The 115,343-nt window shown below is 64.8% G+C and carries 86 protein-coding genes (1 of these 86 running past the window's edge); 56 read left to right on the top strand and 30 right to left on the bottom strand.

The annotated features are described in order from the left end of the window. The 4 genes in view from BX591_RS10910 to BX591_RS10895 are tightly spaced (at most 10 nt apart) and all read right to left on the bottom strand, a layout consistent with a single transcriptional unit that may run on beyond the window. Positions 1-1,128, bottom strand: partial view of a glycosyltransferase family 2 protein gene (locus BX591_RS10910; protein WP_111931096.1) — the 5' end (the start) only. Its footprint begins 1,524 nt before the window's first position; 1,128 of the gene's 2,652 nt are visible here — the first part of the coding sequence; it begins with the start codon at positions 1,126-1,128; its stop codon lies beyond the left edge, outside the window. Beyond that, positions 1,125-2,639 (bottom strand): UDP-glucose dehydrogenase family protein, encoded by a 1,515-nt coding sequence (locus tag BX591_RS10905; protein ID WP_111931094.1) that lies wholly within the window; start codon positions 2,637-2,639, stop codon positions 1,125-1,127. The genes BX591_RS10910 and BX591_RS10905 overlap by 4 nt, the downstream gene beginning before the upstream one ends. A 10-nt stretch (positions 2,640-2,649) precedes the next feature. Next, positions 2,650-3,732: a UDP-glucose 4-epimerase GalE gene (gene galE, locus BX591_RS10900; protein WP_111931092.1), complete on the bottom strand. Its 1,083-nt coding sequence runs from the start codon at positions 3,730-3,732 to the stop codon at positions 2,650-2,652. Beyond that, positions 3,729-4,730: a UDP-glucuronic acid decarboxylase family protein gene (locus BX591_RS10895; protein WP_111931090.1), complete on the bottom strand. Its 1,002-nt coding sequence runs from the start codon at positions 4,728-4,730 to the stop codon at positions 3,729-3,731. Before BX591_RS10895 ends, galE begins: the two co-directional genes overlap by 4 nt. A 1,240-nt stretch (positions 4,731-5,970) precedes the next feature. Here BX591_RS10895 and BX591_RS10890 point away from each other — a divergent pair. The 6 genes from BX591_RS10890 (at position 5,971) to BX591_RS10865 (ending at position 32,847) form a co-directional block, all read left to right on the top strand. Then, complete coding sequence (locus tag BX591_RS10890; protein WP_111931517.1) at positions 5,971-6,201, top strand: MbtH family protein; 231 nt, start codon at positions 5,971-5,973, stop codon at positions 6,199-6,201. Between the two features lie 6 nt (positions 6,202-6,207). Further along, positions 6,208-6,948: a thioesterase II family protein gene (locus BX591_RS10885; RefSeq protein WP_111931088.1), complete on the top strand. Its 741-nt coding sequence runs from the start codon at positions 6,208-6,210 to the stop codon at positions 6,946-6,948. Positions 6,949-6,951: 3 nt separating this feature from the next. Then, complete coding sequence (locus tag BX591_RS10880) at positions 6,952-7,914, top strand: TauD/TfdA family dioxygenase (protein WP_111931086.1); 963 nt, start codon at positions 6,952-6,954, stop codon at positions 7,912-7,914. A 112-nt stretch (positions 7,915-8,026) separates the two neighbouring features. Beyond that, positions 8,027-9,457, top strand: a complete 1,431-nt coding sequence (locus BX591_RS10875; RefSeq protein ID WP_111931084.1) for a cupin domain-containing protein — start codon at positions 8,027-8,029, stop codon at positions 9,455-9,457. Positions 9,458-9,637: 180 nt separating this feature from the next. Beyond that, on the top strand, positions 9,638-19,309 hold the full coding sequence (locus BX591_RS10870; RefSeq protein WP_111931082.1) for a non-ribosomal peptide synthetase: 9,672 nt from the start codon (positions 9,638-9,640) through the stop codon (positions 19,307-19,309). A gap of 17 nt (positions 19,310-19,326) precedes the next feature. Then, complete coding sequence (locus tag BX591_RS10865; protein WP_167444525.1) at positions 19,327-32,847, top strand: non-ribosomal peptide synthetase; 13,521 nt, start codon at positions 19,327-19,329, stop codon at positions 32,845-32,847. A 56-nt stretch (positions 32,848-32,903) separates the two neighbouring features. Here the strand turns inward: BX591_RS10865 and BX591_RS10860 are convergent, their stop codons facing one another. Then, positions 32,904-33,629 (bottom strand): AraC family transcriptional regulator, encoded by a 726-nt coding sequence (locus tag BX591_RS10860; protein ID WP_244146943.1) that lies wholly within the window; start codon positions 33,627-33,629, stop codon positions 32,904-32,906. 274 nt (positions 33,630-33,903) lie between these two features. On the opposite strand from BX591_RS10860, the gene BX591_RS10855 reads away from it, so the two are divergent. The 6 genes from BX591_RS10855 (at position 33,904) to fhuB (ending at position 44,292) form a co-directional block, all read left to right on the top strand. Further along, entirely contained in the window at positions 33,904-36,057 is a 2,154-nt protein-coding gene (locus BX591_RS10855; RefSeq protein WP_244146942.1) for a TonB-dependent siderophore receptor, read from the top strand. Positions 36,058-36,170: 113 nt separating this feature from the next. Beyond that, positions 36,171-38,660 (top strand): penicillin acylase family protein, encoded by a 2,490-nt coding sequence (locus tag BX591_RS10850; RefSeq protein ID WP_167444524.1) that lies wholly within the window; start codon positions 36,171-36,173, stop codon positions 38,658-38,660. Positions 38,661-38,699: 39 nt separating this feature from the next. Beyond that, positions 38,700-40,418 carry a cyclic peptide export ABC transporter gene (locus BX591_RS10845; RefSeq protein WP_111931074.1) on the top strand — a complete coding sequence of 573 codons (1,719 nt, stop codon included), beginning with the start codon at positions 38,700-38,702 and terminating at the stop codon, positions 40,416-40,418. A gap of 10 nt (positions 40,419-40,428) precedes the next feature. Beyond that, complete coding sequence (locus BX591_RS10840) at positions 40,429-41,238, top strand: ABC transporter ATP-binding protein (RefSeq protein ID WP_111931072.1); 810 nt, start codon at positions 40,429-40,431, stop codon at positions 41,236-41,238. Continuing rightward, positions 41,235-42,200, top strand: coding sequence for an ABC transporter substrate-binding protein (locus BX591_RS10835; protein WP_111931070.1), 966 nt, complete (start codon positions 41,235-41,237; stop codon positions 42,198-42,200). The genes BX591_RS10840 and BX591_RS10835 overlap by 4 nt, the downstream gene beginning before the upstream one ends. A 43-nt stretch (positions 42,201-42,243) precedes the next feature. Further along, on the top strand, positions 42,244-44,292 hold the full coding sequence (gene fhuB, locus BX591_RS10830; RefSeq protein ID WP_111931068.1) for a Fe(3+)-hydroxamate ABC transporter permease FhuB: 2,049 nt from the start codon (positions 42,244-42,246) through the stop codon (positions 44,290-44,292). A 188-nt stretch (positions 44,293-44,480) separates the two neighbouring features. Here fhuB and BX591_RS10825 read toward each other — a convergent pair whose 3' ends face one another. From BX591_RS10825 to BX591_RS10815, 3 genes are all read right to left on the bottom strand, one after another. Next, entirely contained in the window at positions 44,481-45,833 is a 1,353-nt protein-coding gene (locus tag BX591_RS10825; protein WP_111931066.1) for an SUMF1/EgtB/PvdO family nonheme iron enzyme, read from the bottom strand. A gap of 154 nt (positions 45,834-45,987) precedes the next feature. Continuing rightward, on the bottom strand, positions 45,988-46,782 hold the full coding sequence (locus BX591_RS10820) for a helix-turn-helix domain-containing protein (RefSeq protein WP_420849362.1): 795 nt from the start codon (positions 46,780-46,782) through the stop codon (positions 45,988-45,990). Between the two features lie 165 nt (positions 46,783-46,947). Beyond that, complete coding sequence (locus BX591_RS10815) at positions 46,948-47,415, bottom strand: universal stress protein (RefSeq protein WP_111931062.1); 468 nt, start codon at positions 47,413-47,415, stop codon at positions 46,948-46,950. Positions 47,416-47,686: 271 nt separating this feature from the next. Between BX591_RS10815 and BX591_RS10810 the strand changes: the two genes are divergently transcribed. Continuing rightward, on the top strand, positions 47,687-48,376 hold the full coding sequence (locus tag BX591_RS10810) for a FadR/GntR family transcriptional regulator (RefSeq protein WP_111931060.1): 690 nt from the start codon (positions 47,687-47,689) through the stop codon (positions 48,374-48,376). Positions 48,377-48,475: 99 nt separating this feature from the next. Here BX591_RS10810 and BX591_RS10805 read toward each other — a convergent pair whose 3' ends face one another. Beyond that, complete coding sequence (locus BX591_RS10805) at positions 48,476-49,069, bottom strand: acyl-homoserine-lactone synthase (protein ID WP_111931058.1); 594 nt, start codon at positions 49,067-49,069, stop codon at positions 48,476-48,478. Between the two features lie 155 nt (positions 49,070-49,224). Between BX591_RS10805 and BX591_RS10800 the strand changes: the two genes are divergently transcribed. After that, positions 49,225-49,542, top strand: coding sequence for a helix-turn-helix domain-containing protein (locus tag BX591_RS10800; protein ID WP_035559541.1), 318 nt, complete (start codon positions 49,225-49,227; stop codon positions 49,540-49,542). Here the strand turns inward: BX591_RS10800 and BX591_RS10795 are convergent. Then, on the bottom strand, positions 49,526-50,230 hold the full coding sequence (locus BX591_RS10795) for a helix-turn-helix transcriptional regulator (RefSeq protein ID WP_111931056.1): 705 nt from the start codon (positions 50,228-50,230) through the stop codon (positions 49,526-49,528). The genes BX591_RS10800 and BX591_RS10795 overlap by 17 nt on opposite strands. A 698-nt stretch (positions 50,231-50,928) precedes the next feature. Here BX591_RS10795 and BX591_RS10790 point away from each other — a divergent pair. Then, on the top strand, positions 50,929-51,867 hold the full coding sequence (locus BX591_RS10790; RefSeq protein WP_111931054.1) for an SMP-30/gluconolactonase/LRE family protein: 939 nt from the start codon (positions 50,929-50,931) through the stop codon (positions 51,865-51,867). 107 nt (positions 51,868-51,974) lie between these two features. On the opposite strand, the gene BX591_RS10785 is transcribed toward BX591_RS10790, so the two are convergent. Next, complete coding sequence (locus BX591_RS10785; RefSeq protein ID WP_111931052.1) at positions 51,975-52,580, bottom strand: short chain dehydrogenase; 606 nt, start codon at positions 52,578-52,580, stop codon at positions 51,975-51,977. A 263-nt stretch (positions 52,581-52,843) separates the two neighbouring features. Then, complete coding sequence (locus tag BX591_RS10780) at positions 52,844-53,296, bottom strand: DUF3005 domain-containing protein (protein WP_111931513.1); 453 nt, start codon at positions 53,294-53,296, stop codon at positions 52,844-52,846. A 321-nt stretch (positions 53,297-53,617) separates the two neighbouring features. On the opposite strand from BX591_RS10780, the gene BX591_RS10775 reads away from it, so the two are divergent. The 3 genes from BX591_RS10775 to BX591_RS10765 all read left to right on the top strand — a co-directional run bounded on the left by BX591_RS10775 (position 53,618) and on the right by BX591_RS10765 (position 55,851). Further along, positions 53,618-53,851: a hypothetical protein gene (locus BX591_RS10775; protein ID WP_111931050.1), complete on the top strand. Its 234-nt coding sequence runs from the start codon at positions 53,618-53,620 to the stop codon at positions 53,849-53,851. Positions 53,852-53,981: 130 nt separating this feature from the next. Next, on the top strand, positions 53,982-54,908 hold the full coding sequence (gene epsC / locus BX591_RS10770) for a serine O-acetyltransferase EpsC (RefSeq protein ID WP_111931048.1): 927 nt from the start codon (positions 53,982-53,984) through the stop codon (positions 54,906-54,908). A 121-nt stretch (positions 54,909-55,029) separates the two neighbouring features. Beyond that, positions 55,030-55,851 (top strand): AraC family transcriptional regulator, encoded by an 822-nt coding sequence (locus tag BX591_RS10765; RefSeq protein ID WP_176343057.1) that lies wholly within the window; start codon positions 55,030-55,032, stop codon positions 55,849-55,851. 28 nt (positions 55,852-55,879) lie between these two features. Here the strand turns inward: BX591_RS10765 and BX591_RS10760 are convergent, their stop codons facing one another. The 3 genes from BX591_RS10760 to BX591_RS10750 form a co-directional block, all read right to left on the bottom strand. Next, entirely contained in the window at positions 55,880-56,395 is a 516-nt protein-coding gene (locus BX591_RS10760; protein WP_111931044.1) for a metal-dependent hydrolase, read from the bottom strand. Between the two features lie 134 nt (positions 56,396-56,529). Continuing rightward, positions 56,530-56,901, bottom strand: a complete 372-nt coding sequence (locus BX591_RS10755; protein ID WP_111931042.1) for a sugar ABC transporter ATPase — start codon at positions 56,899-56,901, stop codon at positions 56,530-56,532. 293 nt (positions 56,902-57,194) lie between these two features. After that, on the bottom strand, positions 57,195-58,346 hold the full coding sequence (locus tag BX591_RS10750) for a porin (RefSeq protein WP_111931040.1): 1,152 nt from the start codon (positions 58,344-58,346) through the stop codon (positions 57,195-57,197). A gap of 626 nt (positions 58,347-58,972) precedes the next feature. Between BX591_RS10750 and BX591_RS10745 the strand changes: the two genes are divergently transcribed. Further along, positions 58,973-59,509, top strand: coding sequence for a hypothetical protein (locus BX591_RS10745; RefSeq protein ID WP_111931038.1), 537 nt, complete (start codon positions 58,973-58,975; stop codon positions 59,507-59,509). 210 nt (positions 59,510-59,719) lie between these two features. Beyond that, positions 59,720-61,696, top strand: a complete 1,977-nt coding sequence (locus tag BX591_RS10740) for a PhoX family protein (protein WP_111931036.1) — start codon at positions 59,720-59,722, stop codon at positions 61,694-61,696. Between the two features lie 139 nt (positions 61,697-61,835). Here BX591_RS10740 and BX591_RS10735 read toward each other — a convergent pair whose 3' ends face one another. Then, a complete protein-coding gene (locus BX591_RS10735) occupies positions 61,836-62,267 on the bottom strand; it encodes a hypothetical protein (RefSeq protein WP_111931511.1) in 432 nt (143 codons plus the stop codon). Positions 62,268-62,507: 240 nt separating this feature from the next. On the opposite strand from BX591_RS10735, the gene BX591_RS10730 reads away from it, so the two are divergent. The 6 genes from BX591_RS10730 (at position 62,508) to ggt (ending at position 69,274) form a co-directional block, all read left to right on the top strand. After that, positions 62,508-63,215 (top strand): CDP-alcohol phosphatidyltransferase family protein, encoded by a 708-nt coding sequence (locus BX591_RS10730; RefSeq protein ID WP_111931034.1) that lies wholly within the window; start codon positions 62,508-62,510, stop codon positions 63,213-63,215. Then, positions 63,212-64,036 (top strand): HalD/BesD family halogenase, encoded by an 825-nt coding sequence (locus tag BX591_RS10725; RefSeq protein WP_111931026.1) that lies wholly within the window; start codon positions 63,212-63,214, stop codon positions 64,034-64,036. The genes BX591_RS10730 and BX591_RS10725 overlap by 4 nt, the downstream gene beginning before the upstream one ends. Beyond that, entirely contained in the window at positions 64,033-65,052 is a 1,020-nt protein-coding gene (locus BX591_RS10720) for a flippase-like domain-containing protein (RefSeq protein ID WP_111931024.1), read from the top strand. The genes BX591_RS10725 and BX591_RS10720 overlap by 4 nt, the downstream gene beginning before the upstream one ends. Positions 65,053-65,079: 27 nt before the next feature. Then, positions 65,080-65,844, top strand: a complete 765-nt coding sequence (locus BX591_RS10715) for a phosphocholine cytidylyltransferase family protein (protein WP_111931022.1) — start codon at positions 65,080-65,082, stop codon at positions 65,842-65,844. 159 nt (positions 65,845-66,003) lie between these two features. Beyond that, a complete protein-coding gene (locus BX591_RS10710) occupies positions 66,004-67,407 on the top strand; it encodes an MFS transporter (RefSeq protein ID WP_111931020.1) in 1,404 nt (467 codons plus the stop codon). Positions 67,408-67,540: 133 nt separating this feature from the next. Next, on the top strand, positions 67,541-69,274 hold the full coding sequence (ggt, locus tag BX591_RS10705) for a gamma-glutamyltransferase (protein WP_111931018.1): 1,734 nt from the start codon (positions 67,541-67,543) through the stop codon (positions 69,272-69,274). A gap of 141 nt (positions 69,275-69,415) precedes the next feature. Here the strand turns inward: ggt and BX591_RS10700 are convergent, their stop codons facing one another. Further along, entirely contained in the window at positions 69,416-70,474 is a 1,059-nt protein-coding gene (locus BX591_RS10700) for a S1C family serine protease (RefSeq protein WP_111931016.1), read from the bottom strand. 316 nt (positions 70,475-70,790) lie between these two features. Between BX591_RS10700 and ppk2 the strand changes: the two genes are divergently transcribed. Further along, positions 70,791-71,717, top strand: coding sequence for a polyphosphate kinase 2 (gene ppk2 / locus BX591_RS10695; protein WP_111931014.1), 927 nt, complete (start codon positions 70,791-70,793; stop codon positions 71,715-71,717). 141 nt (positions 71,718-71,858) lie between these two features. On the opposite strand, the gene BX591_RS10690 is transcribed toward ppk2, so the two are convergent. After that, positions 71,859-73,442 carry an inorganic phosphate transporter gene (locus tag BX591_RS10690; protein WP_111931012.1) on the bottom strand — a complete coding sequence of 528 codons (1,584 nt, stop codon included), beginning with the start codon at positions 73,440-73,442 and terminating at the stop codon, positions 71,859-71,861. Positions 73,443-73,884: 442 nt separating this feature from the next. Between BX591_RS10690 and BX591_RS10685 the strand changes: the two genes are divergently transcribed. Next, a complete protein-coding gene (locus BX591_RS10685) occupies positions 73,885-74,754 on the top strand; it encodes a CHAD domain-containing protein (protein ID WP_111931010.1) in 870 nt (289 codons plus the stop codon). 16 nt (positions 74,755-74,770) lie between these two features. On the opposite strand, the gene BX591_RS10680 is transcribed toward BX591_RS10685, so the two are convergent. After that, positions 74,771-75,850: a VTT domain-containing protein gene (locus BX591_RS10680; protein ID WP_111931008.1), complete on the bottom strand. Its 1,080-nt coding sequence runs from the start codon at positions 75,848-75,850 to the stop codon at positions 74,771-74,773. Between the two features lie 294 nt (positions 75,851-76,144). On the opposite strand from BX591_RS10680, the gene BX591_RS10675 reads away from it, so the two are divergent. After that, entirely contained in the window at positions 76,145-77,050 is a 906-nt protein-coding gene (locus BX591_RS10675) for a DMT family transporter (RefSeq protein WP_111931006.1), read from the top strand. An 87-nt stretch (positions 77,051-77,137) separates the two neighbouring features. Here BX591_RS10675 and folE read toward each other — a convergent pair whose 3' ends face one another. Further along, positions 77,138-77,776 carry a GTP cyclohydrolase I FolE gene (gene folE / locus BX591_RS10670; protein ID WP_111931004.1) on the bottom strand — a complete coding sequence of 213 codons (639 nt, stop codon included), beginning with the start codon at positions 77,774-77,776 and terminating at the stop codon, positions 77,138-77,140. A 126-nt stretch (positions 77,777-77,902) separates the two neighbouring features. After that, on the bottom strand, positions 77,903-78,832 hold the full coding sequence (locus tag BX591_RS10665; protein WP_111931002.1) for a LysR family transcriptional regulator: 930 nt from the start codon (positions 78,830-78,832) through the stop codon (positions 77,903-77,905). 279 nt (positions 78,833-79,111) lie between these two features. Between BX591_RS10665 and BX591_RS10660 the strand changes: the two genes are divergently transcribed. Genes BX591_RS10660 through pcaC form a run of 5 tightly spaced genes read left to right on the top strand, consistent with a single transcriptional unit; the run spans position 79,112 to position 83,089 of the window. Further along, complete coding sequence (locus BX591_RS10660) at positions 79,112-79,810, top strand: 3-oxoacid CoA-transferase subunit A (RefSeq protein ID WP_111931000.1); 699 nt, start codon at positions 79,112-79,114, stop codon at positions 79,808-79,810. Between the two features lie 13 nt (positions 79,811-79,823). Beyond that, on the top strand, positions 79,824-80,483 hold the full coding sequence (locus BX591_RS10655) for a 3-oxoacid CoA-transferase subunit B (RefSeq protein ID WP_111930998.1): 660 nt from the start codon (positions 79,824-79,826) through the stop codon (positions 80,481-80,483). A gap of 37 nt (positions 80,484-80,520) precedes the next feature. Further along, positions 80,521-81,900, top strand: coding sequence for a 3-carboxy-cis,cis-muconate cycloisomerase (locus BX591_RS10650; RefSeq protein WP_111930996.1), 1,380 nt, complete (start codon positions 80,521-80,523; stop codon positions 81,898-81,900). A gap of 5 nt (positions 81,901-81,905) precedes the next feature. Beyond that, on the top strand, positions 81,906-82,697 hold the full coding sequence (pcaD, locus tag BX591_RS10645) for a 3-oxoadipate enol-lactonase (protein WP_111930994.1): 792 nt from the start codon (positions 81,906-81,908) through the stop codon (positions 82,695-82,697). Further along, on the top strand, positions 82,694-83,089 hold the full coding sequence (gene pcaC, locus BX591_RS10640; protein ID WP_111930992.1) for a 4-carboxymuconolactone decarboxylase: 396 nt from the start codon (positions 82,694-82,696) through the stop codon (positions 83,087-83,089). The genes pcaD and pcaC overlap by 4 nt, the downstream gene beginning before the upstream one ends. A gap of 70 nt (positions 83,090-83,159) precedes the next feature. On the opposite strand, the gene BX591_RS10635 is transcribed toward pcaC, so the two are convergent. After that, positions 83,160-83,876 (bottom strand): TetR/AcrR family transcriptional regulator, encoded by a 717-nt coding sequence (locus tag BX591_RS10635; protein ID WP_111930990.1) that lies wholly within the window; start codon positions 83,874-83,876, stop codon positions 83,160-83,162. A 269-nt stretch (positions 83,877-84,145) separates the two neighbouring features. Here BX591_RS10635 and BX591_RS10630 point away from each other — a divergent pair, with 269 nt between their 5' ends. From BX591_RS10630 to BX591_RS10580, 11 genes are all read left to right on the top strand, one after another. Continuing rightward, positions 84,146-85,762, top strand: a complete 1,617-nt coding sequence (locus BX591_RS10630) for a 6-hydroxynicotinate reductase (RefSeq protein ID WP_111930988.1) — start codon at positions 84,146-84,148, stop codon at positions 85,760-85,762. A gap of 52 nt (positions 85,763-85,814) precedes the next feature. After that, positions 85,815-86,780, top strand: coding sequence for a UPF0280 family protein (locus BX591_RS10625; protein ID WP_111930986.1), 966 nt, complete (start codon positions 85,815-85,817; stop codon positions 86,778-86,780). Next, positions 86,756-87,346 (top strand): amino acid synthesis family protein, encoded by a 591-nt coding sequence (locus BX591_RS10620; RefSeq protein WP_111930984.1) that lies wholly within the window; start codon positions 86,756-86,758, stop codon positions 87,344-87,346. Before BX591_RS10625 ends, BX591_RS10620 begins: the two co-directional genes overlap by 25 nt. 67 nt (positions 87,347-87,413) lie before the next feature. Then, the gene (locus BX591_RS10615) at positions 87,414-87,998 is read left to right on the top strand and encodes an amino acid synthesis family protein (RefSeq protein ID WP_111930982.1); all 585 of its coding nucleotides are present in this window, start codon (positions 87,414-87,416) and stop codon (positions 87,996-87,998) included. Between the two features lie 31 nt (positions 87,999-88,029). Beyond that, positions 88,030-89,973 carry an ABC transporter permease gene (locus BX591_RS10610; protein WP_111930980.1) on the top strand — a complete coding sequence of 648 codons (1,944 nt, stop codon included), beginning with the start codon at positions 88,030-88,032 and terminating at the stop codon, positions 89,971-89,973. Next, entirely contained in the window at positions 89,970-90,779 is an 810-nt protein-coding gene (locus tag BX591_RS10605; protein WP_111930978.1) for an ABC transporter ATP-binding protein, read from the top strand. The genes BX591_RS10610 and BX591_RS10605 overlap by 4 nt, the downstream gene beginning before the upstream one ends. After that, on the top strand, positions 90,776-91,489 hold the full coding sequence (locus BX591_RS10600) for an ABC transporter ATP-binding protein (RefSeq protein ID WP_111930976.1): 714 nt from the start codon (positions 90,776-90,778) through the stop codon (positions 91,487-91,489). Before BX591_RS10605 ends, BX591_RS10600 begins: the two co-directional genes overlap by 4 nt. Positions 91,490-91,537: 48 nt before the next feature. Next, on the top strand, positions 91,538-92,737 hold the full coding sequence (locus BX591_RS10595) for an amidohydrolase family protein (RefSeq protein WP_111930974.1): 1,200 nt from the start codon (positions 91,538-91,540) through the stop codon (positions 92,735-92,737). A gap of 31 nt (positions 92,738-92,768) precedes the next feature. Continuing rightward, positions 92,769-93,311 (top strand): (2Fe-2S)-binding protein, encoded by a 543-nt coding sequence (locus BX591_RS10590; RefSeq protein WP_111930972.1) that lies wholly within the window; start codon positions 92,769-92,771, stop codon positions 93,309-93,311. Further along, on the top strand, positions 93,308-96,940 hold the full coding sequence (locus BX591_RS10585; RefSeq protein WP_111930970.1) for a molybdopterin cofactor-binding domain-containing protein: 3,633 nt from the start codon (positions 93,308-93,310) through the stop codon (positions 96,938-96,940). The genes BX591_RS10590 and BX591_RS10585 overlap by 4 nt, the downstream gene beginning before the upstream one ends. A gap of 78 nt (positions 96,941-97,018) precedes the next feature. Then, positions 97,019-98,227, top strand: coding sequence for an ABC transporter substrate-binding protein (locus BX591_RS10580; RefSeq protein WP_105505798.1), 1,209 nt, complete (start codon positions 97,019-97,021; stop codon positions 98,225-98,227). 28 nt (positions 98,228-98,255) lie between these two features. On the opposite strand, the gene BX591_RS10575 is transcribed toward BX591_RS10580, so the two are convergent. After that, entirely contained in the window at positions 98,256-98,507 is a 252-nt protein-coding gene (locus BX591_RS10575) for a hypothetical protein (RefSeq protein ID WP_007178046.1), read from the bottom strand. A 179-nt stretch (positions 98,508-98,686) separates the two neighbouring features. On the opposite strand from BX591_RS10575, the gene BX591_RS10570 reads away from it, so the two are divergent. Next, positions 98,687-99,217, top strand: coding sequence for a DUF6496 domain-containing protein (locus BX591_RS10570; RefSeq protein WP_111930968.1), 531 nt, complete (start codon positions 98,687-98,689; stop codon positions 99,215-99,217). Positions 99,218-99,312: 95 nt separating this feature from the next. Here the strand turns inward: BX591_RS10570 and aptA are convergent, their stop codons facing one another. Further along, complete coding sequence (aptA, locus tag BX591_RS10565; RefSeq protein WP_111930966.1) at positions 99,313-100,641, bottom strand: omega-aminotransferase AptA; 1,329 nt, start codon at positions 100,639-100,641, stop codon at positions 99,313-99,315. Positions 100,642-100,865: 224 nt separating this feature from the next. Here aptA and BX591_RS10560 point away from each other — a divergent pair, with 224 nt between their 5' ends. Further along, the gene (locus BX591_RS10560) at positions 100,866-102,281 is read left to right on the top strand and encodes an aminotransferase-like domain-containing protein (RefSeq protein ID WP_111930964.1); all 1,416 of its coding nucleotides are present in this window, start codon (positions 100,866-100,868) and stop codon (positions 102,279-102,281) included. 17 nt (positions 102,282-102,298) lie between these two features. Here BX591_RS10560 and BX591_RS10555 read toward each other — a convergent pair whose 3' ends face one another. Beyond that, positions 102,299-102,922 (bottom strand): LysE family translocator, encoded by a 624-nt coding sequence (locus BX591_RS10555; protein WP_111930962.1) that lies wholly within the window; start codon positions 102,920-102,922, stop codon positions 102,299-102,301. A gap of 354 nt (positions 102,923-103,276) precedes the next feature. Between BX591_RS10555 and BX591_RS10550 the strand changes: the two genes are divergently transcribed. The 5 genes from BX591_RS10550 to BX591_RS10530 all read left to right on the top strand — a co-directional run bounded on the left by BX591_RS10550 (position 103,277) and on the right by BX591_RS10530 (position 106,410). Next, the gene (locus BX591_RS10550) at positions 103,277-103,474 is read left to right on the top strand and encodes a hypothetical protein (RefSeq protein ID WP_111930960.1); all 198 of its coding nucleotides are present in this window, start codon (positions 103,277-103,279) and stop codon (positions 103,472-103,474) included. A 13-nt stretch (positions 103,475-103,487) separates the two neighbouring features. Further along, positions 103,488-103,808: a hypothetical protein gene (locus BX591_RS10545; RefSeq protein WP_111930958.1), complete on the top strand. Its 321-nt coding sequence runs from the start codon at positions 103,488-103,490 to the stop codon at positions 103,806-103,808. 202 nt (positions 103,809-104,010) lie between these two features. Next, entirely contained in the window at positions 104,011-104,601 is a 591-nt protein-coding gene (locus tag BX591_RS10540) for a TetR/AcrR family transcriptional regulator (RefSeq protein ID WP_111930956.1), read from the top strand. Positions 104,602-104,708: 107 nt separating this feature from the next. Further along, positions 104,709-105,689 carry a zinc-binding dehydrogenase gene (locus BX591_RS10535; RefSeq protein ID WP_111930954.1) on the top strand — a complete coding sequence of 327 codons (981 nt, stop codon included), beginning with the start codon at positions 104,709-104,711 and terminating at the stop codon, positions 105,687-105,689. A gap of 64 nt (positions 105,690-105,753) precedes the next feature. Beyond that, the gene (locus tag BX591_RS10530) at positions 105,754-106,410 is read left to right on the top strand and encodes a glutathione S-transferase family protein (protein WP_338068890.1); all 657 of its coding nucleotides are present in this window, start codon (positions 105,754-105,756) and stop codon (positions 106,408-106,410) included. Between the two features lie 329 nt (positions 106,411-106,739). Here the strand turns inward: BX591_RS10530 and BX591_RS10520 are convergent, their stop codons facing one another. The 3 genes from BX591_RS10520 to BX591_RS10510 form a co-directional block, all read right to left on the bottom strand. Then, positions 106,740-107,459, bottom strand: coding sequence for an aldolase (locus BX591_RS10520; RefSeq protein WP_111930950.1), 720 nt, complete (start codon positions 107,457-107,459; stop codon positions 106,740-106,742). A gap of 4 nt (positions 107,460-107,463) precedes the next feature. Beyond that, positions 107,464-108,834 (bottom strand): MFS transporter, encoded by a 1,371-nt coding sequence (locus tag BX591_RS10515; protein WP_244146941.1) that lies wholly within the window; start codon positions 108,832-108,834, stop codon positions 107,464-107,466. 115 nt (positions 108,835-108,949) lie between these two features. After that, entirely contained in the window at positions 108,950-109,849 is a 900-nt protein-coding gene (locus BX591_RS10510) for a LysR family transcriptional regulator (protein WP_111930946.1), read from the bottom strand. A gap of 110 nt (positions 109,850-109,959) precedes the next feature. Here BX591_RS10510 and BX591_RS10505 point away from each other — a divergent pair, with 110 nt between their 5' ends. Next, complete coding sequence (locus tag BX591_RS10505; RefSeq protein WP_176343056.1) at positions 109,960-110,391, top strand: response regulator; 432 nt, start codon at positions 109,960-109,962, stop codon at positions 110,389-110,391. A gap of 48 nt (positions 110,392-110,439) precedes the next feature. On the opposite strand, the gene BX591_RS10500 is transcribed toward BX591_RS10505, so the two are convergent. Beyond that, positions 110,440-110,787, bottom strand: a complete 348-nt coding sequence (locus BX591_RS10500; RefSeq protein ID WP_111930944.1) for an ArsR/SmtB family transcription factor — start codon at positions 110,785-110,787, stop codon at positions 110,440-110,442. 89 nt (positions 110,788-110,876) lie between these two features. Between BX591_RS10500 and BX591_RS10495 the strand changes: the two genes are divergently transcribed. Further along, entirely contained in the window at positions 110,877-111,974 is a 1,098-nt protein-coding gene (locus BX591_RS10495; RefSeq protein ID WP_111930942.1) for an NADH:flavin oxidoreductase/NADH oxidase, read from the top strand. 123 nt (positions 111,975-112,097) lie between these two features. On the opposite strand, the gene BX591_RS10490 is transcribed toward BX591_RS10495, so the two are convergent. Further along, on the bottom strand, positions 112,098-113,105 hold the full coding sequence (locus BX591_RS10490; protein WP_176343055.1) for an NAD(P)/FAD-dependent oxidoreductase: 1,008 nt from the start codon (positions 113,103-113,105) through the stop codon (positions 112,098-112,100). Between the two features lie 245 nt (positions 113,106-113,350). Between BX591_RS10490 and BX591_RS10485 the strand changes: the two genes are divergently transcribed. Further along, positions 113,351-114,403 carry a MerR family transcriptional regulator gene (locus BX591_RS10485; protein ID WP_111930940.1) on the top strand — a complete coding sequence of 351 codons (1,053 nt, stop codon included), beginning with the start codon at positions 113,351-113,353 and terminating at the stop codon, positions 114,401-114,403. A 29-nt stretch (positions 114,404-114,432) separates the two neighbouring features. Further along, entirely contained in the window at positions 114,433-115,050 is a 618-nt protein-coding gene (locus tag BX591_RS10480) for an RNA polymerase sigma factor (protein WP_111930939.1), read from the top strand. The last annotated feature ends 293 nt before the right edge of the window (positions 115,051-115,343 follow it).

The following is a 115,343-nucleotide window of genomic DNA, read 5'->3' as shown; positions in this document are numbered from 1 at the left end:
CAGGAACTGCGCCTTCAATCGCAGCGGCAGCCCCTTGAAATAGCGGCGCGTATAGCGCAGCAGAATCACCGCCAGACTCTTCGACCACTGGTATTCCTGAGTGGCCATGTCGGCGAACGTGCGCGGACCCTCGCCGTGCGCGATTGCGCCCAATGCATGCACGCCGCGCCAGCCATGCGCGTTCATCATCAGCGTGGTGGAGTGATCTTCGGCGAGTTCGGGCCCGAGACCGCCGATCGACCGCAACGCGACGGTGCGCACCGCGTAGTGCGAGCCGATGCACAAGGGCGCGAGGCCGCCGTTGTGCCCGGCTTGTAGCGAGCCGTGCAGCGCCCCTTCGGCATGCAGCCGGCCGCGCGCCGACCAGCTGCCGGCGGCGTTGCTGTCGCAGATGCTCGGCGCGGAGACGTAGCCCACGCGCGGATCGGCGAAGGGCCGCAGAATCGCTTCGAGGTAGCCCGGTTCGGGCACGTGATCGGCGTCGAGCTGCGCGACCAGGTCGTAGCGTTCGTAGCCGTAGTGATCGTAGAAGTAAGCGAGGTTGCCTTCCTTGCAGCGCGTGCGCCTGGGCCATGACGCGTTGTGATAACCGTCGACGCCCTTACGTGTCGACAGCAGCACGCCGTGGCGCATGCACCAGTCGATGGTTGCTACATCAGGGTCTTCGTCGGCGAGCCACGTGTCGTGCGGATAGGGCTGGCCGAGCATCGCGAGCAGCGTGGTCTCGACCACCGCGAACGGCTCGGATGGCGCCTTGGTGACGACCATCGCCACGCGCAAACCGTCCGGCACCGGCCACGCCGGATTCGACACGCGCGCCCGCGCGAAGATCAGCATGAAGTAGCCGGGAATCACCGTGGTCCAGAACAGCACCGCGCAATTGATCGCGTAGCGAGTCCGGTCGATGTCGTGTTCCGGCTGCAACCACCAGGCCCAGAACGCGATCAGCGCGACGGCCCAGCAGACGCACAGCGCCGCGAACTGGACGCGCTGCCGGCGCGTCAGCAGCGGCACCAGAAACGGTTCGCCCGCGTGAAGCCGGGCCGCCGGCCCGGCTTCACGGTGCGCTTCGGCGCCACGCCAGCCTAACTGCGCCGGCGACTCCGGCGCGAAGGGTGAGTCGCTCATGTCGCCTCGCCGGCCATCGTCGACACGGCGGCGGCGCTCGCGATAGCGACGCTCGCCTCGTTCTCGTCCGGCACACCGGCGTTCATCGCCATGGCGGGCGTGGTGGCCAGCATCAGCAGATCGCTTTGCGACGGCGTCCAGCCGATCTGCCGATGCACCGTTTGCACCGACAGTTGACGCTGCGCGACGCTGGCCGTTTTGCGCCCGACCCGCACGTAATGCCGGAAGCCGTTGCGCCGTACCCAGGACTCTTCGTACAGATTGCGCAGGTCGATCATGACCGGGTCCGACATGTGCGCGGCCAGCTCGCCGAGATCGCATTCGACGAAGTGCCGCCAGTCGGTCAGGATCACCACGGCGTCGGCGCTGCGGATCGCCCCGACCGGCGTGCTGGCGATGCCGATCATCGGCAGCAGACGCGCGGCTTCCGCCGGTTGCGACGGGTCGTACGCACGGATTTTCGCGCCGCGTTCGGCCAGCGCGCGGATCACGTCGATGCTCGGGCTTTCGCGCACGTCGTCGGTTTCGCCTTTGAAGGTCAGGCCGAACACCGCCAACCGCTTGCCCGCCACCGAGCCGCCGCAGGCCAGTTCGATCTTGGCGACGACAGCGTCCTTGCGCTGGGTATTGGCTTCGATCGCCGCGTCGACGATACGCATCGGCACGACGTATTCCGACGCCGTGGCTTTCAGCGCGCGCGTGTCTTTCGGAAAACACGAACCGCCCCAGCCCGGCCCGGCTTTCAGGAACGCCGCGCCGATCCGCCGGTCGAGGCCGATGCCGGCCGCGACCCGCTCGACGTCCGCGCCGACCACCTCGCACAAGTCGGCGATCTCGTTGATGTAGCTGATCTTGATCGCGAGGAACGCGTTCGCGGCGTACTTGATGACCTCGGCGGTTTCGATTTCGGTGGCCAGCACCTCGTAGCCCAGTTGCGCGAGCGGCGCATAGATGCGGCGCATGACGGCGGCCGCGGCTTCGTTCTCGGTGCCGAACACGATACGGTCGGGATGCAGGAAGTCTTCTATGGCCGAGCCCTCGCGCAGGAACTCCGGATTCGATGCGACCGCAACCGTCTGGCCGAGCCGCAGATGACGTTCCGCGACCTGCCTGACTTGCCGGTTGGTGCCGACTGGCACGGTCGATTTGGTGACGATCACGGTAAACCGGTCGACGCTTGCCGCGATTTCCTGCGCGACGCCCATCACGAAGCGCAGATCGGCGCGGTCGGTGCCCGGATGCGACGGCGTGCCGACCGCGATAAACACCGCTTCGCGTTCGCTTACGCTGGCCGCCAGATCGAGACTGAAATGCAGACGGCCCTGTTCGACGTTGCGGCTCACCAGCGCGTCGAGACCGGGCTCGTAGATCGGTATCACGCCGTTGTTGAGGCCGTCGATCTTGCGCGCGTCGGTGTCGATGCAGACGACGTCGTGACCGAGCTCGGCCAGGCATGCGCCGCTTACGAGACCGACGTAACCGGTCCCCACAATGGCAATGCGTACGGTCATTTCACACCTCCTATCGTTGGTCCAACGATTGCGCGAGACGAACCGGCCCGGCGCCCGCCGGGTCGAGACTGTCGTGCAGGGTTTCCTGTGCGGGTCCGGTTTGCTCCGCCTGCTGCGTGTGCTCCGTGTGCGTCATGAACCACCGCGCGGCGGTCGCGACCATCGGCGCAATCTCGACGAAGCGCGGCCGCCAGCCCAGCACCTGTTCGGCCAGCGCGGCGTTCGCATACAACTCGGGCGGATCGCCGGCGCGGCGCGCCGCGTGAATCACCGGCACCGTGCAGCCGGTGATGGCGGCCACCGCGTCGATCAATTCGAGTACCGAGGTGCCGCGCCCGGTAGCGAGATTGAACGCGCCGCTCGGGCCGCCATGGCCGAGGTGATCGACGGCGCGCACATGCGCATCGGCGAGATCGGTGACGTGCACGTAGTCGCGCACGGCGGAACCGTCCGGTGTCGGATAGTCGGTACCCATCACGCGGAAGGGCGGCGCGCTGCCGAGCGCGGCGCCGATCGCGAGCGGAATCGCATGGGTTTCGGGCGCATGCCGCTCGCCCAGTTCGCCTTCCGGATCGGCGCCGGCCGCGTTGAAGTAGCGCAGCGCGATCCAGCGCATGCCGTACGCGCGCTCGTAGTCCGCGGCCAGCCGTTCCGTGGCGAGCTTCGTGAACCCATACGGATTGACCGGCTGTTGCGGACTCGCTTCGGAGATCGGCAGCGTGGCCGGAATGCCGTAGGTCGCGCAACTCGACGACAGCACGATGCGGCTCACGCCGTGACGCCGCATGGCATCGAGCAGCGACAACGTGCCGGCTACATTGACGCGGTAATAGCGCGCCGGATCGACGACCGATTCACCCACATACGCGAGCGCCGCGAAATGCAGCACGAGTTCCGGCCGATAGGTGATGAACGCGGCGTCGAGCGACACGGGGTCGAGAATGTCGCCGGTATGCAGCGGCCCCCAACGCACGGCGTCCGCGTGACCGGTGGACAGGTTGTCGAAGACGATCGGTGTGTGGCCGGCCTGCGCCAGCGCTTTGCAGGTATGGCTGCCGATAAAGCCGGCGCCGCCCGTGACGAGGACTCTCATGCGGCCTTCTCCTCGGCGAACGGCGCCAGCCAGAGTTCGTCGGTGAAGTACGCGATCGTGCAGGCAAGTCCTTCCTTCAACGGGATGGCCGGCTGCCAGTCATACAACGCGGCGGCCATGCCGATATCCGGGCGGCGTTGCTTCGGATCGTCGACCGGCAGCGGCCGCGCGACGATCGACGACGACGAGCCGGTCATCTCGATCACGCAGTCGGCCAACTCGCGCATGGTGAACTCGCCCGGATTGCCGAGGTTGACGGGGCCGCTCGCCGCTTGCGGTGCGCGCATCAGGCGGAAGAATCCTTCGATCAGATCGTCGACGTAGCAGAACGAACGGGTCTGGGTGCCGCCGCCATACAGTTCGAGCGGTGCGCCGTGCAGCGCCTGCACGATGAAGTTCGACACGACGCGGCCGTCGGACGGGTCCATGCGCGGGCCGTAGGTGTTGAAGATCCGCGCGACGCGCACGTCGACGCCGTGGCTGCGCTGGTAGTCGTAGCAGAGTGTTTCGGCGGCGCGCTTGCCTTCGTCGTAGCAGGCTCGTGGGCCGGTCGAATTCACCTGGCCGCGATAGCTCTCGACCTGTGGATGAACCTCCGGGTCGCCGTACACCTCGCTGGTCGATGCCTGGAACACGCTGGCCTCGGCGTTGAGCGCGAGGTCGAGACAGTTCTTCATGCCGAGTACGTTGGTCAGCAGCGTATGCACCGGATCGCGCTGATAGCAGGGCGGGGAGGCCGGGCAGGCGAGATTCCAGATTTCGTCGACATCGATTTGCGGCAGGGGCATCGACACGTCGGCCTCGATGAACGAGAACTGCGGCAGCGCGCGCAGATGCGCGATGTTCGCGCGCCGTCCGCTCATCAGGTTGTCCACGCAGACGACATGCGCTCCTTCTGCAATGAGGCGGTCGCACACGTGGCTGCCGAGAAAACCCGCGCCTCCCGTGACCATGGCAATGGGACGTTTCTTTGCAGCATCCAGCGATCTGACGTTCATGACAACTCCTCGGGTCGGTGAATACTCCGCCTGAATGATCGGAGTAGATGCGGGAATCAGGTCATAGCAACGGCGAGTAAGGCGTGGCGTGATGAATAGGGCGATTTTTAGATAAATATCGTGAAAATCTGAACCGGTTAATTATGGATTAATAAAAACTTTTGGCGCAGCCTTACCCGCCAACTGCCAAATAGAAGGCAATCGGATGAAGTGATCAAAAAAATCAGGCCAAAGGTCGGCGCGTTCTCATCGAGTCAATAAGTATTTTCCGTGACGGAATAATGTTGAAGAATTCATTGCCGGCCTGGTTTTCAGGCCGTGATGCGTTGCGTCAAACGTACCGGAAATAGTTGGAAAGAAAAATAACAAGTTGCGGGTGCAACAATATTTGAATCGTTATGTTTTCTTGTTTTTGGTGTGGTTTCAATGTCCCGTTGTATTATTAATATAGTTTAATCCGGACGGTGGTTTATACGATGCTTTCGGCATTGGGTTGCCGCCGATAACGCCGACCGGATAGAAAGGAGAGTCACGATGAGTCACCTTGACAGTGAGGAAAAATTCTCGTGTTTTAACCAAATAGTAATCAGACGCCCCGCTCCTGGGAGCGCACATCGTGTTTTGCGAAAGGCGGGAGCAGAGCGCGCGGAGTCGGCCTGTGTCGGAATCGGCAGGAAGCCGGTGCGTGTCGCGCGGCAAGGCGTACCCGTGAAAGTCCTGGTGCCTGCAAGGAGTCTGGGGACGAATGCGCAACGTTCGGGCAGTCGGGCTTAGCCGCCGGTCGCCAGTTGCCAGTCGCCGTCTGCCAACCGTTGTCGCTTCGCGAAAGCTGAGGGGGAATGCGGGGCACGCCATGCGCAATGAATTGCCTGGTCATGCTTGCTGAGTGCTTGCTAAGTGCGCGCGTGATCCTAATCGAATTTCGTGACGACCTCCAGCAAACCCATCTTGTCCGTAGTGCTACGGGTTTGCGTAGAAAAATAAATATTGCCGATGCGGTTTCATGGCAAGTCATTGATTGGTCGGCGGAAACGGCACGTTGGAAACATGCATCGCGCATTTCGTCGGATTTCATGGTTGACACCTCAGGTTTCGGCTTCTAACCTTCGAGTCCAAATAGGAATGATTGTCATTCTCGACTACGGGCATTCGCGTGTCGAAGCCCTTCATGTCGGTATCCCGGATGGACTTCACTCCTTTATTCGCATTGCAAATCAAATTTACGCAGCGGAGCACATTCATGAGTTGGGGCGACGAGAACACGAATTTCCACGTAGTGGTGAATCACGAAGAGCAGTACTCGATCTGGCCGGACTACCGGGAAGTGCCTGCGGGCTGGCGTCTGGCCGGTAAGCAAGGCAAGAAGGAAGAGTGCCTCGCGTGGATCGATCAGGTCTGGACCGACATGCGTCCGCTGAGCCTGCGCAAGGCCATGGACGCTGACACCGTCAACGGGGCCGCTCAGGCCTGACACGCGATGGACGCACCGATCACGTTGGTCTGCCTGCCTTATGCCGGCGGCAGTCGCGCGATGTATCGCGGCTGGTCGAAGCCGATGCCGTCATGGATCGACCTCTGCCCGCTCGATCCGCCAGGGCACGGCCAGCGTCGTGCGACGCCCGCGGCCCGTTCCTGGCCCGAGCTGGTCGACGCGCTTGTCGAGGCGTTGCCGCGGACGGCTGCGTCGGGAGACATCGCGATCTTCGGCCATAGCATGGGCGCGCTGGCCGGTTACGAACTCGCGCATGCGCTGCGCGATGCGACCGGACGCTCGCCCGTATGGCTCGGCGTGTCGGCGTGCACGGCGCCGTCGCAGCGCGAATTCAATACCCAGTGGCGCACCTGTTCCGACGAGACGATGATCGACGAGTTGCGCCGGCTCGGCGGCACGCCGGCCGAACTGCTCGACGATCGCGACTTCATCGAACTTGCGCTGCCCACGTTGCGCACGGACTTCGATCTGTGCGGCACCTACCGCGCCGATCCGCGCCGTGCGCCGCTCGATTGCCGCGTCAGCGCGTTCGGCGGCGTCGACGATGCGGTTTCGCAGGCGCCGCGCGCGCTCGACGCCTGGGGCGAAGTCACACGAGCGAAATTCGAACGCCGCCTGTTTCCGGGCGGTCACTTCTATATCGACGAGGTTGCCGGCTCCGTGATCGACGCCGTGGTGAGCGCGCTCTCGACGGCGCGTATGCGATCGTGCGCCATTCGAGGGTAGGCCATGGACGTCTTGATGAAGCATGAAATGCCGCCCGCGGGCGGCGAACTGATCGAGCAGAACGGCTCGCGTCTACGCGTGATCCACGCGCAGCCGGGTGGTTCGGTCGACGCGGCGATTGCGTCGCTGACGGGCGCGTTGCTGGAGACGGGCGGCGTGCTGCTGCGCGGCTTCGAAGCGCTCGGCGCGAGCGGTTTGAACCGCGTCGCGGCACTGCTCGGCGAGCCGCTGCAAGCCTACGAATTCGGCTCGTCGCCCCGCACGCAGGTGGACAAGAGCGTGTTTTCGTCGACCGAATATCCGGCCAGCCAGTGGATCGAGCAGCATAACGAACAGTCGTACACGACCAAATGGCCGTCGCGCATTCTGTTCTATTGCGAGACGCCGGCTACGCGCCAGGGCCAGACGCCGATCGCGGATAGCCGCGAGGTTTACCGCCGACTCGATCCGGCACTGCGCCGGCTGTTCGACGAGAAGCAGATCATGTACGTGCGCAACTACGGCAACGGTCTCGACGTCCCCTGGCAACAGGTCTTCGGTACCGACGAACACGCCGAAGTCGAACGTTTCTGCCGCGCCAACCGCATCGGTTTCGAATGGTTCGACGACGGCGAAGCGCTGCGCACGCGCCAGATTTGCCAGTCGCAATTGCGTCACCCCGTGACGGGCGAGACGGTCTGGTTCAACCAGGCGCATCTGTTTCACGTCACGAATCTGCCTGCGGACACGCGCGAGGCCTTGCTCGAACTGGTCGACGAAGCCGCGCTGCCGCGCAACACCTATTTCGGCGACGGCACGCCGATCGACCCGCAGATGCTCGACGAGATTCGCGGCGTTTATCGCGAGACGACCCTGGCATTCGACTGGCAGGCCGCCGACCTGCTGATCCTCGACAACCTGCTGATGTCGCACGGCCGCGCGCCGTTCGAAGGCAAGCGGCGTGTGCTGGTCGCGATGGCCGCCTGAGGTTCGGGCGCATGGGTTCATCCGCATTTCATCTGGCAAACGCCAACGCGTTGCACTTTGCCGTTGCCGTTCTTTCAAACCCGGTTCCCGCAACCGACAGGATTTTTCGATCATGACGCAAGCCTTGCCACCGCTATTCGACTTCACTCCTTTTGTCGGCCGCAGCGAGCACTACGTCTCGCTGATCAGGCAGTTCGCGCAAGCGCATGCGTTCCGCAGCGCGAGCGTCGACGAACTGGTGCTGGACAACGATTTCCATCGCCGCCCGCTGCGTCCCGAGGACTTCGAGTTCCTCAAGTTCATGAAGCCGGTGCGCGCGGATAACGTGAGCCGTCTGCCGTCGCTCGCGGCCAATCGCACGCTGCTGTCGATTTACGAGCTCGACGTGCTGCGCGCGCCGCACACGGCCGAGTCCGCCGACTGGCAGCGTTTCGCCGATTTCTATCGCGACGACGTACGGACCCTCGGCGCCGAAATCGCGCCGTTTCTCGAGAATTACGCCTTCTCGTACCTGAGCAGCGAGGCCGATCCGTCGCACGATCTGGCGGCGGCCGGCGCGCAACTGCGCGCGATCGTCGACGCCGAACTCGCGTTCTGGGACGCGACCTTCGCGCGGCTGATGCGCAACGACTACCTGGAAGAGGGGCTGCGCTTCATCATGGTCCAGCGCTGGGCGCTCGCGCCGAGCAAACGCCGCGCGCTCGCGCAGGCGCAGGCACGCGGCTTCCTCGACACGCTGCCGCACGACGCGCATCCGGTCCTGAGCGGCGGCTTCCCGGAAGAGGGCCTGCTCGAACGCGTGGCCGGCGCGTGCGGCGTGACGCGCCAGCAGCACGCTTACTGGCAGTTCTATCTGCCGACCAGCACCGCTAAATGCAACCTGCTGAGCGCGCTGGGCCGCCGTCCGGGCAGCGCCTTTGCGTTCGTCGGCGCGGCGTTCGCGGCGCAGGCGGAATGGCTCGCGTTCGGTCTCGCGCTCGAACGCGCGTGCGTGCATCTGCAGCCGGCCGGCAAACGTCCGGCCGATGCCGGCGCGCTGAAAGCGGAACTCGTGTCGCGTGCGGAACGCGCGTTCGCGCACCTCGCCGAGAAGCATGGCTCGCTGGCTTATGCACAGGCCCTGCAAGGTCTCGACGCCGGCGACAAACTCGCCGACCGCGGCCGCTGGGATCTCGGCGAACAACTGCGCTGGCTGTCGGCGATCGAACGTTATTGCGGTTTCGCGCGGCAAATCAGCACGCGCATCGACGCCGAATGCCCGGACATCGATCGCGAGACTTTTGTCGAACCGCATGAAATGTGCTCGACGACCCACGTGCATAACGACCACCGTCTCGTCACCATCGAAGAAGGCGAGATGCTGTTCTGGGGCAACGTCGGCATGCAACTGAAGATGAATCGCGGCGACATGGTGCTGATTCCCGACGGACGTCTGCACGGTTCGACCGTGGTCTCGGGCGAATGCACGTATCACCAGCCGATCATCCCCGACGACTGGGTCCAGGCACTGACTGCCGAACTCGATCCGGCACCCGCGCGCTGACGCACGGCCCGGCTCGACGCGTATCAATCACGCGCTCCGCAGAGAGCGCCGATTCTCCCCACTCGACACTCCCCGCCGTACGCATGCGCGACGGCATCGGCACGTTCTGACGCGATTGTCCTGCCCGGTCCTTCCGAGGCGGCGACTGCGCGTCGGCGCTATCGGAACAAGAGGAAGGAAATGCAAGCAGATAAATCAGTGGCAGGTGGGCAGGCCGGCAACGGCATCGAAACGGACTTCGTTGCCGGCGACTGGAAAAGCCGCGTGATCGAAGGCAGAAAAACCGGCGCAAGCGTGACGCTGCCGGCGTGGTTAGATGCTTCGTACGAGACGTTGCGCACGCACGTGATGGACCCGGCTTACCCCTGTTTCTTCGGCACGATCGCCGAGCGGCGCGGCGAGATGTTCTATTCGTTCGTCAACGGCAAGGACATTGCCGATCTGCCGGCCACCATGCAAACCTTCGCCGAGTTGGCCTCGCGTCCCGAGTACCGCAAGAACAATATCGCGGTGTTTTTCGAGCCCGATGCCGAACCGCTTTCGCACGACACCTATCACGAACTGTTCTGGAACGCGCTGCAGACGCTGCACAACGTCGACCCGGATCCGGAAGCCGACAACCAGCCGCCGCCGTCGCACGAAGACTGGGAGTTTTCGTTCGCCGGCGTGCAGATGTTCGTGGTCTGTGCGTGCCCGTCCTTCAATACGCGCCACAGCCGCAATCTCGGCCCCGGCATGGTGCTGCTGTTTCAGCCGCGCAGCGTGTTCGTCGATACGATCACCAATAAGGTGATTGGCCGCGAGGCACGCATTCAGGTGCGCAAGCGCCTCGAAACCTGGGACGACGTGACCGCGCATCCGGACCTCGGCTTTTATGGCGATCCGGGCAATCTCGAATGGAAGCAGTACTTTCTCACCGACGAAAACATTCCGGCCAGCGACCAGTGTCCGTTCCTCAAGCGCAACAAGCGCGAGATCGCCGCGGGCCTGCAGACGCTGAACGCAGCGCCGGTGGCCGTGTCGGCGCACGGTGAATTTAAAGCCGACGCCGACGCCGACGCCGACGCGCAAGACCTCATCGGCAGAATGCTCCATCACGTGGCGACGCAGCCGGACCGCATCGCCGTGCGGTTTCTCGCCGACGGCGAGCGCGACGAACAGGTGCTCACTTACGGCCAGTTGCATCGCCGTGCGCTGGCGTGTGCCGAGCATCTGTCGCGCACCGCGCAACGCGGCGAGCGCGCGATTCTGCTGTTGCCGAGCGGGCTCGACTACGTGGTGGGCTTCCTCGGCTGTCTGTATGCCGGCGTGATCGCGGTGCCGGCATATCCGCCGGAGTCGTCCAATCCGCAGCATTTGCAACGGGTCAAGGCGATGCTCGACGACTGCACGCCGCGCGTGATGCTCACCGACAGCGCGCACGCGGAACTGCTGGCGAACCTTGCCGCGAACGCAGAGGCACACGCACGCGCAGAAGCGGAACCGGCCGCCAAGCCCCGCACGACCCTCCTGCTCGACGCGCTGCCGCCAGCCGTGGCGAGCGCATTCGAGCTGCAACGCCCGGCCGCCGCCGACATCGCGTTCCTGCAGTACACCTCGGGTTCGACGGCCGCGCCGAAGGGCGTGATGGTGAGCCACGGCAACGTGCGCGCCAACGAGATCGCAATTCGCGACGCGATGGCGTTCAGCGCGGACGACGTCATGGTGAGCTGGTTGCCGCTCTATCACGACATGGGTCTGATTGGCGGATTGCTGGCGCCGCTGTTCGTCGGCTTCCCGGTGGTGCTGATGACGCCCGCCCATTTTCTCGAACGCCCGGCGCGCTGGCTGCAGGCCATCTCGAACTATCGCGCGACCGTGAGCGGCGGCCCGAACTTCGCGTTTCAACTGTGTGCCGAGCGGGTGCGCGCCGAGCAACTGACCGAGGTCGACCTGTCGACATGGCGCGTTGCGTTCTGCGGCGCGGAGCCGATTCGCGCCGCTGCGCTCGAAGGTTTCGCCCGCGTGTGCGCCGAGGCGAACTTCTCGCAGCGCGCGCTTTACCCGTGCTACGGCCTGGCGGAAGCGACGCTGCTGGTGAGCGGCGTCGACGCCGGCCAGGGTTACGCGCTGTTCGAAGCCGAACGCCATGCGCTCGCCGCCGGTCGTGCGCAGCGCGTCGCTGCCGCCGATAGCCTGGAGAAAGCGCAAGCCACGCGCCTCGTCGAAGGCGGACGCGTGCAGGCGCATCACACGGTGCGGATCGTCGACCCGCGCAGCGGCGCCGACGTCGCGAGCGGCGCGATCGGTGAAATCTGGTTCAGCGGGCCGAGCGTCGCGCAAGGCTACTGGAACAATCCGCAGGCGAGCGCCGAGACGTTCGTGAGCGACGACGCCGGGCGCTGGCTGCGTACCGGCGACCTCGGTTTCATGGCGGACGGACGTCTGTACGTGAACGGCCGCGTCAAGGACCTGATCATCGTGCGCGGCCAGAACTTCTATCCGCAAGATATCGAGGCGACGCTGAACGCACGCGTCGACGCACTGCGGCCTGGGCGCGTGGCGGCCTTTGCCGTGACGCAAGGCCGTGACGGCGAAGCCGGCGAGGGCATCGGCATCGCCGCGGAAATCTCGCGGGCCACCGCGCGCGATCTCGACGAAGCCGCGCTGTTCGCGCAGATCGAAGCCGCGATTCTCGACGCGCACCGCGAGCCGGTCGCCGCCATCGCGATCCTGAAGCCGGGCTCGCTGCCGCGCACGTCGAGCGGCAAGCTGCGCCGCGCCGACTGCGCACGCGGCTGGCGCGAACAGACGCTGGACGTTTTCACCCGCTATTCCCGCGACGAAACTGGCGTGTCGACGCGCAACGGCACACGCCGGGAGGCCGCCACGCCGACCGAAGCTGCGCTGCTGGCAATCTGGCAATCGGTATTCGAGTCCACCGGCCTGTCCTGCGACGCCGATTTCTTCGCGCTCGGCGGCCAGTCGATCACCGCGACCGCGCTGGTCGCGCGCATTCGCGCCGCGTTCGGCCGCGACGTGCCGCTCGAATTCGTGTTCGAGCATCGCTCGATTGCCGCGCAAGCGGCATGGCTCGATGCCGGGCAACCGGACGCGGGCCATGAAGAACGCGCGGTACCGTTCAACGGCGCGAACCTGCAGGCCGATGCGACGGCACTCTCGCCCGGTCAGCGCGCGCTGTGGTACCTATGGCGCGAGGCGCCGGAGAGTTCGGCCTACAACGTGTCCGGCGCGTTCCGTCTGGACGGCACGCTCGACGTCGCGAAACTGGCCGACGCTGTGCGGGCGCTCGTGCGACGTCACGCGCAACTGAACCTGCGCGTGCGCCAAGACGGCGTCAACCTGCAAGCGGCTTTCGACGCGGACGCGGCGCAGCTCGACGTGATCGACACGCGAACCTGCAATCAAGGCGCGGACGAACTGGTCGCGGCGCTGGTCGACGCGCCGTTCGATCTCGAACGCGGCCCGCTGTTCCGCGCGCATCTTGTACACGGAGAAGAGGGCTCGCCGACGCTGGTGTTGTCGCTGCATCACATTATCGCGGACGCGCAATCGTGCGCGGTGTTGCTGCGCGATCTCATGAGCCTGTATGCGTCAGCCGATTCGCTGGCCGTGTTGCCGGCCACCTACGCGGACTACAGCGCCGCGCAGAACGCTTTCACCGGTTCGGACGCGGAGCACGCGCAACTCGACTTCTGGCGTGCCACGGTTGGCGACGCGAGTCCGGTCGCGCGCCTGCCGGCCGACCGGCCGCAGCGCGCTCAAGCGCCGCGCGGCCACCAACGCGGCGGCCGTTTGCGCATCGACCTGCCTGCGCAACTGGGCGACGCGCTGCGCCACGTCGCGAACGACGAAAGCACGACGCTCTTCACGGTCTTGCTCAGCGCGTTCGCGGTCGCCCTCGAACGTCACGCTAACCAGTCCAGCATCAGGATCGGCGTGCCGGTCTCGAACCGCCGCGATCTCGCGCTGGAGAACGTGGTCGGCTACTTCGTCAACACGACGGTGGTGTGCGCGCAAGTCGAGCGCGGACAAACGTTCGGCGCGTTGGTCGACACGCTGCAACAGCGCCTGCTCGCCGCACGCCGTCACGCGGACGTGCCGTTCTCGCGCGTAAGCGACGCGTTGCGCCATCGCGGTCCGTTGTTCGAGGTCATGTTCAATCTCGAAGAAGCCGTGCTGCGCGCGACCGACGCACCTGCCGGCCTGAGCCTGAGCGATCTCGGCGTGCGTCCGCGCGACGTGCCGTTCGAATTGTCGCTCGACGTCACCGCGCGCCGCGACGGCGTGTCGCTGTCGTTCAGCTATCTCGCAAGCCGCTTCGACGCGGCCACGATCGACGCGTTCGCGCGCCGTTATGTCGGCCTGCTCGAACAGATCGCGACGAATCCGTCGATGAAAATCGGTCAATGGCAAGTGGACGAGGTGGCGGCGTTGGCCGCACCGGCCGCTGCCGTCGTGACTCACGCGAATGAAGGCGCGGACTTCGTGGCGCTGACCGCGCGTATCGAGCGTCACGTGCGGGAAACGCCGCACGCGATCGCGTTGCGCTGCGACGGCGAAGCGCTCAGCTATGTCGAGCTGTCGGCGCGCGCCGCGCAACTCGCGAACGCGCTGCATGCCGCCGGCGTGCAGGCCGACGAGTCGGTGGCGATCCTGCTCGGCCGCACGCCGACGCTGGTCGCGGCCATGCTCGGCACGCTGCGCAGTGGCGCCTGCTATGTGCCGCTCGACGCTGCCTATCCCCACGAACGGATCGCGCACATGCTCAAAGACGCGCGCGCCTGCGTCGTCATCACCGACGAAGCGCACGCCCGCGAGCACGCCGAAGCACTGGCCGGCCGCCGCCTGATCCTGACCGGCCAGGTCGCCGGCGCGGCGCCGCTCGCGTACGGCGAAGCGGCCGCCGAGTCGCGCACCGAATCGCACGCCAACTCGCACCTCGAAGCGCCGGCCCGCGTGCAGCCCGACCAGCTTGCCTACATCGTCTTCACCTCCGGATCGACCGGACGGCCGAAAGGCGTCGCGATCTCGCAGCGCGCGTTGACCGCGCACATCGACGATTTCATCGCGATGCACGAACTCGGCCGCGACGACGTGCTGCTGCAATTTTCGACCCTGAGTTTCGACGCGTCGATCGAACAACTGTGGCCGGCGCTCGCCGTCGGCGCGACGGTGACGATGCGCGGCGACACCTCGTGGGACCCCGACCGACTCGAAGCGCATCTGCGCGCCGAGCGCGTCACGCTGGCGGATCTGCCTACGTCTTACTGGCGCGAATGGGTCGGCACACTCGCCGGCCGCGAACGCACCGGCGCAGCGACCGCGCTGCGCACCATCACGATCGGTGGCGAAGCGGTGTCGGCGGATCTGCTCGGCCGCTGGCAGAACGGACCGTTCGGTCATGTGCGTTTCGTCAATACATATGGGCCGACCGAAACCACCGTCGTGGCGCTCGCGCATCGCACGCTGGCCGAGGACGCGGCGTGCGGCGTGGTGCCGATCGGCAAGCCGCTCGCGCGGCGCCGGGTCGTGCTGCTGGACCGTTACGGCGACGCGGTGCCGGTGGGTGGCGTCGGTGAGCTGTGCATCGGCGGCCCGACGCTGGCGCGCGGCTATATCGGCCAGCCCGGTATCAGCGCCGCCGCGTTCGTGCCGGATAGCTCGGGCGAACCGGGCGCGCGCCTCTATCGAACCGGCGATCTGTGCCGGCAGCGTGCCGATGGGAGCGTCGACTATCTCGGCCGACTCGATCAGCAACTGAAGATTCGCGGCGTGCGCGTCGAGCCGGGTGAAGTCGAGACCGCGCTGCGTCAGATCCCGGGCATCGGCGATGCGCTGGTCATGGCGCATCTCGGTGCGGCGCAAACGGAACCGCAACTCGTGGCGTACGTGGTCGCCAGCGGCGCGCAACCGCTCGACGCCGCCAGTCTGCGCCGCACACTGGCTGAGATGCTGCCGCCCGTGATGATCCCGACCGCCTTCGTGACCCTCGACGCGTTCCCGCTGACGGCGAACGGCAAGCTGGATCGCCGCGCGCTGCCGGCTCCGTCGCATGACACCTCCGGCGACACGTCGGCCAATGTCGATCTGAGCCCGCTCGAAGCGCAATTGCTTGCGCTCTATCGCGAGGTCCTGCAACAGCCGTCGTGCTCGGCCGACGACGATTTCTTCGCGCTCGGCGGCGACTCGATCCTGTCGCTGCAACTCGTGGCGCGCGCCAAACAGGCCGGCCTCACGCTGACATCGCGGCAGATTTTCGCGGCGCCGCACGTGCGGGGTCTCGCCCAATTGCTGGCGAGCGAACCCGCCGGCGCGAATGCCTCGGCCGCCCCCACGCAGACCGCGCGATGGGCGGCGAACCCGCTGCCGCGTCACGACGGCGAAGCGGCGGCCAACGGCGCCGCCGGTCTGGCGCAACGCAGCCCATCGGCGGGCCTGAGCGAAGCGCAGATCGCGGAACATTTCGTGCAGGCCGATGCAATCGAAAGCCTGCATCCGCTCTCGCCGATGCAGCGCGGCATGCTCTCGCACGCCCTGCATGCGCAGGCCGATCCGTATTATGTGCAGCACACCTTCACGCTCGACGGTATCCGCGATCCGCAACGCTTCGAGCAAGCGTGGCAAGCGGTGGTGGCGCGGCATCCGATTCTGCGCACCGACTTCCACTGGGACGGCTTGCCGGTGCCGGTCCAGGCTGTGCGCAAGCAGGGCGCGCTCGCGCTCGATCTGCGCGACTGGCGCGGCGTGGAAGCGCAAGCGCTGCGTGAGCGGCTGATTGCCGAATGGCGCGCCGCGCATGCGCAAGGTTTCGACTTTGCCAACGCTGCGGCGTTGAAGCTCGCGATGATCCGCGTGGACGCCGAGCGCTATGTGCTGGCGTGGTGTTTCCATCACATTCAACTGGACGGCTGGAGTCTCGCGGCACTGTTCAACGAAGTGGCGCTGACGTATTCGCAACTCGTGGCACCGGCCGCCGCTTCGGGTGGCGCCGTCGCCGACACGACGCCGGCGCCCGAGGCGCAAGCCGCCGCAGCGCCCGGCTTCGGCCATTACGCGGACTGGCTCGCGGCGCAGTCGTTCGAGGTGTCGGCGCAATGGTGGCGCGACGCGTTGGCCGGTTTCGACGAGCGCACGCCCGTGCCGTTTGCGAGCAGTGCGCGTTCGCGTGGCGAGGCGTCGAATGGCGCAAGCGCCGAAGCGAGGCGCTACGCCGAGCAGCATGTCGACCTCGAGGTCGGCTTGAGCGAGGCGCTGCGCAATTTCACGCGCACCCACGGCATCACGCTCAATACGCTGATGCAGGGCGCGTGGGCCTGGTTGCTGGCGCGTCACAGCGGCAAGCGCGACGTCGTGTTCGGCATGACGACCGCCGGCCGCAGCGCGCCGCTGGAAGGTATCGAACGTTCGGTCGGGTTGTTCATCAACACGGTGCCGCTGCGGGTGGCGGTGCCGGCGGAGCAGGGCGTCGCCGCATGGCTGCACGATTTGCAGCGTCATGGCGGCAGCGTGCGCGAGCACGAACTGATGCCGCTCGACGCGATTCAGGCCGGCAGCGAACTGGGCGCCGACCAGGCCTTGTTCGACACGATCGTGGTGTTCGACAACTTTCCGATCGATCCTCACATGACGCAATACCCGCACGGCATTCACACGGCGTCGCACGCCGAGTTGCCGCTCACGGACGACGTGCAGGGCGCCGATACGTTCGGCCGTAATCACTTCGCGTTGAGTCTGGTGGTTTCGCCCGCGCCGCAGCCGCGCGTGGTGCTCGCCTACGACCGTCTCGCGATCGGCGACGCCGAGGTGGCCGCGTTGCAGCGGCAATTGCTGGCGGCGCTCGCGCAACTGACGAGTTCGGCCGACGCGCCGCTCGGTGCGCTCGGCTGGCAGCAGACGCCCGACGCGCCGTTGCTGCCGACACCGCGTGCCGCCACGCAATCCGCCGACCCAACGAGCCTGTTGCAGATCGTTGCCGCACGCGCGGCGCACGAACGCACGGGCGCAGCCGATGCCCTGGTGTTCAACGGCGAACGCATGAGCTGGTCGGCGCTGTGGGCATGGTCGGGGCAGATCGCGCGCCGGCTTGCTGCCGCGCAGGATGCGCAAGGTGCGTCGGCGGGCCGGCCGCAGACGGAGCCGCATATCGCGCTTCTGTTGCCGCGCGGTCCCGCGCTGGTCGCCGGCATTCTCGCCGCCTGGCGCGTCGGCGCGGCCTACGTGCCGCTGGACCCCGGTCATCCGGCGCAACGGCTCGCGTGGCAGATCGAGGATTGCGGCGCCACGCTGTGTCTCTGCGAAGCGCGTCCGTCGTGGCTGCCCGAGGCGATTGCCGCGGTGCCGCCGGCCCGTCATTTCGCCGACGGCGCGGGCTTCGTCGACCGTGCCGTCGCGGCGCATGCGGTGCATCCCGCACAAACCGCGTACGTGATCTACACGTCGGGTTCGACCGGACAGCCGAAGGGCGTGGCGGTCAGCCACGGCGCGTTGCGCAATTACACGCGCTCGCTGGTGGCGCGTGTGCCGGCCGCGATCCGAAGCGCGGCCTACGTCTCCACACCGGCCGCCGATCTCGGCCACACGGTGCTGTTCGGCGCGCTGTGGGCAGGCTGGACGCTGCATCCGCTCGATGAAGACTGTGCGTTCGATCCGGACCGGTTCGCCGCTTATATCGGTCAGTACGAGATCGATCTGTTGAAGATCGTGCCGGGTCATCTCGCGTCGCTGCTGCAGGCGCGGCAGGCCGCGCGCGTGCTGCCGCGCCAATGTCTGATCGTGGGCGGCGAAGCGACGCCGGCCGCATTGGCGGCCCGCATCAGAGCGCTCGCGCCGCGCTGCCTGCTGCTGAACCACTACGGGCCGACCGAGACGACGGTCGGTGCACTGACCGGCGTCGCGCCGGACGATCTCGCGCAAGCGGCCTCGCTCACGCTCGACGAACCGATCGACGCGATGTGTGTCGCGATCGTCGATCAGAACGGGCACGCGGTGCCGCGTGGCGTGGCGGGCGAGTTGTGCATCGGCGGCGCGGGGCTGGCGCGTGGTTATCTGCATCAGCCGGGCCGGAGCGCCGAGCGCTTCGTGCCGGACCCGCACGGTGCGACTGGCGAACGCCTGTATCGGACCGGCGACCGCGCGCGCCGTCTCGCCTCGGGACGCATCGAATGGCTGGGCCGGATCGACGAACAGGTGAAGATTCGCGGCTTCCGCGTCGAACCGGATGAGATCGCGGCGGTGCTGCGCGGCTTGGCCGGCGTACGCGATGCCGCGGTGCTGGCGCGTCGTGTCGAAGGCGACGGCAACGACGGCCGCCTTCGTCTGACCGCCTACGTCTGCGGCGAAGCGCTCGACGACGCAGCGTTGCGGCAGAGCCTCGTCGCGTTGCTACCCGACGCGCTCGTGCCCGCGCAGATCATCGTGCTCGCGCAGTTACCGCTGACGAAGAACGGCAAGCTGGACCGCGCCGCGCTCGACGCGCTGACCGAACCTGCGCAGGCGCGGCGCAGCGTCGAGCCGCCGGCTAATCCGGTCGAAAGCCGCTTGCTGGCGATCTGGTGCGAGGTGCTGGGCCGTGCCGACATCGGCGTGCTCGACAACTTCTTCGAGGCGGGCGGCGATTCGATCCTCAGCCTGAAGTTGATCGCGAAAGCGCGCCGCGCGGGGCTGTCGTTGTCGCCGAAACTCGTGCTGGGCCGACCGACCGTGCGCGCGCTGGCGGCGCAAATCGCGGTGCAGACGGACTCATCGTCGGACGCATCGTCGAACCCGCAAACGACGGGCGGAACCTCGTCGCCGGGCGCTGCCGCAGTCGGCAATCAAACTTTGAAGTCGTGGCTGGAAGAACTCGAATGAATGCGTTGAACCAATCCTTGGCAGTAGATGAAAGCGTGTCGCCAGTCCCCGCACACGACGCCGACGAGCTTCTCGAGATCTCGCGCCGCTATGCGAGTCTGCCGCACGAGCGCCGTCGCACGTTTCGCGAAAAGCTGCGCTCGCACGGCTTCGACATCGGCCAGTTGCCGGTGGTGGCGCTACCCGCGGACGCCGCCGATACCGACGCAGCGGCGCTGGTGGCGCTATCGCCGCTATCGCCCGCGCAGGAACGCCTGTGGTTTCTGTGGCGTCTGAATCCGGCCGGCGTCGCGTACAACATGTCGGGCCTATTGCGACTGCGCGGGGCGGTTGACGAAGCGGCGTTGCACGCCACCTTCACCGCGCTGGTCACGCGTCATGCGTCGCTGCGCACGCGCTTCGCGGAGCACGATGGCGAGCCGCGTCAGCGGGTGGACGACGAACCGGCGTTCGGCTGGGCGTCTCACGTGCTCGCCGCCCCCGGCGAGGCGCAAGTGCAGGCCACGCTGGAGCGGCTCGCGTGGCAGCCGTTCGATCTCGAACAGGGGCCGCTGCTGAGGGTCGATCTGGTTCGCACCGCGGCCGACGATCTGCGCCTGCTGGTGTCGATGCATCACATCGTGTCCGACGGCTGGTCGATCGGCGTGCTGTTCGCCGAATTCCTGGCACTTTACGAAGCGGCGGCGACCTCCGCCGAGCGCGTGCCGCTCGCACTCGAAGCGCGCGCCGGGCTGGAGCCGCTGCGCATTCAATACGCGGACTACGCGCGCTGGCAGCGCGAATGGTTCGACGCCGAAGCGCTCGCGCCGCAACTCGACTATTGGCGTGCACAGCTCGCGCCGGCCGGGATCGATCCGCTGGCGTTGCCGTTCGACCGCAGCCGCAAGGGTGCCCGCGCCGGCACGGCCGGCACCGTGTCGGCCCGCGTGCCGGCTGCGACGGCGCAGGCGCTCAGACAGGTCGCGCAAGCGCGCGGCACGACACTGTTCGCCGCCTTGCTGGCCGCGTTCGATGTGCTGCTGTACCGCTATACCGGCGCGCACGACGTGCGTGTGGGCGTGCCCGTGGCCGGCCGCCACGGCGCTGACACGGCCGGGTTGATCGGCTTCTTCGTGAATATGATCGTGATGCGCGTGGCCGTGCGCGCGGGCGACGATTACGCCACGTTGCTCGACCAGGTGTCGGTACGTCTCGGTGAAGGGCAAGGCAATCAGGACCTGCCGTTCGCGCGGCTGGTCGAGGCCTTGCAGCCCACGCGCGAAACCGGCCGTACGCCGCTGTTCGACGTGGTGTTCAACATGCGCCAGCATCCGTCGCATCGCGCGTCGCTGCCGGGGCTGGAAGTGGAAAGCGCGGCGCTGAACGTCGATGCCGCGCAGTTCGATCTGAGCCTGAACGCGGCAGAGACGCCACAAGGGATCGAGCTGTCGTTCGATTTCGCGAGCGACGTGTTCGACACGGCGACGGTCGAGCGCTTGCTGGCGCATTACGTCTCGATTGTCGAGGAAGCGGCGCATGCGCCGCAGACCCGGATCGGTGCCTTTGGGCTGGCCGATAGCGCCGTGTCCTGTGCTACCGCTACCGCTACCGCTGCCGCGCATCCGGCGTTCGCGTTCGAACCGGTGAGTGTCTCGATCGAAACGCAGGCGCGTCTGCGTCCCGATTCAATCGCGGTGAGCTGCGACGGCGAAACGCTCACGTATGCACAACTCGATGCATGGTCGAACCGCATCGCGCATCGTCTGGTTGCGCTGGGCGTGAAACGCGACGAGCGGGTGGGCGTGAGCCTCGAACGTTCGTGCGCGCTGGTCGCTTCGCTGCTCGGCGTGCTGAAGGCGGGCGGCGCGTATGTGCCGCTCGATCCGTCGTATCCGGCCACGCGCCTGAGCGCGATGATCGCCGATGCGAACGTGACGCGGGTGGTGCTGGACGATGCCGGTGCGGTCTTCGAAGGCTGCGAGCCCGTTCAGGTTGCGGACGTCGGCACCGAGTCCAGCGAACCGTGCGGTGTTGTCATCGACCCGGAACAACTGGCCTATGTGATTTTCACGTCGGGCTCGACCGGACGTCCGAAGGGCGTGGGCATCACGCAGGCGAACGTAGCGCGTCTGCTGTCGGCGACCCGCGCGCCATTCGCATTCGACGAGCGTGACGTGTGGACGCTGTTCCATTCGTACGCGTTCGACTTCTCGGTGTGGGAGATCTTCGGCGCGCTGGTGCATGGCGCGCGGCTGGTGGTCGTGCCGTACTGGAGCGCGCGCGACACGCGAGCGTTTCACGCGCTGCTGCGCGAACAGCAGGTGACGGTGCTGAACCAGACGCCGTCTGCCTTCGTGCCGCTGATGCAGCACGATCTGGAATGCCGTCGTGCGGGGGCGGCGTCGCTCGACAGTCTGCGTGTCGTCGTGTTCGGTGGCGAGAAGCTGGAACCGTCGCTGCTCGGCGAGTGGATCGAGGCAGGCGGCGCGCAGGCGCCGGCGATGGTGAACATGTATGGCATTACCGAGACGACGGTCCACGTGACGTATCGGCGCCTCGCGCGCGACGAAATGGGGGCGGGCGCGCGCAGCGTGATCGGCGAGGCGCTCGCGGACCTGACGCTGCACGTGCTGGACGAAGACATGAATCCGGTGCCGCGTGGCGCGACGGGCGAGCTGTATGTGGGTGGTGCGGGACTCGCGCGCGGCTATCTGGGACGGCCCGGGCTGAGTGCGGAGCGTTTCGTGCCGGACCCGTGGTCGCCGAACAGTGCGCGTCTGTACCGCTCGGGCGATCTGGCGCGGCGTGAAGCGGATGGCGAGATCGTTTATATCGGCCGTAACGACGCCCAGGTGAAGATTCGCGGTTTCCGTATCGAACTGGGCGAGATCGATGCGGCGCTGGCCGCCTTGCCGTCGGTGCGGGAAGCGCGCGTGCTGGCGCACGAGGGGCGTACGCTGGTGGCCTACGTGGTGCCGCGTGCGAACCAGGCGTGCGATGTTGCGCAATTGGAGGCGTCGCTGGCGGGCGTGCTGCCGGCCCATATGGTGCCGGGCGCGTACGTCCTGCTCGACGCGTTGCCGCTCACGCACAACGGCAAGCTCGACCGCGCGGCGTTGCCCGCGCCGCAGGCGCCGGGGGCCGGCGAACCCGGCGAACACGTCGAACCCGTCACGCCTTCCGAGCTCGCGCTCGCGCAGATCTGGCGCGACGTGCTCGGCCTCGAACGCGTCGGCGCTCATGACGATTTCTTCCGTCTCGGTGGCGATTCGCTGCTGGCCGTGCGCGTTCTCGCGCGCATACGCGGTGCGGTCGGTCACGACGTGCCGTTGCAGGCGGTCTTCGATCATCCCGAACTGCAACGCTTCGCGCGTTACCTCGACGAACTGGCGCAAGCCACACCCACGTCGGCACGCGACGCGGTCATTCCGCGCCTCGTGCAACCCGGCGAAGCGGTGGCGCTTTCGCATGCGCAGGAGCGTATGTGGATGCTCTGGCGCCTCGAACCCGATAGCGCGGCGTACAACATTGCCGGCGCGCTGCAACTGAACGGCGACTTGTCGCTGCGGGCCTTGCGCAGCGCGATGCACGCGCTGGTTCGACGGCACGACGCCTTGCGTCTGCGCTTCACGGAAGCCGGCGGCGTCGCGCGTCAGCAGATTGTCGAGGCGGACGACGGCCATGCGCTGGATTGGCGCGAATACGATTTGCAAGGCCGTGTCGCTGAACTGGACGGCCAGCTTCGCGACTTCGCCCGGCAGCCGTTCGATCTGCTGGGTGGCCCGGCGTTGCGCGCCGCTCTGTTCACACTGGACGCGACGACGCACGTGCTGGCGTTGTCGATGCATCACATCATTGCCGACGGTTGGTCGATCAAGGTGCTGATCGACGACTTCAGCGCGCTCTATACGGCCGCGCTGGAAGCGCCGCAACAAGCCACGACGTTGCGTGAGTTGCCGATCCGCTACGCGGACTTTGCGCTGTGGCAGCGTACCCGGATCGACGAAGCCGTCCTCGATACGCAACTCGATTTCTGGCGCACGACACTCGGCGCGTCGCATCCGGCACTGGACTTGCCGGTGGATCGCGAGCGGCGCGAAGCGCGTTCGGGCGCGGGCGGCCGGGTGTCGCGCACGCTGCCGCGCGAACTTGGCGAGCGGCTGCGCGCAAGTCAGACCGGCGCGGGCGTGACGCTGTTCATGAGCCTGCTCGCGGCTTTCGACGTCTTGCTTTACCGCTACACCGGCTCGGCCGATATCCGCGTCGGCATTCCGGCGGCGGGGCGCGAGCGGATCGAGACCGAAGGCGTCGTAGGCTTCTTCGTCAATACGTTGGTGATCCGTAGCGAACTGCGCGCGCGGCAGAGTTTCGCGCAACTCGCGGCGCAAGTGCGCGACCGCGTGTTGGCCGCGCATGCCAATCAGGACGTGCCGTTCGGGCGGGTCGTCGACGCGTTGCAGCCGGAGCGCAATCTGCTGCAAACGCCGTTGTTCCAGGTGATGTTCGATCTGCGTGTCGACGACGGCATTCAGGCGTTGCAATTGCCGGGTTTGACGGCACAGCGTCGCGACATGGGCTCGGACAGCACGCAATTCGATCTGATGCTGCATGCCGATGAGCGCGACGGCGCGCTCGAGTTGTCGTTCAGTTTCGCGAGCGACGTGTTCGACACGGCGACGGTCGAGCGCTTGCTGACGCATTACGTCGCGATTGTCGAGGAAGCCGCGCGTGCGCCGCAGACCCGGATCGGTGCCTTTGTGCTGGCCGATAGCGCCTTGTCTTGGGGTACCGCGACCGCCGCTGCGCAGCCGGGCTTCGCGTTCGAGCCGGTGAGCGTGTCGATCGAAACGCAGGCGCGACTGCGTCCCGATGCGCTCGCGGTGAGCTGCGACGGCGAAACGCTCACGTATGCGCAACTCGACGCGTGGTCGAACCGCATCGCACATCGTCTGGTTTCGCTGGGCGTAAAGCGCGACGAGCGTGTCGGCGTGAGCCTCGACCGTTCGTGCGCGCTGGTCGCCTCGCTGCTCGGGGTGCTGAAGGCGGGCGGCGCGTATGTGCCGCTCGATCCGTCGTATCCGGCCGCGCGCCTGAGCGCGATGATCGCCGATGCGAACGTGACGCGGGTGGTGCTGGACGATGCCGGTGCGCTCTTCAAAGGCTGCGAGCCCGTTCAGGTCGCCGACGTCGGCAACGAGTCCAGCGAACCGTGCGGTGTCGCCATCGACCCGGAACAGCTGGCCTATGTGATTTTTACGTCGGGCTCGACGGGGCGTCCGAAGGGCGTGGGCATCACGCAGGCGAACGTAGCGCGTCTGCTGTCGGCGACCCGTGCGCAATTCGCATTCGACGAGCACGACGTGTGGACGCTGTTCCATTCGTACGCGTTCGACTTCTCCGTGTGGGAGATCTTCGGCGCGCTGGTGCAGGGTGCGCGGCTGGTGGTCGTGCCGTACTGGAGCGCGCGCGACACGCGAGCGTTTCACGCGCTGCTGCGCGACCAGCAGGTGACGGTGCTGAACCAGACGCCGTCGGCCTTCGTGCCGCTGATGCAGCACGATCTGGAATGCCGTCGTGCTGGGGCGGCGTCGCTCGACCGTCTGCGTGTCGTCGTGTTCGGTGGCGAGAAGCTGGAACCGTCGCTGCTCGGCGGGTGGATCGAGGCAGGCGGTGCCCATGCGCCGGCGATGGTGAACATGTACGGCATCACCGAGACGACGGTCCACGTGACGTATCGCCGCCTCGCGCGCGACGAAATGGGGGCGGGCGCGCGCAGCGTGATCGGCGAGGCGCTCGCGGACCTGACGCTGCACGTGCTGGACGAAGACATGAATCCGGTGCCGCGAGGCGCGACCGGCGAGCTGTATGTGGGTGGTGCGGGACTCGCGCGCGGCTATCTGGGACGGCCGGGGCTGAGCGCGGAGCGTTTCGTGCCGGACCCGTGGTCGCCGAACGGTGCGCGTCTGTACCGCTCGGGCGACCTGGCGCGGCGTGAAGCGGATGGCGAGATCGTTTATATCGGCCGTAACGACGCCCAGGTGAAGATTCGCGGTTTCCGTATCGAACTGGGCGAGATCGATGCGGCGCTGGCCGCCTTGCCGTCGGTGCGCGAAGCGCGCGTGCTGGCGCACGAGGGACGCACGCTGGTGGCCTACGTGGTGCCGCGTGCGAACCAGGGGTGCGATGTTGCGCAACTGGAGGCGTCGCTGGCGGGCGTGCTGCCGGCCCATATGGTGCCGGGTGCGTACGTCCTGCTCGACGCGTTGCCGCTCACGCACAACGGCAAGCTCGACCGCGCGGCGTTGCCCGCGCCGCAGTCGCCAGGGGCCGGCGAACCCGGCGAGCACATTGAACCGGTCACGCCTTCCGAACTTGCGCTCGCGCAGATCTGGCGCGACGTGCTCGGCCTCGAACGCGTCGGCGCTCATGACGATTTCTTCCGCGTCGGCGGCGATTCGATCCTCAGCTTGCAGGTCGTCGCGCGCGCCCAGGAAGTGGGTCTGGACATCACGCCGCGTCAGTTGTTCGAGCATCCGAACATTGCGGCGCTGGCGGCCGTTGCCGATACGCAGCGCGATCGGCCACGCGCGCGGGCCAGTGTCGAACGTCACGACACGATGCCGTTGACGCCGATCCAGTCGTGGTTCTTCGAGCTGCATCCGCGCGGCGAATCGCACTGGAATCAGGCGGTGCTGCTGCGCTCGGACGCCGTGCTCGACACGCGTGCGCTGCAAAGCGCATGGCAGCGTTTGCAGAAGCGACACGACGCGTTGCGTTTGCGTTTCGTGCGCGATGGAGCCACCGCTGCCGAAGCGGCGAATACGTTGGACACTTCGCCCAACGGAACCGGCGGCTGGCAACAACGCGTGCTGCCGTTCGACGGCGGCACGCAAATCGACAGCGTCGATCTGCGCACGCTGCCGGATGCCGCCGCGCGACTCGACGCACGCTGCGAGGAAGCACAACGCAGCCTCGATATTGAACGTGGGCCGCTGTGCCGTCTGCTGCACATCGCGATGGACGACGGCGAGCGCGTGCTGATCGTCGTACACCATCTTGCGGTCGATGGCGTGTCGTGGCGGATTCTGCTGCGCGAACTGGAGCGCGATTACAGCGCGGCGCTCGCTCACCCGCACGACACGAAAGACGAGACCGGCGCACCGACACCGTGGAGCGCCTGGGTCGCCGTGCAGCGCGCGCATGCCGCCTCGGCTGAAGTCGTGGCGGACGCGTCCGCCTGGCGTGCAGCGCTCGCCGCTGCCGACGCCTGGTTGCCGCTCTCCAAAGATGCCGGGTCCGCCGCGACGTTCGGCGCGAGCCGCACGCGCGAAGCGCGCTTCGATGCCGACCTGACGCGCAGATTGTCGAGCCACGCGACACGCGCCTATCGGCTGCGCGTCGACGAACTGCTGCTGACTGCCTTCGCGCAAACCTTGAGCGGCTGGCGCGAGCGGCCGGGCGCGCTGATCGACGTCGAAAGCCATGGACGCACGCATCCTGTCGGCGAGCTCGATCTAAGCGGCACGCTGGGCTGGTTCACGACGCGCTATCCGCTGTGGATCGACACGCCGGACGATGCCGCCGAGGCGCTGCTGCGCGTCAAGGATCAGGTGCGCGACGTGCGCTTCGACGGCATTCAATGGATGTGGCTCACGCATACCGACGCCGCGCGTCCGCTCGCCGATCTGCCGCGCGCCCAGGTGAGCTTCAACTATCTGGGGCGCTTCGACACCTCGCTCGAACAGAACGGCCAGTTCCGCTTTGCCGACGAAGCGGGCGGCACGCCGCTCGCCGCCGGTTCGCCGCTGCCGTATGCGATCGACGTCAACGGCCTGATCGCGAACGAAGGGTTGTCGCTGACCTGGCGCTACAGTCCCGCGACAATCGACGACGCGACCATCGCGCGTCTCGTCGACGATTTCGAAACGCGCGTGCGGCGCCTGGTCGACCATTGCGAAGCGGCGCAGGCCGTCCCGACGCGGCAGGATTTCGAACTGGCACGTCTTACGCGCGCGCAGTTCGATGAAGTCGCCGCGCAACTGCCGGGCGATGTCGCGGATCTGTACCCGGCCACGCCGCTGCAACAGGGCATTCTGTATCACAGCCTGATCGACGAATCGCAACAGAGCTACACGAACCAGTTGCATCTGACGCTGAACGGTCGGCTCGACGTTGCCGCGCTCGACAGCGCGTGGCAACGCGCGGTTGCGCGGCACGACATTCTGCGCACGCAGTTTTTCTGGCAGCACGACGGCGCGCCGCTGCAAGTGGTGAGGCGGGCGGTGAGCCTGCCGTTCGAACGGGTGTCCCTGAACGCGCAGGATAGCGACACGTACGCGCTGCGGCTCGCACAATGGCGTGACGCGGATCTGCGCAAGGGCTTTCGCTTCGACGCAGCACCGCTGATGCGCGTGGCCTTGTTCGAACGTCCGGATGGCGCGCACGATCTCGTCTGGACCCACCATCATCTGTTGATGGACGGGTGGAGCAGCGCGCAGTTGCTCTCGGAAGTGGCGCAGACCTACCGCGCGCTGACCGCCGGCGAAGCCGAAACGGCGACGGCGCCCGCGCCGCGTTTTCACGATTACATCCGCTGGCTGCAGGCGCAACCGGACGGTGAAAGCTGGTGGCGCGAACAGCTCGCGCGCCGCGATGAACCCGCGCAGTTGCAGGCCGGCGTGGGCCGGCCGGCCGTGCCGGGGACGGGTATCGCGCAGCGGCGCGTCGTGCTCGACGACGCGCTTTGCGCCGTGCTGTCGCAGGCTGGCCGCACGCTCGGCGTGACCTTGAACACGATCGTGCAGGGCGCATGGGCGTTGTTGCTGACGCGTTACGGCAATCGGCAGCAGGCCGCCTTCGGCGTAACGGTGTCGGGTCGTCCGGCCACACTGCGCGGTTCGCAGCAGATGCTCGGACTGTTCATTCACAGTTTGCCGCTCTACGTAGACGCGCGACCGGATGCGCGCGTAGCCGGCTGGCTGCGCGGCATCCAGGAGCAAAACGTCGCGCTGCGTCAGCACGAACACACGCCGCTCGCGCAAATTCAGCAATGGGCGGGGCAGGGCGGCGAGTCGCTGTTCGACTCGCTGCTGGTGTTCGAAAATTATCCGATCGATGAAGGCGCGCGCGATCAACGCGGCGCGTTGGAAATTGTCGCCAACGAATCGGTGGACCCGACGCATTACCCGCTCACGCTGTCGATTTTGCCGCGTGAGGGCGTCGAGATCGAGTGGTCGTGGAATGCGGCGTTGTTCGATGCGTCGACGATCGAGCGCCTGAGTAGCCACTACGTGTCGCTGCTGAGGCAGATCTGCGAGGCGGGTGAACGGCGCCTGTGCGAACTGTCGATGGACGAGGGCGCGGGGGCGTCGAGCGTGGCGCAACGGGTTGCTTATCCGTATGCGTCGACGGTGTCGCGCTTCGAGGCGCGGGCCCGCTCCTGCAGCGCGGAGCTTGCCCTGATCTGCGAGGACGAGCGCGTGAGCTACGCGCAACTGGATGGCTGGGCGGACCGGCTCGGTGTCTCGCTGATGCAGGCCGGGATAGCGCACGAGGATCGGGTGGGGGTGTGTCTGGAGCGCTCGGCGGGGCTCGCCGCGGCGCTGCTCGGGATCTGGAAGGCGGGCGCTGCGCAGGTGCCGCTGGATCCGGCCTATCCGGAAGGACGCCTGCGCGAGATGATCGAGGACGCGGGCGTGCGCTGCGTGATCGTCGACGCGGCGAGCGCGGCGCGGCTGGCGCCGGTGCTTGAAGGGTGCGCGCAGGTGCGGATCGTGGATGAAGGCGCCGGGCCTGGGGAAGGCGCTGAGCCTGATGACCGAGCCGGGCTGGAGGAAGGTGCGCTGAGCGCGTTGCGCGAGCGTACCGCATCGATCCATCCTGAGCAGCTCGCGTACGTGATCTACACGTCGGGCTCGACCGGGCGGCCCAAGGGCGTGGCCGTGAGCCAGCGTTCGCTGGCGCTGCACCTGGACGACTTCATCGGGACGTACGGGATCTCGGCGCAGGACACGCTGCTGCAGTCGTCGACGATCAACTTCGACGTGGCGCTGCACGAACTGCTCCCCGCCCTGCTGATGGGCGGGCGCGTCTGCATGCGCGGGGCGTCGGCGTGGGACCTGCAGGCGCTCAGCGGCGCCCTCGCGGCGCATCGGGTGACGTTCTCGCGGATTCCGACCGCGCTGTGGCAGCAGTGGCTGGGCGAGGCGCCTTCGCGTGAATCGCTGCCGGCGCTGCGGCAGATCACGGTGGGCGGCGAAGGGCTGCCGGGCGATGCGCTGGCGCGCTGGTTCCGGGGTGGTCTCGCATCGGTGCGGCTGGACAATCTGTACGGGCCGACCGAGACGAGCGTCGCAGCGCTGTATCGACGCACGCAGCCCGAAGATATCCACCATGTGAGCGCGCCGATCGGTGTCGCGTATCCGGGACGCAGTGTGTGCGTGCTGGACGCGGATGGCAACGAAGTGCCGGTGGGCGGGCTCGGTGAGTTGTGCATCGGCGGCGATTCGCTCGCGCGCGGCTATCTGGGCCGCGCCGGACTGACTGCGGAGCGCTTCGTGCCGTCGCCGTACGGCCACGGCGAGCGGCTGTATCGCAGCGGCGACCTGTGCCGTCTGCGGGCGGATGGCTGCATCGAGTATCTGGGCCGGCTGGACCAGCAGGTGAAGCTGCGCGGTTACCGGATCGAGCTGGGCGAGATCGAAGTGCAGCTGCGCGGCTGTGCCGGGGTGGATCAGGCGGTCGTGGCGCTGCGTGGGGAGGGCGAGCGTCGGCGGCTGGTGGCGTACTGGGTGGGCGAGGCGCAGGCGGGCGAGCTGCAGGCGGCGTTGCAGGCGCGTCTGCCGGGGTACATGGTGCCAGGCGGCTGGATGAAGCTCGCACAGCTGCCGGTGATGGCCAACGGCAAGCTGGACCGGGGCGCGTTGCCGGCGCCGCGCGAGGATCAGGAGGTGCAGAGCGTGGCCCCGCGTAGTGAGCGCGAGGCGCGGTTGCGCGACATCTGGGCGGCGGTGCTGGGGCGCGAAGCGCAGCAGCTTGGCGTGACGCAGAACTTCTTCGAGGCGGGGGGCGATTCGATCGTGAGCCTGCAGCTGATCGCGAAGGCGCGACAGATGGGGCTGAAGCTGACGCCCAAGCAGGTGTTCGATCATCCGACGATCGAGGCGCAGGCGCGCGTGGCGGTGGTGCTGGCGGAGTCGGGTGAGGGGGAAGGTGAAGGGTCGCGGGCGGGGCAGGCTGAAGTGCACGACGCGGTGCCGCTGACGCCGATCCAGCAGTGGTTCTTCGAACGGTTCGCGCAGGCGCCGTCGCACTGGAATCAGGCGGTGCTGCTGCGGGTGCGCGGGAGTCTGGATGAGGCGCTGCTGGAGCGTGCGTTGCAGGCGCTGGTGGCGCAGCACGATGCGCTGCGGTTGCGGTTTGTGCGCGACGCGGGGACGGGGGGCTGGACGCAGCGGGTGGTGCCGGTGGCGGTGGCATCGGATGCTGCGGATGCGATGCCTCCCACGGGTCTGGTCGAACGGATCAGCGTGGGCGACGCCGAGGGCTGGGAACAGGCGTTGTACGAGGCCTGCACGCAGGTGCAACGGCAACTGGATCTGGGCAACGGTCCGCTGCTGAAGGCGGCGTGTCTGGACGTGGGCCGTCATGGCCAGCGGGTGCTGCTGGCGATCCATCATCTGGCGGTCGACGGCGTGTCGTGGCGCATCCTGCTCGAGCAGTTGCAGCAGGCCTATGAGCAGGCGGAGCGCGGCGAGGCGATCGGGATGGGCGCACGCAGCACGCCGTTCAGCGTGTGGAGCGTGCGTCAGCAGGAGTACGGCATGCGTGCCGAGCGGCTGGCGGAACTGGGCTGGTGGCAGCAGCGGTTGACGGGGGTGATGCCGTGGCCGCCGTTGCGGACGGCGGCGCAGGACGCGGTGCAAAGCGGTGCTGAGCGAACCCACGCGACGCAAATGGGTGTGACGCAAACGGGTGAGACGCAAACCGGTGCGACGCAAACCGATACGACGCAAACCGATACGACGCAAAGCGGGGTGACGCAAACCCACGCGACCCAAACCCACACGCTGCGTCTTGACGCCCCCACCACCTCGGCGCTGCTCTACAACAGCGCCCGCAATACCGGCCTGACGCCAGAAGTGCTGCTGCTGGCCGCGCTCACGCAAACCCTGTCGCAACGCAGTGGCCAGTCGCGGGTGCTGATCGAACTCGAAGGCCACGGCCGTGAGGACGTGCTCGACGACATCGATCTGACGCGCACGGTTGGCTGGTTCACGACGCGCTATCCAGTGGTCTTCGAAGCCGCGACCGACACGACGCACACGCTGCACACGGTGCGCACGTCGCTCGCCGCCGTGCCGCAGCGCGGGCTGCACTGGGGGCTGCTGGAAGCGCGTGGCGCTATCGACCCGACGGTGCACGAAGCCCTCGCAGGCCTGCCGCGCGCGCGGGTCGGCTTCAACTATCTCGGCCAGTTCGACGCGAGCCTGCCCGATTCATCGCGCTTCGCGTTCGCCGACGAAGCGGGCGGCGAATCGGTGCAAGCGGACCTGCAGGACGCGCAGATCAAGGTGTTGCAACTCGACGCGCTGGTGGCCGGCGGCGAATTGCAGATCAGCTGGCGCTACCGCACGCCGCATCTCACGCAAGAGGAAATCGAAGCGTGTGCGGCTGGCTTCCGGCACAACCTGCACGCGATGATCGAGAGCCTAGGCGTTTCCGTGCAGCGTTCGACTCCAGCCGAGCCGCATCTTTTCTCGTCGCGCTACGCCGTCGACGACGATGACGAATCGGGTATCTGGGTTCAACGCTTCAATGCCGAGTCGGCGGTCAACGTCACGCGTTCGGTCCGCGCGGAAGGACAACTCCCGGCCGGCCTTCTCGCGTTGAATAGCCTGCGCGCGCCCGAGCGGCTTTTCTGTATCCATCCCGGATACGGATTGGTCGCCGAATACAGTTACCTCGCGGAAGCGCTCAACGGCGTAGCCACCGTCTACGCGATCCAGTCGCCGATGTTCTCCGACAGCGCATGGTCGGTGGAAAGCTTCGAGGCGCTCGCGCGCGATTACGTCGAACGAATCCGCACCGTGCAGCCGCAGGGCCCTTACCGGCTGCTCGGCTGGTCCTTCGGCGGACGGGTCGCCGTGGCGATGGCGGCCTGTCTGGAAGCGCAGGGCGAGACGGTCGACCTGGTCGGTCTTGGCGATACGGCCTCGCATTTCAGCTTGCCGCCTTCGGCCGAAAGGGACGCGGACCCTCGCGAAGTCGAAAGCGAATCCGCCGACCTGCCTGCGTTTTCGCGCGCGTTGCGGCTGGCCATGCGTGTCGACGCGTACCACGTGGAATTGCTCCGCGCCCACGCGTTGCCGCGCATCGTCGCACCCATCACGTTATGGCGGGCCGCGCAAAGCGAGGTGGGAGCCGAGCGTCGTCTCGACTGGGCTCATCACACCGCGGGCCAATACCGGGAGACGCTGGTGAGCGCGTCGCACTCGACCATCCTGAGGCAAGCATTGCTTCACGACGAGTTGCGTGCCTGGTTCACGGCGCGCCGCTGAGCGGCAACGGTTGAACGCCAGCCGCGCGTTCACCACCTACACGCCGCAACGCACGCTCAGTTTCGCCTGAGCAGCCGTTGCGGCGTCTCGCCGATCTCGCGGCGAAACATCGCAATGAAACTGCTACTGCTCTGATAGCCGAGTTCCTCGGCGACCTTCGACACCGGGCTGCCGACGGCCAGCCGCGACATCGCTTCGACGAGGCGCAACTGCTGGCGCCATTGTCCGAACGTCAAGCCCGTTTCCTGGCGGAACAGACGCGCGAGCGTGCGCGCGCTGGCGCCGACGTTCGCGCTCCATTCGTCGAGCGTGTCGTCGTTGGCGGGCGCGGCGAGCAACTGGCTGCAGATCGCCCGCAAGCGGCGATCGCTCGGTAGCGGCAAGCCGCCTTGCGTGGTCGCTTCCGCGTCGCGCAGCACCGTCAGCAACAGCGGCGCGATGTGCGCGCCGAGGCTATCCGTGCCGTATTCGGGCGGCTCTTGCGCCAGCGCCATGATCAACTCGTGCATCAGCGGCTTGACCCGCACCACGCGGCAGGCCGGCCATAGCCACGGCGCCGCGTCGGGCTCCAGATACACGCTGTAGGAATTGACCTCGCCGATCGCGTGGATTTCATGGTCGACGGCGGGCGGCAGCCAGATGGCGCGCATTGGCGGCAGCATCCAGCTTCCTTTCGGCGTGAGCACCCGCGCCGCGCCTTCCACCGCATAAAACAGCTGTGCCTGCTCGTGCGAGTGCCAGATTTCGCGGTGCCCGTTTGCGTACGCCGAACCGCGCGCCATGACCGGGCGCGGTTGCCGTCGATACTCAAAACCGAATTGTTCTCTCCAGATCGGATCCATATTTTCCCTGATAGCTGCCAGCCAAAACTTGTCCGTTTCGCGATGTTTGTTGGCAAGACAGCGTGTTCCAACCGAACTTATCATTCCATGTCCGTTTTCTTTCCGCAAGTAATTACGAACCGGAATAGGAACGATTATCATTATTATTTAAGTTGGACATCAGTAAATTACTCTTGGAAAGGGTTTGGAGATGCGCGATCGGGGAACGAATCGGATGACGCGGATGCAATGGGCGATGGCAACGGTGTGGCTAACAGCCGCCGCTGCCGCTCATGCGCAGGCCGCGCCGGAGACCACCGCACCAGCCGGCAATACGACCGGCAGCAACACGGGTAACAACACGCTGCCGGCCGTCGTCGTGACGGCGCCGGCCACGAGCGACACGGAAACGTTCGGCTACGTCGCCAGGCACAGCACCGCCGGTTCGAAGACGAACACGCCGCTGATCGAGACGCCGCAATCGGTATCCGTCGTCACGCGTCAGCAGATGGACGACCAGGCCGCGCAAACGGTGGATGCCGCGTTGCGCTACGTGCCCGGCGTCACCACTCAGGACAACGATCTTCGCTTCGACCAGATCACGGCGCGCGGTTTCGATCTCGGCAACGACACCTACCTCGACGGCATGCGTCTCATGCGCACGACGTGGTATGCGTCGCCGCGTATCGATCCGTACTTCCTCGATCGCATCGACGTGGTCCGCGGCCCGATTTCGGTGCTGTACGGGCAGGGTAGCCCGGGCGGCGCCGTGCTGATGTCGAGCAAGCTGCCGACCGAGTATCCGTTCCACGAAGTGCAGATGCAGATCGGCAACAACAACCGCTACCAGGGCATGTTCGACCTGAGCGGCCCGGTCGACAAGAACGGCACGATTCTGTACCGCGTGACGGGTCTGGTGCGCGACTCCGATACGCAAACCGATCATGTCAAGGAACAGCGGATCGCGATCGCGCCGTCGGTGACGTTCCGCCCGAACAAGGACACGACCTTCACGCTGCTCGGCAGCTATCAGGACGATCCGCAAGGCGGTCTGTTCAACCCGGTGCCGGCCTCCGGCACGGTGCTGCCGAATCCGAACGGCACGATTTCGTCGCACGACTACCTGGGCAATCCCGACACCGATCGCCTCAAGCGTCAGCAGTTCACGATCGGCTACCTGTTCGAGCATGCGTTCAACGACACCTTCACGGTTCGTCAGAACGTGCGCTATCTGCGTCAGGACATCAAGTACTACCAGAACTCGATCTTCGGCTCGCTGGCGCCCGACGGCAGCACGGCGGGGCTGTTCACCAACAACAACGACGAGCACCTGACCAACATCACGATCGACACGCAAGGCCAGGCCAAATTCGACACCGGCGTGGTCAACCACACCGTGCTGTTCGGCTTCGACGTGGAGCGCGTCATGGACAGCATCAGCCGCGGCTTCGGGCTCGGTACGATCGACATTTTCGCGCCGAACTACAGCAACGTGCCGTACGTGACCGACAGCACCAAGCAGAACATCGCGCAGACGCAGTTGGGTCTGTATGCGCAGGATCAGTTGCGCTACAAGCGCTGGACCCTGACGCTCGGCGTTCGCCAGGACTGGGTGCGTGGCACGAATACGCTCGACGGCGCCGGCACGAATAGCCAGCAGCACGCCTTCACGTATCGCGCGGGCCTGAACTACGAGTTCGAATCCGGTATCGCGCCGTACGTGAGCTTTGCGAAATCGTTCCAGCCGTATGCCGGCGCGAACTTCAACGGTTCGCCGTTCGAACCGACTCGCGGCAAGGAATACGAAGTGGGGGTGAAGTACCAGCCGAAGGGTTACAACGCGTTCTTCTCGGTGGCCGCATTCGATCTGCGCCAACAGAACGTCGAGACGGCGGACAATCTCCACCCGGGTTTCACGAATCAGACTGGCGAGATCCGTTCGCGCGGTTTCGAGGCGGAAGCCCGCGTTGCACTGAGCGACAACCTCAACGTGATCGCCTCGTATGCGTTCCTGAACCAGGTGGTCACGGCGGCCGGAACCGGCGACTCGTCGCTGCCGCTGGGCAGCCGGCCGCCGGGCGGCGATCCGACCAACATGGCGTCGCTCTGGCTGGACTACACGCTGCACGCGGGTAATCTGCGCGGTCTCGGCTTCGGCGGCGGGGCGCGCTATATCAGCTCGACGTACGGCGATCCGGGCAACACGTTCAAGGTGCCAAGCCATTTCCTCGTGGATGCGGCGGTCCACTACGACATCCGTAACTGGCGCTTCGCAGTCAACGCAAACAATCTGTTCAACCGTCAGTACATCGCGTATTGCAACAGCGGCATGCAGTGTTATTTCGGCTCGGACAGATCCGTGATAGGAACGGCCCGATATCAATGGTAAGTGTTAAACGGCAGGATGCCGGGGCGTCGAGCCCCGGCACGGTATTGTCTCGATCGACCCACCGACGGCAGACAGGTGCGGCTCATGCGTGGTTCCGGACAGCGGTCCGGCGCATGGCGTGCCTGCTCGCCGTGCCTGCCGTGCTCGCAGGTTGCGTCGCCCAGAAGCAGGTGTTCTCCCAGCAGGCGCAAGCCGGCGGCGAGGTCGTCATCCGCCGCACGGCGGACGGCGTGCCGCATATTCAGGCCCACACCTGGAACGGGCTGGGTTACGGTTATGGCTATGCGCAGGCGCAGGACAATCTCTGCACGCTCGCCGACGCGTTTGTCACTTACCGTGGCGAACGTTCCGCCGTTTTCGGCCCCGACGCAAAGCCGGTCGCACCCGGCACGCTCGGCGCGCCTCGCAATCTCGACTCCGATTTCTTTTTTCGTCTGCTCGATGGGCCGGAGCAGACCGACGCTTACCGCGCGCACCAGCCGGACAATTTGCGGCAACTCGTGACGGGTTTCGCGCAAGGCTACAACCGCTATGTCGCGACCTTGCGCGCGAACCCGGACACGCGCGCGCATGACGCGTGCCGTAACGCGCCGTGGCTACGCGACATTTCCGAGGCCGACATCTACCGGCGTCTCGTCGCGGCGAACTTCGTTGGCGGCTATACGGGCTTTCTCGACGCGCTCGCCGATTCTCATCCGCCGGCCGCAACTGCGATACCGGCCGGGCCACTCGGCCAGGCGGCGCCGACGCCACGTCTCGCCAGCCTCGGCAGCGAGCTCGATCACGTCTACCTGCAAGCGGGCGGCGTACCCGATGCAGGCAGCAATGCGATCGCCTTCGGCGGTCAGGTGACAGGCACCGGGCAGAGCGTGCTGTTCGGCAATCCGCACTGGTTCTGGCAAGGACCCGACCGCTTCTATCAGGCGCAACTGACGCTGCCGGGACAGCTCGACGTGAGCGGCGTGTCGTTTCTCGGCGTGCCGGTCGTGATGATCGGCTACAACCGCAACGTGGCGTGGACGCACACCGTGTCGAGCGCGCGCCGCTTCGGGCTATTCCAGTTGTCGCTGGTGCCGGACAAGCCGACCGTGTATCGGATCGACGGACGCGAAGAAGCCATGACGCAACAGCAGATCGCCGTCGACGTCCGTCAGCCCGACGGCACGCTGAAAGCCGTCACGCGCTCCTTTTACCGCTCGCGTTTCGGCCCCGTGGTGGATCTGCGCGCCATGTCGCCGGCGTTGGCATGGAACGGCCAGCAGGCATTCGCGGTGCGCGATTCGAACGCGGACAACTACGCGATCTTCGAGAATTTTCTCCGCTGGGGCCAGGCGTCCTCGCTCGACGATTTCATCGCGACGCAAAAGCGTTTTGCCGCCATGCCGTGGGTGAACACGATCGCGATCGGCCGCGACGATCCGCGCACGTGGTTCGCGGACATTGGCTCGATGCCGAACGTCGACGATGCGTTCGCCGCGACGTGCACCGCGCAGCCCCTCGGCGCCGCGGTCGCCGCCAAGCTGCCCGGCGTGCCGTTTCTCGACGGATCGCGCGCGGCGTGCCAATGGCCGACCAGTCAGGGCTCGGTGCATGCGGGCAAGCTGCCGGTGGCCGAGATGGCCTCGCTGCTGCGCACCGATTACGTGGCCAACATGAACAACAGCTACGGCCTCACCAATCCGCGCGAACCGCTCTCCGGCTATCCGCGCGTGACCGGCGACGCGCATGCGCCCTTGTCGTTGCGCGCGCAACTGGGCCACGAGATCGCCGCGTCGTGGATGGCGCTGCCGGCCAGGCGCCGCACGCTCGACGCCTTGGGCGCCAGCGTGCTCGACACGCACACGCTGACCACCCGACGGTTTCTGCCGCAGGTCCTGCAAAGCGTCTGTGCGGGCGCCGATCCGGTGACGCGCGTGGATCATGATCGATTCGATTCGCCCCCGCTGCCCGAGGCGCAACAAGTTCATCTCGGCGCCGCCTGCAAGGCGCTGCGCGACTGGCCGACGGACGCCGAAATCGGCGCACGCGGCGCGGTATTGTGGGAAGCCTTCTGGTCGCGTGTCGAAACGATTCCGCTCGCTGAGCGCTATGCGGTACCGTTCTCGCTGTCGGCGCCGCTGTCCACGCCGGCCGGTTTGCGTGTCGACGATCCGCGCGTCGCCCAGGCGCTCGGCGCGGCCGTGCTGGCGCTGCGGCGCGCGGGGCTCGCGGTCGACGCGCCTACCGACGCGTTCCTCTTCACGATGCGCAACGGCCAACGCGTCGGCCTGTATGGCGGATGCAGCGATATCGGCTACTTCGTCTCGACGTGCCCGATTCCGCGCGTCGGCGTACCGGCGGCCAAGGGCGTTCGTGCGTCGATGGACGGCAACTCGATCGGCAACAGCTATATGCAGATCGTCAGCTTCGGTCCGAACGCGCAGGTGATCGCGAAGACCTTGCTGGCGCCGTCCGAATCCGACGACCCCGCTTCGCCGTCGAGCGCCGAGGGCACGCTCGACTACGCGAACAAGGCATGGCGTACCATGCCGTTCGACGCAGCCGATATCGAGCGCGCAGAACAGCCATCGCAGCGCGTCACCTTGAGCGTGCCTGCGCGATAACAATGACAATCCTTTCCCGGAAAGCTTCACTCGACCACTATGCACACACTCTGGTTTCTGGTTAAAGGTTCGCGCCGGCGCTTGCTGTTAGCGATCGGTATGAGCCTCGTCAGCGGCTTCGGCAATGCCTCGATGGTGGCGCTCATCAACCAGGCCCTCGTGGCCTCGCGCGAGCGGCTGGTCGAACTCGGCTTGCGTTTCCTCGTGATCGGCGTCGTCGTGCTATTCACGCGGACCGCCTCGCAAACGCTCTTCATGAGTCTCGGCCAGAACGCCAAGGCGAGTCTGCGCATGAAGACCATCAACCGTATTTCGTCCGCGCCGTTCGCGCATGTCGAACGGCAAGGGTCGGCGCGCTCGCTCAGCGTGTTGACGCAGGACCTCGATTCGATCGTCATGCTGTTCGTCGGCTTGCCCGGCCTCGTGATGAACGGTGCGGTGATCGCGGGCTGTCTCGTCTACCTCGGCATACTGTCCTGGCAGGTGCTGGCGTTCGCCGCCGTGACGGTGCTGATCGGCTCGGCGGGATTTCATCTGGCCAATACGCGCGGCGTGTTCCATCTGCGTAAATCGCGGCAGCGCGAAGACACGCTGGTGCGGCAGTTTCGCGCGTTGTTCGACGGCGCCAAGGAATTGAAGCTGCATCGGGCGCGCACGCGCGAATTTATCGACGGCACGCTGGCGACCGAAGTCGAAGCGGTGCGCGTGCAGCGCACGCGCGGCTACGTGCTGTATGCGGCCGCGGCGAGTTGGGGCAGCTTCATTTTCTTCGCGTTTATCGGCTGCGTGCTATTCGTACTGACGCGCTACGTGCCGGTCGAGCCGCACGTCATGTCCGGCTACGCGATGATCTTCCTGTACATGATCATGCCGATCGAAGGCGTGCTCTCCGCGATTCCCAATCTCAGCACGGCCGCGGTCGCGCTCGAACGGGTCGAGCAACTGAATGCCGAACTGCCGGTCGAGCATACCGTCGCGGCGGCACAGGCGACTTCGTTCGAGAGCATCGTGCTGGAAGGCGTCACGCATCGCTATTTCCGCGAGAAAGAGAACGACGTGTTCACGCTGGGGCCGGTCGATCTGAGTTTCCGTCCCGGCGAACTCGTCTACCTGATCGGCGGCAACGGCAGCGGCAAGACCACACTCGCGAAGATGATCGTCGGCCTCTACACGCCGGAAAGCGGACGTATTCTGCTCAACGGCCAGGAAGTCGGCGAGGCGCAGCGCGACGCGTACCGGCAGCACTTTTCGGTGGTGTTCAGCGACTTCTTCCTGTTCGATACGCTGCTCGGCATCCGCCTCGACAACGTCGACGCCGCAGCGCACGCGCTGCTCGACGACCTGCAGCTCTCGCACAAAGTCAAGATCGAGAACGGCGCGTTCTCCACGCTCGAATTGTCGCAAGGCCAGCGCAAGCGTCTCGCGTTGCTGGTCTCGTATCTGGAAGACCGGCCGTTCTACCTGTTCGACGAATGGGCCGCCGATCAGGACCCGCTCTTCAAGGACGTGTTCTATCGGCGCCTGTTGCCCGAGCTGAAGGCGAAGGGCAAGACCGTGCTGGTCATCACGCACGACGACCGCTATTTCCACCTCGCGGACCGTTACATCAAGCTCGATTTCGGCCAGGTGGTCGAACAGGGCGAGGGCGCGCATCTGGCCGAACTCATGGCAGCTCCAGCCGTCCTGGCCGCTCATCCGTTCACCGCGCACGGCACGAACGCCACCTCTTTTCCCGCAGCGCACGGCGCGCAGATCTAGTCGGAATCTTATGGTCAATACGAGTGCATTAGCGGCTCAGTCCGCGTCGCCGCTGTTCGAACTGGACAAGGTTCGCTTCGATATCGGCGGCACGCGGCTGCTGGACGACATCGATCTGTCGATTTCACACGAACGCGTGACGGGTCTCATCGGTCACAACGGCTCAGGCAAGACCACGTTGATGCGCCTCCTTGCGCGGCATCATGCGCAAGGCGCCGGAGAAATCCGCTTCGACGGCAAACCGCTCGGCTCGTGGAAGCCGCGCGATTTCGCGCGCCGGGTTGCGCATCTGCCGCAATACACGCCGTCGACCGACGGCCTGCTGGTGCGCGAACTGGTCGCGCTCGGCCGCTACCCGTGGCATGGCAGCCTCGGCGTGTTCGGTAACGACGACCGCGAGCACGTGGCTGAAGCGATGCGGATGACCGACGTCACGCATTACGCCGACCGGCTGGTGGACAGCCTCTCGGGCGGCGAACGTCAGCGCGTGTGGCTCGCCATGCTGATCGCGCAGGACAGCCGCTGTTTGCTGCTCGACGAGCCCACTTCCGCGCTGGATATTGCGCATCAGGTCGAGGTGCTCGAGCTCGTGCGAACGCTTTGCAAACAACGCAGCATCGCCGCTGTAGTGGTATTGCACGACATCAATATGGCCGCGCGTTTCTGCGACCAGATCGTGGCGTTGCGTCACGGACGGATCCTGATGCAAGGCACCCCTGCCGACATCATGACCGGGCCGAATCTGGAAGCGATCTACGGCGTGCCCATGCATGTTTTGGAAGACCCGGTCAACGGCCGGCCGGTGGGGTTTCCGCAATGAGCGGCGGCGCTTCGCCCACCCGGGTCGCGCTGCCGCGCCGCGTTTGCCTCAAGGCGATCGCGGCGGCCGCGTTCGGCCTCGCGGCCGCCGCGCAGGGTGCCACGCCGACGGCCGCCATGAAGGCGCCGCGCCGCATCATCGTGCTGAACTGGGACCTGACGGAAATGCTGCTGTCGCTCGGCGTGTCCCCCGTCGGCGTGCCCGCGCCCGCGTGGTATGTGAGCAGCGTGGTGGTGCCGCCGCTACCGGCAGGCGTCGTCGACATCGGCTTACTGTTCCAGCCGAACTACGATCTGCTGTACGAACTGCGCCCCGACCTGATGGTGATCACGCCGGCGCATGCCAGCGTGCAGGCTTCGTTCGAACGGATCGCGCCGACTCTCACGCTCGGCGCCTACACGACCGCGCCGCAGCCGTATCGTGCAATGCGCGACGAAGCAATGACGCTGGCGCGCCGTCTCGGCGTGACAACCCGAGCCGAGGCCTTGCTGAACGAAACCGCCGACGTGCTGACGCAGTCGCGCGCCGCGCTCGACGCCGCTGCGCCCGCAGGCGGCTACCGGCCCGTCTACGTCGCGCAGATCGTCGACGACCGTCATCTGCGTGTGTTCGGCGCCGGCAGCATGTTCGACGAAATCCTCCGCACGCTCGGTTTGCGCAACGCGGCCACGGTTGCGTCCGAGCGCACGGGCAGCGGTTTCCTCGTGGGGCAGAACGCGCGTGCGATCGTCGAACTCGACCGGCTCGCGACGGTGCCCGACGCGTGCGTCCTCTGGGTCGGTTCAAGCGTGAACGACGATATGAGCACGCTCCAACTCAATCCCGTGTGGCGTCAGTTACCGTTCTCGCAGCCGGGAAGAACCGCCACTTTGCCGGTCATCTCCGCGACCGGCGCGCTGATTTCCGTTCAGCGTTTTGCTCGCGCTGTCGTCAGCGCCATGCCAGGTATCCATGTCATCTAAACACCTGCCGTCTTCACGCCGGAAATCCGCATCCGCCGACGCCATGCAAGCGACCTCCGGCGAGGCCGCCGCGCCGCGCAATGTGCTCGTGCCGGTCGCGTCGCTCGTCATACTCGCCGCCTTTGCGCTGACGCTCTGGGTGATGCGGGCGCAACTCGGCGGCGCCAGTCTCTGGACTGCGCTGAGCGCGCCACAGCCCGGCAATCTTCATCAGATGATCCTGCACGAGTCGGCTTTGCCGCGCCTCGCGATCACGTTGATCTGCGGTGCGGCGCTCGCACTGGCCGGCACGATTTCGCAGCAGGTGCTGCGCAATCCGCTGGCCGAACCCATGACGCTAGGCATTTTCCCCGGCGCCTATCTGGCGCTCGGGATCGCGGCAATCTGGGCGCCGGCATGGCTCGTCCACCAACGCGAACTGATTGCGCTGGTGGGCGGCGGCCTTGCGATGCTGCTGGTCTTTGCGCTGGCGTGGCGGCAGCGGCTCGCCTCGCTCTCGGTGATTCTCTCGGGCATGATCGTGAGTCTTTACTGCGGCTCGTTGAGCCTCGCGCTCGCGATCTCGCATTTTCAACTGCTGACCGGGCTGATGATCTGGGGCGGCGGCGCCCTGGATCAGCAGGGCTGGCATGCCAGCGTCGCACTGTTCGGGCGGCTCGTCGTGGCCTGCGGTGCGATCTACCTGATGCGTCGTCCGCTCGCGCTGTTCGAGGCCGGCGAAAGCACGGCGCAGGGCCTCGGCATCTCGTTGATGCGTACCCGCTTTGCCGCGCTGGGTCTCGCGGTGGCCTTGACGGCCTGCGTGGTCGCGGCGGTCGGCGTGATCGGCTTCATCGGTCTGGCCGCACCGACGCTGGCCAAACTTGCCGGTGCGCGGCGTTTCCAGCAACGCCTGATATGGGCGCCGCTGCTCGGTGCCGCGTTGCTCTGGCTCACCGATGAAATCGTGCAGGCAGTCGCCGTCAGCGGCGTGTTCGGCTCGCAGCTCATTCCGACCGGCACCGTGACCTCGCTGATCGGCGCGCCGATGCTGCTGTGGCTGCTGCGCCAACTCAAATCGCGCCCCGACCTCAGGGCCGACGCGCGCGACAACACGGCGTTTTTCCGACACCATCGGCCGGTGCGGCTGATCGTCGGACTGGTGGCGCTGACCGCGCTCGCGGTGGCGGGCTCGATGCTGGTACGGCGCGGCCTCGACGGTTGGGGGCTCGTCGGCGCGAGCCAGTTCACGGCGCTCGCGTTCTGGCATGTGCCGCACACTGCCGCCGCGGTTGCCGCGGGCGTTATGCTCGGCATCGCCGGCGCGCTCGTGCAGCGCATGACGGGCAATCCGATTGCGAGTCCCGACCTGATCGGTGTGAGCTCGGGAGGCGCGCTCGGGATCGTCGCGGTGGTGTTCCTGATGGACGCACCGGGGCCGGTCGGACTGTTCGTCTCCTGTCTCGCCGGTTCGATCGGCACGCTGCTGTTTCTGGTCTGGTTCGGACATCGCGGCCGATACGCGCCGGAACGTCTGTTGCTGATCGGCGTCGCGATCGGCGCGTTGTTTCAGGCGGTCAGCGGCACCGTGACCGCGAGCGGCGATCCACGCGCCGCGCTGTTGCTGAACTTCGTCGTCGGCTCGACTTATTACGTACAGCCACTCGTCGCCGCGATCGCGGTGGTGATTGCGCTGATCGGGTTGGCGGTGGCGCCGTTGCTGGCCAACTGGCTGGAACTGCTGTCGCTCGGCGAGGACACCAGCCGTTCGCTAGGCGTGCCTATCGGTGTGGCGCGGCTGGCGACGCTGCTGCTTGCAGCGTTATTGACGGCAACTTCGACGCTGCTGGTCGGGCCGCTGTCCTTCGTCGGTTTGATGGCGCCGCATATTGCGCGCTCGCTCGGCGTGTGCCGCGCGCGGCATCAACTGCTTGCGGCTGCGGCGATCGGCGCGCTGCTGATGGTGCTGGCGCAATGGTCCGGCAACCTGTTGTTGTTCCCTAACGAAATGCCGGCGGGGCTGATGGCCGCGTTGATCGGCGGACCTTATTTGTTGTGGTCGCTTTTGAAGACGGCGCCGCGCGCCGGCAACGGTCGACGGCAAGCTTCATGAGAGGCCGAGGCATTGGAGCGTCGATTCGATCTGCTTCGGTATGACCGACCTGCCGACCTGACAGCGCGAACGCCTTGCGCTAGTGCCGGCGATGCTCGAGGCTCGGCCGATCATCACGCTTGACGTGTCGAGCCTCGGATCGGGACCCGACGTTCCGGCGAGTGTTTCACCGGGAGTTTCTCCCGGCGTCACGCCTTGACGCACCGGAATCCGGCATAGACGTATTGATAATGCGGTTGAAACCAGTTGCGGAACGCCGGCCGCAACATGCATTGCGCGGTACGTGCCGATCCGCCTTTGATCACGTAGTGCTGGCCGTCGAAGAAATTGGCCGAGTAGCCGAGATAGAACGGAAACGCTTCGAATCCCGGCAACGCGTCGAACACGGTCGAGGTCCACTCCCAGCCGTTGCCGAACTGACCTTCCACGCCGAATGCGCTGACGTTGTCCGGATAGGCGTCGACGGGGCGCGGGTCCCAACCGCGGAAATCGAAATTGCCGGACGCAGCGTGCGGCGCGCCGTGCGCCGCGCGTTGCCACTGCGCTTCGGTGGGCAGCGCTTTGCCGGCCCAGCGCGCGTAGGCGCTGGCCTCGGCGTGACTGACGTAGGCGGGCCAGTCGAGCGGCAGCGGCACGTCGTCGAACATGGTGCGCAGCGTCCATGCGGCTTGCGTGTTGTGTTCGTGGCTTAGTTCGTTTTCGTCATGCGCGTCGCGCGGGTCGCGTTGAGACCAGCAGGCCGGGTGCTCGATCTGCTCCGCTTCCTTCCACGCCCAATCCTTGTCGGACCACCATTTCCGTTCGCGATAGCCGCCGGCCTGGATGAAGGCGAGAAACGCGCCGTTCGTCACCATGTGACGGTCGATCTGGAAGGCGGGAACCTCCACGCGCAGCTCGCCGAATTCATTGTCCCAGCCGAACCGGCCGGCGTCGCGCGACATCCCGAGCACGGCCGTGCCCGCCGGCACACGGACCATCGACGCCAACACCTCCGCGCGGCCAGGCTGCGTTACCACGGGCTCGTTGAGCCCGCTGACCTTCTGTTCGAGCGGCAATTGATGAAGCATGTACGCAAGCGTTTCCGCGTGCATCAGCCGATGCTCGATCGCGACGTTCAATAGCTGTTCCGCGGCGACCGCCTGCTCGCTATCGCCGCGGCCGGGAGGTGCCCGATCCGCGAGCGCACGAACTTCACGATCGATCTGCTCGCGGGCGCGCGACGCGTAATCGCGCACCGCGTCGAGCGACGGCCAGTCGCCGGGTTGATCGGTCGGAAAGCCGCCGTCGACGGGATCGATGCCGAACGCGAAAAGCTGGTCGAGATGTGGGTCGAACGCTGGCAGATCGCACAGGCGTTGGTCGAACAGATTACGATCGAAAGCTTCCAGATGGCCGATATAAAACACGATGCGATGACGCTCGCGGATCGGCCGTTCATAGAGAAACTCGGGTTTGACGATGGTGAAGAGGTCGTCGGTAATTCGACGCGCGTCGATCAGGCGCTGGACGAGCGGGTGATGCGGGGCGGGGTCGCGGTTCATTTCGCCGGGTCTCCTTGCGGGGGGACAGACTCAAGACTGTACCCGAGTCGCAGGAGCCATGCCACGATGACCGCGCGGCGACGGAAACCGGCGAGACCTCGGTGGCGAACCGCTGTTCCGCGCGGCTGCCCGGGCTACGCGCGAGACCGCTTGATCAGAGGTGCCGCAGACCGTCCAGATCGGCGATCCGGATGTGCTTGCCTTGTATGTCGATCAGCCCGCGCTTTTGAAATCTTGACAGGGTACGGCTCACGGTTTCGAGCGTCGTGCCGAGATAGCTGCCCATGTCCTCCCGCGTCATCCGCAAGTTGAATTCCGCCGACGAATAACCGCGTTGCGCATTGCGCGCCGACACGTCGAGCAGGAAGGCGGCGACCCGTTCATCCGCCGACAGCGAACCGAGGACCATCATTTGCGCGGCCTCGCGAACAATCTGCTCGCCCAGCAGTTTATGCAGGCGTTCCTGCATCGAGCCGATTTCGCGGCATAGCGATTTGAGCGCGGTGTACGGGACGATGCAGACGGTGCTGTCTTCGAGGGCGAGGGCGCTGCATGCATGCACGTCTTCGCTGATGCCGTCGAGGCCCAGTGCCTCGCCGGCGAGACGCAAACCGGTGACCTGCGCGCGGCCGTCGCGGTGCGCCATGACGGTTTTCATCGAACCGGAGCGCACGGCGTAGATGCTGTCGAAGCGATCACCGCTGCGATACAGCGCTTCGCCGCGCTGTACGGAGCGTGCCGAACAGATCAGCGTTTCGAGCTTGGTCAACTCATCGGGGGACAAACCTTGCGGCATGCAGAGCTGACGCATCGCGCAACTCGAACAGCGGGCGGTGCTGCGCGTGCTCGGGCGGAAGGTCGCCGCACGACGGCCGCCGCGCACCGGCGTTGAACTTGCGATGGAATCGCCGGCGTGGGCGGGGGATGCGGCGGTGGTAGAAGTCAACATGTTCTGCAGCCATTTGTCAGGGTAATGACTGATTGTCCCACCGGCCACGTCGCACATTTAGCGGCAAAATGACGCGCACGAACAGTTAGGCATCTTGAGCGATATCAGATCCGTGTTAAAGGGGCGCGGACTGCCATGCGACGAGTTTCCACACACCGCGACTCGTCACGCGGCTTCGCTATTCTTGCCCGCGGCGGAGGGAATCAGCAGCACCGGCAAGCTCGCCTGACGCACGCAGCGCTCGGCCACGCTGCCGAGAATCAGCCGTTGGACGCCGCGCCGGCCGTGCGTGCCCATGACCAGCAGATCGGCGTTGAACGCGGCGGCGGCCTTCAGCACGGTGCTTGAAACGTCGTCGAGCGACGACGCCTCGCCCACCACGAGTTCACCCTTCACGCCGTGCTCGACCATGGCCTTGGCGAATTCCGCGCCGAGTTCCTTGCCTTCTTCGACGAGACGGTTACGCAGGACGGACGGGTCGTAACCGGGCGCCTCGAAATACATTGGCGTGTTCTCGACGACGTAGAAAGGCTGCAACTCGGCGCCGCTGAATTTGGCGAGCGCGAGCGCTGATTCGAATGCACGGCGTGAGGTGTTGCTGCCGTCGACCGCGACAAGAATGCGTGTGTACATATCGACTCCGCGTCTTAACTCAAAGAGGATTGGGCGATTCTTTGCCGATGCAAGCTTAAATGATCGCTGAAAAAGATGCGGGCGCGCTGGATGTAAATCAAAGACTCGTCAAATTATGTGATGGCGACGCAGAGCGTGGCCGGTCCTTCAGCTTGAGCGCTGACCGCCCGCTGCGCCCGCGCGCCGATACGGAACGCATATCCTGGGCAGGAGCGCGCCGGGTTTGCCTTACAATTAAGACCTACTCAGACAAGCTGCTTCAGCCCCGCTGATGAACGAGCGCAAGACCACAGCCCTCCCCGACAAGATCTACGGCGATATTCTGAATCGCATTGTCGAGGGCGAGTACAAGGAAGGTGAGCGCTTGCCCACTGAACACGCGCTGGCGGAACGCTTTGCGACGTCGCGGCCGACAGTGCGGGAAGCCTTGGCTCGTCTGCGGGCGGACGGCGTCATCATGACGCGGCATGGGTCGGGTACGACCGTCGCGCGTCGGCCCGATCCGGACGTACGACGTTTCGCGCCGCTCGAAACGCTGTCCGACATCCGCCGCTGCTACGAATTCCGGATGGTGACGGAAGCGGGCGCGGCCGAGCATGCCGCGCTGAAGGCCGACGCCGACGATATTGCCGCGATCCAGCATGCATGGGATCAACTGGAACGCATCGGCGAAACCCAGGAGATCGGCGCGAACGACGACTTCCTGTTCCACCTGGCGGTGGCGCGCGCCTCCAGGAATCCGTTTTTCATCACGGTCATGTCGTTTATCGAAGAACAGATTTTGTTCAGCATGAATTTGTCGCGCAATCTTTCGCTGGTGAAGGCGGTAGAGCGCCAGCGACTGGTGCAGGACGAGCATCTCGCCGTGCTCGACGCGATTCGCCGGCGGAACCCGACGCAAGCCGGTGCGGCGATGCGAGCGCATCTGGGTAATGCGCTTGAACGGATGTTCGGTTCCTGAGCGGGCAGGCGGCGGCCTTTGTGTTGCCGCGGCGTTGTCGGCGCCGCGGCAGCGGTCAAGCGGTCAAGCGGGTTGAGGCGATTAAGTTAGCTAAGTCGGTTAAGCCGCCGCCGCCATCGGCCCGAATAGCGCGAGGCGGGTTTTTTCGCTAATGGCCACGTCCAGCGCCACCGCCCGTTCCACGCCGATCTGCACGGGCGGCCCGATCCGGCTGATCTCCATGCCGGTTTTGCGCAACATGCGTTCGATCGCCGTGGTCGTCACGGTGACATAACTGGTGAGGCCTATCTGGATCGCATACCGGATGACTTCCCGGATGGCGTGCATGGTCAGGTCGGCAAAACCGAACGACTGGTCCTCGCCGCCGGTTTCGATCGCGAACCGGCTCAATTCCCAGATGGTCCGCCCGGCGGGCGCCGGTTCACCGTGCAGCAACTGCGGGAAGGTGTCCCTCAGCATATTCGGACCCTCGGTCGGCATCAGGCGCCAGCAGCCGCGCACGCGGCCGTTTTCGTCCTGAATCAGCATGTAGAGCGGCCCGAGGGCGTCGTAGCCGTCGACCTCCATGCCCGCGATGGTAGGTGTTTCCCATCCCAGCCGCCCTTGAAATACCCGGGCCCGCAGACGGTACATCTCGTTGATGTCCTCGTTGTCAAATTCCTGCCGCATTCCAATCCGGATTACTGGTTGCATGACGTTCTCCTGAACGTGTTGGGGGTAGCCAATACGCAGGAAAACTTATGCATTATGAATCGCGCTGCCACCTACCTACCTAGGTAGGTGTGAATGCTTATCGGGTAACGCAGAATTCGAGACAGGCATCCGTACTTAACCGACAGGACAAGAAAATGGAACTTCTCGAAAATCATTGGCAACCGCAAACCGGCCTGCAAACCCGTGCAGCCGAGCCTTCCACGGCGGTCGATCGCGTGCTGATCATCGCTTATCGCAAAAAGAAGAAAGAGAGCCAGCGCCGTTTCTGGGCGCGTTTCGGCGTGACGCAGTCGCGCGGCAGCCGGTTTGAATCGGGCGCGGAAATCCCGGCGCCGGTGTCGATTCTGCTGGGCCTGTATTTCACCAAGACCGTTTCCGACGCGGACCTGGGCCGTGCCGAACGGGTGCTGTTCAGCCGCGACGCCGCCGCGTTGCTCAACCCGGGTCAATAAGCCCGAGTTGTGCGGCAATCACGGCCGCCGCGCGCCGCGAATTCACCCCGAATTTCGTCCTGATGTTCTTCATGTGGAAGTTCACCACGGCTTCCGAACAGTTCAGGATGTGGGAGATCTCCCAGGTGGATTTGCCGCGCGCGGTCCATTTCGGGCATTCGCGTTCGCGCGGCGTCAGCTTGGGCAATAAAGTCTGCGCGTGCGTATTCAAATGCTTCTGACTGGTATCGATTACCAGATCGCGCAATAACAGCAAATTCGGCAGTGCCACGTCGATATGACGCCAGAATGCCTCATTCGGGTTGGTATCGTTGACGAAGCACATCATGCCGGCTTCCTGATTCGGGCCATGAATCGGCAACGTTACGCCGGCGCGTAGCCCATGCGAGCGCGCTTCTTCAAACATTGCCTGCTGCGCGTCGGTCTCGAAGATATCCGGCGACCAGATCAGCGGCGTGGAGCGCGTCATGGAATGCGCGACCGTCGGGTCGATGTGAACCATTCCCTGTTCATCATAGGTACGGCGCCAGACGGGCGCGTACGTGCTGCGGATATACGCGTCTTCAAGCCGGATGGTCGGGCGCGGCAGCATGGCGATCAAAAGCTTGTCGAAGCCCCACGTCTCGGCAAGGCCCGTGATTGCACCGAACCATTCCGCTTCGTCGGCGGCGTTCAGTAGCGGTGCCATCTGCTCGATAAAATGTAGCGACAATTTTGGCTCTCTCAGACTCGCAGGCTGCCCGCTGCGGTTAATTGCGGGAGGGCATGACCTGCGGTTGTTGTTATCTTCACAATCTATCACCAAAAATTATTTTGCAAAGCCGGGTGAGATTCTCGAAGGAAACATCATTTTCGTGATTCTGCGAAGCGGCGAGTGAACGGCTCTGTCTACCTGAATCCCTTACCCAATAGGCATTCGTGGATCATTTGAGCGCGAGACTCCCGCGTTAGCCGCCATTTTGATGCATGGCAGTGGCAGCATAACTGCGAAACCCATTCTAATTGGCGATTTTTTGCCGAAATTTAAGGCAAAAGCACGCTAAATGCCAAAATTCCGGTTTTTTTAAGGCCCGCGTGCGCCTTGATGTTCCGGTGTTTTGCGTGTCAGTCGCTATTGTCATACAAAATCGGCCGATTGCTGATCCTAATCTTCTTCGCCTTCTCCCGGGTGTTCGAGGCGACGCCGCGAGTTTCAGGTTGTTTGACAACATTGCGAGCCCGGTGCTACCTTGGCTCCGCCATTTCGCGCGCACGCGCAAATCCCGCTATGGGTCCCGACTACGGAAAAATGCTGAGCCTGGCGCGGATCCGCACGCTCGCCCGTTATATCTTCGCCCCGGGCGCATGGGCCGCCCCTCACTCCTCTTCCTCCATCGCGCAACCAGCATGACCGACACCAGCCGACGCTATCCAGATCCCTCCATTCGCGTGCTCGATTCGCGCTTCAAGGCGCTGACGCTGGCGTCCGCTTCCGTCGAGTGTCTGTATCAGGGCGCGCGCTGGTCGGAGGGGCCGGTCTGGTTCGGCGACGGTCGCTATCTGCTGTGGAGCGACATTCCGAACGACCGCATCCTGCGCTGGGATGAAACGAGCGGAGCGGTCAGTACCTTCCGGCAGTCTTCGAACAATGCGAACGGCCATACGCGCGACCGGCAGGGGCGCCTGATTAGCTGCGAGCATTTGACGCGCCGGGTCACGCGCACCGAATACGATGGTTCGATTACCGTGCTCGCGGACCGTTATCGCGGCAAGCGCTTCAACTCGCCGAACGATGTGGTCGTGAAAGCGGATGGCTCGATCTGGTTCAGCGACCCGACCTTCGGTATCGACAGTTTTTATGAGGGTGAGCCTCAGGAGTCGGAGTTGCCGGCGTGCGTGTATCGCATCGACGGCCAATCGGGTGAGGTGAGCATGGTCGCCGACGACGTGCTGGGCCCGAACGGCCTTGCATTTTCACCGGACGAGTCGGTGCTGTACATCGTCGAGTCGCGTGGCGAGCCGCGCAAGATTCGCGCATTCGACGTCGCCGATAATGGCGCGTCGCTGGCGAATAACCGCGTGCTGATCGACGCCGGTCCCGGCACGCCGGACGGCTTTCGCGTCGACGTGCACGGCAATCTATGGTGCGGCTGGGGGATGGGCAGCGACGAACTCGACGGCGTGCGTATCTTCACGCCGCAAGGCGAAGCTATCGGTCACATTGCGTTGCCGGAGCGGTGTGCGAACGTGTGCTTTGGCGGGCGGCATCGCAACCGGCTGTTCATGGCGGCGAGCCATGGTTTGTACTCGCTCTACGTGAATACGCAGGGCGTGCAGGGCGGTTGAATAGCTCACGCGGTCGCGCGCTTGTGTCCACCGCCGCAACGCAACGCAAAGCGGCGCCGCGTTGGGATGCGGCATGACCGCATCCCAACTGCCCGCTCCGATCAGAATCAGTAACCGACGCGATACACGCGGCCCGTCTCCGCGCCTTCCACACTGCGTACGTAAGCCAGCGCCGCGCGCTGCGCGGTCACCGGTTCGAAGCCGCGGAAGAAGGGCGCATAAGCGTCGAGCGCTTCGGTCAGCACGGTTGGACTTACCACGTTGATGCGGATACCGCGCGGCAATTCGATCGCCGCGCCGCGCACGAAACCTTCGAGCGCGAGGTTGACGGTGGTTGCGCTCGCACCGAGACGAATCGGTTCGTCGGCGAGGATGCCGCTCGTCAGCGTGAGCGAACCGCCGTCGTTCAGGTATTGCTGAGCGGTCAGTACGACGTTGACCTGACCCATCAGCTTGTCGCGCAAGCCGACCCAGAACTGGTCGACGCTCATGTCCGGCAGCGGGCCGAAATGTACCTTGCCGGTTGCGGTGACGACGCCGTCCACTTTGCCGATCTCGCGGAACAACTGTTCGACGTTCGCGGGGTCGGTGATGTCGGCACGATATTGGCCGCGCGTCGCGCCGACTTCGATCACTTCATTGCGGGCTTTCAGTTCCGCGGTCACTGCCTGGCCGAGCGTACCGGCGGCGCCGATCACGACGATCTTTTTCATCTGCTGTTCCATTGAGTGTTGACGTGTGCTGGATTGTGCCGGGCTCTGGCAGCGCGAAAAAGGCGCGACGGCGTGTAGGTCTCGCAACCGTGGGTTTCCAATCGCTGCGGTGCAATATGCGCGGAGGTGTGCGCCGGGGTGCGAGACAAACCCAAAGCAAACGCACACCGTTATTCAAACGGCGTGCGCTTCAACACACTGGGTTTAATGGGGCCGCGCGCGCCTATTCAAACAGACATAAAACATGCGCGTAACGCGAATACTTATTTCACCCGATGTAATTCGATCACGCGCGCAGGTCGCAGATGATTGAGCGCGTAGTGAATGCGGCCGCGATCCTGGCGGCTGCCGACGGGGCGCGGATCGTCGAACTGGTGATCGGCGGAATAGTTTTCTTGCGGCGCGACCATGCCCCGGTCGATCACGGTGTAACCGGGTTCGAGCGCGAGCAGCAAATGATTGCCGCCGACCCGGCTATCGAAACCGGCCATGCCGTCGAGCGCTTCCGGCACGCTGTTGACGAGCGTCGCGTTGCTGGTGGTGATCTCGTCGGGCGCGATCGGGCTGTGGCCCGCGATACGCGCGGCTTCGAGGTTCTTGCCGTCGGTGTCGACGGTGCTATCGTGCGTGCGGTCGTTGTGCAATTCGGTCGTGGTCGGGCCGCTCGTGCGCGGCTGCGTGCTGGTATCTGCTGGCTTGTTGATATCGCTGTTCATCATGCATTCTCCTTGGAAGAGGACATGGGTGAAGTGCAGCAAAACCCGTTCCGCCCGGCACAAAAAGTTGGCGCGCGACTTGCACGGCGCTTGCGCCGCCCTTACGTACGGCGCGCATTTGAGCTGGCGATTACGCCCAGAATTCTTTTCGTTTTTTTAATGGACGCGCATTTTCTACAGAGTATGATCTTACTCCGACGAGCGCAGCGCGGTTAATTTGACGACATTTGTCCGGCCATTTCATCGCGGCCGGTAGCACGCCGCTAACAGGCAACCGTGCGCTACTGAAAACATTTATGGGGCCGTCAGGGCGGGTGACACATGCACTTCGATGCTGCATTCACACATCGCGGCTATTTGTTGAATTGCGCGCCCGCGCGGGCGGTCGACGGCTCCTGGCAACCTTATGTTGTCATCTCGCGTTCGAGCGACGGCGAACTGGTCGCCAACCGTTTTTTCCCCACCGACTTGTGTTTTTCCGATGAAGGCGCCGCCATCGCGCATGCCCGCGATTGGGCCGTGCGCTGGATCGACGCGAGCAGCGTGACCATCTGAATCAGACGCGCCGCGCGCGCCACATCCAGCAGAGTGGAGCCCGAGCCGGCGCTGCGCGAGTCGCGGCAAAACGCGGTAATCTCTCGGGACAATCACTCTGAACCGCGCCCGCGCGCGGCGCCGTCCTTTTATGCCTAATGTGCCTGCCCATAACTGGGGTCTCGAACAGATCGTCGCGGACCTGCGCGCGTCGCGTGAAGAATTGCATCGCACGCGGCATCCGCTCGGTATTCGCGAACTGCCGTCGCGTGACGCGGTGATCAACATCGTTGCCGGCCTGCGCGCGGCGTTGTTTCCCACGCACTATGGTGCGCCCGATCTGACGGATGAAACCGTCGACTACTACGTCGGCCACACGCTCGAAAGCACGCTGCGCCTGCTCGCGGAACAGATCCGCCGCGCGCTGCGTTTTCTGCCCGAGTTCGGCGCGACGCCGGACGCCGAACTGAAGGCGCGCGCGTTCAACGTGGCGCGTGAATTCGGCACCCAGTTGCCGGCCATTCGCGCGCTGCTGGTCAGCGACATTCAGGCAGCCTTTACCGGCGATCCGGCCGCGCAGCACATTACCGAAATTCTCCTCTGCTATCCCGGCGTGTGGGCCATGACGCACCATCGGCTCGCGCATGCATTGCATCGGCTCGGCGTGCCGTTGCTCGCGCGCTTCATCAACGAGATCGCGCATTCGGCAACCGGAATCGACATTCACCCTGGCGCGACCATCGGGCCGAGCTTTTTCATCGACCACGGCACGGGTGTCGTGATCGGCGAGACGGCGATCATCGGCGAACGCGTGCGCGTGTACCAGGCGGTCACGCTCGGCGCGAAGAGCTTCGCGGCGGATCTCGACGGCACGTTGATCAAGGGCAACGCGCGCCATCCGATCGTCGAGGACGACGTGGTGATCTACGCCGGCGCGACGATACTCGGGCGCGTCACGATCGGACGCGGATCGGTGATCGGCGGGAATGTGTGGCTGACGCATAGCGTGCCGCCGGGCAGCAGCGTGTCGCAAGGCAAGATCCGCGAAGGCGAACGCGGCGACGAGGGGCGCGGGTAATGCGCGGGTCTGGTGGCGAACGTGAGTGTGAGCGTCGGCCCGAACTCCAGCTCCAGCTCCAGCTTCGGCGTCGGCTCCAGTTCCAGCGCCAGTCGTCGCCACGCTGCTGAGGCCGCCAATCATGTCACGCGGTCGCGTCCACATGCCGCGTTGCGCGCTCGCCGGCGTCGAAGCGACGGTGGCCGAAACCGCGCACGCATTTCCGCGTCATTCGCATGATCGCTTTGGTGTTGGCGTGATCGTTAGCGGCGGGCATCGGTCGGCGAGCGGGCGCGGTGTCGTCGAGGCGCGCGCGAACGACGCGATCATGGTCAATCCCGGCGAAGTCCACGACGGCAGTCCGCTCGACGAACGCGGCCGCGCGTGGCGCATGCTGTATTTCGAACCGTCGATGCTGACCGGCGTCGCCCGTGAACTCAACGGCGCGGCGGCGTGCGAGATCGAGCTGACCCAGCCGGTCGCGCGCGATCTTCTGCTGAAGCGTCGGTTCGACAAGCTGTTCGCGGTGTCGGTAGAGACGCACGCCGTGCTCGACGATCTGATTCGGGAGGAAGTGCTGCTCGACCTGCTCGGACATCTGGTCCGCGCTCATGCGACGCAACCGGCGCGAGTGTCGTCGGCGAAAGCGTTGGGGCCGATCGCGCGCGCGAAAGCCCGTATCGACGACGACCCTTGCGCATTGCTCACGCTCGCCGAACTCGCCGCCGACACCGGCCTGAGCCGCTTTCAGTTACTGCGCGGGTTCGCGCACGAAATGGGACTACCGCCGCACGCTTACCGGATGCAGCGGCGCGTGGGACTCGCAAGACAATGGATCGCGCGAGGCGCGACGCTCGCGGACGCAGCGGCTGCCGCCGGTTTCGCCGATCAGAGCCACATGACGCGCGCGTTCGTGCGCCTGCTTGGCGTGACGCCCGCGAACTACGCGGCGGCGATCCGCTGATCCGCCGGGCTTCTCGCCATCGTGACGATTACCCCGCTCGCAAATAGCGCAGCATCGTGAGCCCATGCACGCCATGTAGCCAGACATGCTGACCGACGAACCACGCCGCGACCCACGAAGCGGCCACCACGATCAGATCGCAGTGTCCGCTGTTCCACAGATTCAACGAATGCCGGCCGGCGATCCACGGCACGCCGAGCGGATTCGGCCAGTCGGCCAGCAGATGCATCAGGCCGCCGCACGCGAAGCCGAACGCCGGCGCGGCATAGACCGAATGCCCGAGCCAGTGATACGACGCCGCGAGCAACGCGAGCCAACCCACGCCCCAATGCGTCAGCGTGCGATGCGTGATCCACAGACGACGCGCGCGTGACCACCACGCCACTTCGAGCCAATCCGGCGCGGTACTGCCCGCCACGCCCGTGATAAAGCTCAGCAACACACCGAGATGAAACGGACCGCCGCCGCCGACACGCGCGACCACCGCCGCCGCGATGACGCCGGCCGCAAACCCGGTTGCGTGATGTGCTTTGCTGGATGCCATCGAAACTCGCGCCGTCTGGAAGAACAAAGGGCGGCTATGTTCGCAGAAGCGCGGATAAAAAAATAGCCGATCCGCGAGTTAAAAAAATTCGCGGTTCGGCGTGGCCTTCAAACTGCAAACAGGCGACTCGAATCTCAGGTCGCGCAGCGTGCAATATCGAAGCGCATTTCCGGTTCAGGCGGATCGTCCGGCGCGTTCGCCGGATGCATCACCTTGATGACCGAGCCGGCGTTGTACGGCGTCAGCGTCACGAAATACGAGTCGTTCGAATCGGAGCCGACGGCGATCTCGGTCGCACCGCCGACGTTCGACAGGCGCATACGCGACAGGTGGCTTTCGAGGCAATCGGCGATGTAGGCGGGAGCGCGTTGCGAGGACACGTACATCATCGGCTGGGAGGCGTCGCGGATGGGACCGCTGGAGGAACCGCAGGCAGTGAGGCAGGCCGTCACGGCAACAACGGAGACAACGGAAACAACAGGCGCAAGCAGGAAAAGTCTTTTCATGATCCGGTCGTCGGCGTCCCCGGTCAGGCACGGGAACTTGGGGCGCGGGCGAAGCGCGATACAACGTGTGCGTCATGCTTCGCGACGAAGCCGCCGTTCAACCGCAATGACATTGCGGCAGGCAAGGCAGCCGAGCTCAGTATACCCACCGCATGGCGCCGCCGTCACTATCTGCCTGCGTTACACGTCGAACCGTAAGGCCGATGAAAAAACCCGCGCACGATCGTGTCGCGCGCGGGTTCGGTTGCAAAGCGGATCGATGGATCCGCTCCACAAAACACCATGGAAAAAACTTAGAAGCGGTGACGCAGACCGACGGCCGCAGCCACCTGATTGCCGGTCGACGACGGCGCCAGCGTGTTGATCGACGCAACGTTCGCGCCGAAGTTGCCGAGTTCGCCCGACGCATGCTGATACACGCCTTCTACGTACACGTCGGTGCGTTTGCTCAGCGAGTAGTCGCCTTGCAGCGAGACCGTGTGCCACTTCGGATCCCCCGAGCCGTTCGAACCCGACATCTTGCCGTCGGTGAACGTGTACGACGCCGCAAGGCTCAAGGCCGGCGTCAGCGCGTACTTGCCGTTCAGCTCGTAGTTGTCGAGATGCAGGTTGGTGCCCGAGATGCCCGGCAATGTCACGCCGCCGACGTCCACGCCGGTGATGCCGTCCAGTTGCGTGTGCGTGTACACGAAGCCGGCCGTTGCCGGGCCGTACGTGTAGTTGATGCCCGCGCCGAACGTGCGCTGCAGGTTCGCCGCGACAGCGGCGGTGCCGTCGCCTTGCGACACGGCGCCGTCCAGGTTCGAACTGCCCGACTGGTTCAATTGCAGGTAAGCCGCCGCGACGCTCAACGGACCGTTGTCGTACGAAGCACCGGCGCTCCATGCGCGGTTGTTCGAGAACTGGCCGGCGGAGTTGCTGAAACCGTACAAGCCGCCGAACTTCAGGCCCGCGTAATTCGCGCTCGTGTACTTCACCGCGTTCTTGATCGAGAACGAGTTGTCCAGATTGTCGTTGTCGAACGGGTGAGCCGCGAGGTTGTTGCCATAGCCCGCGCCGGCTTCCGACAGCGGCCCGAGGTAATCGACCACGGAGTCGTATTGACGGCCGAGCGTCAGCGCACCGTACTGATCGCTCTTCAAACCGACGAAGGCCTGGCGATTGAACATCGTGCTGCTTTCCGTGTCCTGGCCGTTGTTCAGGTTGAAGCCGTTTTCCAACGTGAAGATGGCGTGCAGACCGCCGCCGAGATCTTCGCTGCCACGCAGGCCGAAGTACGTGTTCGACACCGAACCGCTACCTTGCTGCCAGTTGTTGTGGCCGCCCTGGTTGTTCGAGTAGACGAGGCCGGCGTCCAGCGTGCCGTACAACGTGACGCTGCTTTGTGCGTGAGCGCTGAAGGCGAGCGCGCCCATGAGACCTGCTGCGATGAGGGTTTTTTTCATGTTTAGATAACTCCGGGACAGTGCATAGAGAATCGCATTCCAGTGCCGACCGCCGATTCCGCCGGCTGCCTGACGATCCGCAGCGAAGTGTATTCCTGCTATTCGTATCTTTAATCGCATATGGCACAACAATAAATTTTCAAATTCTTAATGGCGTATTGAAAACAGGTAAGTGCGGATAAATAAAGGGGAATTGTATGGGGCGGATAATTCGTGAATGCCTTGTCAATGGTGCGACGTTGCTCGATCGCGACGCTGCCCGCTGTGCGTTACGGGGAAAGGATCGGCAAGGGATTGCGTTAGTCCGTGGATTCATTGCGTTTTCTGCAAATCACTCTTCCGGTTGAGATGATCTATCCCGGAGAATTTCGCCTCTACAATTGAGTCACCCTTTGACCAAGGGTGTCTTTTTCATCTTTTATACGCGGCCCACGGGCCGCGTTTTTTTATAAACTTTTTATAATTGATTTATAAGTTTACGAGAATAAGGAAACAGAATATTTCGGGTCTTGTCGGGCTCGCTCAGGCTTGTCCGTTCGTCAGAGGGCCACATTGGGCACGAGCCGGGCAGGTAGAATCGTGTGCTTCAGATGTGTTTCCGCCCCGCGAACGTGAGTAAACCTGTAATGACCGACATCCCCCTTCCATCGTCCGACAATGCTGCCGATATCACGACGGAAGGCTCGTCCGAACTGGACGAAACCGTACATGAAGCACGCTTGTGGCGCGACGACGGCTGGACCGCGCGCGTCATCAAGAACGAAGACGACGAAGGCTGGGCCGTCGCCATGATCAAAGATGGCGAAGCGGAACCGGCGCTCGTCGGACCGTGGACCATGGGCCGCAACAAGAAAGATCCGAAGCCGCTCGACACCTCGGCGTTCAACACGCTGGTGAAGACCGCGTCGGAAGTGCTACGCCGTCACGAACAGCAACTGCGCGCGCAACTGCATAAAGAAGTGCGGGTGTCGAGCGCCGACGGCAACGACGAACTCGACATCACACTAGACATCGTTCCCGACGACATCGAGCCGTACGCGCTGCTGACCGCGCTCGACCAGTTCGGCGAACAGCTCGCGCAAGTTCAGGTCGCGCCGAACTTCAAACTCAGCAAGGCGAGCGCCGTTGCGTGGGTCGAAAACGAGTTTCGTCGGCCGGGGTAACGGCAGGGAAAGCGACACACGGCACCGGATTGCGCGGTTGACTGACAGAAAGCCAAATTAAACATTACCAATAGCTGTCAATATACTTTCACATTCACTTCATAGAATCCTCGCGTCATAGCGGCGCGAGCGTGAGCCATGCGGTTTTGGGTCTGAGTGCGTGCCGACTGTGCATTCACCCACGCTACCCGAACCCTGGATCACAACAACATGGCAGAGCCGTTCGATCTTTCCCGCCGCAAGGCCCTCAAACTCCTGGCCGGTGCGCCGATGCTGCCGTTAGGCGGCCTTGCCACGGCGTCGATGCTGACCGCCTGCGGCGGCGGCAACGATCTGGCCGGCCCGGCGGCCACGCCCGTCGCGAACTTCACGTCGGCTTCGTTTGCCGGCATGCCGGCGCCGTCGCTGGCCAATCCGGCGCTGATGGCGACCACCACCGTCGGCTCCAGCCTGACCGTGTCGTATTCCGACGGCTCCAAACGGGCCTATAAGCTTGCCTATCAGCCGTTCTTCATGACCGGCGACATGGTGCCGGACGGCAAGGGCGGCACCGTGCTGGCGGGCGGTTACTTCGACATCAACAATCAGCCTATCTACGACGACACGGTGCCCGCGCAACGGCGCCAGTTTTTCTCGGACTCGCCGGACGGCACGTCGCTGCTGAAGATCGACGGCGCCAAGGTGGCCGGCGTGAAGGGCAACACGGTGTTCGCCGTGGTCCAGTTCGAATACACCACGCGCTCGCAGTCCGGCTCGGATATGTACGGTCGTCTGCCGTCGCCGATCGCCGTGCTGACGCTGGACCAGGATCCCGCTACCGGCAAGCTGTCGCTCGTGAAGTACCACAACGTCGACACGTCGCCCGCGAATGGCCTGTGGATCACGTGCGGCGCGAGTCTTTCGCCATGGAATACGCACCTGTCCAGCGAGGAGTACGAGCCGGACGCGTTCACGATCAGCACGAGCAACCTCGCGCAATACAAGGCGTACAACGAGAACCTGTACGGCAACACGAACATCGCCTTCAACCCGTACCTTTATGGGCATCTGCCCGAGATCACGGTCAAGGCGGACGGCACCGGCAGCGTTAAAAAACACTACTGTCTCGGACGTATTTCGCACGAACTCGTGCAGGTGATGCCGGACAACCGCACGGTGCTGATGGGCGACGACGCGACCAACAGCGGCCTCTTCATGTTCGTGGCCGACGTGGAGAAGGATCTGTCGGCCGGCACGTTGTATGTCGCGAAAGTGGGCGCGGGTTTCTCGGTCGATCCGGCCGCCGCGGGCGCCGACCTGTCGTGGATCAAGCTCGGCCACGCGACGAGCGCGGAAGTCGAGGCGATGGCGAAATCGAACCGTCCGCAGGACGTGATGGACGTCAAATGGACCGATCCGGCCGACGCCAGCTATAAGAAGGTTTTCGCCGGCGGCGTCGCGCAGTGGGTTCGCATCGTGCCGGGCAAGGAAAAGGTCGCGGCGTTCCTCGAAACCCATCGTTACGCGTTCCTGGCGGGCGGTAGCATGGGCTTCACGAAGATGGAAGGCACGACGGTCAACATTAAAGACAAGATCGCCTACTCGGCGTTGCAGAACATCGTCGATTCGATGGTGAAGGGCAATACGGCGAAAGGCTGGAATGCGGAGAGCAACATTTCCGTCGATGCCGCGATCAACGCCGGTGGCGTGCTTCAGCACAAGCTCGCGGGCGGTCAGAAGGACAACGGCGGCGCGGCGATCAACAGCGAGTGGGTGCCGGTGCATACCAGCGCGCTGCTGGTCGGCAAGGACATCACCGCCGACGCGCTCGGCAACAAGGCCGATCCGGAGCGGGTCGCGAATCCGGACAATCTGAAGTTCTCGGAGAAACTGCGCACCTTGTTTATCGGCGAGGACAGCGGCTACCACGTGAACAATTTCCTGTGGGCGTACAACGTCGACACGAAACAGCTCACGCGTTTGCTGTCGACGCCGGCTGGCGCCGAATCGACCGGCTTGCACGCGGTCGACGAGCTCAACGGCTGGACTTACATCATGAGCAACTTCCAGCACGCGGGCGACTGGGGCAGCCAGCATACGCAGTCGTTGCGGGACACGCTCGAGCCGCTGGTGCGCGCGAACTATAAGGACCGGTTCGGCGCGTCGGTCGGGTATCTGACGGCGGATCCGGCGGCGGTGAAGCTTTAAGGGGAAGGGCTCGGAGTGGGGCGAACCCATTCGCGATCCGAGCCTCCACCGCCACTAGTGCCGTTTCCATGCGCCGGAAACAGGCGAGGCCCCACATGGGGGCCTCGTCGCTTCGCGGGCGCGCTAGCGCCGCACCGCCTCAATTCCGCTTGCAGAAAATCGCCGTGATCAGCGGCGCCACGCGATGCACGATCGCCGTGCTGCCCGCAGCCGTAATCGCGCTCTGCACTTTCGATTGGCTACCGAACACCACCACGCCGTAGGCGGAACGGGCGAGCGGTTCGCCGTCGCCGACGCGGAACATCGGGTCGTCTTTTTCGTAGCCGACCACCGCGAAGATACGGAATCCGTAAGCGGTCAGATCGGCGCCGGACGTCGGCGAGAAGGCGTTGATCGAATTGCTCTCCACGCGCGTCGGCTTCGGATCGATCAATTGCTGCTGCGCGAGATCGGCGATGAACTGATGGCCGCTTTCATCGCACGCGAGCGGCGCGTCGAGGGCAACGGCATGGCTGGTAAGGGGTAGCGTGGCGGCCAGCGCAAGCGCTACGGAGCAAAACAAACGTTTCATAAAGGTGAACGGCAATCAGGGTTCGATGTAGTGTGTTCGCAACGGGTGGCGGCGTCGCGTCGGTCCCGAAAATACGTTGCGCATCGAAGAGATCCTGCATGGCAGGCGCAACTGGATTCGCACTTTATATCGATTCAGCAGATTCTGCTCATCCGCTAACCTGTCGCGGTAATGATCCCACCTCAAAGAAACGGCCGGGAAGAAAGCAATCTTTCTCGATCCCGTATATATTTCCGGGTTATGAATTCGCGACCCCAAACTCCAATTAACGTTCCGCCGCCCAGAACATGGGACGCGCGGCTCGCCCGCCGACTCGTGACACCGCTCGTGAACACCTGGGTCACGCCGAACCACCTCACCACGCTGCGCCTGCTGATCGGGCTGGCGGGTGCGCTGTGCCTCGCGCGCGGCGGTTTCGCGTGGGCCAATGCCGGCGCCTTCCTGATCGTGCTGTCGAACTTCGTCGACCATACGGACGGCGAACTCGCGCGCATCGGCGGGAAGTCCAGCCGAATCGGTCATTTTTACGACCTCGCTTGCGACGCAGCCGTCACCGTCATGCTGTTCATCGGTATGGGAATGGGTGTGGGCGCGGCACACATTGGCGGTCTGAAGGTCGAACCGGGCTGGCTTGGCGCGCTGGCCGGCGTGGCCGTTGCGCTAATTTTCTTCCTGCGCATGCGTATCGAGGAAATGGCGGGCAAGGCGGGCACCAGGCAGGCCTCGGTCGGCGGTTTCGAAACCGAAGACGTGCTGTACCTGCTACCCATTGTCACGCTAATGAGCGTCGTGATGCCGTTCGTCGTGGTGGCCTCGATTGGCGCGCCGCTGTTCGCCGCGTGGGTGGTGGTCGATTACTGGCGTGTGGCGCGCCGAGCCGCTGCCGCTGTGGCGCCGGTCGTGACCGCCAGCGCTTCCGAACCCCGTCGGATGTGGGCCAGCGAATGAGTACGCAAGCCAACGACGACGTGATCGCTCCCGTTTCAGCCGAACGCTCGCCGGCTTCGGCGGCGCCTTCCGCCGCCGCACCGAACGCGGACCGCGCGGTGTCGGGCCGCACGCGGACGTTCGACAACCCGCGTTTGCGCAAGGATTTCGCGGACCAGGGCGCGTTCCTCTATATGGAAGATTTTCTCGCGCCGGAAGTCACCGCCCAGCTCGCCCACAGCGCGCGTTCGCTGCTCGACGAAGTCAACCGCAACTATCTGCCGGGTCACAAGCAGGGCGGCAGCGTCAGCCGTCATACGATCGACCGCCTCGCGCCTTTTATCGCCGAGCTGTACCGCTCGAAGGAACTGATCGGCTGGCTCGAGCAACTGAGCGGCGACAAACTGCAGCTTTCGCCCGCCGACGATCCGCATGCGTACGCGTTGTACTACTACACGCGACCGGGCGACCACATCGGCTGGCACTACGATACTTCGTACTATGACGGCCGCCGCTACACCCTGTTGCTCGGCGTGATCGACGAATCGTCGTGCCGGCTCGACTATGAGTTGCACACACGCAATCCGGATGTGCCGGATCAACCGGGCTCGGTGCAAATTCCGCCCGGCGGCCTCGTGTTTTTCGACGGCGACAAACTGCGCCATCGCATCACGCCGGCCGGCGCGAACGAAATGCGCGTGTCGCTGACGTTCGAATACGTGACCGACCCGAACATGCGGCCGTGGCGCCGCTTCATCTCGAACATGAAAGACGCGATCGCGTACTTCGGTTTCCGCCAGGTATTCCGTCAGATGACCGCACGCGGCAAGGATCGGTCGTGAGTCGCGCGGCTTTGATTCTGCTGTCGATCGGGACGGCGCTGTTTGTCGGCTTGCTCGCGTGGCAGGGTTTCGGCTCGGTCGCGTCGACGCTGCTCGCCGCCGGTTGGGGGCTCGCGCTCGTCGCGCTGTTCCACGTCGTGCCGCTCGTGCTGGACGCCGGCGCGATCTCCGTGCTGTTCCGCCGCCGTCACGACGGCGTGCATCACGCTCTGTCGTTGCGCGACGCGCTGTTCGGGCGCTGGATCGGCGAGTCGGTGAACAGTCTGCTGCCGGCCGGCCAGATCGGCGGTCCGGTCGTCATGGTCCGGCAACTGTCGCAGCGCGGCATGCGTATGCGCGACGCGGCCGCCGCGATCACGGTCAGCACCACGGCGCAGGCGCTCGCGCAAATCATCTTCGCGTTGGGCGGACTGCTGCTGTTCGGCGCCTATGCCGCGCACGGGGCGTTGCACGATCTGCAAACCGCCACGTTGATTGCCACGGGCGTGCTCGGCGCGATGATCGTCGGTTTCTATTTTGCGCAGCGGCGCGGGCTGTTCGGCAAGCTGCTCGGCGTGGTGTCCAAAGTGTTCGGCAAGCGCGACTGGTCTTCGTTGATGACGCGCGCGGAGGCCGTCGACGCCGCCGTACAAGCCATGTACCGTGAGCGCGGCCGGGTGGCGGCGAGCTTCGCGTTGAGTCTCGCGGGGTGGATCGTCGGCACGGTCGAAGTGTGGCTCGCGTTGCGCTTTCTCGGTCATCCGGTCGACTGGGTCGATGCGCTGCTGCTGGAAAGCCTGGGTCAGGCGATCCGCGGCGCAGCGTTTATGATTCCGGGTTCGCTCGGCGTGCAGGAAGGCGGTTATCTGCTGCTCGCGCCGTTGGTCGGATTGCCGCCGGACGCGGCGCTGGCGTTGTCGCTGGCCAAGCGCGCGCGCGAAATCCTGTTAGGCTTGCCGGGCTTGCTGGTTTTGCACTTCAGCGAACGAAGCTGGCAACGGCGGCGCGCCACGGGGCGCGTGCCGGTTGTCGATTAAACTCCGTATTTTTTCAAAGGACCGCGCATGCGTGCCATCATTCTCGCTGCGGGCCTCGGCCTGCGTCTCCAGCAACCGCCGCAAGCTCAGTTCCCGAAGTGTCTGTTGCAGTTCGACGGCATGAGCCTGCTCGAGCGGCATCTGCACATGCTCGAAACCGCCGGCGTGACGGACGTCGTGCTGGCGCTCGGCTTCCAGCCGGAGTCGGTGCAGGGGGAACTGGAGCGCATCAACTGGCCGCATCAGGTCGAAACGGTGCTGAACACGCGTTACGACCTGGGCAGCGTGCTGACGGTGCACACGGTGGCCGACGCGCTGACGCGCGGCGGCGACGTCCTGCTGATGGACGCCGACGTGCTGTACGACGAGCGCATCCTGAACGCGCTGGTCGCGGGTGAGACGGTCAACCGCCTGTTGATCGACCGTGATTTCGAAGCTGGCGACGAACCCGTCAAGCTGTGTCTGAAAGACGGCGTGCCGGTCGAACTGCGCAAGCAGCTCGCCGTGAATCTCGACTACGACACGATCGGCGAGTCGGTCGGCTTCTTCCGCTTCCGCCAGGAAACCGCGCAGCGTTTCGCGGAGATCGTGGCCGGCTACGTGGATAGCGGCCGGGCCAACCTGCCGCACGAAGAAGCCGTGCGCGATCTGCTGCTGGAGCGCACCCAGGTGTTCGATACCGCGGATGTGACCGGCGCGCCGTGGATCGAGATCGACTTCCCGAACGACGTTGCGCGCGCAAGCACCGAGATCCTGCCGCAATTGCAACCGCTGGTCACAGCGTCGCGTTAGGTCTTCTCCCGCGTCTTCGCCGAGCGAAGGCGGAACGCACAAAGAGCCGGTTCGAAGCCGGCTCTTTGCCGTTTACGGCTCGCACTACAACATCTGTTGCCGATGCGATGCCATAATCGACGCTTTACACCGACGGCCTTGCAACCCGTCGCCATGCCAATGCCTCTTGCTTTAGGCACTTTCATTGTTCCGCTGATCGTCGCGTGTGCGATGTTCATGGAAAACGTGGACGGCACGGTCATCGTGACGTCGCTGCCTGTTCTGGCGCGCGATCTCGGCCAGGACCCCATCACCCTCAAGCTGGCCGTCACGGCGTATGTGATCGGTCTCGGCGTGTTCATTCCCATTTGCGGCTGGGTGGCCGACCGCTTCGGGTCGCGCACGGTGTTTCGCACGGCGATCGGCATTTTCATGGCGGGCTCGCTGATGTGCGCGGCCTCCACCTCGCTCGGCATGTTCGTGGTCGCGCGCTTCGTGCAAGGCATAGGCGGCGCGATGATGGTGCCGGTGGGGCGCATCATCATCTTCCGTTCGGTGCCGAAGTCGGACTTCATCCGCGCGGTCAACTATCTGACGGTGCCGGCCTTGCTCGGGCCGGTGGTCGGGCCGCCGCTCGGCGGTTTCATTACGACCTATCTGCATTGGCGTTTGATCTTCTTCGTCAATATTCCCATCGGCCTGCTCGGTATCTGGCTGGCCAATAAACACATTGCCAACGTGCGCGAAGCGCATCCCGGACGGCTCGACTGGACCGGCTTCATCCTGTCCGCGAGCGGCGCGTCGCTCTTCATGATGGGGCTCTCGCTGGTGGGCGGGGAGCTAGTGTCGAACACGGTGTCGGTCGGCATGTGCGTGATCGGCGTGGTGCTGATCGTGCTGTATGTGCTGTACGCCGGCCGTGTCGAATTGCCGGTGCTCGACTTGCGCCTGCTGCGCATTCCGAGTTTTCACGCGAGCGTGGTGGGCGGCTCGCTATTCCGGATCGGTCTCGGTGCCGTGCCGTTTCTGTTGCCGCTCGCGTTGCAGGAAGGGCTCGGCATGACGGCGTTCAAGTCGGGGTCGGTCACTTGCGCGTCCGCCTTCGGGTCGATCTTCATGAAGGCGGCGGCGTCGCGCATACTCGAGCGTTTCGGTTTCCGCACCGTGCTGATGTTCAACGCGGGGTGCGCGGGCCTGGCGATCGCGGTCTACGGGTTGTTCTTTCCGGGTACGCCGCATTGGTTGATCTGGTGTGTCGTGCTGTTCGGCGGCTTCTTTCCGTCGTTGCAATTCACCTCGTTGAATACGCTCGCGTATGCGGATATTCCGAGCCGCGACGTGGGCCGCGCAACGAGTGTTGCGAGTGTGATCCAGCAGATTTCGTTGGGCCTCGGCGTGACGATCGCGGGTATCGTGCTGCAGATTTCGCATAACGTGCAGGGCCATTCGAGTATCGTATTCTCCGATTTCTGGCCGGCATTCATCGTGGTCGGACTGTTTTCGTTCCTGTCTATTCCGATCACCGCGCGCCTGCCGCAGGGTGCCGGCGACGAGATCGCGCGCGGCAGCCGGGGCCGCGCTTAACGCCGGAATTTTGCGTGCCGCGGCATCCGTACTAAGGATTTTCGCGGCTTCGCAAAGGGGCGGCGCGCATGTTATAAGCCCAAGGCAGCTCTCGTTCTCGTCAGGTGAAAGCGTCGTCTTTGGGGGATAGTCAATGAGGTTGTTTCGCAACGCCAAATCGTCCGCCAGCGGATTCGCGCTGGTCGCACTCGTTTCAGTGTCCACCGGTTTTCTCGAGGCCACGCCCGCTGTCGCGAAGACCGCCGCGAAGGGCCAGCCGGCCGTTCTCACGGCCTCCGCTATCGCGGTTGCCGACAAGTACAGCGCCGACGCCGCCGAACAGATCTTCAAGGAAGGCGGCAATGCCGTCGACGCGGCCGTCGCGATCGCCTTCACGCTTGCCGTGACGTATCCGGAAGCGGGCAACATCGGCGGCGGCGGGTTCATGACGCTGTATGTCGACGGCAAGCCGTACTTCCTCGACTATCGCGAACGCGCTCCGCTCGCCGCGACCAAAAACATGTATCTCGACGACAAGGGCGAGGTCATCAAAGGCATGAGCCTGTTCGGCTATCGGGCAGTGGGCGTGCCGGGCACGGTGGACGGCATGTGGCAGGCGCAACGCCGGTTCGGCAAGCTCAAGTGGAAGCAGGTGCTCGCACCGGCCATTCACTACGCGACCGACGGCTTCGAAGTCAGCCAGCAATTGCAGCAACGCCGCGACGACGCCGCGAAAGACTTCGCCGGCAAGACCAACTTCGACACCTACTTCGGCAACCTGAAGCAGGGCGTCAACTTCAAACAACCGGATCTCGCCGCCGTGCTGCAGCGTATTTCGGATCAAGGCGCGAAAGACTTCTATCAGGGCAAGACGGCCGATCTGATCGCGGCGTCCATGCGCGGGCACGGTCTGATTACCAAGGCCGACCTGCAGCAGTACAAGGCCGTCTGGCGTCAGCCGATCCAGGCCGACTGGAACGGCTATCGTGTCTACACCGCCCCGCCCCCGAGCTCGGGCGGCATCGGCCTCGTGCAGTTGCTGAAGATGAAGGCCGACATCGCGCCTGACTTCAAGGACGTCACGCTCAATTCCGCGCAATACGTGCATCTGATCGCGGAAATCGAGAAGCGGGTCTTCGCGGATCGCGCGCAGTATCTCGGCGATCCTGATTTCTACAAGGTGCCGATCGCGCAATTGACCGACGACGCGTATCTCGCCAAACGCGCCGCCGAGGTCAATCCGAACACCCCGTCGGACACGAAGAGCGTACAACCGGGGCTCGGCACCAACATGCCGGAGAAAGCCGAAACCACGCACTTCTCGGTGATCGACAAGTGGGGTAACGCGGTGTCGAATACGTACACCATCAACGGCTATTTCGGTTCGGGCGTGGTGGCGGATCGCACCGGCATCGTGCTGAACGACGAAATGGACGACTTCTCCGCGAAGCCGGGCGTGGCGAATATGTTCGGCGTGGTGGGCAGCGACGCGAATTCGATCGAGCCGAAGAAGCGTCCGTTGTCGTCGATGAGCCCGACCATTCTGACCAAGGACGGCAAGGTCTCACTGGTGATCGGCACGCCGGGTGGCTCGCGCATCTTCACGTCGATCTTCCAGGTGATCAACAACATTTACGACTTCAACATGCCGCTGCAGGACGCGGTGGCGGCGATGCGTTTCCATCATCAATTGTTGCCGCCGAACACGATTTTCTGGGAGCCGTACAAGCCGATCGAGGGTGAGCTCGCGCAGCAGATCGAAGCCAAGGGTTACACGCTGAAGGGGCAGGATTTCAGCGGCGATATTCAGGCGATCAAGGTGAACGGCGATACGCCGGAAGCGGCGGCCGACCCGCGCGGCCGAGGTGTGACGCGAGTGATTCAGTAAGTGTCTGGGTGACGTGCGGCGGTGCGGTTTTGCGCATGCGCCGCGGCTCGAAGATAGAAAGCCTCGCGCTCGATTGAGCGCGAGGCTTTTTTATAGGTGCCCAAGGCGAAAGCGCCTTGCCGCAAACAGCAAACCGCAGACTCAAGCTGTCTGCTCGACCGGCGTCAACGTCAATTCGAGCCGCTGCGCGCCGCGCAATACCGTGACGTTCACCGGCTTATCGATCCGCGACGCGTCGAGCGCGCGCTGCAGGCCATCCACGTCCTGCACGGCGAGCGTGTCGATGGCGACGATCGTGTCGTCGGTACGCAAACCGCCGAGCGAGGCTGGGCTGCCCTTGACGATTTCCATCACATGTACCGCGCTTTCCGAGCTGAGGCCGAAATAGCGCTGCACGCGCCGCGCGAGCGGCGTCGTGGTGCCCGCCACGCCGATATACGCGCGCCGTACCCGACCGTGCGTGAAGATCTGCATGATCACCCATTTGGCGGTATCGATTGCCGTGGCGAAACAGATGGCCTGCGCGCCGGGAATGATCGCGGTATTCACGCCGATCACCTGGCCCGCGGAATTGATCAGCGGACCGCCGGAATTGCCGGGATTCAGCGCGGCGTCGGTCTGGATCACGTCATAGATCATGCGACCGGAGTTCGAGCGCAGCGAGCGGCCGAGCGCCGACACCACGCCGGTCGTGACGGTTTGTGCGAGCCCGAGCGGATTGCCTACCGCAATCGCGATCTGGCCGACGCGCAGTTTGGACGATTCGCCGAGCTCGACATGCGGCAGCGGCTCCGGCGAGCCAATCCGCAATACGGCGAGATCGCTGCCCGGATCGTCGCCGACCAGATCGGCGTCGAATTTCGCGCCGTCGGCCAGCGTGACCTGGATGTGCGTGGCACCGTGCACGACGTGGCTATTGGTGAGCAGGTAGCCGTCGGGCGTGAATAGAAAGCCGGAACCTGTGCCGCCGCGCGCGCCGCGCTCACGGCTGCCGCCGCTGTGCCCGGATGCCTCGCCGGGTAGCCGGCGTTCGACGGAAATGAAGGCGACCGCCTGCTGCACGCGTTCCAGCGCGCCGATCACGGTGCGGGAATAGGCGTCGAGTAGCGTGTCGTCGGATAAGGGGGTGAGGGGATTCGGCCCGGGGGCGTCGGATGCGGCGCGCGACAGGCCATCGATGAAGCGTGGGCGGCTTCCCATGGCGATGCTCCGGATAAACGGGAACGCAGATGCGGGGCGTCGCCGACGTTTTCAAGTACGAGCGGCAGCGGGCAGCGCCGGACGCCGCCGCAAAAGTCGCTATCATGGACGACGACAAGGTGAGCCGGCCCCGCATGCCGCGCAATCGTTCGCCTACGTGCCCAAACGTGCCGCTGTGTGCCCATCGGCACGCAAAGGGCGCCGAAATGCGGCCACGGCGGTAACACGGCTGACACCTCGCGCTTCGATAATCGAACGCGTTCGCGTCGGACTTCTCGCCGCGCGCCTAACCATTTCCGTTGCCAGGAGAGCTGCAATGAAAGAGCTGGATCCGAGACCCGAAGCCGAAGTGCTTGCAGAGCGGCAACGCCGTTTCGAGGAAGACCTCATCGACGCGTACGACGAAGAGCTCGAAATGGAAGTCGACGACCGCATTATCGACGGCGCGGAGGGCTTCACGGCCGAGCATCGCGAAGCCCGCAAGATGTACTTCCGCGAGTTGTTCCGTCTGCAGGGCGAGCTCGTCAAACTGCAGGACTGGATCGTGCAGACCGGTCATCGCCTCGTGGTGATTTTCGAAGGGCGCGACGCGGCCGGCAAGGGCGGTGCGATCAAACGCATCACGCAGCGGCTCAATCCGCGCGTCTGCCGCGTGGCCGCGCTGCCCGCGCCGAATAACCGGGAACGCACGCAGTGGTACTTCCAGCGTTACGTTTCGCATCTGCCGGCAGGCGGCGAAATGGTGCTGTTCGACCGCAGCTGGTACAACCGCGCGGGTGTCGAGCGCGTGATGAATTTTTGCAGCGATGAAGAATACGAAGAGTTCTTCCGTTCGGTGCCGGAATTCGAAAAAATGCTGGCGCGCAGCGGCGTGCAGATTCTCAAATACTGGTTTTCGATTACCGACGAAGAGCAGGAGATCCGCTTCCAGAACCGCATTCACGATCCGCTGAAACAGTGGAAATTGAGTCCGATGGATCTGGAAAGCCGTCGTCGCTGGGAAGCGTACACGCAGGCGAAAGAAGTGATGCTGCAGCGCTCGCATATTCCCGAGGCACCGTGGTGGGTCGTGCAGGCGGTCGACAAGAAGCGCGCGCGCCTGAACTGCATTCATCATTTGCTGAGCCAGGTGCCGTATCACGAGGTCGAGCATTCCACCATCGAATTGCCGGCGCGCGTTCATAACGACGAGTACAGCCGCCAGCCGGTGCCGGCGTCGATGATCGTGCCCGAGCTTTACTAAGCCTTGGCACCAAGCCACCGAGCGCCTCCTGGCGCTCGGCACAAAGAAAAAGCGCGGCCTGTGTAAGCCGCGCTTTTTTCATTCGGACTCGCCGGTCCTGCGAACCTGACCGCAGACCGGCGGCTTCTTCAAAGATGTGCTTCAGAACACCATCCGGAACAGCCAATACAAGCCCGCAGCGAGTGCGATCGACACCGGCAGCGTCAGCACCCAGGCGAGGATCAGGCTGCGCACGGTACCCCACTGCAGGCCCGAGCCGTTAGCGGCCATCGTGCCCGCCACACCCGAGGACAACACGTGCGTCGTCGAAACCGGCAGGCCGTACATGTCGGCCGCGCCGATCGTCAGCATCGCGACGACTTCAGCCGACGCACCCTGCCCATATGTCAGATGCTGCTTGCCGATTTTCTCGCCGACCGTCACGACGATCCGCTTCCAGCCCACCATCGTGCCCAGACCCAGCGCAATCGCCACCGCGACCTTTACCCAGGTCGGAATGAACTTGGTGGCGTGATCGGTTTGCGCCTTGAAGTTGTCGATGGCCTTGACGTCTTCCGGTGCGAACGCCGGTTGTTTTGCCTTCTCCATCAGGCGAATCGCTTCGGACGCCACATACATGTTGTTGCGCACGTTATCGACGACACCTTGCGGCACGGCGCCCATCGAGCCCGATTGTCCGACCTGGTGAGCGATCTGCTCGGTGAGTTGCTGCAATGCCGGCAGGGTGACGGGCGTCAACTGGCGGGTGCGGACATAGGCTTCGACGTCGCTGCGCGGATTGGTCGACGGCGCGGCGCCTTGCGTGTACTTGCCGAGCGTCGCCGACGCATGTTGAGCGACCGCCAGATAGGTTTGCGTTTCCGCCGGCGTCACCGCCTTGTTCAGCGCATACGCCGTCGGCACCGTGCCGATCAGGATCAGCATGATGAGGCCCATGCCCTTTTGACCGTCGTTCGAACCATGCGCGAACGACACGCCCGTGCAGGTCAGAATCAGCAGGCTGCGAATCCAGAACGGCGGCGGTTCCTTGCCTTTCGGCTCGGCATACAGTGCGGGAATCCGCACCACCGCTTTCAGAATCAGCAGCAGCAACGCCGACGCGAGAAAGCCCACCAGCGGCGAAAACAGCAGCGACTTGCCGACGCCGAGCGCCTGGTTCCAGTCCACGCCGCTCGTGCCGTTCGCGCCGTGCATCAGCTGATTCATCAGACCGACGCCGATGATCGAACCGATCAGCGTGTGCGAGCTCGACGACGGCAACCCGAAATACCACGTGCCGAGGTTCCAGATGATCGCCGCGATCAGCAGCGCGAAGACCATCGCGAATCCGGCGCTGCTGCCCACCTGCAAGATCAGTTCGACAGGCAGCAATTGCAGCACGCCGAACGCGACCGCGCCGGTCGAGGTCAGCACGCCGAGGAAATTCCACGTGCCCGACCACACCACGGCGAGGTTGGGTGCGAGCGAGTGCGTGTAGATCACCGTCGCGACCGCGTTGGCGGTGTCATGAAAACCGTTGACGAATTCGAAGCCGAGCGCGATCAGTAGCGCCACGCCGAGAAGCAGATACGGTAGAACCGAACTCTCGCGGACAGGTTGCAGATCGTCCACCAGATGCATGGCGCAGTAAGCCGCGCCGATAGCGATAACCGCGAAGAAGATGAGGAGGCTGAGATTGCGGGTTTTAGCTGCGGTGCCCGGTTGCGGATACGAAAGTTCCGGCATGACTTGTGCCCCAAGAGTTTGTCGCGGAACCACCGATCCTGCGGGGCGTGTGTGTCGCAATGATGACAACGACATGACACCCCCGCGAGACCTAGGTCGCGCGGGAAAGCACGCGGGTAAAGGCCGCGCGCCGTTTCGATAGAGAATTTCGTGAAAGCTGGCGGATATCGATCGTCAGATGTCCGAAAACAACTGCATGGCGTTTGCAGGCATGTTTTGCGTGTCGCAGGCGCGGGTTTTTGGCATTCGCGTCGGCGGCGAAGCGTATGTTGAAGATAGACGGTGATTCGGCGTCGCGCTAATGGATGCGGTAAAAAATCTTCTTGCCGGGAGTCAGGGTCGCGCACTTTTTCCCGAAGCGTGCTGCGGCGAAGCTGCGCGCCAAGCCCGGGAGGCTCTTTTTTTGCTACGCTCCATGAACGAACCGCAAAAAGGGGCGCCAATGAACCGAGAGCATCGGAAAAGGGATCGACATGCCGCCCACAGCGAGCCGGGCGGCGCCGAACCTTCTGCACAGGCCGCCTTTACGGCCTACGCCGAGCCGCTCGTCGACAATGCGATCGAAGAAGGCAGGGCGGTTCGCGAGGACGCCTCACCCGAAGCGCTGCACAAGTTTCGCGTGTCGCTGCGGCGTTTGCGTTCCCTTTGGTGGGCCTTCCAGCCTTTGCTCGAAAAAGGCGAAAACACGCGGCAACGTGCCCTGTACAAGTATCTCGCCACGGCTGCCGGCAAGACCCGCGACTGGGACATTTTGCGCGAGTTGCTGAGCCGGAAGAAAAGCTCGGCGAGCGGGCTCGCCCCCAGGCTTCAGGAAGCGCGCGACGAGGCGCTCGCCACGAGCCGGGAAACCCTCTCGAACGCGGACGTCAAGCATTTGCTGCGCGAAGCGCTGACCAGTGCCGCCAAGGAATTGAACACTGCGCCCGGGCGCGTGCCGCTGCAGGAATTCGCCAATCTACGCGTGGCGGCTTCGGAGCGCGCATTGAAGAAACGCATGAAGCGCGCGCGCCGGGCAAAGCGCGCCAACTACACGGCCTTTCACGATGTCAGGAAAGAGGGCAAGAAACTACGCTATCTGCTGGAGTTTTTTGCGCCAGTGCTGAACGGCGGCCATAAGCGCACGCTAAAGCGTTTGAAACAGATTCAGAAACGCTTTGGGACGCTAAACGATATCGTCGCCAGCGAAATGCTGCTGCGTGACAACGCCGCGTTGCTGGCCGGCGCGGGCGACACCGACGCGGCGCTGCACTGGCTGAAGAAAGAGCGCAAACGCCGAATGCGGTCTGCCGCCAGTCTGTTGCGCAATCACTGAGATCGAGCCGCGCGGATCAGGTGCTTTGACTGCGGCGCGGCGCAAAGCCGCGTAACGTGATTGCACCGCGAGTTGTGTCGTGTGTGCCACGCGGGCCGCTCGAGTCGTCTCCAGATGGCGACGGCGGCCGATATCCGGTCGTCAATTCGTCAGCCGGCCCGAGCGGTTCGACAGGAAAGCCGCGCCTCTGCCACGCCTCCAGCCCGCCTCGCAAGGCGCGAATCCGCGTATAGCCGCCTAACCGCATGCGCTGCGTGATCTCCACCGCCGTCGCGCTGTCCGGGCATATGCAGTAAATCACCATGTCGTACGCGCGAAGCGCACCGTCGATCTGCTCGGGCGAGTGGGGATCGAAGGCGAGCGCGCCGGGAATCGCGCGCGGCGTGTCGGGCGCGAGGGCCTGCGGACGCGCGTCGAGCACCTTGGGCGGCACGATGCGCCGCCAGCCGCGAGACGCGTTTTGCGCCGCCTCGGCCGATGCCGCCCGCGCGAAACGCCGCCGCTCACGCCGCCGCAGATGCATCCGATAGAGCAGATAGACGAGCGCCGCGCCCAGCAGAATATCGATCACCGTGCCGCCGCGCGCTTTCACCAGGTCGAGCAGCATGTGTAACTGTCGTTCCGCCGCAGCGCCACCGAGCAACCAGAAGTTTGCCCACGCGAGCACGCCCACCAGATCCCAGACAGCGTAAATACGCGTGTCGACGGCCGTGGTACCCATCAGCGGCGGGGTAATCAAAGCGAGGCCGGGGACGAACTTCGAGATCGACACGAGCGGCACGCCGAAGCGCTCGAACAGCGAGCGCGCTTTGTCGACCTTGGCGTCGATCGCGGGCGAAAGGCGGCCGAGCGCGGCCATCAGCTTGCGGCCATACAGACGGCCGGCGGCGAACCACGCGGCGTCGCCGATCAGCGCGCCCAGCACCGCAGCGAGCAGGATCGGCCAGAACGACAGCGTGCCGGCGGCGATCGCGGAACCGGCAAAGAGCAGCACGGGCACGGCGGGAATCGGCACCCCGAGACGCGTCAACAGGACGTTGATGAACACGAACGCGCCACCCCAGGTTGCCACCGCCGAAGACGGAAACTCTACCAATTGAGCAGCTCCTGTTATTGCGTTTGGGCCGGCTTGAAGCGGCCTTCGTTGTGTGCTTGCAAAGTACGTTCCCGACGGGCGCAATGGGCGTGACGGGCGGCATGAGTGTTTCGCGCGCCCACCAGACCTTGCTGAGAATACTCGATGCGTTACGCGCCGGGTTGACGTCGCTCCGCGCGTCGATAGGCTCGATACGACGCTGCAATTTCGTTCAAGACCGTGTGCCGCCCGCGCGCCTATTCTGCCGGTTCGTTGCAACGCATCCACGAACAGCGATAGGAATAGGACGGCACCATGAATTCGCGGCATCTCGGATACCTGTTTTGCGCCCTGGCGATGCTCGGCGTCGGCAGCACGGTGGTGGTCAGCAAGTCGATCGCGGCCGGCTTGCCGCCGTTCAGTGCGACCGCGCTGCGCTTTGCGATCGCGTTTCCGCTATTCGTGCTCGTCATGCGCTGGCGCGGCGTGCGCTGGCCGCGTCTGGATCGTCACGATACCTTGCTGGTGATCGCCCAGGCCGGCGCGGGCAGCGTCGGCTATACGGTGTTGCTGATCAGCGGCATGAAACTCGCGTCCGCCGCGGATGCCGGCGTGATTGCCGGCACCCTGCCCGCGGTGTCGGCGGGCGTGGCGATGCTTGCGCTCGGCGAGCGCCCGGCGCCGTCCTTGATCGGCGCGATATTGTTGGCCACGGCGGGCGTGCTGGTATGTACCGTCCATCCCGGCGATTTCACTGCGCCGCATGCGGCGAGTTCGCTGATGGGCAATGCGCTGGTGTTCGCCGCGATCGTCTGCGAGGCGCTTTTCATTCTGCTCAATCGCAGGCTGCACCAGCCGGTCGCGCCGCTGCCGCTGTCGGCGTTGATGTGCGGGATCGGCTTCGCGGTCGCACTCGTGCCGGCCTGTTTCGAGAAACCGTGGATGCTGCCGGTCGACGCGCCCGCGCTGGCCGGCGTGCTGTACTACGCGCTGGTGCCGACGGTGGCGGGTTTCGTGCTCTGGTATGCGGGCGCCGCGCGGATCAGCGGCGCGGAGGCCGGATTGATGACCGCGTTGGTGCCGGTCAGCGCGGTGGCTCTGGCGGCGCTCGCATTGCGCGAGCCGGTCAGCGCGGCGCAGTTGACGGGCGTGGCGTGCGTGCTCGGCGCGGTGCTGCTTGCCACGTTGGGCCGGATGGGCGCAGCGCGGAGCACGGCTTGAAGCGCGGCCTGAAACACGGCCTGAAGCACCGAATGGGGCACCGCATGAGGCATCGCACGAAGCACCACCGCCTCTTCCCGCCACGTATTACGTATTAGCCACCGCCACCACGCCCGGATTCCCCACGATCGACAGAAACTCGCGACGGGTCGACGGATCGGAGCGGAACGTCCCCAGCATGCGCGAGGTAACCATCGTCACGCCGGCCTTATGGACACCGCGCGTCGACATGCACTGGTGCGCCGCTTCGAGAATCACGCCGACGCCCGCCGGCTGCAGCACCTCGTTCAGCGTATCGGCAATCTGCACCGTCATCTTTTCCTGAATCTGCAGGCGCTTGGCGAACGCATCCACGAGGCGCGCCAGCTTCGAAATGCCGACCACCCGATGCTGGGGAAGATACGCCACGTGAGCCCGCCCGATGATCGGCACCATGTGATGCTCGCAATAGCTTTCGAAGCGAATATCTTTCAGCACGATCATTTCGTCGTAGCCGTCCACTTCGGAGAAGGTGCGGGCGAGGATCTCGCGCGGATCGACCTGATAGCCCGCGTAAAACTCCTCGTACGAGCGCACCACGCGCGCCGGCGTATCGATCAGGCCTTCACGCGCCGGATCGTCGCCGGCCCAGCGCAGCAGCACGCGAACGGCCGCTTCGGCTTCTTCGCGGCTCGGGCGGTCCGCGTTCGCCGCGGGTTGGGTTTTTTCTGTCTTGCTGCTGGTCATGCGGTGTTCCTCCGGGAGCGCGCGTTGCCGCTGCTGCTGGCGCGCGGGGTCAATGAGTCAGGCCATTGTTCCATGTTTCAGGCCCTGCCGTGCCGATCACCCTGATCGCTGTCGGGGCGCAAGCGGCTACTTCGGCCACTCGTCCATCGCATCGTTGAAGAGTTCGGCGACTACGCCGCGCAACCAGCTCGCGCGCGGATCGTTATGAAACTTGCGATGCCAGTGCTGCCGCAGATCGAAACGCGGCAATGGCAGCGGCGGTTCGACCAGCGTGATCGACGCATGCTCCGACACGTACGCGAAACCGATGGCATGGGGCACCGTCGCCAGCAGATCGGTACGCGCAAGGATGAACGGCAGGCTCATGAAATGCGGCGTTTCGAGCACGGCGCGCCGCTTGATGCGTTTCTTTTCCAGGAATTGCTCCAGCACTTCCTGGCTGCGTCCTTCGGCACGCACGACGGCGTGGCCCGCTGCCACGAACTGCGCGAGCGTGAGCGGCGCCTTCGCCAGTGGATGGCCAGCGCGCATCAGGCAGATGAAGCGGTGCGTGAAGAGCCGCTGCTGAAAAAAGTTATTGCCCGCCAGGTCCGGGAAATAGCCGACCGCCAGGTCGACGTCGCCCGATTCGAGCCCGCGTTCCACGTTCGACGGCGACAGCGTCACCGAGCGCAGATTCGCGAACGGCGCGCGCTCGGCGAAGAGTTGCAGCAGGCGCGGCAGGAACACGATCTCGCCGACGTCGGAAAGTGCGATCGAAAAGGTGTGCGTGCTGGTGTCCGGATCGAAATCCTGGACGTCGAGCATGCCTTTCTCGATCCGCAGCAGCGCGTCGCGCGCGGCCGGCAGGATGGCGAGCGCACGCGGCGTCGGCTCCATGCCTTTGGAGGTGCGCACGAACAACGGATCGTCGAAGTATTCGCGCAGCCGTCCCAACGCGGTGCTGACGCGCGGCTGACTCACGCCGAGTTGCTCGGCCGCGCGGCTGACGTTGCGCGTGTCTTCCATCGCGACCAGAAAGGGGATCAGGTTGAGATCCAGGTTTGTCTCGGACATGCTCGATTGGGCCTGCTGCGGTGCGGGTGATGGATTATCTGTTTGTCGGCATAGAGGGTAGCCTAAAAATCTCATCCGAGGATAGTGCGTTTGGCTTCGTCGAAGACCCGCAGCGCGTTTAACGGGATTCCCCTGCCTTGACAATGCAGCCGAAGCACAACCATAATTGCCCCAACGTTCGCTAAACGAATCACTGTTCACATAACGAACAAATCGCGAGTGAACACATCGGCAAGGCGGCAGCCCAGCGGCACGCAGCGCTCCCAAAGGAAATTCGACATGATCAACAAGATTTTCGAGTCACTTGAATCGGCCGTCGCCGATGTCCACGACGGCGCGACCGTCATGATCGGCGGCTTCGGCACGGCCGGCATGCCGTCGGAGCTGATCGACGCGCTGATCGAACAGGGCGCGCGCGAGCTGACCATCGTCAACAACAACGCGGGCAATGGCGACATCGGCCTGGCTGCGTTGCTCAAAGCCAAACGCGTGCGCAAGATCATCTGTTCGTTTCCGCGTCAGACCGATTCGTATGTGTTCGACGCGCTGTATCGCGCCGGCGAAATCGAGCTCGAACTGGTGCCGCAGGGCAATCTCGCGGAACGGATTCGCGCGGCCGGTGCGGGCATTGGCGGCTTTTTCACGCCGACCGCGTACGGCACGCGGCTTGCCGAAGGCAAGGAAACGCGTCTGATCGACGGCAAGCACTACGTGCTGGAGTCGCCGCTGCATGCGGACTTCGCGCTGATCAAGGCATATCGGGGCGACCGCTGGGGCAATCTCACCTATCGCAAGACGGCGCGCAATTTCGGCCCGATCATGGCCAGTGCGGCGAAAACCGCGATCGTGCAGGTGTCGCAAGTGGTGCCGCTCGGTGAACTCGACCCGGAGGTGATCGTCACGCCCGGCATCTTCGTGCAACGCGTCATTGAAGTGCCGCAAGCGGCGCATCAAATCGCCGCCACCGCCGCCGCCTGACCTGGAGACCGACATGAAAAAACTGACCCGCGATGAAATGGCCAAACGCGTTGCGCTGGATATCCCCGAAGGCGCCTATGTGAACCTCGGCATCGGCGTGCCCACGCTGGTGGCCAACCACCTCGCCGCCGACAAGGAAATCTTCCTGCACAGCGAAAACGGCCTGCTCGGCATGGGCCCGGCGCCCGCCAAAGGCGACGAAGACGACGAACTGATCAACGCCGGCAAGCAGCATGTCACGCTGCTCACGGGCGGCGCGTATTTTCACCACGCCGATTCGTTCGCGATGATGCGCGGCGGCCACCTGGACTTCTGCGTGCTCGGTGCATTCCAGGTCTCGGCCAGAGGCGATCTGGCGAACTGGCACACCGGCGCGCCGGACGCGATTCCGGCCGTGGGCGGCGCAATGGATCTGGCGATCGGCGCAAAACAGGTGTACGTGATGATGGAGCACCTGACCAAGCAGGGCGAGAGCAAGATCGCCGCCGAATGCACGTATCCGGTCACCGGCATTGCGTGCGTGGACCGAATCTATACGGACCTCGCCATGATCGACGTGACCGATCAGGGCCTCGTGGTGCGCGAGATTTTCTCGGACATCGATTTCGACGCGCTGCACAAGCTGACCGGCGTGCCGTTGATCGACGGGACGCAAGCGGCGCGGGCGGGTTAAGCTTGACTCCGATCTCCTTCCGAACCTCCACGCCAACATGCTCGACTCCAGCGCCCGTCTGACCGGCCTTCTCTGCGGCACCCAGCCGATGAACCACCTCTGGTCGCCGCGCACCACGCTACAACGCATGCTCGACGTCGAAGCGGCGCTGGCGCGTGCATCGGCTGCGCATCGGGTGATTCCCGCCACGGCGGTGCCGGCGATCCAGGCCGCTTGCCAGGCCGATCAACTCGACGCTGACGCTCTCGCGCGCGACGCCGCGCTTGGCGGCAACCTTGCGATTCCGCTCGTCAAGCAACTCACCGCGCGCGTGAAAGCCGCCGACGCCGAAGCGTCGAAATACGTGCATTGGGGCGCAACGAGCCAGGACATTATCGACACCGCGACCGTGCTGCAATTGCGCGACACCTTCGACTTGCTCGACCAGGGTTTGCACGCCACTTGCGACGCGGTGGCGAAACTCGCCGCCACGCATCGCGCAACACCGATGATCGGCCGCACCTGGTTGCAGCAGGCGCTGCCCATCACGCTCGGTCTGAAATTCGCGCAATGGCTCGACGCGTTGCTGCGGCATCGCGAACGGCTCGATGCCTTGCGTGCTCGCGTGCTCGTGCTGCAATTCGGCGGCGCGGCCGGTACGCTGGCGAGTCTGCGCGACGCCGCACCGCACGTCACCCAATCGCTCGCGCAAGAACTCGGCCTCGCCGCGCCCACCTTGCCGTGGCATACGCAGCGCGACCGCATCGCCGAAACAGCGGCGTTCTTCGGCATGCTGATCGGCACGCTCGGCAAGATCGCCCGCGACGTCTCGCTGCAAATGCAAACCGAAATCGACGAACTGGCCGAACCGGCCGCCGCGGGCAAGGGCGGTTCGTCGACCATGCCGCACAAGCGCAACCCGGTTGGCTGCGCCGCCGTGCTGACGGCCGCGACGCGCGCGCCGGGGCTCGTCGCCACGGTATTCGCCGGCATGGTCCAGGAGCACGAGCGCGCGCTCGGCGGCTGGCAAGCGGAGTGGGACGCGCTGCCGGACCTCGCGCGCCTCGCGGGCGGCGCGCTTGCTAACATCGAACAGATCGCCGCCGGACTGAACGTGAACGTGCCGCGCCTCGCCGCGAATCTCGGCGTCACGCGTGGCCTGATTCTCGGCGAAGCGGTGATGCTCGCACTCGGCGATAGCATCGGCCGGCTCGACGCGCATCATCTGGTCGAGCGCGCATCGAAGGCCGCGATTCGCGACGGGCAAACGCTATTCGACGTGCTCGCCGCCGATCCGGCCGTTACCGAACATTTGCCGAGCGAGCGGCTCAAGCAGTTGCTCGATCCCGCACACTACGTCGGCCAGGCCCACGCTTATGTGGACGCCGTGCTGGCTCTTCACACCGCGCGCGCGCAGCGCGCCCCATCCAGGGAGTAACCGGCATGCCATACGCCGCAGTCAACGGCACCGAGCTTCACTATCGAATCGACGGCGACCGGCACGGCAGCGCGCCGTGGATCGTGCTGTCGAATTCGCTCGGCAGCGATCTGTCCATGTGGACGCCGCAAGTTGCGGCGCTGTCCCGCCAGTTTCGCGTGCTGCGCTACGACACGCGCGGCCACGGCCATTCCGAAGCGCCGAAGGGTCCGTACACGATCGACCAATTGACCGGCGACGTGCTCGGCCTGATGGACACGCTGAAGATCGCCCGCGCGAATTTTTGCGGACTGTCGATGGGCGGCCTGACCGGCGTCGCGTTGGCCGCGCGTCATGCGGACCGGTTCGAACGCGTCGTGCTGTGCAATACGGCGGCGCGCATCGGCTCGCCCGAAGTGTGGGTGCCGCGTGCCGCGCGAGCGCGTAGCGAAGGCATGCGCGCACTCGCCGACGCGGTCTTGCCGCGCTGGTTCACGGCCGAGTACATCGAGCGCGAGCCGGTCGTGCTCGCCATGATCCGCGACGTCTTCGTGCATACCGATAAGGAAGGCTACGCCTCCAATTGCGACGCGATCGACGCGACCGATCTGCGTCCCGAAACCGCCGGCATCAAACTGCCAACCCTGGTGATTAGCGGCACGCACGATCTTGCCGCCACGCCGGCGCAAGGCCGCGAGTTGGCGGCGTCGATTCCGGGCGCGCGTTACGTCGAACTGGACGCCTCGCACATATCCAACATCGAGCAGGTCGACGCGTTCACGAAGACCGTGCTCGAGTTTCTGACGGAGGCGAAATGAACGACGAAGATCGCTACGAAGCGGGACTCGACGTGCGCCGCGCGGTGCTGGGTAGCGCGCACGTCGATCGGTCGCTGGCGAACCGCACGGAGCTGACGGAAGAATTCCAGAACCTGATCACGCGCTACGCGTGGGGCGAAATCTGGACGCGCGAGGGCTTGCCGCGTCATACGCGCAGTTTGCTGACCATCGCGATGATGGTGGCGCTCAACCGCAGCGAAGAGCTGGCCTTGCATCTGCGCGCCGCGAAGAACAATGGCGTGACGCGCGAGCAGATTAAAGAAGTGCTGTTGCAAACCGCGATATATTGCGGCGTGCCGGCGGCTAACTCGGCGTTTCATCTCGCCGATAAACTGTTTCGCGAAGACGACGCGGCGGCCGCTGCGCCTTGACGCTGTACATCGACACGCTGTCAGGCTGTCAAGAAACGAAACGCGCGCCGGTCAAATGGCGCGCGTTTTTTTATGCAGCGCCGCGTTCGCGATCGATCACTGCGGCCGGAGCCGCCGCGCTCGCCGGCAACGCCAGACGCACCGCGCGCAACACCGTGTCTTTGATGACCTCGCGCCAATGCGCGAGCGCAGCCTTGTCCATGAGCGGTTCGCCGAGAAACGCGCCCAATGTGTACTGGTTGGCGTTATAAAAATAGCCGAGCGACGCAATCATGAGATACACGTCGCGCGCGGCGACGTCGGTGCGAAATACCTGTTGCGCCTGACCCGCATCCAATAGCTGTTGCACGACGGAAATCGCGTAGCCCGAAATCTCTTTCAGCTTGAGCGACTTCTTCGCATGCTTGCCTTGATGCAGATTCTCGCTCGACAGCAACGTGACGAACTCGGGATGGTCGAGGTAATACTGCCAGACGAATTCCACCATTTGTTCGAGACCGCGCACGGGATCGTCCAGGTCGAGATGGAGTCGGCTCTCCGCCTCGTTGAACTGCGTGTAGATCGTTTCCAGTACTTCGACGAACAACTGTTCCTTGCTGCCGAAGTAGTAGTAGATCATGCGGTCGTGCGAACGCGCGGCCTTTGAAATACTCTCGATCCGGCCGCTGGCATAGCCTTGCTTCGCGAAGACCTTGATGGCCGCTTTGAGGATCTTGGCGCGCGTGTCTTGCGCCTGCTTCGCACGGATACCGGTAGCGCCCGGCTTGCGGGCGGCAGTGGGACTCATGGCGGTCTCGGCTCTCTTTGTTAGCTCACGTTGAACGGCATGCTACACCCCGATGTCGCGTTGCACCATTGAAGTGAACGGCGTGAAACACGTTGCGCAGACTAATTTGATCGAGTAGATTTCTAACGAGTTTGGTGTAGCGGATACTACACGAATGGTGAGTGACCGCAACATGGAGCGCGGCGAAGCACGCGAAAATGCCTTGAAACAAGGGTTATTCGTCAGCCGGAGCAGGACCGATTGTAATGTCGTCGTATGGAAACCCCGCCATGACAGAACATACGAAGGTCGATTTCGGTGCCGAGCGCGTCGACGGTGAAACCGCGTCGACGCCAGGTCCCACCGTGCTCGAAAAAGCCGCGCCGCGCAGCGAGCGCATGGCGACGAACAAGATCGAGTGCAATGCCTGCCCGGTGCTGTGCCAGATATCCGAGGGCCGCACCGGTGCGTGCGATCGTTATGCGAATGCGCAGGGAAGATTGATTCGCGTCGATCCGGTGGTGTTTCTGTCGCGTGCCGATGCCGCGAGCCTTGATAAAACCAATCCCGCCAATCTCACCGATACCACGATCGAATTTGGTGCAGCGTCTCCCACGCAAGATTCGCTGGCCGACCCGTCGTTGTTCGTCACCGGTATCGGCGCATCTTCCACGTATCCCGACTACAAGCCCGCGCCGTTTATCGTCGCGTCCAAACGCGACGACGTCGATATGATCACCGTCGTCACGGAAGGGATTTTCAGCTATTGCAGCTTCAAGGTAAAGATCGACACCGACCGCTTTCTCGGCCCTGAGCAATCGAACGTGCGTTGCCAGGGGGAGATCGTCGGCCACGTCACGACCGCGGAATACGGCTCGCAAATGCTGAGCCTCGGCGGCGTGCATCACCTGACCGGCGGCAGCAAGAAAGAAGGCCGCGTAACCTGCGACATGATGCTGGCGCTCGGCAACAAGCAAGCGGTGGAATTCACGATCGACGGCGGCGCGAGTCTGGTGATTCGCGCGGGCGCCGCGCCGATCGTGGATGGCGTCGAAGAGCAGCGTATGCGAGTGGGCTGCGGTTCGGCCACCATCGGTATCTTCGCGAAACAGTGGTTCGATCATGTGGATGAAGTCGTGGTGGTCGACGACCACATTACCGGCGTATTGACCGAACATCAGGCAGGCCGCTGTCTCGGCATGGCGCGTTCGGGTCTGAAGATTCGCGGGCGGAAATCGACGCCGGGCCGTTATTTCCAGGTGGCGAATCCCGGTACCGGTTGGGGCGGCACCGACATTCACGATCCGCTGGCAATTGTCGAAGGCTTCGATCCGGCGGTCGCGAAGCCGGGCATGCGTCTGCTGATGGTGTCGACGACCGGCGAACATGCGCAGTGGTACGAACTCGATCACGATCTCGTGCCGCGCATCGCAGCCATGCCGGACGCCGTGCGTCGCACGGTCGAACGGATTGGCGAGAACTGCGAGCCGTCGCTGGCCACCGTGCTGTTTCTCGGCGGCGCGGGCGGCAGTCTGCGCGCGGGCGCGACCGAAAACCCGGTGTTGCTCACGCGCGCGATCAAACAGAAACTCGTCAACGTGACCTGCGGCGGCGCGCCCGCTTACGTGTGGCCGGGCGGCGGCATCACCGTCATGGTGGACGTATCGCGTATGCCCGACCATGCCTTCGGCACGGTGCCGACGCCCGCACTGGTTGCGCCGATCGAGTTCACCATGACGTACGACGCGTATCGTGACCTGGGCGGACATCTCGACGCGGTGCGTTCGCTGGAGAGTGTGCTGGCGAACGGGCCGGACCACACGGAAGGCGCACCGCTCGCGCGCCGCACGCTGGCGAGCAATCCCGACAATCCGTGGCCGCCGGCCATGCCGCCGATGCTCGGCTAACCGGCTCCTGTGACGGACGAAGAAAGCGACCCATGCGACCAGGACGAACGCCATGAACCCCACCCGCACCCGGCTCGATGCGACCCGCTTGCACTGGCAGCACGGGCCGATCGATCTGATCCTCGAGGCCGACGGCGAGCCCGCGGCGCTGCAAGCCGCTTACGACGCGTGCTGGACGCGTTTTGTCGACGTATTGCCGGAACTGGTGGGCGAGTTGACGCTGCTGCGGCAGCCGCTTAAGCACCCGGCGCCGCTGAACGACAAGGGTCCAGAAGGCGCCGTGGCTCGCCGCATGTGGTCCGCGTGCCATCCGCATCGCGCGCGCTACGTGACGCCGATGGCGGCCGTGGCGGGCAGCGTCGCCGACGAATTGATCGCCGCATTTGCACGTCGAGGCATCGCGCGCGCGTATATCAACAACGGTGGCGACATTGCGTTGTATTTGTCCGAAGGGCAGCAATACCGCATCGGTGTATTCGCGGACCTCGCGCAGTTGTCCGGCGCAAGACTCTCGAACGCTCAGACGCTCGACGCCAACCTGACGCTCGACGCCAACCTGACGCTCGACGCCACCCAGCCGATTCGCGGTATCGCGACCAGCGGATGGCGTGGTCGCAGCTTCAGCCTGGGCATCGCCGATAGCGTGACCGTGCTCGCGCGCGACGCGGCCACCGCCGACGCCGCCGCAACCGTCGTCGCCAACGCGGTCAATCTCGACCATGCGGGCATCGTGCGCCGTCCGGCGTCGTCGTTGAAAGACGATAGCGATCTCGGCGACCTGCTCGTGACCGTCGACGTCCCCGCGTTACCGCAACCGTTGATCGATTTCGCGCTGGCGCGCGGCGTCGAAACCGCGCGACGTCTGCGCGAACAGGGCTTGATAGAAGGCGCCGCGCTGTTCCTGCAAGGACGCGTGCGGGTCGCCGGACTTCACGAGGACACACGTACCGGCGCGTTGCTCACCCAGCGCGCTCAGATGAACAAGGAGGCTCCGTGTTCGAAATACGCCGCGTGCTGACGCACGTCGAAGATATTTTTCACGAATTCGGCCCCGCGCCCGCGCAGCCGCTCAGGCGCGGCGCGATTGCCGCGGTGATGACGAATCCCTTCGCCGGCCGTTATGAAGCGACCATCGAGCACGCCATGGAAGCGCTCAAACCAATCGGCTTCGACATGGCGCAACGGCTGCTCGCGGCGATGGCCGTGCCGCATGCGTCGATCGAGGGCTACGGCAAGGGCGCGATTGTCGGCGCGCGCGGCGAACTCGAACATGGCGCGCTGTGGCATGTTCCCGGCGGCTATGCGATGCGCGAGCTGCTGGAGAAAAACGGCGTGCCGACTAACGCGATCGTGCCCTCCACCAAGAAGGTCGGCGCGCCTTCCGCCACGCTTGACGTGCCGCTCACGCACGTCAACGCGAGCTATGTGCGCAGTCATTTCGACGCGATCGAAGTGCGCGTGCCCGGCGCGCCCGCCGCGGACGAACTCGTGTACATCCTCGTGATGAGCACTGGGCAGCGCGTGCATGCGCGCGTCGGCGGGCTTGCGAAAGAAGCGATCGTGGGTAAGGACGGTTTGCGCTGAAGTAACGGCCGGACCCGACGCATCGGCAAAAAACGCCCAGGCAGGCATTGAAAACTCGGAGAGCGAAATGGCAATCAAGCTTCGCAAGCTGGTCGTGCAAGTGGACGAAACACGTATTGAAATGGGCCAGACGATCGATCCACCCACGCGCCGGGCGGTCGCCATGGCGGTGATCGACAATCCGTACGCGGGTCGTTACGAGACCAAACTCGACGCATTGATCGAAGCCGGCGAAGAACTCGGCGCGTTGCTCGGCAACAAGTGCGTCGAGGCACTGGGCATTGCACCGGGCGACGCGCAGAGTTACGGCAAAGCCGCGATCGTGGGCGAGGCGGGCGAACTGGAGCACGCCGCTGCGATCCTGCACCCCAAGCTCGGCGCACCGCTACGCGTGGCGGTCGAGAAGGGCGCGGCGCTGGTGCCGTCGGCGAAAAAAATCGGCACGCTCGGCACCGCGATCGACGTGCCGCTCGGCCACAAAGACGCCGCCTTCGTGCGCAGCCATTTCGACGCGATCGAAGCGCGCGTGTCGGACGCGCCGCGCGCGCACGAGATCGTGGTGGCCGTCGCCGTAACGGCCTCGGGCCGGCCGCTGCCGCGCATTGGCGGCCTGCAGGCGAGCGAGATCAAGGGCGAAGACGGTTTGCGCTGAGTTAGCATTCGGTTATTTGCCGAGGGTCGCGATGCTTTCGAATTTGCTGGTACAGCTGGTCAATGGACTCGCCGACGCGTCGACGCTGTTTCTGGTCGCCGCCGGTTTGTCGTTGATCTTCGGCGTGACGCGCATCGTCAACTTTGCGCACGGCTCGTTCTATATGTTCGGCATTTATGTCGCGTACAGCATCGCGAGCCGTTTCGGCCAGACCACCGGAGGCTTCTGGCTGTCGGTGCTGGCGGCCGCGCTGGTGGTCGCGGTGCTCGGCGCGCTGGTCGAAATGGTCGTGCTGCGGCGGATCTACCAGGCGCCTGAACTGTTCCATCTGCTGGCCACGTTCGCGCTGGTGCTGATCTTTCGCGACGCCGCGTTGTGGCTTTGGGGCCCGGAAGATCTGTTCGGACCGCGTGCCCCGCATCTGGCGGGCGCGGTCGAATTCCTCGGTCATCCGCTGCCGACTTACGACATCGCGTTGATCGTGATCGGACCCGTGGTGTTGCTGCTGCTTTGGTACGCGTTGACGCGCACGCGTTGGGGCACGCTGGTGCGTGCCGCAACCCAGGACCGCGAAATGCTCGGCGCGCTCGGCATCAATCAGGCGTGGCTGTTTACCGGTGTGTTTTTCGTCGGCGCGTTTCTGGCTGGTCTGGGCGGCGCGCTGCAAGGGCCGCGCATGTCGGCGAATCTGTCGCTGGATCTGGAGACGATCGGCAACGCGTTCGTGGTGGTGGTGGTCGGCGGCATGGGGTCGATTCCGGGCGCGTTCGTCGCCGCGTTGATCATTGCGGAGATCAAGGCGTTGTGTATCGGTATCGGGCACGTGACGATCTTCGGCGTCGGCGTGTCGTTGAGCCGCTTCACGCTGGTCGCTGAGTTCGTCGTGATGGCGGCGGTGCTGGTGGTGCGTCCGTGGGGGCTGCTGGGCCGCGCGACGGCCGCGGTGCGTGGCATGGCCGCGCCGGAAACGCCGCTGCGTCCCGCGGGAAAACGTCTCAAATGGCTGGCTGCGCTCGCCTTGCTGGTTCTCGTGCTGGCGCCGCTCGCGGCCAACGCATTCCCCTATATGCCGGTGCTGCTGGTCGAAATTCTGATCGCCGTGCTGTTCGCCACGAGCCTGCATTTCATCATGGGCCCCGGCGGCATGCATTCGTTCGGCCACGCCGCTTACTTCGGACTCGGCGCATACGGCGCCGCGTTGTTCCTCAAGGTGCTGAATCTGCCCATGGAAGCCGCGCTGCTGCTCGGTCCGCTGCTCGCGGTGGGCGGCGCGCTGGTGTTCGGCTGGTTCTGCGTGCGGCTTTCCGGCGTCTATCTCGCGATGCTGACGCTCGCGTTCGCGCAGATCGTCTGGTCGGTCGTGTTCCAGTGGGACGATGTGACCGGTGGCAGCAACGGCGTTCTTGGCTTGTGGCCAGCGAACTGGTTGTCGTCGCCGGTGGCGTTTTATTACCTCACGCTGGTCTGCGCCGTGATTGGCGTGTGGCTGTTGCGCAGGATGCTGTTCTCGCCGCTCGGCTATGCGATGCGTGCGTCGCGCGATTCCGTGCTGCGTGCCGAGGCGATCGGCATCGACGTCAAGCGCGTGCAGTGGGCGGCGTTCGTGATCGCGTCGCTGTTCTGCGGGCTGGCCGGTTCGCTGTATGCCTTCTCCAAAGGGACGATCTCGCCGGAAGTGATCAGTGTCAGCCGTTCGGTGGATGGCCTCGTGATGGTGCTGCTCGGCGGTTTGCAGACGCTGACCGGCCCGATTGTCGGCGCGGCGGTATTTACCTGGCTGCAGGACACCGTGGCGCGCCAGACCGATTATTGGCAGGCGCTGCTGGGCCTCGCGATCCTGCTGCTGGTGATCGCGTTTCCGCAGGGGATCGTCGGCTTTATCCGCGAGCGCTTCGGCGACGACACCGTCGACCACGCCGACAGCCGCGCCGTCGAACCCTCGCAACGCACGGCGGCGATCAAGGAGGGGCTATGAGCTTGCTGCGCGTCTCCGGTCTCTGCAAATCGTTCGGCGGTCTGAAGGCGGTCGACGATGTTTCCTTCGATCTCGAAGCCGGCCAACTGCTGGCTCTGCTCGGCCCGAACGGCGCCGGCAAATCCACCTGCTTCAACATGGTCAACGGCCAGTTGCCGCCTTCTTCCGGATCGATCCGGCTCGACGGCCAGGAACTGGTCGGCATGCGGCCGCGCGACATCTGGCGTCTGGGCGTGGGGCGCACGTTTCAGATTGCCGCGACCTTCAATTCGATGACCGTGCTGGAAAATGTGCAGATGGCGCTGGTCTCGCGCGAGCGCAAGACCTTCGGCCTGTGGAGACCCGCGAGCACGCGCTATGCCGACGAAGCGCTCGCGCTGCTCGACCAGGTCGGCATGGCGGCGGACGCTCAGCGCGCCTGCGGCGTGCTCGCGTATGGCGACGTGAAGCGCGTCGAGCTCGCGATTGCGCTCGCCAACCGTCCCCGGTTGCTGCTGATGGACGAACCCACTGCCGGCATGGCGCCGAAGGAGCGCAACGAGTTGATGGCTCTCACCAAACGCCTCGTCGTCGAACACAAGATCGGCGTGCTGTTCACCGAGCACAGCATGGACGTGGTGTTCGCCTACGCCGACCGCATGATCGTGCTCGCACGCGGCAAGCTGATCGCCGAGGGCGACGCCGACACGATTCGCAACGACACCCGCGTGCAGGAAGTCTATTTCGGCACTGGCAAAACGTTCCAGCCGCGTGCGCCCTTGCATGAAACAGCGGGCGGCCAGGCAGGACAAGGAGCGCTGCAATGAGCGAGCCGATGCTGAAAGTGTCCGGCCTCAACGCGTTCTACGGTCGCGCGCATATCCTGTTCGACGTCGGTATCGAGGTTCGCCGCGGCGAAGTCGTCGCGCTGATGGGTCGCAACGGCGCCGGTAAATCGACCACGATGAAAGCGGTCATGGGGCTGCTGCCGCGTCGCCAGGGGGAGGTCACGTTTCGCGGCCAGAACATCTCCGCGTTGCCGTCGTACAAGATCGCTCGCATGGGCATGGGTTTCGTTCCCGAGGACCGTCGCGTGTTCGCCGATCTGACGGTGATGGAGAACCTGGCCACGGGCCGCCAGCCGCCGCGCGAAGGCGCGCCGCAATGGACGCCGGAAAAACTGTTTCGCCTGTTTCCCAATCTCGGCGAAATGCCGCGCCGTCCGGGCGGTCAGATGAGCGGCGGCGAGCAGCAGATGCTGACCGTGTCGCGCACCCTGATGGGCAATCCGTATCTGGTCTTGCTCGACGAGCCCTCCGAAGGCGTCGCGCCGGTCATCGTCGAACAGATGGCGAACATGATTCTCGAACTCAAGCGCGAAGGGTTGTCGATTCTGTTGTCGGAACAGAACCTGCATTTCGCCGAACTGGTCAGCGACCGCGCATATGTGCTTGAAAAAGGGCAGATCCGTTTTAGCGGCACGATCGGCGAGCTGGCGCAGAACGAGACCGTGAGGCGGGCTTACTTGAGCGTGTGATGCGTGAGTGTGTGATTCCCTCGGCAGTCGTTGCGAAAGGAGAGGCAGATGGCAGCAGAGACGTTGACAGGCTTGTCGGGCAAGGTCGCGGTAACGAACATCGGGCTGTTGCTATCCGGCGACATCGATCGGCCGATTCTCGACGCGGACACGCTGGTGATCGACGACGGCGTGATCGTCGCGATTGGCCGGGAAAAAGACTGCGACCTCGAAGGCGCGCGGACCACCGTCGATTGCAAAGGCACCACGGTCGCGCCGGGCCTGATCGACTCGCACGTGCATCCGGTATTCGGCGACTGGACGCCGCGCCAGAATCAGATGGGCTGGATCGAATCGAATCTCAACGGCGGCGTGACGACCATGATCTCGGCCGGCGAAGTGCATTTGCCCGGCCGCCCGAAAGACATCGTCGGCGTGAAAGCGTTGGCGATCACCGCGCAACGCTCGTTCGAAGGTATGCGCGGCGCGGGTGTCGGCGGCGGCGTCAAGGTCATGGCGGGCGCGCCGGTGATCGAGAAGGGCATGGTCGAAGAAGACTTCAAGGAACTCTCGGAAGCGGGCGTGAAGCTGCTCGGCGAAGTCGGCCTCGGCAGCGTGAAGGGTGGCGAGGAAGCCGCGCAGATGGTCGCGTGGGCACGCAAGTACGGCATTCAAAGCACGATTCATACAGGCGGTCCGTCGATTCCGGGCTCGGGATTGATCGATCGTGACGTGGTGCTCGCGGCCGACGCCGACGTGATCGGCCACGTCAACGGCGGACACACGTCGCTGTCCTACCGGCACGTGTGCGATTTGTGCGAGCAATCGAGCCGCGCACTGGAGATCGTCCACAACGGCAACGAACGGATCGCATTGCTGACCGCGCGTCATGCAATCGAATTGAAGTGTCCGCACCGCATTATTCTCGGCACCGATAGTCCGGCTGGCTCCGGTGTGCAACCGCTCGGCATTCTGCGGATGATCGCGCTGATTTCGAGTCTCGCGGACGTGCCCGCTGAAATCGCCTTCTGCTTCGCGACCGGCAACACCGCGCGGCAGCGCAATCTGCGCCAGGGTTTGATCGAAGTGGGCCGTCCCGCTGATCTGGTGTTCATGGACCGCGCCCAACACACGGCGGCCGACACGCTGCTGGAAAGCGTGCAGCTCGGTGATATTCCCGGCGTCGGCATGGTGATGATGGACGGCTTGATCCGTTGCCGGCGCAGCCGCAACACGCCGCCGGCCACTGAAGTGCCGGTGGTGCTGTGAGCGCGCGCCGCGCCGCCCGGCCCGCACGGTCATGAACCGCCACACGCCGCTGACGCTGCACGTGAACGGCGCGACGCATCTCGTCGCCGCCGCGGTGGACACGCCGTTGTTGTACCTGCTGCGCAACGACCTGGCGCTGAACGGGCCGAAATTCGGCTGCGGTCTCGGTGAATGCGGCGCCTGCACGGTCCTGCTCGACGGCGTGCCGACGCGGGCTTGTGTCACTACCGCGAAGGTCGCGTCAGGCCGCGAAATCACCACGCTCGAAGGACTCGGCACACGGACGGCGCTGCACCCCGTGCAGCAGGCGTTTATCGAAGAACAGGCCGCGCAGTGCGGCTATTGCCTCAACGGCATGATCATGACGGCCAAGGCCTTGCTCGATCGCGATCCGCATCCGGGTGTCGAGACGATTCGCCGCGAACTGTCGCGCAATCTGTGCCGCTGCGGCACGCATGTCGAGATCGTGCGCGCGGTGCAGCGCGCCGCCGAGTTGCTGGCCGCGCAGGCCGCCGCGCAGGCCGCCGCACTGCCCGCCGCGCAATCGGCCGTGCATGAGGGCGTACGCACGTGACCGGACCGGACTTCAGCGTCGATCGACGCGCCCCGCCGCCTTCGCGCCAGCAGTTGTATGACGCGCGCAGTGTGCTGATCGTCGCGCGGCCGCCGCTGGCGCCGGTGAAGGCGGCCATCGGTCAGCCGGGTTCGCGTTCGTCGTTCGTGCCCACCCAGGCGCATATGTTCGTCGTGGTGCGCGACGACGGCAGCGTCGTCGCGTTTAACGGGCACGTGGACCTGGGCACCGGCATCGGTACGGCGCTCGCGCAGATCGTGGCGGAAGAACTGGATGTGCCGTTGACGCGCGTGTCGATCGTGCTCGGTCATACGGGCGAAGCGCCGAATCAGGGGCCGACGATTGCCAGCGCCACGATTCAGATTTCCGCCGTGCCGTTGCGGCAGGCGGCGGCGCAGGCGCGGCACTATCTGTTGAAAGAAGCGGCCGAACGTTTGAACGTCGACGCGGCGCAGCTCGATGTGCGCGACGGCGTGGTCTTTCAGCGCGGTGACGACGCCAGAGCAAAAGGCTGCGTGAGCTACGCCGACCTGGTCGTCGGCAAACGCGTCGAGCTGCAACTTGCCACCGACGTGTCGTTGAAATCCCCCGACGCCTACAGGATCGTCGGCAAGAGCACACCGCGCGTCGATATTCCCGCGAAGGCCACTGGCGAATTGAGTTTCGTGCATGACGTGCGTCTGCCGGGCATGTTGCACGGCCGAGTGGTGCGTCCGCCGTATGCGGGCATCGCGCAGGGCGACTTCATGGGCAATAGCCTGCTGCGGGTCGACGAGCAGTCGCTCGGCGATTTGCCGGGCATCGTCAAGGTGGTGGTGATTCGCGACTTCGTCGGCATCGTGGCGGAGCGCGAGGAAGTCGCGCAGCAAGCGGTGAAGCGGCTCGACGTGCGCTGGAAAGCCGTGGAAGGCTTGCCGCCGCTCGACACCAGCGAGCAGGTGGAAGCCGCGCTGCGCGCGAATCCGGCCAAACGGCGCGATCTGGTGATTGAAGGCGATGTGGATGGCGCACTCGCGCAAGACCCGGCTCGCGTGCTGGAACGCACCTATGTCTGGCCGTTTCAGATGCATGCATCGATTGGTCCGTCGTGCGCGGTGGCCGACTATCGCGAGGGCGCGCTGAAGGTGTGGTCGGGCACGCAGAATCCGCATTCGCTGCGTGCCGATCTCGCGTTGCTGATGGCCATGGACGAAGCGCACATCGAGATCGTGCGCATGGAGGCGGCCGGTTGCTACGGCCGTAATTGCGCGGACGACGTCGCCGCCGACGCGGCCTTGCTCTCGCGCGCCACCGGCAGTCCGGTGCGCGTGCAACTATCGCGCGAAGACGAGCATGCGTGGGAGCCGAAGGGCGCCGCGCAATTGATGGATGTGCGCGGCGCGCTGGACGCGCAGGGCGAATTGGCGGCGTACGACTTCGCGACGCGTTATCCGTCGAACGACGCGCCCACGTTGGCGCTGCTGCTGACCGGCACGATCTCCGCGCAGCCGCAGGTGTTCGAAATGGGCGACCGCACGGCCGTGCCGCCGTACGACTATCGCGCCATGCGGATTGTCTGCGACGACATGGCGCCGATCGTACGCGCGTCGTGGCTACGCGGTGTGTCCGCGTTGCCGAATACGTTCGCGCATGAGTCTTTTATCGACGAACTCGCGGAGCAGGCGGGCGTCGATCCGGTCGCGTTCCGGTTGCAGCATCTCACCGATCCGCGCGCGATCGATCTGGTCAAAGCGGTGGCCGAAAAAGCGGCTTGGGAACCGCGCAACGGGTCTGAAAACCCCGCTGAAAATACGGCAACCCAGCAGCAAGGCGACATCGCCCGAGGCCGCGGTTTCGCTTACGCCCGCTACGTGCACAGCAAATTCCCCGGCTTCGGCGCGGCGTGGTCCGCGTGGGTCGCCGACATCGAAGTCAATCGCAAGAGCGGCGAACTCGCGGTGACGCGCGTGGTGGTCGGCCAGGATACCGGCACGATGGTCAATCCGGACGGCGTGCGGCATCAGATCCACGGCAACGTGATCCAGGCGACCAGCCGTGCGTTGAAAGAACGCGTGACGTTCGGCGAGAACGCGGTGACGAGCCAGGAGTGGGGCGCATATCCGATTCTGACGTTTCGTGAAGTGCCGGTGATCGACGTGGTGATGATGCCGCGTCACGGCGAGCCGCCGATGGGCGCGGGCGAATCCGCGTCGCTGCCCGGCGCGGCGGCGATTGCCAACGCGCTGTACGACGCGACGGGCGTGCGCTTTCGCCGGCCGCCGTTCACGCCCGAGACGATCCGCGCGGCGCTCGCCGATGCGCAAGCCGAAGCCGCCCGCGCGCGCAAGAAAAAGCGCTGGCGGCTGGGCTTTCTCGGCGCATTCGCGGCGGGCGCGGCTGGCTGGCTCGGCGCGTTGTCGCTCGTGCCGTCCGCCATTGCACCGATCGCGCCGCCGCTCGCGAGCGCGTTCGCGCCCGAACTCGTGGCGCGCGGCAAACTGCTTGCCGCGCTCGGCAATTGCGCGGTGTGCCACACCGCGCACAACGGCGTGCCGAATGCCGGCGGCAAACCGCTCGATACGCCGTTCGGCACGGTCTACAGCACCAACCTCACGCCCGACGGTCAGACGGGGATCGGCAACTGGTCGCTGGAGGCGTTCGTGCGCGCGATGCGGCAAGGCATCAGCGGCGACGGTCACCGGCTCTATCCGGTGTTTCCGTACACCTCGTTCCAGAACACCTCCGACGACGATCTCAAAGCGCTTTACGCTTACCTGATGGCACAAACGCCGGTCCGCTCGCGTCCGCCGGAAACGAAACTGCCGTATCCGTTCAGCGTGCGTCCGCTCATGAGCGCATGGAACGCGTTGTTTCTCGGTCGCACGACTCTCACCGCGAGCGCGACGCAAAGCGCGCAATGGAATCGCGGCGCGTATCTCGTCAACGGACTCGGCCATTGCAGCGCCTGTCATACGCCGCGTAACGCATTCGGCGCCGAGAAAAGCGGCGCTGCGTTCATGGGCGGCGGTATCGCCGAAGGTTGGGAAGCGCCCGCGCTATCGACGCTCTCGAACGCGCCGGTGCCGTGGAGCGAAGACGAGTTGTTCAGCTATTTGCGCTACGGTCATGCGCCGCTGCACGGTGTCGCGGCGGGGCCGATGGCGCCGGTCGTCGGCGATCTGGCGGCGCTGCCCGACAGCGATATTCGCGCGATGGCCACCTACCTGGCGTCGCTCAATCCGTTGGAACCGAACGCCGATCCGGGCGCGCTGGCGCGTCAATACGAACAGGCCAGCGCGATCACCGGCGCGCCCGTGGGGCTGGGCGCACGGCTCTTCGACGGCGCCTGCGCCGCGTGCCATCACAGCGGCAGCGGCCCGCAACTGTTCGGCGCGCATCCTTCGCTTGCGCTTAACACGAATCTGCACAGCGCAACGCCTGATAATCTGATTCGCGTGATTCTCGACGGCATCGGCTCGCCTGCACGGCCCGAACTCGGTACGATGCCGGCTTACCGCGACAGTTTCAACGACGCCCAGGTGGCCGACCTCGTGTCGTATCTGCGGCAGCAATTCGCCGGTGGCAAACCGGCCTGGCAGGACCTGACGACGAGCGTCGCACGCATTCGCGCGACGCCGCCGGTCGAGTGAATGCCTGCTCGATGCCGGCTTGAACGATTGATAACAACGACCCGTATTCCCGCAATCCTTTTGATAACGGAGAAACGCATGACCACGCGCGCAGGATTCCTCTCTCGCCTCATGGTGCCGACGCTGCTGTCGCTCGCCGCGCTGAGCGCGAGCGCCCAGCAGACGATCAAGATCGGTGAAATCAACAGCTACAAGGCGCAACCCGCCTTTCTCGGGCCTTACAAAAACGGCTGGAATCTCGCGCTCGACCAGGTGAATGCGGCGGGCGGTGTGCTCGGCAAACAACTCGAAGTCGTCTCGCGCGACGACAACGGCAACCCGGGCGACACGATTCGCGTGGCGCAGGAACTGATCGCGCGCGAGCAGGTGCAGTTGCTGTTCGGCGGTTTCCTGTCGAACACCGGTCTTGCGTTGACCGACTTCGCGAAGCAGAAGAAGATTTTCTTCCTCGCCGCCGAACCGCTGACCGACAAGATCGTCTGGGCCGACGGCAACAAATACACGTACCGTCTGCGTCCTTCCACGTATATGCAGGTGGCGATGCTGGTGCCGGAAGCGGCCAAGCTGAAGAAAAAGCGCTGGGCGCTGGTGTATCCGAACTACGAGTACGGTCAGTCGGCGGTGGCGACCTTCAAGAAGCTACTGACGGCGGCGCAACCTGACGTACAGTTCGTGGTCGAACAGGCCACACCGCTTGGCAACGTCGACGCGGGCGCGGTCACCCAGGCGATTGCCGACGCGAAGCCGGATGCGATCTTCAACGTGCTGTTCGGCGCCGATCTCGGCAAGTTCGTGCGCGAGGGAAATACGCGCGGACTCTTCAAGGATCGCAGCGTGGTGTCGTTACTGACGGGCGAGCCGGACTATCTGGACCCGTTGGGCGCGGAAGCGCCGACCGGCTGGATCGTGACCGGCTACCCGTGGTATTCGATCGATACGGCGGCCAACAAGAAGTTCGTCGACGCGTATCAGGCCAAATATCACGACTATCCGCGGCTGGGTTCGGTGGTCGGGTATTCGGCGCTGATGTCGATTGCCGACGGCATCAAGAAAGCTGGTTCCGTCGATCCGGATAAACTCGCCGCCGCGTTCAAGGGACTCGGCGTGGACACGCCGTTCGGGCCGATCACCTATCGCGCGCAGGACAATCAGTCGACCATGGGCGCCTATGTCGGCGTGACCGGTCTGAAGGACGGCAAGGGCGTGATGACGTCGTACCGGTATATCGACGGCGCGAGCGTTCAGCCGTCGGATGCGGAGGTCAAGAAGCTGCGGCCCGCCGATTGAGGCCGATGGTGGCGACAGTGATACGCCGTTACTCTTCGGCGTCGTGCTCGATCACGAAACGTTTCAGATAAGCGAGCACGGCGGCTTCGACCGCGCGGTGATCCGCGGTGCTTTTGGAGCCCGCATTTTCTTCGTCGCCGAACAGGGTGGACGGGGCGTTATGCACGTCCACCTCCTGCCCCTCTCGAAACACACGGATCTCGTGAACGTCTTCCGCGTATTCGGCGATCCAATGCACGCCTTCGATATGCGCGCCAGCACGAACGGTCGGTATCTTCATGAGCGTCTCCCGTGGGCCGGACCACGGCGCCGACCCTTGCTGACACCATACGCCGTCCGTCTGGCCGGCGCGAGCCCTGGCGGGCAACTTTCATCGCGATTCTCGACGATTCAGGGCAGCCACGCTTGCGGCACGGCCGTTGCTGCGTGACAAAGGTCACCATCAACCGGAGGACCGTCATGCCTGGACAGAAAACCCTCAAGCGCGCCGCGGCCGACAAACGCGCCGGCAAGGCGTCGAGCACCCAGGCCGGGGAATTCGTCAAGGAACAGATCGACAGGGTGCGCGCCGGCAAGCACGGCGTCAGGTCGGCCAGACAGGCGATCGCGATCGGCCTGTCGGAAGCGCGCCGTGCCGGCGTCGCCGTGAAATCGCCGAAGAAGGGCACGGCGAGCGAGGCGACGCGCAAGAAAGCCGCCACGGATAACGCCGCCGGCCAGCACAGGAGCAGCGCGAAGAAGAGCGCGAAGAAGAGCGCGGAGTCGACGGCGAAGCGCTCGCGCGCGTCCACCAATGCGCTGAAGCGGGAAGGGAGCACGGGCGCATCGCGTACGGCGTTGTCGAAGCAGACGAGGTCGGCGGCGGCTAAACAACCGGCAGCCAGCCGTTCTGCGGCGGCCAAAAAGGCCGCGGCGACGAAGGGTGCGGCGGGACGCTCGACGGCCGCGAAAAAGGCGGCGCACACGAGGGCTTCGCGTGCGCATCACTGAATGGGGTTGGGTGCGTAGTCTGCCACTGCGAGGAGTCAGGCTACAAAACAAAGGCGGCGCTAAAAAGCGCCGCCTTTTCGCTCTACCGCACCGCTTTACTGCACGGTTGCCAGCACGTCGCCCACCGTCTTGAAGATGTGCGCGATCTGTTCTTCGTCGATGATCAGCGGCGGCGAGAACGCCAGGATGTCGCCCGTAAAGCGCACCAGCACGCCCGCTTCGAAGCATTTGACGAAGGCCTCGTAAGCCCGCGCGCCCGGTGCGCCTTCGCGCGGTTCCAGTTCCACGCCCGCGATCATGCCGAGGTTGCGCACGTCCTTCACATGTTTCGCGCCGCGCAGCGCGTGAGCGGCGGCTTCGAACGTCGGCGCGAGCTTGCCGGCGCGGTCGAACAGGCCTTCGCGGCGATACAGGTCGAGCGTGGCAACGGCGGCTGCGGCGGCCGCCGGGTGAGCCGAATACGTGTAGCCGTGGAACAGTTCGATCGCGCCTTGCGCGCCGCCGTTGACGATCGTGTCGTGGATCGTACGGCTCGCCGCGACCGCGCCCATGGGAATCGCGGCATTGTTGATGGCCTTCGCCATGGTGATCAGGTCCGGCGTCACGCCGAAATACTCGCTGGCCGTCGCCTTGCCGAGACGGCCGAAAGCGGTGATCACTTCGTCGAAAATCAGCAGGATGCCGTGCTTCGTGCAGATCTCGCGCAGCTTCTGCAGATAGCCTTGCGGCGGAATCAGCACGCCCGTGGAACCGGCTACCGGCTCGACGATCACGGCTGCAATGGTCGACGCGTCATGCAGCGTGACGATCCGTTCGAGTTCGTCGGCGAGATGGGCGCCCCATGCCGGCTGGCCCTTCGTATAGGCGTTGTGTTCGAGGTTATGCGTGTGCGGCAGATGATCCACCGCCGGCAGCAGCGCGCCGGAGAAGGTCTTGCGATTCGGCGCGATCCCGCCGACCGAAATGCCGCCGAAACCCACGCCGTGATAGCCGCGCTCACGGCCGATCAAGCGGGTGCGCTGGCCTTCGCCGCGCGAACGGTGATAGGCGAGGGCGATCTTCAACGCCGTGTCGACCGACTCGGAACCCGAGTTCGTGAAGAAGATACGGTCGAGGCCCTCCGGCATCAGTTCGGCGACCCTGGTGGCCGCTTCGAAGGCGAGCGGGTGACCCATCTGGAAAGTCGGTGCGAAATCGAGTGTGGAAAGCTGCTGGGTGATCGCGGCCACGATCTCGTCGCGGCCGTGGCCGGCGTTCACACACCAGAGACCCGCGCAACCGTCGAGCACTTCGCGGCCGTCCGTGGTGCGGTAGTACATGCCCTTGGCCGATTCCAGCAGGCGCGGCGCAGCCTTGAACTGACGGTTGGCGGTGAAGGGCATCCAGAAGGACGACAGATCGTCGATGACGGGGCGCGAAGTCATGGGTATCTCCTCGAAATGGGTCCCCAAGGGCGTCCTTTGGGGCATGGCGAAACTGTAGCGTCCGCGGTTTAATGGCGGCATAAACAGTTGACGCAGTGTGACGCTAACTGTATTGGTAGCTTAGCGCTAACTGTGTCGCTGGATAGCAGGCTTGAACGGGGCTTCGTCCAAGGCATTTTATCCACGTTTCGCCGCCTGCCGCGGCGCGCTTTTTCGTCCTGACCATGATCGAACTTCAACTCGAGCGCGACCGGCGCGCCGCGCCCACGCTCGTCGAGCAGGTGGTGCAAGGCTTCACGCGCGCCATCGAGGCGCAATCGCTGCGCGCGGGCGCGCTGCTGCCGTCGGTGCGGCAACTGGCGCAAAGCCATGAGCTCAGCACCTTTACAGTCACCGAGGCGTACAACCGTCTGGTGTCGATGGGGCTGGTTGTCGCGCGGCGCGGTTCCGGCTACCGGGTGGCGGCGCGCGCGCCGTCCGCGCGAGTCGCCGCGACCGACTGGCAGCCGCCGAGTCTCACCGCGACCTGGCTGCTGTCCGACGTGTTCGCCGACCATTCGGTGCCGATCAAGGCCGGCGGCGGCTGGCTGCCGAACGAGTGGATCAACGAAACCGGTCTGCAGCATTCGTTACGCGCCATGAGTCGGGTGCCGGCGGCGCGCCTCGGCGACTACGGGCATCCGTACGGATTCGCGCCGCTGCGCGAGCGGATCGCCGAGCAACTCGACCGGCGCGGGTTGCCGGTGGACGTGTCCAACGTGCTGCTCACGCAGGGCGCGACCCAGGGGCTGGACCTGATCGTGCGGACGTTGCTGCGTGCGGGCGATGCCGTGATCGTCGAAGATCCGGGTTATTGCAATCTGCTGCAGATTCTCAAGCTTGCGGGGCTGGTCGTGCATGGCGTGCCGCGCACGCCGGCGGGCGTCGATACCGACGTGCTCGAAGCGCTGGTCGCGCAGCACAAGCCCAAGGCGATCTTCGTCAATACCACGCTGCAGAATCCGACCGGCGCGACCTTCGGCATGTCGGCGGCGTTCCGGCTGCTGCAGATCGCCGAGCGTCAGCGCATGTGGGTGATCGAAGACGACGTGAGCCGCGAACTGGCGCCGTCCGGTGCGCCGCTTTTCGCGGCGATGGAGGGATTGCAGCGCGTGCTGTACGTGGGCGGTTTTTCGAAGACGGTGACGCCGGGGCTGCGTTGCGGCTACGTGGTCGCCGAGCGTGCGGTGTTGCGCGAACTGGCGCGCACGAAAATGGCGGTGGGGTTGACGTCGTCGGAAGCGATCGAGCGGATCGTCGACAAGGTGCTGCTCGAAGGGCGTTACGCGCGTCACGTGGAAGCCGTGAACGAGCGCTTGAAACTCGTGCATGCCACGGTCGAGGAGCGGCTCGATTCGCTGGGTTTGGAACTGTTCCACCGGCCGCGCGCCGGCCTGTTTCTGTGGGCGCGCCTGCCGATCGAACCCGAGCGCGCCGGCGAGGTGGCGACGGCGGCGCTGGCACACGGAATCTGGCTGGCGCCAGGGTCCTACTTCAGGCCCGACGACGCCCCGAGCGCGTGGTTCCGCTTCAACGCGCCTTACTCGACCGACGATGCATTGTGGCGATTTATCGAACGGGTCGGGCGGGGCGCGTTATAACGCTCGCCTGGTGCTGCTCAACCCGCGTGGCCGAGCAACTTCAAGGCAATCGGATACAACGACAGCACCAGCAACAGCGCCATCGCCACATTGAAAATACGCAGGCGCTTCGGGTCCGACAACACCCTGCGCATCGCTGTGCCGAAACCTGCCCACAGGCAGATGCACGGAAAACCGATCACGTAGAAGATCGCGGCCATCGCGACCGCATTCATGCTGTAGCTCTCGCTGAGATTAATGGTCGTGGCGGCGGTCAGGACCATCATCCATGCCTTCGGATTGACCCACTGAAACGCGATGGCTTCATGAAATTTCATGGGCCGGCGTTCGCCTTTCCTGAGCTTCAATTCGCCCGACGTGCCGATCTTCCACGCCAGATACAGCAGATAGGCCACGCTCGCCACTTCGAGCACCGTGTACAGCACCGGGAAATGGACGAAGGCTTCGCCGAGGCCAATGCCCACCGACAGCATCAACAGCACGACGCCGAGACTGATCCCGGACAGATGCGGCAACGTGCGGCGAAAACCGAAGTTGACGCCCGAGGCGAGCAGCATCGTGTTGTTCGGACCGGGGGTGATGCTGGTGACGAGCGCGAACAGAATGCCGGCTGGCAGGGCGCTGAGACTGAGGTAAAACATGGCGTGCTCCGGTGTCTGGCAATGGAACTGGCGATAAAGCTGGCAACAGGACGTCGAAGCATTCTAGCGAGGGTTGCCGGTACAGTACCTATACGGTTTTCAAGATGATGTCCGGTACGGGGGAGCTCGATCAATCGGGCGTTTGAACTGGCCGCACCGAGCCTTTCGCCTCGTTCGAGTCTCACGAAAACCCTGAGTGCGCTCACCAGCACAGAAAAACAATTGGTCCCCCTGAAAAAAATCAACGCCACTAAGATCCGAACTGCATGACCCAGATTGAGCGCAACCGTTTCAGATAAGCGCCGATAAAAATCATCACACACGTTGATTCACTACACGCTACGGGACCTCATCATGAGCAAGCTCACGAAACTGATCAAGACTGCCTACAACGCAACCAGGACGCCGGAATTTCCCGAAGACCACACCTGGAGCCAGGCATCGATGGCACAGCAACGCGCGATCGGCGCGGCCGAAGCGGAGAAACTGGAGGCCGGCAAAGAAACCGTCGAGCGCGACACGGGCACGTTGCCGGGTAACGCAGTTGCTTGATCGGAGGCGGGCCATGTTCAAATTCATTGCCCGCGTTTTTCGCAACCGGTCCGCAACGGTCATGACCACACGCCGCGCCCAATGGGCGGCGGTCAAGGCCGTTGCCGCCCTGTCCGGCGACCACTCGCTACTCGCATCCATTGCGGATGCGGAACAGCGGGCGCGCGACGTCATTGCGAATACGTATGGAGCCGAGGCGCTCGCGCGGTTGAGCGACAAACAGTCCGATGAGCTGGCCGGCGTGGCGCTGCGGTTCATCGAGGCGTCGGCGGAATACTCGGTGAGTTTCGAAGTCCATCAGGAACTCGCGCGCATTATCTACAGCCCTGCGTGACGGCCTGGGAGAGCGCCATGAAGCGGGGTACGAAGCGCCCCATGACATGGGAAAACCGTGCCGGCAACACGCTTTTCACGATCTTCGTCGTGACGGTGGTGGTGCTCTCTCATCCCTTCATCCTCGGAGGGGTCAGGCTAGCGCGGCTAGCCACTTTCATGCTCTAGACGACTGGTCTAATTGCGGCCATAATCCGTCACCTATGAGAGCTAGCCATCCACACATCCGCCGGCACATCCTCGATGCCGGGCGGGCGCTGATCGCGCGTAAGGGTTTCGTCGGCGTGGGTCTGAACGAGATTCTGACCACGGCCGACATCCCGAAGGGATCGTTCTATCACTACTTCGGTTCGAAAGAAGCGTTCGGCAGCGAGTTGCTGCAACAGTACGTCGCGGACTACGCGGCGCGACTCGACGCGCTGTTCGGCCAACCCGGCGTCAATGGTCGCGACAAGCTGCTCAGCTACTGGTCCGCGTGGCAACTGGAGCAACTCGACCAGGACGGCGACGAAAAGTGTCTGGTGGTGAAGCTGAGCGCGGAAGTCGGCGACCTGTCCGACGAGATGCGCCTCGTGCTTCGCGACGGCGTCGACCGTTTGATGTTGCGTCTGGCTCGTGTGATCGAAGAGGGTAAGGCCGACGGCTCGCTGTCGCCGGAGATCCGGGCCAAAGAGGCGGCCGAGCTTCTCTATCACATGTGGCTCGGCGCGGCGCTCGTCACCAAGCTGCGCAAAGACGGCAGCGCGATGGCGCAAGCCATGGCGGTGACGCAAAGCGTGCTGCGCGCGCGGTGATTTTGCGGCGTGTCGTGGTCTCGACATGCCGTTGACCTATCCCATACACAAGCACCGGCTCCGGGTCATGCGGAGCTTCAATCGTTGCACGTTCAAGGAGATCGACTTTGCGTAGCGTCATCTATTCCGCTTTCGGCAATCCGGCCGAAGTGCTGCAACTTGCCGAACGTCCCACGCCGAATCCGGGCGCGGGTCAGGTGCGAATCAAGGCGACCTTGTCGCCGATCCACAATCACGACCTCTGGACCATTCGCGGTCAGTACGGCTACAAGCCGACGCTGCCGGCCGTCGGCGGCACCGAAGTCGCCGGCGTGATCGATGCGGTGGGCGAGGGTGTCGCACATGTGAAGGTCGGTCAGCGCGTGGTCGTGGCCGGCATTCACGAGGCGTGGGCCGACTACGTTCTGGCGCCGGCGGCGGCGGTGATTCCATTGCCGGACGCCGTCAGCGACGAAGTAGGGTGCCAGTTGATCGCCATGCCGTTGAGTGCCGTGATGTTGCTCGAGTACCTGCACCTGGAAGCGGGCCAGTGGTTCATCCAGAACACGGCGAACGGCGCGGTCGGCAAGACGCTGGCGATGCTCGCCAATTCGCGCGGCATCCATGTCGTGAATCTGGTCCGGCGCGAAGCGGGCGTTGCGGAGTTGGCCGAGATCGGCATCGGCAATGCGGTGTCGACGGACAGTGACGGCTGGAAGGAACGCGTGCGCGAGTTGATCGGCGAGGCGCCGCTGGTGGCCGGCGTCGACTCGGTGGGCGGCGATGCGAGCGGCGACATCTTCGGCCTGCTCGGCGAAAACGGCACGCTGGTGTCGTTCGGTGCAATGTCGAACGAGCCGATGCGGCTCAGTTCCGGCGACGCGATCTTCAAGCAGGCAACGGTCAAAGGTTTCTGGGCGACCAAGGTTTTCGAAGTCACGTCGGCTGCGGATAAGGCGCGCATGGTCGGCGAACTGATCGGGCTGGCGGCATCCGGCGAGTTGAAGCTGCCGGTGGACGCGGTATTCGACGTGGAGAACGCGGCGCTGGCGGCCGAGGCGAGTGGCAAGAGCGCACGCAAGGGCAAGGTACTGCTGCGGTTTGCCTGAACCTGAGCTTGAGCCCTGGCGGCATGACAGTTGCGAATCCTCGACGCGATTCGCAACTGCGCGCATGCTTCACCCTTTCTTCCATCTTTCCACTCGACCCGGCCACACCATGATCGAAGTCCATCACCTCAACGAATCCCGCTCACGTCGTATCACGTGGCTGCTGGAAGAACTCGGCCTCGACTACAAGCTCGTTCAATATCAGCGCAATCCCGACACCCGTCTGGCTCCGCCGGAACTGACGGCAATTCATCCGCTGGGAAAGGCCCCGGTGATTCGCGACGGCGACACGGTGATTTTCGAGTCGGGCGCGATCGTCGACTATCTGATTCGCCGCTATGGCAACGGCCGTTTGAGCCCGGCTTACGACACGCGCGAATACGACCGTTACTCGCAGTTTCTGCACTATGCGGAAGGCTCGGCGATGTTGCCGCTGATGCTGAAGATTTACACCGCGCGCCTGGGCGATGGCGCTGCGCCGCTGCAACCGCGAATCAGCAGTGAGTTGCAGAACCACCTGGGCTTTCTGGATCAGGAACTCGCCGGGCGCGACTATCTGCTCGGCAGCGAATTGTCGGGTGCGGATATTCAGCTCTCTTTCGTCGCGCAGACGGCGCTGCGATTTTGCGGCCGCGACGCGTTCCCGAATCTCACGGCGTTCGTCGATCGCTTCGAAGCTCGGCCCGCCTATCAGCGCGCGATGGAAAAGGCTGGCGTCTAACCGGCTGGAAGTCAGCTATCCCGCCGCATCGTCAGAACCGGCTCCAGCCCGCCGCTAGACCGGTTTCTGAGCACAAGGGTGCCGCCATGCGCGGCCGCGATACTTCTCGTGATAGTGAGCCCGAGTCCGGCGCCGGTCGTTGCCGAGGTTCCGGCGGTGTACCGGCCGCTCTCCGCGCTCGACCTGAACCATCAATTTCATGTGGTGCCGGTGTTGCACGGCACTGTTTCCGATGCGGTGAGCGTGGCGCGGGCCTGCGTCGCACGTAGGGGTTTTTATCGCCGCATGCCGGGCCAAGACGGAGTCCGCGCGCCATTGCCGGCATTTTTTCAGCGCGCCTGTTCCAGCCAGTACGCGAACGTCGCGTTCACGATCGCAGGCTGCAGCAGAAAGTCATGCGCCGCCTGAGCGAGATCGGCGCGCACCGGTTTGATCGTGCCGGCCGCCATGGCCAGCAGCGCCAGTTCGGCCGCGTTTTCCATCGATACCGCCATGTACACGCTTTCCTCGACCGATGCGCACGCGCAGATGTAGCCGTGATTGACGAGCAGCGCGGAGCGCCGCGCGCCGAGTGCCGCAGTGATGATGCGGCCCTCTTCGTCGTCGATCGGCACGCCGGGCCAGTCTTCGAGGAAGCCGCAATCGTCGTGGAACATGCAGGCGTCCATGTGCGCGACGGGCAGCGGCACGCCGAGCATGGACAGCGCGCTGATGTGGCGCGGATGCGTGTGGACGATCGCATGCACGTCGGGACGATGCCGATACACCCACGCGTGAAACCGCACCGCCGGATTCGGCCGGCCGTTGCCTTCGAGCACGTTGAGTTCATCGTCGACGAGCACCAGAGACGCCGCCGAAGCGTCCGCGAAGTTCGTGCCAAGCGCGGGCGTCCAGTAGCCGCGATGTGCCGCGTCGCGCCAGGTGATCTGGCCGGCGAGGCTCGCCATATGACCTTTCGCGGAGAGGATGCGGCAGGCGTCGGCGAGCGTGCCTAGCGGGTCGTCGGCATTGACCGCGCCGATACCCGTAACGGTTGCGCGCTGTTTCATGAGTTCATTCTCCTTGCGAGTTGAGCGACATCGGCGTCGGCATTGGTGTCGGCGTCTGCGTTTGCGCCGAAGGCACGTTTTTCATCAGCCGCGTGCACAGCGCGGCCAGCGCCGCGAGCGCGCCGACATAAAGCGCGACCGGCTGCAGGCTGTGGAAACGCGTGACGAGCGCGGTCGCCACGATCGGCGCCAGCCCGCCGCCAATGGCCGCGGCAAACTGAATGCCGATGGAAATCCCCGAAAAGCGCACTGCGACGGGAAACTGCGCGGCAAACAGCGCCGACTGCGGCCCGAACAGCAGCGGATAGTTCAGGCCGAGCGCGATTGCCACGGCCACCTGCAACGCGACGAGACTGCCGCTATCGATCCAGCGCAACAACGGCACGACGCACAACGCCATGACGACTGCGCCGCCGAGGTAAAACCGCCGCACGCCGACTCGATCCGCGCAATAGCCGATCAGCGGCAAGGTCGCGATCTGAATCGCCGCGCCGAGCATGACGACCTGCAACACGGCGGTGCGGCTGAATCCCAGCCGCGTCGATGCATACGACACGAGGAACACGGTGAGTACGTAGTAAAGCGTGACTTCGGGCAGCTTCGCGCCGATTGCCAGCAGCAACGCTTTCTTGTGCCGCGTCAGCAGTTGCCAGAGCGGCACGTCGGCGGGTTGCCCGGCGCGCGCGGCTTTTTCGAACACCGGCGTCTCGCCCACACTGCGCCGGACAAACGCGCCGAGCATCACGAGTACGACGCTGGCAAGAAACGGCACGCGCCACCCCCAGCTTTGAAAGGCCGGCTCGGGCAGCCGGGTCAGCAGACTGAAGGCGAGCGTCGACAGCAGCAGACCGATCGGCGGTCCGATTTGCGGCAGGCTGCCGAACAGACCCGCGCGGCTCGCGGGCGCGTGTTCGACCGCCATCAGTACAGCGCCGCCCATTTCGCCGCCGAGCGCGATGCCTTGCAGAATCCGCAAGACGACGAGCAGTACCGCGGACCAGGTACCGATCTGCGCGTAGTTCGGGATCAGGCCGATCGCAATGGTGGAAAAGCCCATCAGGAAGAGCGACAACATCAGCGTCGACTTGCGGCCGAGCCGGTCGCCGAAGTGGCCGAACAGCACGGCGCCGAGCGGCCGGGCGAACAGACCCGTGGCGAATGCGCCGAACGACGCCAGCGTCGCGCTGGTGGGGTCGAGATTGGGGAAGAACTGCCGGTTGAACACCAGCGCCGCCGCGGTGCCGTACGCGATGAAATCGAAGCCTTCGATAATGGAACCGGCAGTGGCCGACGCGACGGCCTTGTAGCGGGGCGACAGCGCGCGGCGCGGTGCAGCGGCGGCGAGGCCGTCGAGCGCGGAAAGTGGATCGTTCACGGTAGGTTCCATGCAAGAGGGGACGGAATCCGGTGATCGGCAGCGTGGCTGCCGGACTGAAGCCAGTATTGGTCCCTTGCAGGGCCTGAGCTATGCGCCCAGAAATAACTCTGGATTAACCCGGAGTTATCGCGCTTTGGGCGCCGGCGCGCATGGCGATCTCGAGCGCGCTGTCGAAGCTGCGCGACGCACCGCGCGCGCGGCGCGACAGGGCGACGAGCCGGCGTGGCGAGATGGCGTGCAGCGGCATGCGGCGCAGGCCGCGATCCTCGACCATATCGCGCGGCAGGCTGTCGGGCAGCACGGTCACGCCGTCGCCGATCGACACGAGCCGCAGACACAATTCGAGCGAATCGCATTCGACGTACGGCTGCACGCTACACCCCAGCACCCGCTCGACCATGCGGCGCAGCGCGAACGGCCGCGGCGGGAGAATCAGCGGCAAGCCGGCCAGATTGGCTGGCGCGTCGGCGCCCGCCGCGTGACCGGCGCGTGTATAAAGCGCCAGCCGTTCTTCGAACAGGGGTTCCGCGACCAGCTCGGGACCATCCACGGCGGTCTCGTAGACGAAGCCGAGATCCGCTTTGCCGCGCTCCACGCTTTCCACCACGTTGGCCGAACTGTCGCAATGAATCGTAAGAAGCAGGTCAGGGTAGAGCGCGAGCAATTGACGGCTCAACTCGGGGATGAACCAGGCGACCAGCGTTTGCACGGTCGCGATGCGCAACGTGCCGCGCTGTTCGCCCGGTTGACCGGCGTGCGCGAAGGTGGCGTCGAGCGAGTTGAACAGCGGTTCGAGTTTCAGAAACAGTGCCTCGCCGGCCGGCGTCAACTGCATGCCTCGGCCGTGGCGCAGAAACAGCGTCTCGTTCAGGGCCGTTTCGAGCGCGCGAATCTGCTTGCTCAGCGCGGGTTGCGTAAGGCCGAGAATCTCGGCGGCTTCGCGCAACGAATTCGCCTTCGCGACGGCGACGAACAGGCGCAGTTGATGATCCCGGTTGGCGAGCGTATTCATGGGCGCGAAAATCTCGAAGCGAGGTCCGGTTTAAAAAGGGCGGAAACGAGGATGGCGGGTATGGTACGCAACTTGCTCACGTCAGATGTTTTTCCCGCAAGCGGTCAGCCATGTTCCGAACCCCGTCGACCTGCCAAAGGTGGAGCGCCCGCGAGATCCGGGTCTTGCACGAAATGCCGCGCGTACTGGTTGTCGACGACAACGTCGGCGCGGCCGAAGCGCTCGCCACCTACCTCTCCTACGAAGGCGTGGAAGCCCGCGCCGCCAACGGTTGCGCGGAGGCGCTGCGCTGTGTGAAAGATTGGGTGCCGGACGTCGTGGTACTCGACATCATGATGCCGGAGCGAGACGGCTACGAAACCGCGAGCGCGCTGCGCAGCTATCTGCCGACGCAGAGTCTGGGCATCGTCGCGTTCACCTCGCTCGATGAAGATCACGTCAAGGAAACCGGTAAAGCGCGCCACAATTTCGACGGTTATTGTCAAAAAGGCACGGCGCCGACCGCCTTGCTCGCACTGATGCGCAGGCTCTGGCGCGAGTAGATCCGCCTGCGCCTCATCCGCCGATTCGGCCGGTTTCCGGTCCGTTGTTCAGGCCGGCTCGCTCAGCGAGGGCTCGTTCACCTCGGCATCCTCCGCGGCGAGCTGCCTGAGCACCGCCTCCATCAAACCGGGGAACCGGGTGTCCAGTTCGGCGCGCCGCAACGAATTCTGATGCACGGTGCCCGCCACGCGCGTGCGCACCAGCCCCGACTCACGCAGGATCCGGAAGTGATGGGACACGCTCGATTTCGGCCGGCCGCCGTCGAGATCGCCGCAGGTGGCCTCGTCGACCGCCGCCAGCCGCCGCACGATCTCCAGCCGCACCGGATCGCTCAACGCATGGAAAAGCCGCCCGAGCGTGAAGTCCTCGGCGGCGGGATGGTTATATGTACGCATCCTGCAGATCATAAACGTTTCTGAGATACTTCGTTATTCGATGTTTATCGAACTACCGTACAAGCTTATCCCAGAAGGAGTTGAACCGAATGTCCGCATTGTTCCAGCCGTACAAGCTCAAGGACGTGTCCCTGCGTAACCGTATCGCCATTCCGCCGATGTGCCAGTACACCGCCGAAGACGGCCTGATCAACGACTGGCACCGCGTGCACCTCGCCGGTCTGGCGCGCGGCGGCGCGGGGCTGGTGATCGTCGAGGCGACGGCGGTGTCGCCGGAAGGCCGCATCACGCCGGGTTGCGCCGGCATCTGGAACGACGAGCAGGCGCAGGCGTTCGCGCCGGTGGTTGCGTCGATCAAGGCGTCCGGCGCGGTGCCGGGCATTCAGATCGCGCATGCGGGCCGCAAAGCCAGCGCCAACCGTCCGTGGGAGGGCGACGACCACATCGCTGAAAACGACCCGCGCGGCTGGCAGACCATCGCGCCGTCGGCGATTGCATTTGGTGGCGGTTTGCCGAAGGTCCCCAAAGCCATGACACTCGACGACATCACACGGGTCCGCGAAGATTTCGTCGCCGCCGCGAAACGCGCGCTCGACGCGGGCTTCGAATGGCTCGAACTGCATTTCGCGCACGGCTACCTCGGCCAGAGCTTCTTTTCGACGCACTCCAACCAGCGCGACGACGCGTACGGCGGCAGCCTCGACAACCGCAGCCGCTTCATGCTCGAAACGCTGGCGGCAGTGCGCAAGGTATGGCCGGAACATCTGCCGTTGACGGCGCGTTTCGGCGTGATCGAGTACGACGGACGCGACGAGGAGACCCTTGCGGAATCGATCGAACTGGCCAGGAACTTCAAGCGCGAAGGGCTGGACATGCTGAGCGTGAGCGTCGGTTTCTCGACGCCGACGGCGGCGATTCCTTGGGCGCCGGCCTTCCTCGCGCCGATCGCCGGGCGGGTGCGGCGCGAAGCGGATATCCCGGTGTCGTCGGCATGGGGTATCGATACGCCGGAACTGGCGAACCGGTCGGTGGAAAACGGCCAGCTCGACCTGGTGATGGTGGGCCGCGCGCATCTGGCCGATCCGCACTGGCCGTATCACGCGGCGAAGAAGCTGGGGATCGAGCGTCCGTCGTGGACGTTGCCGGCGCCTTACGCGCATTGGCTCGAGCGTTACAAGGTCGCGTAAGCGGACCGTTGGCTCGTATCGAGCGACTGCAGTGGCGGTAAGCGTGGGCCGCTTGTTCCGGATGGAGTCATCCGGAACAAGCGGCCCATTGATTTCATGGAGTCCACGCGTTTCGCCCGCAGGCTAAATCGACTGCAGCGCCCGTAGCATTTCGTGCCCTAGCGCCCGCCCGCTCAACCACGCGCCTTCGACGCGTCCGCCGTTGAGCCAGTCGCCGCACAACCCCAAGCCGTCCACCTCGCGCCAGACGTAACCCGGCGCGGGATCGCCGTCGGGCGCCACGTCCGCGTAAGGCCAGCGGTGCGCGGTCCACGCGACGGGGCTGCGTCCGCCGCATTGCTCGAACGCGGCCAGCATGGCCGCCGCAACCTGCTCCGGCGGCGTGTCGAGGTGAGCCTCGCTCCATTCCGCCCGCGCATGCAGAAGCCACGTTTCCGGACCGCCGCGGCCGGGCTTGCTGCTGTCGCGCGCCATCCAGCGTAACGGGCCGTGATTGACGAAAGCGGCGTCGAAGCCCAGCGGCAGCGGCGCGTCGAAGCGCAGCATCAGCGCCCAGCACGCGTGCATCACCGTGCTGCTGGCCATCACGGCGAGTTCGGGCGCGGGCGTATGCAATAGCGGTGCGACTTGCGGGGCGGGCATCGCCAGCACGACCGCATCGAAGCGGTCGTCTATCGCGCCGTGTTCCGCCGACCACAAACGCCAGCCGCGCGGCTCGCACAAGACCTTCTCGATGGTGCAATCGGTGGTGAGCGGCAGCGTTTCGGCCAGCAGCCGCGCGGGCGCGCTCATGCGCGGCGTGCCGACGAAGCGCTCGATCTGGGTGGTATGGGCGGTCGAGTCCGGCGCGTCCAGCACGGCGAGGCGCGCGGGCCACGCCGCCGCGGCGCCGGCCTTTTGCCAGCGCGCGACTTCGGCGCGAAACGCGCGGTCGCGGGCGGTGAAGTATTGCGCGCCGTGGTCGCACTGCCAGTCGCCGTCGCGTCGCGCACTCATGCGTCCGGCTGGGCCGCGGCTGCGGTCGAACAGACGCAGCCGGCAGCCGGCGGCGCGCAGCGTCGTGGCGCATGACAAGCCGGCAATGCCGGCGCCGACGACCGCGATATGGGGGCGAGAGTCAGAAATATTCACGGTGCGGCCTGCGTGGCTGAGTAGATGGTCCGGCTTCGGCGCCAGACGCCGGCGTGCGTCCGGGCGCTATGAGCGGCGGGCGGGGCGTGGAGCGGGGCGGCGATTCGAGGCGGATCATGGGATTGACGTGAAAATCATAGTGCATCAAAAAATACGTTTCAAATAATGGAATTGAATCAGAAATCCGTGTCGATGTAGCGCAAATTGGCCTATGATTGACACGAAGATGACCTAAAGAGGGTTTCATGGTGACGATGATTGACGACCCATCTCCGATTCAACAGGGGTACAAGAGTGGCGAAGCGGCGCGTCTGGCCAAAATGCCGGTCACGACGTTGCGGATTTGGGAGCGCCGTTATGGCGTGATCGGTCCGGCCAAGACCGCGTCTGGACAGCGGCTCTATACCGAAGACGACGTTCGGCGCCTCACTTTGATCAAGATGCTGGTGAGCCGTGGTCACGCGATCGGCGCGATTGCGCGGCTCGATCGCGAGCAGTTGCAGTTTCTGGCCTCCCGCAACGCACGCGAAGGCGACGGCCCGCCGGACTTTGGCGTCGCCGACACCGTCGATATCAAGCTTGGGCTGGTGGGCGGCAATCTAGCGCAGCGTCTGCAAGGTTCTGGCGTGGATGTGCGGCGTTATGGCGTGAACGCACTGAGCACCTTCGCCGACCTTGGCGAGGCCTCGGCGCACAGCGTTGGAAAAAGCGAGTCGATCGACGCATTGCTCGTCAATGTTGACTCACTTCAGGAAGACATCGCGGCGCAGATCATCGCGCTGGGCGACGCGCACCAGGCCAAGGCCATGGCGGTGGTCTACGGTTTCGGCACCGGGCCGGCGGCGGAGTTGTTGCGCGTGGCGGGCGTGCGCCTGTATCGCGAGGCCGACGGCAGAACGGAATTCCGCCAGATGCTGGGCGACCTCTGCGAGCGCGTGCGGATTCAGGAGCGCACCGGCGATGACGCCGTCTGGTCGCGCGTGCGGCGTCGCTATGACGATGCCGAACTGGAGGCGATCGCGGCGCGCTCGTCGACGATTGCCTGCGAGTGCCCGCGTCATCTGGCGGAGCTGGTCATGAAACTGTCGGCGTTCGAACGCTACAGCGACACCTGCTCGTCGCGCTCGGCGCAGGACGCCGCGTTGCACCGTTATCTCGGCGACGTCAGCAACCGGGCGTGCGCGATGATCGAGGCCGCGCTCGAACGGGTCGCGCGGGAAGAGGGCTGGTTCGCCGCGCCGGCGCTGCAGTCGCCGTCGCCGCGGCAAACGCCGTTGCCGCCAGCCGCCACGGCGTAACCGGCACGCACCGTTCCGAAGGAGGGGGAATGCCACAGCATGCTTCGACGGAGGTGAGCCTTTGCGCGCCCGCACTGGACGACCGGAGCGTGTATCTCGCGGCGCTCCTCAAGCGCATCGCCAGGCGCGACGCAGTGGCGTTCGAGGCGTTGTACCGGTTGTCGGCGCCGTCGCTGTTCGGACTGGCGGTGCGCGTGACGCGTACCAGCGAATCCGCGGAAGATGTGGTGCAGGACGGCTTCATCAAGATCTGGCGGTTCGCCGGTTCGTACGATCCAGACAAAGCGTCGCCGTCGACGTGGATGTCGACCATCGTGAAGAACCAGGCGCTCGATTATCTGCGGCGCAATCCGTATGCGGGCGTGTACGTCGAGGAACTCGATGAACGCGTCGCAAGCGGTGATGGCGATTTATCGCAGCAGGTTGCGCTGGATGCTGAACGGCTGTCGGTTTATCTCGGCCGCTTGACGCCGGGGCAGCGGCAGGCGATCGCGCTCGCTTATTTTCGTGGGCAATCGCAATCGGAAATCGCTCATACGCTGGATGCGCCGATCGGTACGGTTAAGAGCTGGATTAGCCGTGGGCTGGAGTCGCTGCGGAGTATGGCGGATCCGCGTCGGGCGCGGGGTGGGGGTGGGGTTTATTGACGGGGCGGGGAGGAGGAGGGGGCGATGTTCGAGCAGTTTTGAACGTCCCAGTTCGACCCAGGCTGTGTGGAAACCCGATGAGATTGCAATGCGACGCATGATTGCTGACCGCCGCAGTGCGTTTGGTTGCCTTTTCGGCCATCAATGGGACGACGAGACTGCGAGCCTCTCCAACGCGTTCCAGACGAGTTTATGGCTTTTTTTCAGGGCCTAAAGGGGTTCTCACGCACCCACCAGCCGCATCGCCTTCATTGTCTTTTTAAAGCCCAGGATTCTCAGCACTCGCGTGAGAT

This window comes from Paraburkholderia bryophila, assembly GCF_003269035.1.
GTDB classification, from domain to species: domain Bacteria; phylum Pseudomonadota; class Gammaproteobacteria; order Burkholderiales; family Burkholderiaceae; genus Paraburkholderia; species Paraburkholderia bryophila.
This window is presented reverse-complemented; position numbering and strand designations above follow the sequence as displayed.

Bases quoted from the DNA above. Each gene is read 5' to 3' on its own strand.
- BX591_RS10905 (WP_111931094.1), bottom strand. From the start codon at position 2,639: ATGACCGTACGCATTGCCATTGTGGGGACCGGTTACGTCGGTCTCGTA.
- galE (WP_111931092.1), bottom strand. From the start codon at position 3,732: ATGAGAGTCCTCGTCACGGGCGGCGCCGGCTTTATCGGCAGCCATACC.
- BX591_RS10895 (WP_111931090.1), bottom strand. From the start codon at position 4,730: ATGAACGTCAGATCGCTGGATGCTGCAAAGAAACGTCCCATTGCCATG.
- BX591_RS10890 (WP_111931517.1), top strand. From the start codon at position 5,971: ATGAGTTGGGGCGACGAGAACACGAATTTCCACGTAGTGGTGAATCAC.
- BX591_RS10885 (WP_111931088.1), top strand. From the start codon at position 6,208: ATGGACGCACCGATCACGTTGGTCTGCCTGCCTTATGCCGGCGGCAGT.
- BX591_RS10880 (WP_111931086.1), top strand. From the start codon at position 6,952: ATGGACGTCTTGATGAAGCATGAAATGCCGCCCGCGGGCGGCGAACTG.
- BX591_RS10875 (WP_111931084.1), top strand. From the start codon at position 8,027: ATGACGCAAGCCTTGCCACCGCTATTCGACTTCACTCCTTTTGTCGGC.
- BX591_RS10870 (WP_111931082.1), top strand. From the start codon at position 9,638: ATGCAAGCAGATAAATCAGTGGCAGGTGGGCAGGCCGGCAACGGCATC.
- BX591_RS10860 (WP_244146943.1), bottom strand. From the start codon at position 33,629: ATGGCGCGCGGTTCGGCGTACGCAAACGGGCACCGCGAAATCTGGCAC.
- BX591_RS10855 (WP_244146942.1), top strand. From the start codon at position 33,904: ATGACGCGGATGCAATGGGCGATGGCAACGGTGTGGCTAACAGCCGCC.
- BX591_RS10850 (WP_167444524.1), top strand. From the start codon at position 36,171: ATGGCGTGCCTGCTCGCCGTGCCTGCCGTGCTCGCAGGTTGCGTCGCC.
- BX591_RS10845 (WP_111931074.1), top strand. From the start codon at position 38,700: ATGCACACACTCTGGTTTCTGGTTAAAGGTTCGCGCCGGCGCTTGCTG.
- BX591_RS10840 (WP_111931072.1), top strand. From the start codon at position 40,429: ATGGTCAATACGAGTGCATTAGCGGCTCAGTCCGCGTCGCCGCTGTTC.
- BX591_RS10835 (WP_111931070.1), top strand. From the start codon at position 41,235: ATGAGCGGCGGCGCTTCGCCCACCCGGGTCGCGCTGCCGCGCCGCGTT.
- fhuB (WP_111931068.1), top strand. From the start codon at position 42,244: ATGCAAGCGACCTCCGGCGAGGCCGCCGCGCCGCGCAATGTGCTCGTG.
- BX591_RS10825 (WP_111931066.1), bottom strand. From the start codon at position 45,833: ATGAACCGCGACCCCGCCCCGCATCACCCGCTCGTCCAGCGCCTGATC.
- BX591_RS10820 (WP_420849362.1), bottom strand. From the start codon at position 46,782: ATGTTGACTTCTACCACCGCCGCATCCCCCGCCCACGCCGGCGATTCC.
- BX591_RS10815 (WP_111931062.1), bottom strand. From the start codon at position 47,415: ATGTACACACGCATTCTTGTCGCGGTCGACGGCAGCAACACCTCACGC.
- BX591_RS10810 (WP_111931060.1), top strand. From the start codon at position 47,687: ATGAACGAGCGCAAGACCACAGCCCTCCCCGACAAGATCTACGGCGAT.
- BX591_RS10805 (WP_111931058.1), bottom strand. From the start codon at position 49,069: ATGCAACCAGTAATCCGGATTGGAATGCGGCAGGAATTTGACAACGAG.
- BX591_RS10800 (WP_035559541.1), top strand. From the start codon at position 49,225: ATGGAACTTCTCGAAAATCATTGGCAACCGCAAACCGGCCTGCAAACC.
- BX591_RS10795 (WP_111931056.1), bottom strand. From the start codon at position 50,230: ATGGCACCGCTACTGAACGCCGCCGACGAAGCGGAATGGTTCGGTGCA.
- BX591_RS10790 (WP_111931054.1), top strand. From the start codon at position 50,929: ATGACCGACACCAGCCGACGCTATCCAGATCCCTCCATTCGCGTGCTC.
- BX591_RS10785 (WP_111931052.1), bottom strand. From the start codon at position 52,580: ATGAAAAAGATCGTCGTGATCGGCGCCGCCGGTACGCTCGGCCAGGCA.
- BX591_RS10780 (WP_111931513.1), bottom strand. From the start codon at position 53,296: ATGAACAGCGATATCAACAAGCCAGCAGATACCAGCACGCAGCCGCGC.
- BX591_RS10775 (WP_111931050.1), top strand. From the start codon at position 53,618: ATGCACTTCGATGCTGCATTCACACATCGCGGCTATTTGTTGAATTGC.
- epsC (WP_111931048.1), top strand. From the start codon at position 53,982: ATGCCTAATGTGCCTGCCCATAACTGGGGTCTCGAACAGATCGTCGCG.
- BX591_RS10765 (WP_176343057.1), top strand. From the start codon at position 55,030: ATGTCACGCGGTCGCGTCCACATGCCGCGTTGCGCGCTCGCCGGCGTC.
- BX591_RS10760 (WP_111931044.1), bottom strand. From the start codon at position 56,395: ATGGCATCCAGCAAAGCACATCACGCAACCGGGTTTGCGGCCGGCGTC.
- BX591_RS10755 (WP_111931042.1), bottom strand. From the start codon at position 56,901: ATGAAAAGACTTTTCCTGCTTGCGCCTGTTGTTTCCGTTGTCTCCGTT.
- BX591_RS10750 (WP_111931040.1), bottom strand. From the start codon at position 58,346: ATGAAAAAAACCCTCATCGCAGCAGGTCTCATGGGCGCGCTCGCCTTC.
- BX591_RS10745 (WP_111931038.1), top strand. From the start codon at position 58,973: ATGACCGACATCCCCCTTCCATCGTCCGACAATGCTGCCGATATCACG.
- BX591_RS10740 (WP_111931036.1), top strand. From the start codon at position 59,720: ATGGCAGAGCCGTTCGATCTTTCCCGCCGCAAGGCCCTCAAACTCCTG.
- BX591_RS10735 (WP_111931511.1), bottom strand. From the start codon at position 62,267: ATGAAACGTTTGTTTTGCTCCGTAGCGCTTGCGCTGGCCGCCACGCTA.
- BX591_RS10730 (WP_111931034.1), top strand. From the start codon at position 62,508: ATGAATTCGCGACCCCAAACTCCAATTAACGTTCCGCCGCCCAGAACA.
- BX591_RS10725 (WP_111931026.1), top strand. From the start codon at position 63,212: ATGAGTACGCAAGCCAACGACGACGTGATCGCTCCCGTTTCAGCCGAA.
- BX591_RS10715 (WP_111931022.1), top strand. From the start codon at position 65,080: ATGCGTGCCATCATTCTCGCTGCGGGCCTCGGCCTGCGTCTCCAGCAA.
- BX591_RS10710 (WP_111931020.1), top strand. From the start codon at position 66,004: ATGCCTCTTGCTTTAGGCACTTTCATTGTTCCGCTGATCGTCGCGTGT.
- ggt (WP_111931018.1), top strand. From the start codon at position 67,541: ATGAGGTTGTTTCGCAACGCCAAATCGTCCGCCAGCGGATTCGCGCTG.
- BX591_RS10700 (WP_111931016.1), bottom strand. From the start codon at position 70,474: ATGGGAAGCCGCCCACGCTTCATCGATGGCCTGTCGCGCGCCGCATCC.
- ppk2 (WP_111931014.1), top strand. From the start codon at position 70,791: ATGAAAGAGCTGGATCCGAGACCCGAAGCCGAAGTGCTTGCAGAGCGG.
- BX591_RS10690 (WP_111931012.1), bottom strand. From the start codon at position 73,442: ATGCCGGAACTTTCGTATCCGCAACCGGGCACCGCAGCTAAAACCCGC.
- BX591_RS10685 (WP_111931010.1), top strand. From the start codon at position 73,885: ATGAACCGAGAGCATCGGAAAAGGGATCGACATGCCGCCCACAGCGAG.
- BX591_RS10675 (WP_111931006.1), top strand. From the start codon at position 76,145: ATGAATTCGCGGCATCTCGGATACCTGTTTTGCGCCCTGGCGATGCTC.
- folE (WP_111931004.1), bottom strand. From the start codon at position 77,776: ATGACCAGCAGCAAGACAGAAAAAACCCAACCCGCGGCGAACGCGGAC.
- BX591_RS10665 (WP_111931002.1), bottom strand. From the start codon at position 78,832: ATGTCCGAGACAAACCTGGATCTCAACCTGATCCCCTTTCTGGTCGCG.
- BX591_RS10660 (WP_111931000.1), top strand. From the start codon at position 79,112: ATGATCAACAAGATTTTCGAGTCACTTGAATCGGCCGTCGCCGATGTC.
- BX591_RS10655 (WP_111930998.1), top strand. From the start codon at position 79,824: ATGAAAAAACTGACCCGCGATGAAATGGCCAAACGCGTTGCGCTGGAT.
- BX591_RS10650 (WP_111930996.1), top strand. From the start codon at position 80,521: ATGCTCGACTCCAGCGCCCGTCTGACCGGCCTTCTCTGCGGCACCCAG.
- pcaD (WP_111930994.1), top strand. From the start codon at position 81,906: ATGCCATACGCCGCAGTCAACGGCACCGAGCTTCACTATCGAATCGAC.
- pcaC (WP_111930992.1), top strand. From the start codon at position 82,694: ATGAACGACGAAGATCGCTACGAAGCGGGACTCGACGTGCGCCGCGCG.
- BX591_RS10635 (WP_111930990.1), bottom strand. From the start codon at position 83,876: ATGAGTCCCACTGCCGCCCGCAAGCCGGGCGCTACCGGTATCCGTGCG.
- BX591_RS10630 (WP_111930988.1), top strand. From the start codon at position 84,146: ATGACAGAACATACGAAGGTCGATTTCGGTGCCGAGCGCGTCGACGGT.
- BX591_RS10625 (WP_111930986.1), top strand. From the start codon at position 85,815: ATGAACCCCACCCGCACCCGGCTCGATGCGACCCGCTTGCACTGGCAG.
- BX591_RS10615 (WP_111930982.1), top strand. From the start codon at position 87,414: ATGGCAATCAAGCTTCGCAAGCTGGTCGTGCAAGTGGACGAAACACGT.
- BX591_RS10610 (WP_111930980.1), top strand. From the start codon at position 88,030: ATGCTTTCGAATTTGCTGGTACAGCTGGTCAATGGACTCGCCGACGCG.
- BX591_RS10605 (WP_111930978.1), top strand. From the start codon at position 89,970: ATGAGCTTGCTGCGCGTCTCCGGTCTCTGCAAATCGTTCGGCGGTCTG.
- BX591_RS10600 (WP_111930976.1), top strand. From the start codon at position 90,776: ATGAGCGAGCCGATGCTGAAAGTGTCCGGCCTCAACGCGTTCTACGGT.
- BX591_RS10595 (WP_111930974.1), top strand. From the start codon at position 91,538: ATGGCAGCAGAGACGTTGACAGGCTTGTCGGGCAAGGTCGCGGTAACG.
- BX591_RS10590 (WP_111930972.1), top strand. From the start codon at position 92,769: ATGAACCGCCACACGCCGCTGACGCTGCACGTGAACGGCGCGACGCAT.
- BX591_RS10580 (WP_105505798.1), top strand. From the start codon at position 97,019: ATGACCACGCGCGCAGGATTCCTCTCTCGCCTCATGGTGCCGACGCTG.
- BX591_RS10575 (WP_007178046.1), bottom strand. From the start codon at position 98,507: ATGAAGATACCGACCGTTCGTGCTGGCGCGCATATCGAAGGCGTGCAT.
- BX591_RS10570 (WP_111930968.1), top strand. From the start codon at position 98,687: ATGCCTGGACAGAAAACCCTCAAGCGCGCCGCGGCCGACAAACGCGCC.
- aptA (WP_111930966.1), bottom strand. From the start codon at position 100,641: ATGACTTCGCGCCCCGTCATCGACGATCTGTCGTCCTTCTGGATGCCC.
- BX591_RS10560 (WP_111930964.1), top strand. From the start codon at position 100,866: ATGATCGAACTTCAACTCGAGCGCGACCGGCGCGCCGCGCCCACGCTC.
- BX591_RS10555 (WP_111930962.1), bottom strand. From the start codon at position 102,922: ATGTTTTACCTCAGTCTCAGCGCCCTGCCAGCCGGCATTCTGTTCGCG.
- BX591_RS10550 (WP_111930960.1), top strand. From the start codon at position 103,277: ATGAGCAAGCTCACGAAACTGATCAAGACTGCCTACAACGCAACCAGG.
- BX591_RS10545 (WP_111930958.1), top strand. From the start codon at position 103,488: ATGTTCAAATTCATTGCCCGCGTTTTTCGCAACCGGTCCGCAACGGTC.
- BX591_RS10540 (WP_111930956.1), top strand. From the start codon at position 104,011: ATGAGAGCTAGCCATCCACACATCCGCCGGCACATCCTCGATGCCGGG.
- BX591_RS10530 (WP_338068890.1), top strand. From the start codon at position 105,754: ATGCTTCACCCTTTCTTCCATCTTTCCACTCGACCCGGCCACACCATG.
- BX591_RS10520 (WP_111930950.1), bottom strand. From the start codon at position 107,459: ATGAAACAGCGCGCAACCGTTACGGGTATCGGCGCGGTCAATGCCGAC.
- BX591_RS10510 (WP_111930946.1), bottom strand. From the start codon at position 109,849: ATGAATACGCTCGCCAACCGGGATCATCAACTGCGCCTGTTCGTCGCC.
- BX591_RS10505 (WP_176343056.1), top strand. From the start codon at position 109,960: ATGTTCCGAACCCCGTCGACCTGCCAAAGGTGGAGCGCCCGCGAGATC.
- BX591_RS10500 (WP_111930944.1), bottom strand. From the start codon at position 110,787: ATGCGTACATATAACCATCCCGCCGCCGAGGACTTCACGCTCGGGCGG.
- BX591_RS10495 (WP_111930942.1), top strand. From the start codon at position 110,877: ATGTCCGCATTGTTCCAGCCGTACAAGCTCAAGGACGTGTCCCTGCGT.
- BX591_RS10485 (WP_111930940.1), top strand. From the start codon at position 113,351: ATGGTGACGATGATTGACGACCCATCTCCGATTCAACAGGGGTACAAG.
- BX591_RS10480 (WP_111930939.1), top strand. From the start codon at position 114,433: ATGCCACAGCATGCTTCGACGGAGGTGAGCCTTTGCGCGCCCGCACTG.